The sequence below is a fragment of the Bacillus inaquosorum KCTC 13429 genome, assembly GCF_000332645.1.
Taxonomy (GTDB): Bacteria; Bacillota; Bacilli; order Bacillales; family Bacillaceae; genus Bacillus; species Bacillus inaquosorum.
Map to the genome: position 1 here is coordinate 1 of NZ_AMXN01000006.1, position 115,343 is coordinate 115,343.

Consider the following 115,343-nt stretch of genomic DNA (forward strand, 5'->3'; position numbering starts at 1 on the left):
GGAGGAGACAAGCTGAAGCGTGCGGTCAAACAGCCGTACACGCTCGTCAACAACTACGGGCCGACAGAAAATACGGTCGTTGCCACGAGCACAGAAATCAACCCGGAGGAAGGCTCGCTTTCCATCGGGCAGGCGATCGCCAATACGAGAGTGTACATTCTCGGCGATGGCAATCAGGTGCAGCCGGAAGGCATAGCCGGAGAGCTTTGCGTGGCGGGACGCGGCCTGGCGCGCGGCTATCTGAATCGAGAAGACGAAACCGCGAAGCGGTTTGTCGCTGATCCGTTTGTGCCGGGAGAACGCATGTACCGCACCGGCGACTTGGTGAAATGGGTGAACGGCGGCATCGAGTACATCGGCCGGATCGACCAGCAGGTCAAGGTCCGCGGCTACCGGATCGAGCTCTCAGAAATCGAAGTCCAGCTCGCCCAGCTTTCTGGGGTGCAGGATGCGGCGGTGACAGCTGTCAAAGATAAAGGCGGCCATACAGCGATCGCGGCGTATGTGACACCGGAAACAGCTGACATAGAAGCATTAAAGTCTTCGCTTAAAGAAACCCTGCCGGACTACATGATCCCGGCGTTCTGGGTGACGCTGAACGAGCTTCCAGTTACCGCAAACGGCAAAGTAGACCGCAAAGCCTTGCCTGAGCCGGACATCGAAGCGGGAAGCGGAGAATACAAAGCGCCGGCAACGGATATGGAAGAGCTGCTTGTCGGTATTTGGAAGGATGTGCTCGGCATTCCGGAGATCGGTGTCAGCGACAATTTCTTCTCGCTTGGAGGAGATTCCATCAAAGGAATCCAGATGGCGAGCCGCTTGAACCAGCACGGCTGGAAGCTGGAAATGAAAGACCTCTTCCAGCACCCGACGATCGAAGAGCTCACCCAATACGTGGAGCGTGCCGAAGGCAAACAGGCGGACCAAGGCCCAGTGGAGGGCGAAGTCATCCTGACACCGATTCAGCGCTGGTTCTTTGAAAAGAACTTCACGAACAAGCACCACTGGAACCAATCAGTGATGCTTCATGCGAAGAAGGGCTTTGATCCTGAACGGGTGGAGAAAACATTGCAGGCGCTGATCCAGCACCATGACGCACTCCGCATGGTCTATCGTGAGGAAAACGGGGACATCATTCAGACGTATAAACCTATCAGCGAAAGTAAAGTCAGCTTCGAAATCGTGGATCTGTACGGCTCCGATGAAGACATGCTGAAAAGCCAGATCAGGATTCTCGCGAACAGGCTGCAGAGCAGTCTCGATCTGCAAAAGGGGCCACTTCTGAAGGCGGAGCAATACCGTACGGAAGCTGGAGATCACCTGCTCATCACAGTACACCATCTCGTGGTCGACGGTGTATCATGGCGGATTTTGCTTGAAGACTTTGCTTCAGGCTACATGCAGGCTGAGAAAGAAGAGAACGTGGTCTTCCCGCAAAAAACAAACTCCTTCAAGGACTGGGCGGAAGAACTTGCGGGATTCAGCCAATCAACGCATCTTTTACAGCAGGCTGAATACTGGGCGCAAATTGACGCCGAACAGGTTTCTCCTGTGCCGAAGGATTATGAAACAGTACAGCGGATGGTCAAACATACATCATCTGTCCTCTGTGAATTAACGGAAGAAGATACCAAACATCTCTTAACGGATGTTCATCAGCCATATGGGACTGAAATCAATGATATTCTTCTCAGCGCGCTCGGTCTAACAATGAAAGAATGGACAGACGGTGCCAAAATCGGCATTAATCTGGAGGGACACGGACGGGAGGACATCATTCCGAATGTGAATATCTCCAGAACGGTCGGCTGGTTTACGGCACAATATCCTGTTGTGCTCGACATGTCTGAACAAGATGCCTCAGCCGTGATCAAATCAGTCAAAGAAAACCTGCGCCACATTCCGGATAAAGGTGTTGGCTACGGCATTCTCCGTTATGTCACAGAAACAGCGGATACAAAGGGCTTCACGCCAGAAATCAGCTTTAACTATTTGGGCCAATTCGACAGTGAAGTAAAAACCGACTTCTTTGAGCCGTCCGCTTTCGATATGGGGCGCCAAGTAAGCGAGGAATCAGAAGCGCTGTACGCTTTAAGCTTCAGCGGCATGATCAGGAACGGCCGATTTGTGCTTTCCTGCTCCTACAATGAGAAGGAGTTTGAAAGAGCTACGGTCGAGGAGCAAATGGAACGGTTTAAAGAAAACCTCCTGATGCTGATCCGCCATTGTACGGAAAAAGAGGACAAGGAATTCACGCCGAGCGACTTCAGCGCCGAAGACCTTGAAATGGACGAGATGGGCGATATCTTTGACATGCTTGAGGAGAATTTAAAATAAAACGCAAGGGAATTACAGAAGGCGGGAGCGAAGCATATGAGTCAATTTAGCAAGGATCAGGTTCAAGATATGTATTACCTATCGCCGATGCAGGAAGGGATGCTGTTTCATACCATCCTGAATCCCGGCCAGAGCTTTTACCTTGAACAAATCACGATGAAAGTAAAAGGCAGCTTGAATATCAAATGCCTTGAAGAAAGCATGAATGTGATCATGGACCGGTACGATGTATTTCGTACCGTGTTCATTCACGAAAAAGTAAAAAGACCTGTCCAAGTCGTATTGAAAAAAAGGCAGTTTCATATAGAAGAAATCGATCTGACACACTTAACGGGCAGCGAGCAAACAGCCAAAATCAATGAATACAAAGAACAAGATAAGATCAAGGGATTTGATTTGACGCGGGATATCCCAATGCGGGCAGTCATTTTCAAAAAAGCTGATGAAAGCTTTGAATGGGTGTGGAGCTACCACCACATTATCTTGGACGGTTGGTGCTTCGGCATCGTCGTGCAAGATCTGTTTAAAGTATACAATGCCCTGCGCGAACAAAAGCCGTACAGTCTGCCCCCTGTCAAACCGTATAAAGACTACATCAAGTGGCTTGAAAAGCAGGATAAACAAGCATCACTGCGTTACTGGCGCGAGTACTTAGAGGATTTTGAAGGACAGACAACGTTTGCGGAGCAAAGAAAGAAACAAAAGGGCGAATACGAGCCAAAAGAGCTGCTCTTCTCACTGCCGGAAGCGGAAACAAAGGCCTTTACCGAGCTTGCAAAATCGCAGCATACTACTTTGAGTACGGCGCTCCAGGCAGTCTGGAGCGTATTGATCAGCCGCTATCAGCAGTCTGGCGATTTGACCTTCGGCACAGTCGTTTCCGGGCGTCCCGCGGAAATCAAAGGCGTTGAACATATGGTCGGACTGTTTATCAACGTTGTCCCAAGACGGGTGAAACTGTCTGAGGATATCACATTTAACGGTTTGCTCAAGCAGCTGCAGGAGCAATCGCTTCAGTCTGAGCCGCATCAATATGTGCCGCTCTATGACATCCAAAGCCAAGCCGATCAGCCGAAACTGATTGACCACATCATTGTCTTTGAGAATTATCCGCTTCAGGATGCAAAAAATGAAGAAAACAGTGAAAACGGCTTTGATATGGAGGATGTACATGTTTTTGAGAAGTCGAATTATGATCTCAATCTAATGGCTTCCCCAGGGGATGAGATGCTGATTAAGCTTGCCTATAATGAGAATGTGTTTGATGAGGCGTTTATCCTGCGCTTGAAATCTCAGCTTCTCACAGCGATTCAGCAGCTCATCCATAAGCCGGATCAGCCTGTCAGCACGATCAACCTCGTTGACGACAAGGAGAGAGAGTTTTTGCTTACCGGCTTAAACCCGCCGGCTCAAACTCATGAGGCAAAGCCTCTGACGGAATGGTTCAAGGAAGCGGTGAACGTTAATCCTGATGCACCGGCGCTCAAGTATTCCGGACAGACTCTTTCCTATCGCGAATTAGATGAGGAAGCGAACCGCCTTGCACGCCGTTTGCAAAAGCAGGGCGCGGGCAAAGGCGCCGTTGTAGCTTTGTACACGAAGCGTTCGCTTGAGCTGGTGATCGGCATTCTCGGTGTATTAAAAGCGGGAGCGGCTTATCTGCCGATTGATCCGAAGCTGCCGGAGGAACGAATCTCGTATATGCTGACTGACAGCGCCGCAGCCTGTCTGCTGACACATCAGGAGATGAAAGAAAAAGCGGCTCAGCTGCCGTATACAGGAACAACGCTCTTCATCGATGATCAAACACGGTTTGCAGAACAGGCAAGCGATCCTGCAGTCGCGATTGAACCCGACGATCCGGCATATATCATGTACACGTCCGGTACAACCGGAAAGCCGAAAGGCAATATCACCACTCATGCCAATATTCAAGGATTGGTCAAGCATGTAGACTACATGGCCTTTTCCGAAAAAGATACGTTCTTATCTGTTTCGAATTACGCCTTTGACGCATTTACCTTTGATTTCTACGCTTCAATGCTGAATGCGGCACGGCTCATTATCGCAGATGAACATACGCTGCTTGATACAGAACGTCTAACCGATCTGATTCATCAAGAGAATGTCAATGTCATGTTTGCGACAACTGCACTATTTAATCTTCTCACAGATGCGGGAGAGGATTGGATGAAGGGGCTTCGCTGCGTGTTATTCGGCGGAGAGCGCGCGTCTGTGCCTCACGTCAGAAAAGCGCTGCGGGTCATGGGTCCGGGCAAGCTGATTAACTGCTACGGTCCTACTGAGGGAACGGTGTTTGCGACAGCTCACATCGTGCATGATATACCAGATGCCATCTCCTCATTGCCGATTGGAAAGCCGATTAGCAATGCCAGTGTTTATATTCTTAATGAGCAAAACCAGCTCCAGCCATTCGGAGCGGTCGGTGAACTGTGCATCAGCGGAATGGGTGTGTCAAAAGGGTATGTAAACCGTCATGACCTGACGAAGCAAAAGTTTATTACGAACCCGTTCAAGCCGGGAGAAATGCTTTACCGTACAGGGGATTTAGCACGCTGGCTGCCGGATGGAACAATTGAATACGCCGGCCGTATTGACGACCAGGTCAAAATACGCGGACACCGGATTGAGCTTGAAGAAATCGAAAAGCAGCTGCAGGAATATCCGGGTGTGAAAGATGCGGTTGTTGTTGCAGACCGCCATGAGTCTGGCGATGCATCAATCAACGCCTACCTCGTGAACAGGATGCAGCTTTCAGCTGCAGACATAAAGACACACCTGAAAAAACAGCTTCCTGCTTACATGGTGCCGCAAACCTTTACTTTCATGGACGAGCTTCCTTTAACGACAAACGGGAAGGTCAATAAACGGCTGCTGCCAAAACCGGATCAGGATCAGCTGGCGGAAGAATGGATCGGGCCCCGCGACGAGACGGAAGAAACGATCGCACAAATCTGGTCCGAGATTCTCGGCAGACAGCAAGTCGGCATTCATGACGATTTCTTTGCGCTTGGCGGGCACTCCTTAAAGGCAATGACCGCGGCTTCCCGCATCAAGAAAGAGCTCGGGATTGATCTCCCGGTAAAACTTTTGTTTGAAGCGCCGACGATCGCCGGCATTTCAGCGTATCTGAAAAACGGGGGCTCAGATGGATTGCAGGATGTAACGATAATGAATCCCGATCAGGATCAGATCATTTTCGCATTCCCGCCGGTCTTGGGCTATGGCCTCATGTACCAAAACCTGGCCAGCCGCCTGCCGACATACAAGCTGTGCGCCTTTGATTTCATTGAGGAGGAAAACCGGCTTGACCGCTATGCGGATTTGATTCAGAAGCTTCAGCCGGAAGGGTCTTTGACACTGTTCGGGTATTCAGCGGGGTGCAGCCTGGCGTTTGAAGCTGCCAAAAAGCTTGAGGAACAAGGACGCATTGTTCAGCGGATCATCATGGTGGATTCCTATAAAAAACAAGGTGTCAGTGATCTGGACGGACGCACGGTTGAGAGTGATGTTGAAGCGTTGATGAATGTCAACCGGGACAATGAAGCGCTCAACAGCGAAGCCGTCAAACAAGGCCTCAAGCAAAAAACACACGCTTTCTACTCATACTACGTCAACCTGATCAGCACAGGCCAAGTGAAAGCGGATATTGATCTGCTGACTTCTGGCGTTGATTTTGACATGCCGGAATGGCTTGCATCGTGGGAAGAGGCAACAACAGGTGCTTACCGTGTGAAAAGAGGCTTCGGAACACACGCTGAAATGCTGCAGGGCGAAACGCTAGATAGGAATGCCGGGATTTTGCTCGAATTTCTTAATACACAAACCGTAACGGTTTCTTAAATGAAGTGATGAAAGGAGGAGACGGCCATGAGCCAACTCTTCAAATCATTTGATGCGTCGGAAAAAACGCAGCTCATCTGTTTTCCGTTTGCGGGCGGATACTCAGCGTCGTTTCGCCCTCTCCATGCTTTTTTGCAGGGGGAGTGTGAGATGCTCGCTGCCGAGCCGCCGGGACACGGCACGAATCAAACGTCAGCCATTGAGGATCTCGAAGAGCTGACAGATTTGTACAAGCAAGAATTGAACCTTCGTCCTGATCGGCCGTTTGTGCTGTTCGGACACAGTATGGGCGGAATGATCACCTTCAGGTTGGCGCAAAAGCTGGAGCGTGAAGGCATCATTCCGCAGGCAGTTATCATTTCTGCGATACAGCCGCCGCATATTCAGCGGAAGAAAGTGTCTCATCTGCCTGATGATCAGTTTCTCGATCATATTATTCAATTAGGCGGAATGCCCGCGGAGCTCGTTGAAAATAAGGAGGTCATGTCCTTTTTCCTGCCTTCCTTCAGATCAGATTACCGGGCTCTTGAACAATTTGAGCTTCACGATGTGACCCCGATCCAATCGCCTGTTCATGTCTTTAACGGGCTTGATGATGAAAAATGCATTCGGGATGCGGAAGGCTGGAAGAAGTGGGCGAAAGACATCACATTCCATGAATTTGCCGGCGGACACATGTTTTTGCTGTCACATACGGAAGAAGTGGCAGAACGGATTTTTGCGATATTGAATCAGCATCCAATCATTCAATCGTGATCAAAAGCGGACAGCGCCTGCTGTTCCGCTTTTTTGTTGAGTGGCAATTTTTACATGATATAATAGTCGCAATACTCAAACAAAGGTAGGTCGAAACATGCGCGCGTCTCCTATGATGAAATGGTTTGTATTGCTGTTTACGTTTGTTTTCGCCATCGGATTGAACTCATTCAGAAATTCCTTTCAATTTTTTATGCTGCCAATGGCGGATACCTTCCATGCCGACAGGTCGCTGATCTCGGTTTCTGTCAGCATTTTTATGATTACAACGGGCATCGTTCAGTTTTTTGTCGGTTTTTTTATTGACCGGTTCAGCGTCAGAAAGATTATGGCGCTTGGAGCTGTTTGTATCAGCGCAAGCTATTTGGTGCTTCCGTATTCACCGAATGTTCATGTGTTTTCTGCCATTTACGGCGTGCTCGGCGGAATCGGCTATTCCTGTGCGGTCGGCGTGACGACCCAGTATTTCATTAGCCGCTGGTTCGACACGCACAAAGGCCTGGCGCTCGCTATTTTGACCAATGCCAACTCAGCGGGCCTGCTGCTGCTCTCGCCCATTTGGGCAGCGGCTCCGTATCATGCCGGCTGGCAAAACACCTATACGATATTGGGCATCGTCATGGCGGCTGTTCTGCTGCCGCTCCTCGCCTTCGGGATGAAGCACCCGCCGCAAGCGCAAGCGCAGTCTGTAAAAAAGTCTTATGACTGGCGGGGTTTTTGGAACGTGATAAAGCAGTCCCGCCTCATTCATATCCTGTACTTTGGCGTGTTTACATGCGGATTTACAATGGGGATCATTGATGCTCATCTCGTTCCGATGCTGAAGGATGCGCATGTCTCTCATGTCAACGGAATGATGGCCGCGTTCGGGGCGTTTATCATCATTGGTGGATTATTGGCGGGCTGGCTGTCAGATCTCCTCGGCAGCAGAAGCGTGATGCTATCCATCTTATTTTTCATTCGGCTGCTCAGCCTGATTTGCCTGCTCATTCCCATTCTCGGAATCCATCACAGCGAACTTTGGTACTTCGGTTTTATCCTGTTATTCGGGCTCAGCTACACAGGCGTGATCCCGCTGACCGCGGCGTCTATTTCAGAAAGCTATCAAACAGGATTAATCGGCTCGCTGTTAGGCATCAATTTCTTTATCCATCAGATCGCCGGTGCTCTCAGTGTGTATGCGGGCGGTTTGTTTTATGACATGACTCATAATTATCTGCTGATTGTTGTGGTTTGTGTGGTGCTTGTCGGTTTATCAGCTTTATTGGAGCTGGTGCCATTCAAAAACATTCATTTTCAACACAAAGAGAGAATTGACATTTAATAAAAAAAAGAGGGGACACCCCTCTTTTTAAGATTGCAACTTTACTTTTTTGGCGGGCACATGTTCTTTCACAAGCTGTCTGAACGAGTGCCGCTCATTTTCGAATTTGAAAAAACGTTGAGGTATCAAAATCAGCTGGTGACTGGAGGTTTTTATGGAGAATAAGTGTCTATATTCTGCCGCTCCCTTTATTTCATTCCATTCAAACAAGGTATCATAGTTTTTGGATTGAATTTGAATGCCTTGCCGATTAATGGTATATGTCCTTTTGCGTTTTAACCGCGCACTGTTCTTATAGCCGGTACGCAGCCGCAGATATAAAAAGGCAGTGAAGATCAGTGTGAAGATCAGAGATACAACTGCTATGAAAATACCATTATAAATCAATTCTAATGTTTCGTTGTTATAAACGGTAAACGGAAATCCATATACGGAATACACCAATGCAGATAGGAGAAAAATATAAATATAACAAATCACTGCCGCTTTTCTTTGTCGGTATATAAAGTAATATCTCATATCTCGTAATGAAATGGCTCCCTCTAGGAAGACGCTATGTTGAATCATTCTTACAATGCACCTCAAATATATTTTCCTTAAACCCTAACATAAATTTTCATTTGTTCATAGAAATGGTTCCTTTTTGATGTTTCTTCTTTTTCTGCAGATTGATATTGCTCCCCAGCACGCCAATAATAATACAAACGGCTCCGGCAAGGTGATACCAGGCCAGGCTTTCGTCTAGAATCACGACTCCTGCAATCATCGTCACGATGGTGGAGACATGATTAAAAGCGCTCATTTTAAACGCCTCAATCCGAGACAGCGTATAGTTGGACAGAAACGAAGTGACGAGTGAAGACAGCACGCCCAAATACACAATGGCGAGAACAAAGCCGGGTTCCCGGAATGGCTGAAAATAAGTGCCGGCAGTTCCAGCCGCTCCGTGGCGCACAAGGGCGATGGCGTTGAAGGCGACAAAGCCGATCGCTGACATGATGTAGGTGAGCTCGGTCAGCTTGAACCGCTGCGTCATTTTTCTGGCAGCGGTATTGTACATCGCGGAGGACAAGGCGGACAGCAGGATCAGCAAAGATCCTTTTAAGCTGGCAGATTCCACGTCAACGCCCTTCATCACAAAAATAAACATGACGCCGGCAACGGATAAAACCGTGAAACCCTTCTGCATCCACGTCGAGCGTTCCTTTAAAACATAAGAGGCGAAGACCATCGTAAAAATCGGAATCGCTGCCTGAATAATTCCCGCTTCTGAAGAGGACGAGTACACAAGGCCGAATGCCTGAAAGCTGAAAAACAACGCCGGATACAGCAGGGCGAGCGGCAAAATGGCAATGACGTCCTTTACACGGATTGATAGCTTTACCCAGCCGAATAAGACGGGTACAGTGGCCGCAGCAAACGCAATGGTGAACCGATGCGCCAGAATATCAAACGGTTCGGCTGTTTGCAGTGCGATTTTTACGAATAGAAAGGATAAACCGATAATGAACGAATATAAGATAGCCGCCATATAAGCGGAGGCTTGCTGTTTTTTAAACATAATGGGAGGTGCTCCTTTACCTGAATTGCAGCGCTGGTCGCTTTATTTTATTGTATGGCTGTGACCAGAGCGGTACAATGAGAAAAACAATGAACTGTACCGGTACAAAACAGGGGGAGAAAGCATGGAGAAGTATATGAGCCTATTGACGAGAATAGAGGAGATGATGCAAAGCAGCGCTTTTCAAGAAGGTGACAGGCTTCCGTCCATCCGTCAGCTGTCCGTCCGCTATCAAGTCAGCAAAAGCACTGTGATCCGCGCGCTGCAGGAGCTGGAAAAGCGTCACCTCATCTACTCCGTTCCGAAAAGCGGCTATTATATTGTGAAAAAGACGGGAAAAGCAAAAAGCGGACAGCAAGGCCCCATTGACTTTGCCACATCTGCACCGGACCCTGATGTATTTCCGTATCTTGATTTTCAGCACTGCATCAACAAAGCGATTGATACATACAAAAACGATTTGTTTATTTATGGGACGCCAAAGGGGCTTCCATCACTCATCCGTGTACTCCGAAAGCTGCTCGCCAATCAGCAGGTGTTTGCGGATGAACGGCATATTTTCATTACATCAGGTGTCCAGCAGGCGTTATCCCTGCTTTGTGCCATGCCGTTTCCAAATGGGAAAGAGAAGATTGCGATTGAACAGCCGGGATATCATTTGATGATTGAACAGCTTGAAACGCTAGGGATACCCGCTATCGGAGTGAAAAGAACGGAGGAGGGGCTTGATATAGCCGAGATTGAGCGGCTGTTTCAGACAGAATCAATCAAATTTTTTTATACGATGCCGCGCTTCCATAACCCGCTAGGCTGTTCTTTATCAGAGCGTGATAAACAAGAGCTTGTGAGACTCGCAGAAACGTATGATGTCTATCTCGTTGAGGATGATTATCTCGGTGAACTGGAGGAAAATAAAAAGGCAGATCCGCTGTACGCATATGATCTGTCCTCGCATGTCATCTATCTGAAAAGCTTTTCAAAAATGATGTTTCCCGGTCTTCGTGTGGGGGCTGCTGTTTTGCCGGATGCGCTAATTGACACGTTTCACACGTACAAAAAGCTGAACGACATCGACTGCTCGATGATTTCTCAAGCGGCGTTGGAAATTTATCTGAAAAGCGGCATGTACGGCAGGCATAAGGAGAAGATCCGTGCTTCCTATAAGGAACGATCACTAAGGCTTCATCAAGCCATCCAAACACATAGGCAGCTGGGGCGCGGCCGCTTCACTTTTTCCAGCGGGCAGGCACCCTGCATGCACACCCATCTGGTGCTTCCTCAGGATCTGCCGGCCTCAAGGGTGATTCAAAGGCTGAAAAAACAAGGGGTTCTCCTTGAGGCGATAGACCGTCATTATTTATCAGATTATCCGAAAGAAAATCTATTAAAAATCAATATTTCCAATGTGAAAACGGAAGATATTGAACACGGCGTCAAGCTGCTGCTGAGCCACTTATAAAAGCGCTTCGTACGAAACCATTGTGATATCCTCGGGGAAATCAGGGTGCGCGGCGCATACGGCCATTTTGTAGCCGGGATCCACCTCATAGGTTTTGATATAGCATGGTGTATGGCTGTCCGGAAGCTCAATGGATACTTGTCCGTTCTGATGCAGGCGCACTGAAAAGGAGTCAAGCGGAAGCGATAAGCCTTTGCCTTCCTGTTTGATAAAGCTTTCTTTCATTGACCATAGATGATAAAAATAGTCTGTCTGCTCGTCTTTGTTTTTGGCTAAAAGATCGCTGTACTCTGTTTTTGAAAAGAAACGTTTGGCGATCTCAAGGCTGATCGGTTTCGTTTTTTCAATATCAATGCCGATCGGCTGTGAATCAAATGCACAAATGACCCAGCGGCCGGAGTGCGAAATGTTGAAATGGGCGTCAGGAAGATCAGGGATGCAGGGCTTCCCGTATTCCTGTGCGCTGAAGCGGATATCAGCTTTGTCCAGCTGATACTGCCCGCTGATGACTGAGCGAACGAGTACATCTCCCAACAGGGTGCGGTGAGCATCTTCTTTGTGATAAAATCTCCGGCATTTCTCCCGTTTTTCAGGCGATATGAAAGACATGAACCGTTCAGTCTCTTCCTGTGAAAGCGGGCGGTCCATATAAATTCCGTAAATCTTCATTCTAGATCCTCCGTCTGCAAAAGATTGTCAAAACCATCCTATCATATTTTGTTTTACTTCGGAGTAAGATCCTCGATGATCTCATATACATAGGGGCTTTTTGGCGTATTGATTTTTTTCGTGTGGGTGACAGATACGATTGGAAGCTGTTCACCATTCTTCTGGAATACAGCAAGCCTTCCCGTAATGTGAACCCATTCGCCTTCCTTTACACCCGTTTTTTCTGTAAATGCGGCCGGTAGTCCGTAAACCGTAGCATCTGCAATACAGCAGGATATGCCAAAACGTCCAACGATATAGTGATCCAGCTGTTCATCAAAATAGACAAATCCTTTCATGTCGATCTCTTTTTCTGCATAATCTCCTGCATTCTCCAGCAGGAGATTGATGATTGGAACATAATACTTGTCTGAAATCGGAATGACATTCTTTCGCTCCAGCTCTCGGGCCAGGTCTTTTTCATAACCGCTTGGCAGTACCGCAGCCGCTCCTGCTTCATCAGAGGATTGCGTTTGAGTATCAGATTTCTTCTCTTCTGGGCTCTTGGTGCTGTTTGCTGAGAAGATTCTGTTCTGTGCCACTTCTTTTGTCAGCACGTGGTTAGGGAAAAGGAAACCGGAAACGATAGGAATCAGAAAAAAGCTGTACAGCCATGGGTGAGACGGAGAAGATGTTTGACTGCTTGCACATGCGCAGCAGGCGTGCGGACTGTCTTGTTTTCTCCATATAAATGACAATATGCCAAGCGCAAAAGCAGCCACAATAAAAAACTTCGTAAACAATAGCATACGCGGAGAAATGAAATGCAAAATGTGCCCTGTCAAATAAAGTTTTAATACCATTAATGCAAATCCTATTAATAGAAGCCCCCGTACAACAGCATCAAAAGAATACGTTTTATTTTCTTTCAACTCACTCATCCTTTATGCGGTAATCAAACCATATAGCCAAGCGATTGCAAGAACTGAAGCCGAAATGATAATAGAAAATACAAACACAAAGCGCTTTTTGAAAAATGAAGCATACACAAACGTATTTTTTAAATCTAACATCGGGCCGTACAGCATGAAGGAGAGAAGGGAAGCGTGAGAATAGGTGCCCGAAAACGTAGATGCTACAAATGCATCCGCATGTGAGCAAAGTGACAGGACAAATGCCAGTCCCATCATGACGGCGGAACCAGACAGGTCACTTGTACCCAGCTCAGCGAGAGCTCCGCGGTTTAAAAACGTTTGAAACAGGCTGGCGATAAATGCGCCCATTATCAAATAGCGGCCCATATCGAAAAATTCTTCAACAGCATGGGTGATGATAGGCTTCAAGCGTTTTCCATTCTGCTGCTTGAGACTGTGTTCCGGTAAAGCATCTGTTTTATGCGGTTTTAGCATGTTCTTGTTTCCGAATATCCAATATGTCATAAGCCCGGTTATGATACAGATGACGATGGCGAGTCCAATCCTCGCGTACACAAGCTCCAAATGCTTGCTGAAGGCATAGTAGGTGGAGAGGATGACAATCGGATTTAATATGGGGGCTCCGACTAAGATCACCGAGCCGACATGCAGAGGAAGCCCTTTTTGAATGAGTCGGCGCACTACCGGAATCACAGCACACTCACATACAGGGGAAAGAATACTGATGACGACAGCGGATCCTATGGCGCCATACGGATTCTTGACAATCCATTTGGTCATCCATTCATCAGAGACAAAAATTTCAATGCAAGAAGAAAAAAAGATGCCGAGCATGATAAATGGAATGGATTCAAGCAAAATACTCAGGAAAATGGTATTCACATTTAGCAGTGACTCCGGAATATGAAAAGAAAGCTTATTAGGTTCAAGCAGAATAAAACAATACAGTAAAAAGAAAAAGAGCAATATGCTGAAGGAGCGTCTTGCAAATTGTTGGAGAGCTTCCATTCATGATACCTTCCGTCCCTAGTATTTCTCTTTCATGAGATAGTATCAATCTATGAGACAAGCCTGCAGAACATGAATGAAAACAAAAAAACGGGCCATTGAACTGGTCCGTTTTTCTTTGATAAGAGCTTAGTGAAGTGGCGGAGTTGCTTTCACAGCGGCTGTCCGCCTTGCCACAGCATAATTCAGCAGCTGGATGGACTGCGGCAATGAAAAGCGCAATATGAGTCCGGTGAGGATAGCAGTCAAAATAGTACCTAAACCGATCGGACCGCCCATGCCCCATGCAGCAAACAAAATCGTTATTTCAATGCCGTTCCGCACCCATTGCACATTCCAGCCGGTTTTTTCTGATATCAGCATCATCAGCGAATCACGCGGCCCCGCGCCAAGGCCTGCTGATACATAAACACCGACGCCGTAGCCGATCAGCAGCACACCGAGCGAGAAGACGATGACGGATCCCGTGTAGGTGGAGGGGGCAGGCAGAAGAAAATTGAAAAAATCTATGAAAACACCTATGAGCACCATGTTCAGGATTGCGCCAATTTTTGGCCAAGCCCTCGTAAACAATGATGTTAATCCGACGATGAGCGCTCCAATAATGATGGACCACTGGCCGACGGTAAGCCCGAAGTGCTGAAACAGGCTGTAATGAAATGCATCCCACGGACTAATGCCGAGTGCTTTTCCTTCTATCGTCAGGGATACACCAAAAGCCAAAATGATCAAACCGGCAAAATAAAATGTCCAGCGCAGAACAAGTTCTTGCTTCACGTGAGGTCCCTTCTTTCGTAAAAATCAGTCGATTGTCATTGTAGCACATCTGACAAAAGGGCGGAATAGGCGAAAGGGGCTCAACAAAAAAACAGGGCCGCCGCAGGCGCCCTGTTTCAGCGTGTTGGCAAACCCTTGCATTCGTTGTCAGGCCTGCGCTTCGGTGCTCACGAATTTAACATTCGCTGTGCTCCAATGCTCGCCCTTCCTAGACTTCAAAGGTTTTCAATCACGCTGAAAATGACAAAATCCTAAAACGAAAATCGTTTTAGGATTTTGTCAACAATCTGAAACAGGGTGCTGACGCCCTGTTTTTCTTTTTACAACGGGTTCAAAATCCGGTTTAAGAACCGCTGTGTCCGTTCTTCTTTTGGTGCGGAGAAAATTTGCTCCGGCGGTCCCTGTTCCACGATGACGCCGCCGTCGATGAAGACGACTTCGTCCGCCACATCCTGGGCGAATTTGATTTCGTGGGTCACGACAACCATGGTCCAGCCTTCGTTGGCCAAATCCTTGATAACCTTCAGCACATCTCCGACAAGCTCGGGATCAAGCGCTGAGGTCGGTTCGTCAAACAGCATGAGCTCAGGCTGAATCGCCAATGCACGGGCGATGCCGACGCGCTGCTGCTGTCCGCCGGAAAGCTGGAACGGATATAAATCCATTTTGTCCTTCAATCCGACCTTATCAAGAAGCTGAATGGCTTCTTTTCTGACTTCCTCTTTGTTCCGTTTTTGCACCTGAACAGGGCCTTCCATCACATTTTCGAGCGCTGTGCGATGCGGGAACAGGTGATACGCCTGAAACACCATGCCGGATTTCCGGCGAAGCTTTAGGATATCCGCCTGTTTCACCTTTTTGGAGAAATCGATGGAGAAATCATCAAATGCAAGCTCCCCGCGATTTGGAATCTCCAGCGCGTTCAGGCATCGGAGCAGCGTCGTTTTCCCTGAACCTGAAGGCCCAAGTATGGCGATGACTTTCCCTTTTTCAATCTTCATATCTATCTTTTTTAAAATTTCATTTTCACCAAATGATTTGTTTAATCCTTTAACGGTAAGCATACTCGGAACCTCCTTATTTGGCCACGTAGCGGTCAAGACGCCGTTCGATGACATGCTGGACGAGTGAAAGCAGGAAGCAGATAATCCAATAAATAAAGGCTGCTTCAATATAGATCACTAAAATCTGATCAAGATTCCGCGCGCCGATTTCCTGAGCTTTTCTGAACAGCTCAGCGACTAAAATCTGAGAGGCGAGGGATGTATCTTTGATCAGGCTGATAAAGGTATTGGATAATGGCGGGATCGACACACGAAACGCCTGCGGCAAAATCACGCGGAACAGCGTTTTCTGATGCGTCATGCCGATTGTATAGCCAGCTTCCCATTGCCCTTTCGGCACGGATAAAATAGATGCCCGAATGATTTCAGATGCATAGGCGCCGACGTTTAATGAAAAGGCGATAACTGCGCTTGGAAATGGATCTAATGTGACGTTAAAGGCCGGGAACAGATAGAAAATGATGAACAATTGAACGAGAAGAGGAGTGCCCCGTATCGCGGATACGTATACGCTGAACACCCATCTCAAAGGTCTCACTTTCGACATTCTGGCGAGCGCTGTAAGCAGCGCGATGATCATTCCAAATATAAAGGAAAGAATGGTAAGGGGAATCGTATAGTAGATTCCCCCTGAAAGTATCGGCCAGAATGACTGCTGCACCAGATCCCACGGGATCGCCGTGCCAAGCGTCAATGCCGGCAGATTATTTAGAAACATCTTCGCCGAACCATTTTTTAGAAATTTTAGAAAGAGTCCCGTCCTCTTTCATTTCTTTTAATGCTTTGTTGACTTGATCAACAACCTCGCCGCTTCCTTTGCGGAACGTGAAATATGTTGATTGCGGTTCGCCTGTTTCAAACGCGATTTTCACGTTTTTGTTGCCTGATGTTTTTAAGTAGTTCAATACGGCAAGTTTATCGTTGTATGTCATATCGACGCGGCCTTGCTGGATCAATTGAAGGGATTGTGCCAAGCCTTCAACGCCTTCAACTTTCGCGCCCGCATCTGTAGCTAATTTGTTGTAGTTGCTTGTCAGTGATTGAGCTGATGTTTTTCCTTTTACATCTGCTTCTGACTTAATATCGTTGTTGTCTTTTTTCGTAACGACAACGGCTCTTGATGTTGTGTATTTATCTGAGAAATCATATTTGTCTTCACGATCTGTTTTTCCGACTTGGTTGGCAATGACGTCAAACCGTTTGGAATTCAGGCCGGCAAACATGCTGTCCCATTGAGTTTCTTTAAAATCGGCTTTCAGTCCTAGCCGTTTTGCGACTTCTGTGATGACTTCCACATCATAGCCAGTCAGCTTGTCAGTATCTTTGTCGTGGTAAGTGAACGGTTCATATGTTCCTTCCGTACCGACTGTCAGGACACCTTTTTTCTTAATTGAAGCCCAAAGATCGCCGTCTTTGGCGTTATCTTTTGACTGATTGTCATTTCCTGCTCCGCAAGCTGCGAGAACTGCAATGCTTACGACCATGAATAAAGCCAATAATGCTTTTTTCATCTTATTCCCCACTTTTCTGGTTGATTTTATTGAAATAAAAAAATAGCTTACAAATCTAAAGGATAACTTTTTTTTAGTATGAGTCAAGTAATTGGTTTTCATAAGGCAAAATCTTTTAAAATAAATTCAAAAATTGCTGTACCGGTTTTGGCAAATAACTGTCCGTTCTCCACATGACAGCCGGTGTCATAATGAAGGGATTGTTTTCGATATGCACAGTGTGAACGTGGTTTCTCATATGAACGGGAATCATCGTGACGGGCAGAATGGACGCGCCAAATCCGGAAGAAACGAGACTGAGCAAAGTTGCGGAATCGTGGCATTCACAAACAATACGCGGCTCCAGATTCAAACGATGAAATTCATTCATGACCTGATTATAGACGCCTTTCCCGTTGACAGGCCGCAGCAGAATCAGCGGAAAGGAAGGAATGTCCTCCATTTTAATAGTGTCACCGCACGGATATCCGGCCTCTTCTGAAAGCACGAGCACACATGGAATGTCATCAAGCTGTTTAAATTGGACTGTGTCGCTTTTGATCAGTGTCGTCGTGACCGCCGCATCGATTTGACGGCTTTCCAGCAGCTCTAACAGCGTCGCAGGCTCATTCTCCCAAATATTAAAGGTGAGGTGCGGGTATCTCTCTTTGATCTGTGTTACTTTTTCAAGCATCAGAGCGGCACAATAAATCGTTGAACCCACGGCCAGCGTGCCTGCCACCTCCTCCTTCAGCTCTTGTACCTCGATGACGGCATCCTCAAACCTATGCAAAATCTCCTTGGCTCTTTTCAGAAAAACAGTTCCTTCATATGTAAGCGTCATTTGCTTTTTCTTATTCCGGTCAAACAAAACGACACCAAGCTCGTCCTCCAGCTGTTTCAGCTGCCTGCTTAAAGGCGGCTGCGCCATGTGGAGCTTTTTGGCGGCGGACGTGATTTTCTGTTCTTGAGCTATGGTAATGAAATATCGAAGCTGGCGAATGTCCAAAAGAAAGCGCCTCCTTACTATACCTTTTAGGTATTAAATATAGATTTAACAGATATTTTTCATATGGATATATCAGGAGTATGATGGAAATGAAAGCAGAATTCAAGCGTAAAGGAGGGGGCAAAGTGAAACTCGTTGTCGGAATGACAGGGGCAACAGGGGCCATTTTCGGGGTCAGGCTGCTGGAGTGGCTGAAGGCCGCCGGAGTGGAAACCCATCTCGTTGTGTCTCCTTGGGCTAACGTCACGATCAAACACGAAACAGGCTATACCTTAAAAGAAGTAGAACAATTGGCCACATTCACATATTCGCATAAAGATCAGGCGGCAGCCATTTCAAGCGGTTCGTTTGATACCGATGGAATGATTGTTGCACCGTGCAGCATGAAATCTCTCGCAAGCATTCGCACCGGGATGGCGGATAATCTGCTGACACGCGCGGCGGATGTCATGCTCAAGGAGAGAAAAAAACTCGTCCTCTTAACGAGAGAGACGCCTTTGAACCAGATTCATCTCGAAAATATGCTAGCGCTTACGAAAATGGGTACCATCATTCTTCCTCCGATGCCGGCATTTTATAATCAGCCGAGCAGCTTAGAGGAGATGGTTGACCATATTGTATTCAGAACATTGGACCAATTTGGCATTCGCCTTCCTGAAGCGAAACGCTGGAATGGGATTGAAAAACAAAAAGGAGGAGCTTGATCATGGCTTATCAAGATTTCAGAGAATTTCTCGCTGCCCTTGAAAAAGAAGGACAGCTGCTAACAGTGAATGAAGAGGTAAAGCCGGAGCCGGATTTAGGAGCCGCAGCACGCGCAGCCAGCAATCTTGGCGATAAAAGCCCCGCGCTCTTATTTAACAACATTTACGGCTATCACAACGCACAAATTGCGATGAATGTGATCGGCTCTTGGCCGAACCATGCAATGATGCTGGGCATGCCAAAAGACACGCCGGTAAAAGAACAGTTTTTTGAATTCGCGAAGCGTTATGACCAGTTTCCGATGCCGGTCAAACGTGAGGAAACAGCGCCGTTTCATGAAAATGAAATCACAGAAGATATCAATTTGTTCGATATACTGCCTCTTTTCAGAATTAACCAAGGAGACGGCGGTTACTATTTAGACAAAGCATGTGTCATTTCCCGCGATCTTGAAGACCCTGACAACTTCGGCAAACAAAACGTCGGCATTTACAGAATGCAGGTCAAAGGAAAAGACCGCCTCGGCATTCAGCCTGTGCCGCAGCACGATATTGCGATCCATCTGCGCCAAGCCGAAGAACGCGGCATCAATCTTCCGGTCACCATTGCGCTCGGCTGTGAGCCGGTCATTACAACGGCGGCATCGACTCCCCTTCTTTATGATCAATCAGAATACGAAATGGCAGGCGCAATTCAAGGCGAACCATATCGCATCGTTAAATCAAAGCTGTCTGATCTTGATGTTCCATGGGGCGCTGAAGTTGTACTTGAAGGTGAAATCATTGCCGGAGAGCGTGAATATGAAGGCCCGTTCGGTGAATTCACAGGCCATTATTCTGGCGGACGCAGCATGCCGATCATCAAAATTAAACGCGTGTATCACAGAAACAATCCAATTTTCGAACATTTATACTTAGGCATGCCTTGGACAGAATGTGATTACATGATCGGCATCAATACTTGTGTGCCGCTTTATCAGCAGTTAAAAGAAGCATATCCGAATGAAATTGTGGCAGTAAACGCCATGTACACACACGGTTTGATCGCGATCGTTTCCACAAAAACACGCTATGGCGGATTTGCAAAAGCGGTCGGCATGCGCGCACTCACAACACCGCACGGACTCGGCTACTGCAAAATGGTCATTGTCGTTGACGAGGATGTCGATCCATTCAACCTGCCGCAGGTCATGTGGGCGCTTTCGACCAAAATGCATCCGAAGCACGATGCGGTTATCATTCCGGATTTATCTGTCCTGCCGCTTGACCCGGGATCTAACCCATCAGGAATCACTCACAAAATGATTCTTGACGCTACGACACCAGTTGCACCGGAAACAAGAGGCCATTATTCACAGCCGCTTGATTCCCCATTAACAACGAAAGAATGGGAACAAAAACTAATGGACTTAATGAATAAATAACGAAAGGATGATTCGATATGCATACATGTCCTCGATGCGACTCAAAAAAGGGAGAAGTCATGAGCAAATCGCCTGTAGAAGGCGCATGGGAAGTTTATCAGTGCCAAACATGCTTTTTTACATGGAGATCCTGTGAGCCGGAAAGCATTACAAATCCGGCGAAATACAACCCGGCGTTTAAAATCGATCCGAAGGAAACAGAAACAGCAATTGAAGTTCCGGCTGTGCCTGAACGAAAGGCCTGATCAGCGTGAATTGTATATCAGACCGTCTCTTTGAGCTGCTTGACGGGAAACGCCTGGAGGAGAAGCAGCATGAGGCTTTCGTTCTCCAAACGGTATCGGAGGACGGCTGGCCGCACGCCGCCATGATCAGCGCGGGAGAAATCATTGCTCTGAGCCGAACGGATATAAGAATCGCGCTTTGGAAAAACACAGCGACTGCCGCCAACATCCTTCGCACAGGGAAAGCGCAGTTTACGGCATGGTGGGAGGGAGCCGCTCATTATGTGAAGCTGCAATGCGAGCCTTTGCCGACTATGAAAGAAGCTGAATATGACAGAGACCGTTTTGCCTGCCGCATCGTTTCGGTGAAGGAGGACGTTGCGAAATATGCTGATTTGACTTCTGGTGTCCATATCCAGCTTCACAGCCCTGAAGAGGTGCTGAATAGATGGGATAAGACGCTTGAGGAATTGAAGCAATAATATCGAAAGCCTGACGCCATGCGTCAGGCTTTTATTTTTATATAATGAAAACAAAGGAGGCGAGAGAAATGGAACGTACGGGGATCTGTGACTCAGACGGTTTTGATTTATCATATCGAATCGAGGGAGAGGGCGCACCCATTCTTGTGATCGGGAGTGCGGTTTACTACCCGCGTCTTTTTTCCGAATACATCAAACAGAAATATCAATGGATATTTGTCGATCATAGGGGATTTGCTAAACCCAAGAGGGAACTGCGGGCAGAAGATCTGAGCCTTGATACCGTCTTGGCCGATATTGAAAGGATGAGAACATCTCTTCAGCTTGAAGATGTCGTCATCTTGGGCCATTCTGGGCACGCTTTTATGGCTTTAGAATATGCCAGGACATATCCTGAACATGTTCGGAAGGTTGCGCTTTTCAATACCGCACCTGATAACAGTGAAGAAAGACAGCGAAAAAGCGAATCGTTTTTCATGGAGACCGCCAGTCTCGAGAGAAAGAAACGCTTTGAAAAAGACATTGCGAATTTGCCGCGGGACATAGAGATTGATCCCGAAAGACGCTTCGTGCATATGTGTATTCGCGCTGAAGCGAAAAGCTTTTATCAAGAGCGTCCGCATGCTGCTGCTTTATGGGACGGCGTTTTCACGAATATGCCGATCATTGATGAATTATGGGGACATACATTTGCCCAGCTTGATCTTATTAAGCGGTTAGCTGACGTTCAAGTGCCGGTGTATATCGGCTTAGGCAGATATGATTATCTGGTTGCGCCTGTTACGCTGTGGGATGCTGTTGAGGGGTCATATCCCCATGTGGAGAAGGTTATTTTTGAGAAGAGCGGCCATCAGCCGATGCTGGAAGAACCGCAAGCCTTTGATCAAAGCTTCAGCAAATGGATGGACAAATAAAAAACAGCCCGCGATCAAAATCCGCGGGCTGTTTCTTATTATAAGACCCCTTTCATCGCGCGTTTGATAATCGGCGATAGCAGCAGGAGAATGCCGCCAAGTACGATAGAAATCAAACCGATGGTGCCGAAGTACATTGTTTCAGGAATTTTATCAAACAATCCGGCTACTTGGGCATTGATCGCTTGGGCTGCTGCGTTAGTCAGAAACCACATACTCATTGTCTGTGCAGAGAATGCAGCTGGCGCCAGTTTCGTTGTCACGGATAAACCGACTGGAGACAGGCACAGTTCTCCAAGCACGACAAGCAGGAAGCTGAGAACGAGCCAAAGCGGGCTTACGAGTGCTTCTTTTCCTTGCATTGCAGGGAATACCATAATGATAAATGACAAGCCAGCTAGAATAATTCCGATTGAGAATTTAACTGGTGTGGACGGCTGGCGTTTGCCAAGCTTCATCCATAGCCACGCAAAAATTGGCGCAAAAATAACGATAAACAATGGATTTAATGATTGGAACCAAGATGACTGAAGTTCTAATCCGCCCAATGAAAGCCTTATGCGTTCATCAGCGTAAACCGCAAGAATGGTTGCTCCCTGTTCCTGAATAGCCCAGAACATGACAGCACCAATAAACAAAGGGATGTAAGCGGCAAGACGAGATTTTTCTGTTTTGTCCGCTTTTTTGCTTGTAAACATGATGATGAAATAAACAATAGGAATCAAAATACCGAGAATACTTACAAGGTCGATGAAACCATTGATCGTCAGCATGCCTGTTTGTACAGAGATAATCACTGCAATTGCCACAACGATAACACCGATTCCAGTACCAATCGCAGATTTTTTAGACAGCGGATTCGGCACATTTGAGCCTGCAATCCCGAGGTTTTTCTTTCTTGTCAGGGCAAATACGATAAGTCCGAGAAGCATTCCGACTGCGGCAGCTCCGAAGCCAAGATGATAGTTGTACTTCTGTCCGAGTGTTCCGACAATTAACGGCGCGAGTAAACCGCCAAGGTTAATCCCCATGTAGAAAATACTGAAACCTGAATCGCGGCGCGGGTCTTCTTTCGTGTAAAGATCTCCGACCACGCTTGAAACGTTTGGTTTTAATAAGCCTGTTCCGATAATGATAAGCACCATGCTGATATAGAATGCTGTCGCGCTGCCTGGGTAGGCGAGTGCAATGTGGCCGAACATAATGAATATGCCGCCGTAAAACACAGTGTTTGCGGTTCCGAATACCCGGTCAGCAAGCCATCCGCCAATAATAGTGGACATGTATACGAGAGATCCGTAAATTGACATAATGGCAACTGCTGTGCCTTTGTCAAAGCCGAGCCCTCCGTTTACCGTCTCTGTATACAAATAGTAAAGCAAGATTGCTCTCATTCCATAGTAAGAGAAACGCTCCCAAAATTCGGTGAAAAATAGTGTAAATAGTCCTCGCGGGTGACCAAAGAACCCTTTTTGCGGGACGCTTTTAATGATACTTTCGTTATCAATCGAAGCCATGTCAGCCAAACCCTTTCTTAAAAAAGTGTATTATAAAAATCATATTCTTATATAATACTTGTGTCAATATAATTTATACTCATTTCAAGAAGTTCCAGAATAGAAAAAATATAAACGTATGAAAATAGTGAATTTATACTGGTTTTTAGGACTTTTTTCGTGAGGTTTTCTTACAAAACTATTCCTTTATATTTTTTTAATAAAATTTTAGAGAAATGTACAAGCGGATCGGGCCTTTGTGAGTATCATGATACTAATCATGGAGAAGGAGGCTCGCAATTGGCTGAATTCATATTAAATGCGGCGGATTTCGGTATTTCAGGAGATGGTAAAACGGATTCAACAGAATTGATTAATCAGTGCCTCAGTACGGCTGTTTCGAAAGGATATCATACTGTCTGGTTCCCAAAAGGGACATATTTAATAGACGGGACACTTGGAGGAGATTCCAATCAAAAGTTTCGAAACGCCGGAATCATTGTTCCCGGCAACCTTGAGATTATGATGGACCCAGAGTGCATCATCAAAGTCATTCCGAACAGTTCGTGGGGGTATTCCGCATTTTATGTAGGCAGGCAAGAGAATATAACCATTTCCGGGGGACAAATTATCGGCGAGCGCGATGAACATACGTATGTGTCCGCGGGGATAAGGTCAACCCATGAATGGGGCTTCGGCATTTGCATTGAAGGATGCTCGAATGTTGTCATTGATGATGTCAAAATTTCTGATTTCACCGGGGACGGGATTATTGTCAGTCCGTTAGGCTTAAAGACATCTAATAATTATCGAACGTCAGAGCATATTACCATCCGCCGCTGTGAGGTTCGGCGGTCGAGAAGAAATAACATTTCCATAACCGGGTGTGACATGGTCACAGTGGAGGAATGCGTGATTGAAGATGCCGGGACGGGAAATGGAACAGCGCCGAAATTCGGAATTGATATAGAAGGATACGGTGAAGGCGATGTTGACTATGAAGAGCCGATCAATGTATCCATTCGCAATAACCATTTTAGCGGAAACGTTTCAAGTTCTGTGACCAATTTTAACGGGTACGGCATTTCAATAGAAGGAAACCACTCAGACAATACGATCAGCTATGGATATGGAACTCAAACGGTGATCAAGGGAAATATTCTCAGACGGGCGGAAGACGCGGCTGCTGCACCTAGAGTCGGGATTACCGGACTCGGTGTGTCACAAGGAAAAGAGAGCAGTGATGCGGTGATCGCCGGCAATCTTATTACCGGGTTTTCAACCGGGATTGATGTCAGAGGAAAGAGCGTTCTTGTCACGAACAACAAAATCAGTAACTTTGAAAACACAGGGATATTGGTTTATCAGTCTTCCGACGTGAAGGTAGACGGCAACCAAATTCAAAGCGGACTGTCTGAAACAAGGCGCAGTACCGGTCTTCGCGCAGTGCTGTCAGATGATAGCGCATTTCTGAATAACTGCCTCATTGAAGTCATTGACGGTGTGACCATAACCGGCGGCGATATGATCATAAAAGATAATGTGCTGAGAAAATTCAGCCGGGGAATTTGGATCGCTCAAGGAAACGCGGTGATTGAAGGAAATACAATGATTCCCGATGCGTTCGAAGGAGCCTTGGAATCGTATACCGTTTCCGTCACGAACAATGCTAACGCCGTCATCAAAAACAATACATTTAAAAATTTTAAAAATTATCCGATTTACTGCTCCACAAGTGCAAAAACCTCTATTATCAGCAACCACTTTGAAAGATCTCCGCTTTTGGTCACCATCTATATCAGCGCCGGTGTACATGAGATATTTGATAATACCATTTCAGTCAACAGAACGGCCGGGAATCCGATTGTCATTTATGTCAACGGTTCTGCAGGTTCTATCATCTCTGGAAACACCATCAATAACCTCTCCGCAGGCACGGCGGTAGCCATCCAAACAAACACCTCAACCAATTCCAAAATCATCGGCAATCGCATCTTCAAAGGAACAATCAACAAACATACTAGCGATACAGCAGACGGCAATATTATCGCCTGAAAAAATCGCCCCGCTCTAGGGGTTCTTTTTTTTCGCTTTATAGAGCATATATATTTCCCTCACCAGTATCAGAACAAAAAATAAAAGCACGACCCATTCTGTAAACGTCGTCATTTTAAAGCTGGACATATTGTTATAAATGGCTTTTGTCAAACTGAAACCTTGAAGCATGTCCATGAAAACAGAAATAGTTAATAAACAAATTAATATGATCCCTGTCACGCCTAATATTTTCATGCTTCATCACCCTCCGCTTTTAGTGTCTATCTTTATCAGAGAAGTTATACCGCAGCCATCCGAATGCATAATCTCAACTCTCAAAGGAAGAATATGAGAAAACGACAAGGAAAGGTATTTGTGTATGCCTTTATTTTTTAAGCGAAAGAACAATACCGGTTCAAAAGACAAACAGAATATGGAAGAAAAGAATCAGAACCAGCAGCAGGAAAAAGAAAGGCCGGTTCTCGTTTCCCCAAGTTTGGCAAAAAACATAGCTGAAACGAAAAAGGAAGTCGGAAGCAGCTCAGACGTCATCATTCGCGAGATCAAAATCGGGGAACAGGATCGTGTCCACCTTGCTGTTATTTATATTGCGGGTCTGGTCGATAATAACACGATTCATGAATCTCTAATCGAGCCCTTGGTTCAGGACGAGTCCATCCAAAATTCTCATGCCATCCAGCAGATTCTTGAAAAAACGCTCCCGCTGGGCGGAGTGAAAGCAGAAAAGGGCTGGGACAAGCTTTTTTCTGAATTAATGCTCGGCAATTCACTGATTTTCGCAGACGGTTCAGAAGAGGCGCTTATTTGTAGCACACAAGGGGGAGAGAAACGCTCCATCCAAGAGCCGAGCACCCAGGTGTCCTTCCGCGGTCCGCGCCAAGGGTTCACAGAGTCTCTGCAAACCAATATTTCCATGATCCGCCGATACATCAAAAATCCGAATGTATGGGTAGAGAAAATGAAAATCGGATCTGTGACACACACGGATGTCGCGCTCATGTACATTCATGGCATTTGTGATGAAAAGGTACTGAAAGAAGTGCGCTCGCGCCTGAAAAAAATAGATATTGACAGTATTTTAGAGTCTGGATATATCGAGCAGCTGATTGAAGATGAAACATTTACGACGTTTCCGACCTTGTATCATACAGAACGCCCGGATGTTGTGGCGGGAAATCTGTTAGAAGGAAGATTTGCGATTGTTGTGGACGGAACGCCGTTTGTTCTCATTGCTCCGGCATTATTTATTCAATTTTTTCAGTCCGTTGAAGACTATTATTCGCGTTTTGACATTGCGACAAGCATACGGGTTCTGCGAATTTTAATCTTTTTTATTTCACTTGTCGCCCCGGCTGTTTATGTGGCAGCCACGACGTTTCACCAGGAAATGATTCCGACTCAGCTGTTAGTGGTTATTGCGGCTCAGCGGGAGATTGTCCCTTTTCCGGCTGTTGTCGAAGCAATCACGATGGAGGTTGCTTTTGAGATTCTGAGGGAAGCCGGCGTCAGGCTGCCGCGTGTTGTTGGCTCGGCGGTATCGATCGTAGGTGCGCTTGTTATCGGCCAGGCTGCCGTACAAGCAGGCATCGTCTCTCCGGCTATGGTCATTATCGTTGCCATCACCGCGATTGCCAGCTTCGCGACACCCGCATTTGCCATGGCCATTTCAGCCCGTCTCATTCGATTTATCTTTATTATTGCATCTTCTATTATGGGGTTTTACGGGCTGATTTTAGGGATCATTATGATGTTTGTTCATTTATGCAGCCTGCGCTCTTTCGGTGTTCCTTATATGTCGCCGCTTGCTCCCTTTTCTTCTCAAGGGGTAAAGGATACACTGTTCAGAGTTCCATGGTGGGCTGATCAAAAAAGGCCGGAATCAATCAGCAAGGAAGATAAGGTGCGGCAGGCGGAAGATCAGCGACCAGTGCCTGATGGTTCACGCGGAATGGTGAACAAAGACTTGGAAGAAGGGGATAAGAATGGTACGTAAACGTGTATTAGCCGTTCTCATGCTTTTGAGCGTCATTGTGCTGCCCGGCTGCTGGGATAAGCGGGAACTGACGGACCTTGCGATTATCTCGGCGATTGGCATTGATCGGACGAACGAAGGCAACTACGTGCTGCATCTTCAAATTATCAATCCCGGAAATGTTGCCGGCGGGCTGCAGGGCGGCGGTGCTGGAGACAGGCCGCCTATCTCGGTCTATTCCATTGAAGGTGACAATATGACGGAAGCACTCAGAAAAGCCTCCATGAAAGTATCCCGGCGGCTTTACTTTGCCCATACCAATCTGGTCGTGATCAGTGAAAAGCTGGCGAGAGAGGAAGGCTTGGATTTTGTGTTAGATAACCTTGACCGCGATACGGAATTTAGGACAACAGCGACAATGGTCGTTGCCCATAAGACAAAAGCGGAAAATATCGTAAAAATCCTGACGCCGATTGATAAAATTCCGTCAAATAAAGTCAATAAAACACTTGATTTTACGGAGGCGCAATACGGACGGGTGGTCAAAACCAATATTCAGGACGTCCTGAAAACACTTGCCATCACCACAAAAGCGCCGGTTATCCCGGGATATATGATGATTGGTGACGATAAAAAAGGAATCAGCATGGAAAACACGCAGGCGACAGATCCGAAAGCTATTCTTCAGGCAGACGGTTTGGCGGTTTTTGATAAGTCAGGCCATTTAAAGTATTGGATTGAAGACAAGGAAAGCGTTGGAGCCGTCTGGCTTATGAATAAGGTTCAGCATACGTTTGTTAATGCTGACTGGGGCAAGACGAAGGACGCGGTCAGCTTACAAATCACCCATCAAACCACAAAGCTGGTACCTGAGATGCGGAACGGGCGTCCTCACATCCACGTGCATGTGACAGTTGAAGGAATTATAGATGCTGTCAAATACCCTTTTCAATTGTCTAATCCAAAGGTACTGGCCGATATTGAAAAAGCTCTCAACAAAGAGCTGGAAAAGGAAATCAGCCATGCTGTGAAAAAGATCAAAAAGAACAAAATTGACTTTATCGGTTTTGGCGACACGATATATAGAAAGTATCCGAAGCAGTGGGAAAAAATGAAGGACACATGGGACAAAGAGTATTTGCCGGAACTGCCTGTCGATGTGAAGGCGGAGACGTATATCAGAAGAACGGGGTTGCGAAACAATCCACTCAGGCACCAGCTTAAAGGTGAGTAGGGCTGGAGAAAGGGGAAATGGCAGATGGAAAAAGCCAAAATCAGCATCAGGCAGCTGTTTGTCATGATTATCATTTTTGAGCTGGGCAGTGCCTTATTGATTACACCTGGATCAATGGCGGGCAGGGATGCTTGGATAGCAGTTCTATTGGGCTGTGGGGTCGGTTTGTTTCTTTACTATTTGTATCAAGGCATTTATCAATGTTACCCGGAATCTTCCCCGAAAGAATATATGGATGATATGCTGGGAACCAAGCTGAGCTGGCTGTTTTCATTTCTGTATATCCTGTACTTTGCCTATATTGCCGCCCGGGTGCTGCGTGACTTTGGGGAAATGCTGCTGACGTTTGCTTATCATGATACGCCGATTCTGATTGTGAATGCTTTATTAATGATTGTTAGCATATATGCCGTCAGAAAAGGAATTGAAGTGCTCGCCCGCGCGGCGGAGCTTCTTTTCGGAGCCATGTATTTACTGGGTGCGATCGGCCTCGTGCTAATTGTTGTTTCAGGTTCCATAGACCCGCAGAATTTAAAACCGGTTTTAGTAGATGGCATTCCTCCTGTCATTCACTCTGTTTTTACGCAGACCATGTACGTTCCGTTTGGTGAAGTCGTTTTATTCGTGATGATTTTCCCTTATCTTAATGACCGAAAAGATGTGAAAAAAAAGGGGATGATCGCCATGGCCATCAGCGGATTGGTTGTGGCGCTTACCGTGGCGATTAATATCAGCGTACTTGATGTTGATCTTACACTCAGATCCCAGTTTCCGCTTTTAAGTACGATTCAGACGATCAAGGTTGAAGAATTTTTAGATCGACTCGATGTCTTTTTTATGCTGGCACTGATCATCGGCGGCTTCTTTAAGGTTAGCCTCTACTTATATGCAGTGGTGGTGGGCACGTCCACGCTTTTTAAGGAAAAGAACCCTTCTCAATTGGCTTATCCGATGGGACTGGGCATTTTAATTCTTTCTATTACGATCGCGACTAACTTTTCAGAGCATTTGAACGAAGGCCTGAAAGTGGTGCCGCTGTATATTCATTTGCCTTTTCAGGTATTGTTTCCGCTCTTTCTGTTTATTCTTGCCGTTTGGAAAAAGAAGCGAAGAGAGAAATCAAATGGATCGGGAAGAAAAAAACAATAAAAAGAGCGGGGGGATGCAGCCGCCGCTCTTTTTATGTTCACTTCTATATAAAAGGGGGATATAGGTTGCGCCCCTGTCTGCACTGGCAGAGGCGCGCTTTTGTTATACGACTGCGACGTTTTCCTTCACAGTAAAGCTTCCTCTTGAAAGTCTGATGTTGATGTCCGATACTTTTGCAATTTGCTCATCGTGCGTCACCATGATGACGCATTTATTTTCCTTGTGCGCCAGATCTTGAAAGAGGCGTACGATTTCTTTTGATGTATCTTCATCAAGGTTTCCGGTCGGTTCATCGGCTACGATGAGATCCGTGTCACAGCAGAAAGCTCTTGTAATGGATACCCGCTGCTGCTGTCCGCCGCTCAGTGTCAGCACTTTTTGCCGGGCTTGTTTTTCGTTGATGCCGACCTTCTGCAGCATTTCCAGCGCATACGCTTCCTTGTCCTTTTCTTTAGAACCTGTGATTTCCATGGCGGTTGTGACATTCTGCAGAGCCGTCATATATGGAAGCAGGTTGTACGCCTGAAAGACAATTGATACATATTGATTTCTGAAATTTGTTAAGCCGATTTTGGAAACAGCTTTCCCGTCGTAAAGGATGGTTCCTTCTTTTGGCGCGTCTAGTCCGCCTGCCAGAGACAGGAAAGTGGTTTTTCCTGTCCCTGATGTGCCGACGATTGTATAGAATTTTCCTTTTTGAAAGCTGATGTTGATATCCTGAAACAATGGCTGGCTTTTGTCTTTATACCAGTAGCCGACTTGTTGAAATTCTAATAAGCTCATAAGTTTCGCCTCTTTCTATTCCTGTTTTGTCAATATCGTTTTCGGATGGAGCCGCAGTACTGAAATTGACGGCAGCAATGTTGCGATGATGGCGATGAAGATGCCGATTCCGCCAAGAACAAGCATGTCGTTCATAGAAACCGCAACGTTCAGTGAATCAATGACATCTACGTTTGCTGAGCTGTGTCCGAACATTCCGCCGCCCATGCCGCCACCGCCGCCGGGCATTTGTCCGCTAGCGGTTTGTGTTGAATCAGTTGATGAACTGATCTGCTGGGATAAAAGCTGATTTCCGAGCTGGTTTGCAACTAGATTTCCCGTCAATGATGCAATGCCGATCGCGATAACGGCTACGATCAGAATTTCAGTTAAGAACTGTCCGATCAGTTTCCAGCGTTTTTCACCGATCGCCATTAACACGCCCATCTCATATTTGCGCTCTCTGATAGACATCATGACAATCAGGCCAAGAATGACAGCGCCTGCCACTGACACAAGATACACGACGTTTTTAGAAAAAGAAGCTACATTTTCGATCGGGCCGACCATTTGCTGATAAAGCTGATCGTTTGTATTCAAAGTGAATGTATCAAAATCAATCGCTGTTTTCTTCGCTGCTTTTACGAAGGCATCGATATTTTTCGCATCATCCATATAGTAAACGGCTGAGTCAATCGTATTTTTATAGTCGTCACCTTTCAGCGCTGCTGTTGCTGTGTAAGGTGTGTAAAGCTTGTTATAAGGATTTAGAAAAGAGAAATTCTGGGCTTGGTCATCGCCTGAAGACGTTGTTTTATAGATACCGACAATCTTCAGCTTTACCGTTGTATCTTCATCCGTGGCTGATTCAATTGTGATCGAATCGCCAACGCTTAAATCATTTTCTTCCGCTAATGTTTCATTGATCACTGTTACTTTTTTGCCGACATCTGATTTTGTAATCGCGCGTCCGTCTGTGATTTTTGAATTTCCGTCAGAGAAATCATCGACTAACGCTGTACTGATGACACCTTCGATAGAAAGATCGGCTTGAACCATTTGCGGTCCGCCTTGGCCGCCGCCTTGGCTGTTTTTAGCATTTGAGCTTGAACTGCTTGAGCTGGAATCACTTGAACTAGAGCTTTCAATCGCATCAAAGTTTCCTGCGTTGGCTGAAGCTGATGTGGTGTAGTTGTAGCTCTTCACATGATCAAGTGTTGCAAGCTTATTCGCATCAGATACTTTGATCGGTGTTGATTCGAAGCTGCGTTTTTCTCCGCTGTCCTGCTGTTTTTCCATTTGCTTTTGGCGGTCAACCTGGAGCGTCACGCTTCCGCCGAGCTCCTGTCTGGCCAGTTCGCTTGATTTTTGTGCTGCCGACTGGATTGTGAGGCCTGACAGAACAAAGACACATATGACTGTAAACACAAATAATTGTAATAACGTTTTTCCCTTTTTAGCCTTCATATTCCAAAAGGCCCGTTTGATAAAGTTCATTTATGTTCCTCCGTATAGGTATTTATATTGTTAAGACCGCCTGTGGGGCGGCCCGCTTGTTGATAAAGTAATAGTAGTCCAAAGGTATGAAAAAAGTATGAACAATCTATTTCTAGTTGATTAAATAAAAACTAACAATTGTGAAACACAAATTCTTCTGTATAAAATGGTGCTATTATATAAAAAAGCATCAAAACAACCGGAGGATACAATGAAAATATTAATGATAGAAGATAATGTTAGTGTATGTACGATGACGGAGATGTTCTTTTTTAAGGAAGGTTTTGAAGCGGAATTCGTTCATGACGGGTTAGAGGGATATCAGCGTTTTACGGAAGAAAATTGGGACCTGATCATTTTGGATATTATGCTTCCATCCATGGACGGCGTGACCATCTGCAGAAAAATAAGAGAGACAAGCACGGTGCCGATTATCATGCTGACTGCCAAAGACACTGAATCAGATCAGGTCATCGGTTTTGAGATGGGAGCGGACGATTATGTCACGAAGCCGTTCAGTCCGCTGACATTGGTTGCCCGCATTAAAGCCGTCATCAGAAGATATCAGGCGACAGGCAAAGCGGTCATTGATGAAGATTTGATCGAGTCGGAATGCTTTACCATTAATAAGAAAACGAGAGAAGTATTTTTAAACGGAGAGCCTGTAGAAAACCTCACGCCGAAGGAATTCGATCTGCTGTACTACCTTGTCCAAAACCCGCGGCAGGTGTTCTCCAGAGAACAGCTGCTTGAGCAGGTATGGGGCTATCAGTTCTACGGAGATGAGCGAACGGTTGATGTTCATATTAAACGGCTGCGGAAAAAGCTTGCCAGCGAAGACAAGCCTTTCCTATATACGGTGTGGGGAGTAGGGTATAAATTTGATGAAGATTAAATATTTATATCAGCTGCTGCTGAGCCATATCAGCATTTTGCTTTTAGCGTTTGTCATTATCATTTCTCTGTTTTCCCACTTTGTGAAAGAGTTTGCCTATCAAAACAAAGTAGAGGAATTGACATCATATGCGGTACAGATCGCAAACGAATTCCAAGGCGGCCAGGTTGATATGCACAGGCTGTACCCGTATCAGGATTTGCTGAGCACAAGAAAGACACAGTTTATGCTTTTTGATGAAAAGCAGCGTCCTTATTTCATGCCCGAAGGTTTTCCGCCAAGGGAAAAGCTGAAGAAATCAGAATGGAATAAGCTGAAAAAAGGGCAGACTGTCATGATCAGAGCTGATGGCCGTTTTGATGATGAAGTGTCCCTTGTGGCGCAGCCTATTTTTGTTCAGAACGAATTTAAAGGCGCCGTTCTGCTGATTTCTCCGATCAGCGGTGTTGAACAGATGGTCAATCAGGTCAATCTCTACATGTTTTACGCTGTGATCAGCACACTTGTGATTACCATTCTCGTCAGCTGGCTTCTGTCCAAATTCCATGTGAAACGGATTGAAAAGCTGAGAGAAGCGACAGATAAAGTGGCTTCCGGCGATTATGATATCCACTTGGAAAACAGCTACGGTGACGAAATCGGCGTGCTGGTGTCTGACTTTAATATCATGGCGAAAAAATTAAAGCAATCAAGAGATGAAATCGATCGACTTGAGAAGCGGAGAAGGCAGTTTATCGCTGATGTGTCTCATGAGTTAAGGACACCGCTGACGACGATCAACGGTTTGGTTGAAGGGCTGAACAGCCATACGATTCCTGAGGATAAGAAGGAAAAATGCTTCTCGCTCATCAGTGAGGAAACGAAGCGAATGCTGCGGCTCGTAAAAGAAAATCTGGATTATGAAAAAATCAGATCCCAGCAAATTACCTTGAACAAGCTCGATGTTCCGCTGATCGAGGTTTTCGAAATTGTGAAAGAGCACTTGGAACAGCAGGCGGAAGAAAAGAAAAACAAGCTGACGATTCAGGTAGAGGATAACATTATCGTCCATGCCGATTATGACCGGTTAATTCAAATTCTCGTCAACATTACGAAAAACAGCATCCAATTTACGCAAAACGGCAACATTTGGCTGCGCGGAATAGAAGGATATAAAGAGACGATTATCGAAATTGAAGATACGGGAATCGGCATTTCAAAAGAGGATATTGAGCATATTTGGGAGCGGTTCTACAAGGCTGATATTTCAAGAACGAATACGGCATACGGGGAATACGGACTTGGTCTCTCCATCGTCAAGCAGCTCGTTGAAATGCATCAGGGCACAGTAGAAATCAAGAGTGAAGAAGGAAAAGGCACGAAATTCATCATCCGCCTTCCTTTAACGGCAAAACAGCAATAACATTCAGGGCGGCGGCATCGTCAAATGCAGCCGCCTTTTTTGCACATCGCTTCGGTTTATTGCGTGCTCCCGAAACAAAGATTGCGTGTTTTTCGGGTCGGGACGGCCTGTAAACATGATAAAATATGACATAAACAGTTTTTGATGGGAGAGGGTGAAGGAATGAAGAGCGGGGTAATTCCTTCTTCAGCGGTCGGTCAAAAAATTAACGAATGGTACAAATATATCCGGACATTCAGCGTACCGGATGCCGAAGTGTTAAAAGCTGAAATCCAGCAGGAACTGAAACACATGCAGCACGATTCCAACTTGCTGCTCTATTATTCACTAATGGAATTCCGCCACCAGCTTATGCTTGATTATCTAGAGCCGTTAGAGAAATTAAATATCGAAGACCAGCCAAGCCTGTCTGAATTATCAAGAAACATCGACAGCAACCAGGCAGATCTCAAAGGGCTGCTCGACTATTATGTGAATTTTTTCCGCGGGATGTATGAGTTTGATAAGCGGGAATTTATTTCTGCCATTACATATTATAAACAGGCGGAGAAAAAGCTTTCCTTTGTTGCAGACCATATTGAACGGGCTGAATTCTATTTTAAAATCGCGGAAGCTTATTATTATATGAAGCAAACATACTTTTCACTGATCAATATAAAAAACGCCTATGAAATTTATGTGGAGCAGGAAACCTATAATGTGAGAATTATTCAATGCCATTTCGTATTCGGGGTCAACCTGATGGATGAAAGGAATTTCGAACAAGCCGCACGCCATTTCAAATTGGCGCTCGAAATGGCCGAAGTAGAACAAAAAGCCCAGCTGGTTGGAAGAGCATACTACAATCTTGGGTTATGCTATTACAACCAAGAGCTTCTTGACCCTGCCATTGACTACTTTGAAAAATCGGTTTCCACGTTTGAAAGCAGCAGAATCATCAATTCGCTGCCGCAAGCCTATTTTTTAATCACCCTGATTTATTATAAACGGGGAAAACATGATAAAGCTTCGGAATATCACAAGCGGGGCTATGAATATGCTAAAGAAACAGACGATGCAGACTACGCGGTAAAATTCGAGTTTTTGCAATCCCTATATCAGGATCAGCCCAATGAAGAAGGAATCGAACGATGTTTCCATTACTTAAAAAATAAAAATATGTACGCTGATATAGAGGATTTAGCCCTAGAAGTAGCAAAATACTACTATGAACAAAAATGGTTCAAACTGTCTGCTTCCTACTTTCTAAAAGTTGAAGAGGCAAGAAAACAAATACAAAGGAGTGAAGGTTTGTATGAAATTGAAATCTAAGTTGTTTGTTATTTGTTTGGCCGCAGCCGCGATTTTTACAGTGGCTGGCGTTTCTGCTAACGCCGAATCACTCGACTTTCATGTAACGGAAAGAGGAATGACGTAAGAACCAGCCCCTTCTCATCAAGAGAAGGGGTGTTTCTTTTTTAATCAGCGCCGCAAGAGGTAGAGCTTACGGCGCCCGCAGAGACGGTCAGCTGCTTAGTAGCTGCCGAAAAACGCAGTCCCTACGATAATCAAAAGAATAAACAATACAACGATTAAAGCGAAAGAACTGCCGTAACCGCCGCCGTTAGAGTATCCTGACATAAGGTTTCACCTCCCTATGAAGGATACTATAAGATATGCAGAAACGATCAGCTTGGCAGGGATAATAGTGGACAAGAAAAAAATTGAACAATTCGGCTAGACTGAGGTGATATAAAAAAAAGCGGGCGCTGCCGCCCGCTTTTTATGTACATGAAGAGACCAACACGCCCGCGAAAAATTCCTGGTATAACGCTTGAACGGCTTTTCGTTCTTCGGCTTCTTTCACGCCGAACATCATGCTTACCTCAGAAGATCCCTGATTGATCATTTCAATATTCACTTTTGCCTCTGATAATGCTTTGGCCGCTCTTGCCGTTGTGCCGACATTATGGCGCATTGCTTCTCCTACAACCATAATCAGTGCGAGATGATGCTCGACAATCACTTCATCGGCTTGCAGATCCTCTTTGATCCGTTTGATGACGCTGCGCTCAGTGGCCGCGTCCATTTGCCCCTCCCGTAAGATGATGGTCATGTCATCAATTCCCGATGGAACATGCTCATACGTCAAACCGTGCTCCTCCAGGATTTGAAGGGCTCTGCGGCCAAATCCGATTTCTCTGTTCATTAAATACTTGCTGATATAAATGCTGCAAAAGCCGGTATCGCTGGCAATGCCGACGACAGGCTCGTTTGTGTTATCCCGTTTGCTGACGACGCGAGTCCCTTGTGCTGACGGGTTGTTCGTATTTTTGATTTGAACAGGAATCCCCGCTCTGAATGCCGGAATGAGCGCTTCATCATGAAACACCGAAAAACCCGCGTAGGACAGCTCCCGCATCTCTCTGTAAGTCAGCTCGCTGATTTCCTTTGGATTCTCAACAAAAGACGGATTGACAGAGTACACAGCATCCACGTCCGTAAAGTTTTCGTACAAATCGGCTTGAAGTCCGTTGGCAAGAATCGAGCCGGTAATGTCAGAACCGCTCCGTGAGAAAGTGATCACATCGCCATCCTTGCTGAATCCGAAAAAGCCGGGAAAAATGATGAGGCCGTCGCGTTCCCGAAGACGATAGAGGTTTTGATAGGATTCAGGAAGAACTTGCGCGTTGCCGGGTTCATTTGTCACAAAAAGGCCGGCATCCTTCGGGTTCACATATTCTGCTTTCACACCCTTATGGCGGAAATAGGCGGCAATCAGCTTGGCGTTGTTATCCTCTCCGCTGGCTTTGACGGCGTCAAGATACTGCTTGGGATTGCTTTTATCTCCTTCTAAAAGCGTAAACAGGTCATCGCGTATTTTTTCGATAATGCTTTGCTCCAGCTGAAGCTCATTAGCGATGAGGGCATACCGTTCCACCACAGCTTCCGCCAGCTCAGGGGCGCTGCCTGCTGCCAAATATTGTTCTGCACATGCGATTAAGAGATCAGTCACTTTCGTATCCTCGGCATAGCGTTTTCCGGGAGCTGAAACGACTACAGCTTTCCGTGCCGGGTCTGAGGTTACGATGTGAAACACCTTTTCAAGCTGGGCGCCTGAAGCGAGTGAGCTGCCTCCGAATTTAACGACCTTCATGTTTACATCTCCTAATGTTTAAAATTTTCACACAAATTTAGTACTTATTATCTCTCTTTCAGTCCTGTAAATCAAGGGAAATTTTCTTTCTGGAACGAACATTTGTATTTTCCACAAGGAATGGCGTTAGGTTTGCTGACCGTATAATTGCGATACGAAGTTCATTATGGTAAACAATCTACGATTTGGGATGGAAAATGGTTAGAATTATTAGTAAAATTGAATAAATGACTAGGTTAATATTTTGAAAGAATATTGACTAACACTAGAAAAATGGTAATATGTAAATGATAATGATAATCAATTACTATATGGCCATATTGTTTTGAGTCCTTGCGGAGTAGAGATGCGTTCTTTTTGCTGTAAGGATGTAAGGAGGCAGCATGAAGCTACGTTACTTATTTATTCTACTTATCATATTAGCAGTCACATCTGTATTTATCGGCGTGGAAGATCTGTCGCCGCTTGATCTCTTCGATTTAAGCAACCAAGAGGCGTCAACGCTGTTTGCTAGCCGTTTGCCGCGATTGATCAGCATTATCATCGCTGGCTTAAGCATGAGCATCTGCGGTTTGATTATGCAGCAGATCAGCAGAAATAAATTCGTGTCACCGACGACGGCGGGCACGATGGATTGGGCGAGGCTCGGCATTTTAATTTCCCTGCTGCTGTTTACATCCGCCAGTCCTTTAATGAAAATGCTGGTTGCATTTGTCTTTGCCCTTGCAGGAAATTTTCTGTTTATGAAAATCCTTGAAAGAATCAAGTTTAACGACACGATCTTTATTCCGCTTGTCGGGTTAATGCTCGGGAGTATTGTCAGTTCAATCGCGACATTTATCGCATATAAATATGACTTGATCCAGAATGTGTCATCATGGCTTCAAGGAGACTTCTCTTTAGTCGTGAAAGGAAGATACGAGCTTCTTTATCTGAGTATTCCGCTCGTCATCATTGCCTATATTTATGCGGATAAATTCACAGTGGCCGGTATGGGAGAAAGCTTTTCTGTCAACCTCGGCCTGAAGTACAAACGGGTTGTGAACATCGGGCTCATTATCGTGTCCCTGGTCACGTCTCTTGTCATTTTGACTGTCGGTATGCTGCCGTTTCTCGGTTTAATCATCCCGAATATTGTATCGATTTACAGAGGAGACAATCTCAAGAGCAGCCTGCCGCATACTGCGCTATTGGGAGCGGTTTTTGTGCTGTTTTGCGATATATTGGGCAGAATCATTATCTTCCCTTACGAAATCTCGATTGGCCTGATGGTCGGAATCATCGGCAGCGGCATTTTCCTGTTTATGCTGTTAAGGAGAAAAGCATATGCGTAACCAGATGAAAATTGCGTTGCTCGTTGGTTTAGCCTTGATATGTATCGGCTTGTTTCTGTTTTATGACTTAGGCAATTGGGATTACACCCTGCCGAGACGAATCAAAAAGGTCGCTGCCATTGTGCTGACGGGGGGAGCGATTGCGTTTTCGACCATGATCTTTCAAACGATTACGAATAACCGCATCCTGACGCCGAGCATCTTGGGCCTTGATTCTCTCTACATGCTGATTCAGACCGGCATTATCTTTTTGTTCGGTTCTGCGAATATTGTCATCATGAATAAAAACATCAACTTTATCATCTCTGTTCTGCTGATGATACTGTTTTCCCTAGTTCTTTATCAGATCATGTTCAAGGGAGAGGGGAGAAATATCTTTTTCCTTCTGCTCGTCGGAATCGTGTTTGGCACGCTGTTCAGCAGCCTGTCTTCCTTTATGCAGATGCTGATTGATCCGAATGAGTTTCAAGTTGTGCAGGATAAGATGTTTGCCAGCTTTAACAACATCAATACGGATTTGTTATGGCTCGCGTTCATCATCTTCCTGCTGACAGGCGTTTATGTCTGGCGTTTCACAAAATTTTTCGACGTGCTGTCGCTCGGACGCGAGCACGCCGTGAACTTGGGCATTGACTACGACAAAGTGGTGAAGCAGATGCTGGTCGTGGTTGCGATCCTTGTTTCTGTTTCAACCGCGCTAGTCGGGCCGATTATGTTCTTAGGCCTTCTTGTCGTCAATCTGGCGAGAGAATTCCTGAAAACATATAAGCATTCATACTTAATCGCAGGCTCCGTCTTCATCAGCATCATTGCGCTGGTCGGAGGGCAGTTTGTGGTTGAGAAAGTGTTTACCTTCTCAACGACGCTGAGCGTCATTATTAATTTTGCCGGCGGGATTTATTTTATCTACTTGCTGTTAAAGGAGAATAAATCATGGTAGAGGTCAAAAATGTAAGCAAACAATACGGCGGGAAAGTTGTCCTTGAAGAGACGTCAGTCACGATTCAAAAAGGCAAAATTACCTCGTTTATCGGTCCTAACGGCGCCGGCAAAAGCACACTGCTGTCTATTATGAGCCGCCTGATCAAAAAGGATTCCGGCGAGATTTTCATAGACGGACAAGAGATTGGAGCCTGCGACAGCAAAGAGCTTGCCAAAAAAATGAGCATTTTGAAGCAGGCGAACCAAATCAATATCAGGCTCACCATCAAAGACCTCGTCAGCTTCGGCAGATTTCCGTACTCACAAGGCCGGCTGACAGAGGAAGACTGGGTTCATATCAATCAGGCGCTAGGCTATATGAAGCTGGAAGACATTCAGGACAAATACCTGGATCAGCTGAGCGGCGGACAGTGCCAAAGGGCATTTATCGCAATGGTCATTGCCCAGGACACAGATTATATTTTTCTGGATGAGCCGCTGAACAACCTGGATATGAAACATTCAGTTGAAATTATGAAACTGCTGAAACGGCTGGTAGAGGAGCTTGGGAAAACAATCGTGATCGTTATTCATGATATTAACTTCGCATCCGTCTACTCCGATCATATCGTTGCCTTGAAAAACGGCCGAATCGTAAAAGAGGGGCCGCCTGAGGAGATTATTGAAACCTCTGTGCTTGAGGAAATCTACGATATGACCATTCCGATTCAGACGATTGATAATCAAAGAATAGGTGTTTATTTTTCTTAATATATAGAAGAGGTGAAGAGCATGAAAAAGTTCGCATTACTATTCATCGCTTTGGTGACGGCAGTTGTCATTTCTGCATGCGGAAACCAAAGCACAAGCAGCAGCAAAGGTTCTGATTCAAAGAAAGAGCAAATCACAGTAAAACACCAGCTGGACAAAAACGGCACAAAAGTGACGAAAAATCCTAAAAAAGTAGTCGTATTTGATTTTGGCAGCTTAGATACGTTAGATAAACTCGGTCTTGATGATAAAGTAGCGGGCCTTCCGAAACAAGCCCTTCCAAGCTATCTGTCTAAATTCAAAGATGACAAATATGCTGATGTCGGAAGCTTAAAAGAGCCGGACTTCGAAAAAGTGGCGGATATAGACCCTGACCTGATCATTATCTCAGGCAGACAATCTGAGTCTTACAAAGAATTCTCTAAAATTGCGCCGACGATTTATCTTGGCGTAGACACAGCGAAATACATGGAAACATTTAAATCAGATGCACAAACAATCGGAAAAATCTTTGATAAAGAAGATGAAGTAAAAGACGAACTTGCAACAATTGATAACTCAATTGCAGATCTTAAGAAAAAAGCTGAAAAGCTGAACAAAAACGGTCTTGTGATTATGGCGAACGACGGCAAAATCAGCGCCTTTGGTTCTAAATCAAGATACGGCCTGATCCATGACGTATTCGGCGTGACACCGGCTGATAAAAACATCAAAGCGTCTACTCACGGACAAAGCGTTTCTTATGAGTACATTTCAAAAACAAACCCTGATTACCTGTTTGTCATTGACCGCGGTACAGCAATCGGAGAAACATCATCTACAAAACAAGTCGTTGAAAACGATTATGTGAAAAACGTAAACGCAGTGAAAAATGATCATGTCGTTTACCTTGATTCTGCTACTTGGTATTTATCAGGAGGCGGACTTGAGTCTATGACGCAAATGATTAAAGAAGTAAAAGACGGTTTAGAGAAGTAAAATCCAAAAGAGCCTCCGCTAAAAAGCGGGCTCTTTTTTTATGATCAGCGTGCCGGCTGCTGTTCGGCAGGGCGCTGAGGTTTCTTTAATGTAAAGGAGAGAAGGAAGCCGACAAGTGCAATGCAGGCTGCCACGATAAAAGCGGCGTTCATGCCGTGCAGAGCGGCGTGCTTTACATTTGTCGTGCCTGCGTGTGCCGCCTGGTTGCTCATGACGGAAACCAATAGTGCAGTTCCGATGGAGCCGCCGACTTGGCGAATGGTATTGTTCATCGCTGTTCCGTGCGGAATCAGGTGGCGCGGCAGCGCGTTGATTCCGGCTGTCGTCACCGGCATCATGATCATGGCGGTACCTAAAAGACGAACAGTGTATAAAACGACAATCCAAGCGAGTGACGTATGGTCAGTCAGCTGCATAAACGGCAGCGATGTCAGGAAGATGATGCAGAAACCTGCAATCGCCAGGCCTCTTCCGCCGACACGGTCAAAGATTCTGCCGATAATCGGTGACATGAAGCCCATCACGACGGCTCCCGGAAGAAGCATGAGCCCTGTATCAAAAGCTGTGACGTCTCTGACGTTTTGTGTATAAAGCGGCAGGATGGTTTCCGTACCGATCAATAATGCAAAGACAAGTGTTCCGAGCAGTGTTGTTAAGCTGAACACGCCAAACGTAAAGACGCGGAATTCCAGCATCGGTTTTTCAAGCTTCATTTGTCTTGTGATAAACAGGAGCAGTGCGATGACACCCACCAGCAGTGAAATCAAGACGGTTGAACTGGTCCAGCCGTAAGAGCCGACGCTTGAGAAGCCGTACAGAAGGCCGCCGAATCCAAATGTCGATAGGATAACTGATAAAATATCAATCTGTGTTTTTCTTAAAGTCGTCACATTCTTCATCAGGATGCTGGCAAGAATTAAATCAATCACAGCAAACGGAAGAATGATATAAAACAGTGATCTCCAAGAGAAAGCTTCGACTGCCCATCCGGAAAGAGTCGGTCCGATCGCAGGCGCGAACGAGATGACCAATCCGACCATACCCATGGCCTGGCCGCGCTTTTCAATCGGAAAGATCGTCAGGAATACGGTCTGCATGAGCGGCATCATAATGCCGGCTCCAGCCGCTTGAATAATACGCGCTGTCAGCAGAACCGGGAAGTTCGGCGCGAACGCTCCGACGATTGTTCCGGCAGTAAAAATGCTCATTGCTGTAATGAGCAGCGCCCGGCTCGTGAATTTCTCAATTAAAAACGCGGTAATCGGAATTAATATTCCGTTGGTTAACATAAATGAAGTGGTCAGCCATTGCGCTTGGTTGGCATCGACATTGAAATCCCTCATGATATGGGGAAGTGCAGTAATTAACAGCGTCTGATTCAAAATCGCGACAAACGCCCCGGCTAACAAAATGCCGACAATGACAGAACGGTTAAAAGGTTTTTGTTCAATACTTGTGTTCAATACATATCCCTTCTTTTCTCTAAGTAATTAACAGTGTTTTTAACATCGAAACGGGCTGTGTTAAAACACCGGTTTGTTCCAGATAGCCAATCAGTGATTTGAGCAAAAAAGCGCGGGGTTCTTCCTTCTTCGCTTCTTCCTCCAGCATGGCGGCTGCTGATGTCAGTTCATCTACGTCATAGTCCGCGGCAGGCAGGGAAGAGATGCCTTTATGTAATTCCTTCAGGCTTTCCGACAATAGGGCTGATTTATCCTTTGGTTTGTAGGAGGATGCTGAATGAATATAAAGCTCGATGGCTTCTTGCGGAAGAAGAGACTGCCGGGTTTCCTTGTTTTTGACAATCTGATTGAGGGTGCTGATGATAAACTCTGCGATTGGGTCAAGCTCAAGCGGTTTTTCCTCTATTTTAATCAGCATTAAAAACTCACGCATCATGCCGTGAAGAATGATGACCAAATCCCACACAAACGGGAGAATGGTTTCTCCGTAAGCTTGGATCAGCGAATCGCGGTGCCAGCAGATAATCGTTGATCTGGTCTGATGGATATGCTGTTTGACCCGGTTATTATGCAGCTTGGGGTTTCCGTAGGTCAGCATATTGAAAAACTGCTGATTCCGCCTGAAGCCTTCCAGCTCCATTTTGACCTTTTGCATCAAACGTTCCTCCGGTGTCAGCGCGGTATTTTCCTGAAGTCTTGAGGCCGCGGCCACCATTTGTTTCTGGTTAAATGACAGCAGCTCCAAAAGCAGATCTTCCTTAGATTGAAACAGCTTATATATCGAAGCTTTTGACATCCTGCATTCTTCTGCGATCGCCTGCATGGAAACCGACGTAAAATCCTTTTCCGAAAAAAGCTTTCGCGCAGCTAACAAGATATCAGTTTTTTTATCAAGCATCTCATGGCTTCCTTCTTTCTTGAACATTAGAAAACCCATTGGTTCACAGAAAACCAATGAGTAACAATGAAAAAATTTTACCAAATAAACTAAATAGAAGTCAATGGATTTTAACCGGACAATCGAAAGGCCTGCCGGAAAATCCGACAGGCCGGGTGAGACTTATTTTTCAACTTTAAATCCTTGTTTCTCAAGCATTTCACGGATATGCGGATAGTACAGGCGCTCATAATAGGAAGCGATGCTCTGTGACCAGTTTCTTGTTTCTTTTCCGTTTGTCCGCTTATTCATGTATTCAGACATCTGCTCATCATATGCCTGAATATGAGAAGTCAGCTCATCTTGATTCAAATATGTTTCCTGATGATTTACTGCTTCCTGCGGAAGGCGCGGTTTTTTCGCTGAACGGTCGGCAGGATGGCCAATGACAAGGCCGGATAAAGGGAACACGTATTTCGGAAGCTCAAGCAGTTCGATCAGCTCTTGAGGGTTTCCGCGAACCGCACCGATCGGAACCGTGCCAAGTCCGAGTGATTCAGCCGCTGCTGTCGCTGTGCCTAGGGCGATACCAGCGTCTACTGCGCCGACAAGAACAGATTCTAAGCCATTTGTGATTTCCATTTTGAAATCATTCAGATCCTCAAGCGCGATTTTGGTCCGGTTGAAGTCTGCGCAGAACAGCAGGAAAACAGGAGCCTGGTCAATCCAAGGCTGTCCGCCTGCCAGCTCGGAGATTTTCTTTTTGCGCTCTTTATCCTGCACTGTGATTACAGTCACTTGTTGCCCGTTGATAGAAGATGGGGCTGACTGTACTGCTTGAATGATTTGGTCCAATTGTTCCTGAGCTACAGGCTCATCTGTATAGCTGCGAATCGAGCGGTGGTCTGTTAATGATTTGATGACTTCATTCATATGGGACACCCTTTCCTTACTCGCTAAGCTCTGTGCGGACAACATCAAGAGGAGCGCTCAGCAGTTCTTTTCCTTTTGCTACAAATCCTTGGAAATGCGCAGTTTCATTGTGGAATTTCATCGCCGCTTCATCTTTCCATTGTTCAAGCATCACAAATGTATTTTCTTCGCCTACTTTTTCAAATAGGTCGTATTGTGCGTTGCCTTCCTCAGCTCTTGAATGCTGAACAAGCGATTGCGCCTCGCTCAAAAATTCCTCGCGTTTTTCTGGTTTTACTTTGATATAAGCTTGTAATACGATCATGTCAATCTCCTCCATCGTTATACTGATTATTGTTCGAATTTCATCGAACTAACTGTAACATGTATTTAAAATGAGGTAAAGGAAAAACCCTTAAATAGTAAAATTGTCATTCTAATTGTTGTGTGATACATTTGTGTCATGAACATTCCAAACCATCCAGAAACAGAAACGTTGCAGCTGACAAAGGTTCTTCACGCACTGAGTGATCCGCTTCGTTTAGAGCTCGTCAAGCAATTAGCTGAAGCGAAAGAAAAAACGTGCGGCACCTGTGCGGATGTACAGGTTGCCAAATCGACTTTGTCACATCATTTTAAAGTATTAAGAGAATCAGGCATCGCTCAAGTTCGCATAGAAGGAAAGCGCCGGTATTATTCGCTTCGGGCTGAAGACCTTGAAAAGGCGTTTCCGGGCCTGCTTGATGCCGTGCTGAATGTGGACCAGGACCGCTGGTGAATCAATCCCCTGTACCGGGGATTTTTTTATGTCCGTAAACAGCACGGAAAAGCCTCTCGACACCCTCCTGAATCTCTTCTTCCTTCAGCCGGGCGAAGCCGATAATGAGAGCGGGCCTGCCCGTTTGCCGCTTGTTTTCCTTCAAATCAAATCGGCTCATTCCGAAGATCTCAAGCTGCTGGCCGGCGGCATGTGCCAGGATGTCTTGTTCGGTGCGGCTGGTATCAAATTCGGTGACAAAATGCAGTCCCGCATTTGCCCCTTTTACGGTAACCTCTCCGCTGAACTCTGTTTCTAAAGCAGTGATCAAGCGTTCTCTCTTTTCTTTATAATGCTGCTTCATTTTTTTTATATGCTTCTGATATTCTCCGGACTCGATAAATTCCTGCAGGGTGAGCTGCGTCAGAGACGAGCATGTCTGCAGATCGTAGCCCCGCTGTTTGTATGTCCTCAATAGCTCAGGCGGCAAAACCATATAGCTGATCCGCAAGCCGGGGAGAAGGGACTTTGAAAAGGTGCCCATATAGATGACATTTTGAAAACGGTCGAGGCTTTGAAGCGCCGGAATACTGTCTACATCATATGTAAATTCACTATCATAATCGTCTTCAATAATATAGCGGCGCGGCTCCTCGGCCGCCCAGTTCAGCAGCTGAATTCTTCTGGATACAGGCATAATCGTTCCGGCCGGAAATTGATGCGATGGGGTCGTCACCAGCACATCAGGCCGCTGTCTGCTGATTTCAGAGATCGACATGCCTTTTTCATCCAGCGTGATCGTTTTCACCTGTTTTCCGGCATGTTTTAAAAGCTGGTACATGCGCCTGTAACCGGGCTCCTCCATCGCATACACTGCTTCCTTTGGCAAAAGCTCAGTCAATAGCTGCATGAGCACCTGTGTGCCTGCCCCTATGACGATTTGTTCCGGCCTGCATTTTACGCCCCGCGTCAGGGAAATGAGCCTGGTGATGGCCGCTCTCACTTCATATATCCCTTGCGGATGCGACATATCGCCGAGCGTGCGGTATGAGCGGGAGGCCGCTTTTTGCTCGCAGCGAAACCAGCTTTTGATCGGGAAATGGTCTGTATCAGAACTCATGTGTGAAAACGAAATCCAATCACTCTGATCTGTGTGAACCTCTTTCAGGTCATCCGGCAGTGCAAATGGGGGGTGCTCCTCGGCAGAAAACATGTCCAGCTTCTCAACGAAAAAACCCTTTCGCTCAATGGCGTACAAATATCCCTCAGCCAGCAGCTGCTGATAGGCTGAATTCACTGAGTTTACGCTGACCTTCAGCTTTTCAGCCAGCTCCCGTTTGGAGGGAACCTTTGAGTGTGGAAGCAGATTGCGGCTGAGGATTTCTTTTTTCAGCTTTTGATAAATTTGCTGATAAATATAATCGGCTTGTTCTGAGCGGTCGAGTGTGATTGTGATGTCCATATGCGGCTTCTCCTTCTGATACCATCAAAAAGTTATAATTGGTACTTTTCATCATACCAAAAAGAAGTCAGAATGATAAGAAAATAGCGACAGGGGGACATTCACATGAGTCAAACAACAGCAAACATTACGACTGCCCAGTGGCAGCAAAAACGGGATCAATTCGTATCAAAAGGTGTGAGCAACGGCAACCGCAGTCTGGCGGTAAAAGGAGAAGGGGCTGAGCTGTATGATCTGGACGGCCGGAGATTTATTGATTTTGCAGGCGCCATCGGAACGTTAAACGTCGGACACTCGCATCCGAAGGTGGTTGAGGCTGTGAAGCGGCAGGCGGAGGAGCTGATTCACCCGGGCTTCAATGTCATGATGTACCCGTCTTATATCGAATTAGCGGAAAAACTGTGTGGGATTGCGCCGGGCAGCCATGAGAAAAAAGCGATCTTCCTGAACTCAGGGGCGGAAGCGGTAGAGAATGCTGTGAAAATCGCCAGAAAGTATACAAAGCGCCAAGGGGTTGTCTCGTTTACACGCGGATTTCATGGGCGCACGAATATGACGATGAGCATGACGAGCAAGGTCAAACCTTATAAATTCGGCTTCGGCCCTTTTGCGTCAGAGGTTTATCAAGCGCCGTTCCCATATTATTATCAGAAGCCGGCCGGCATGAGTGATGAAAGCTATGACGACATGGTCATCCAAGCGTTCAATGATTTCTTCATCGCTTCAGTCGCGCCTGAAACGGTAGCCTGTGTCGTGATGGAGCTAGTGCAGGGAGAAGGCGGCTTTATCATTCCTTCGAAACGATTTGTGCAGCACGTCGCATCATTCTGCAAGGAACACGGCATTGTCTTTGTCGCTGATGAAATTCAAACCGGATTTGCCAGAACCGGCACTTATTTCGCAATTGAGCACTTTGATGTAGTGCCTGATTTGATCACGGTCTCTAAATCACTTGCAGCGGGATTGCCGTTAAGCGGTGTGATCGGCCGCGCGGAAATGCTTGATGCAGCAGCGCCAGGGGAGCTGGGCGGCACGTATGCCGGCAGCCCGCTCGGGTGCGCGGCAGCGTTGGCTGTATTGGATATCATTGAAGAAGAAGGGCTGAATGAGCGATCTGAAGAAATTGGCAAAAACATTGAAGACAAGGCGTATGAGTGGAAACAAGAATTCCCGTTCATCGGTGACATCCGCAGACTCGGGGCAATGGCGGCAATCGAAATTGTCAAGGATCCTGACACGCGTGAGCCTGATAAAACGAAAGCGGCAGCGATCGCGGCGTATGCAAATCAAAACGGATTACTTTTGCTGACTGCGGGAATTAACGGCAATATCATCCGCTTTCTGACGCCGCTTGTCATCTCGGACAGTCTTCTGAATGAAGGGCTCAGCATCTTGGAGGCAGGCCTGCGAGCTTAATCATTGGAAAGAAAACGGCTGTGTCTGCTATCATTTTAAGTAATCATGAAAAGAAAGGAATGTTCAATATGCCAGATCAATTAACGGTCTACAACCCGGCTACGGGCGAGGAGATCAAAACGATTCCTCAGCAATCGGCCAAAGAAGTAGAAGAAGCCATTGAACGTTCACATCAAGCGTTTAAAACATGGTCTAAAACATCAGCGAACGAAAGAGCGTCTCTATTGAAAAAATGGTATGAGCTGATTGTTGAACATAAAGAAGAACTTGCAGATTTAATTACAAAAGAAAACGGAAAACCGTACCAAGAAGCAGTCGGCGAAGTGCTCTACGGCGCAGGCTATATCGAATGGTTCGCAGAGGAAGCGAAGCGCGTGTACGGAAGAACGGTTCCTGCTCCGACAACCGGTAAACGAATTGTCGTCACACGCCAGCCGGTCGGCCCTGTTGCCGCCATCACGCCTTGGAATTTCCCGAATGCGATGATTACACGCAAAGCGGCGCCTGCTCTTGCTGCCGGCTGTACGTTTATCATCAAGCCGGCACCGGACACACCGCTGTCTGCATATGAGCTTGCGCGCCTCGCATATGAAGCGGGTATTCCGAAGGATGTTCTTCAGGTTGTGATTGGCGACGGAGAAGAAATCGGGAATGTGTTCACAAGCAGCCCGAAAATCCGTAAAATCACGTTCACAGGATCAACGCCAGTAGGGAAAATCCTCATGAAAAACAGTGCGGACACTGTGAAACACATCTCTATGGAGCTCGGCGGACATGCGCCGCTCATCGTGGATGAGGATGCCAATATTGACCTTGCCGTTGAACAAGCGATGGTGTCCAAATATCGAAACGCGGGGCAAACATGCGTGTGTGCTAACCGCCTGATCGTCCATGAATCCATCAAAGATGAATTTGCTGCGAAACTGAGCGAGCAAGTGTCTAAGCTTAAAGTCGGAAACGGACTTGAAGAAGGCGTCAATGTCGGCCCGATTATCAACAAAAGAGGCTTCGAAAAAATCATCAGCCAAATTGATGATGCCGTTGAAAAAGGGGCGAAAGTTCTCGCGGGGGGCACGTATGACCGAAACGATGACAAAGGCTGCTACTTTGTCAATCCGACAGTGCTCGCCGATGTCGATACGTCCATGAATATCATGCACGAGGAAACATTCGGCCCGGTTGCACCGATCGTCACGTATTCTGATATTGATGAAGCAATTCAGCTTGCCAACGATACACCGTACGGCTTGGCTGCTTACTTCTTCACAGAAAACTACCGACGCGGCATCTATATTTCCGAGAATCTTGAGTATGGCATTATCGGCTGGAATGACGGCGGACCGTCAGCGGTTCAAGCCCCATTCGGCGGAATGAAAGAAAGCGGCATCGGCCGTGAAGGCGGTTCGGAAGGCATCGAGCCGTACCTTGAAACAAAATATATGTCCATCGGTTTGTAAAAGAATGCAAGCTCCTGAGGGCTGCCGGATCTTCCGGCAGCTCTTTTTGTTGTTCTGGCGAATAAACACAATAATTCCAGCCAAAATAACAGCAAATACATTTTGAAAGAAGGTTCCCCAACAATGGATTTATTATTGGCTCTTCTCCCGGCTTTGTTTTGGGGGAGCATTGTTCTCTTCAATGTGAAATTAGGCGGCGGGCCGTACAGCCAGACACTGGGAACGACGATCGGAGCGCTTATTGTTTCTATCGTGATTTACTTTTTTGTTCAGCCCGTTTTGTCATTGCGCATTTTTATTGTTGGCATCGTATCCGGCTTATTTTGGTCCCTTGGACAGAGCAACCAGCTGAAAAGCATTGAATTGATGGGTGTGTCCAAAACAATGCCGATTTCCACCGGAATGCAGCTCGTTTCGACCTCGCTGTTCGGTGTGATCGTGTTCCGCGAATGGTCTACACCGATTGCGATTACGCTTGGCATTCTCGCTCTGATCTTTATCATTGTGGGAATCATCCTCACGTCATTGGAAGATAAGAAAGACAGGAAAGAGGGAGAGCCAAGTAACTTAAAAAAGGGCATCTTGATTCTTCTTGTCTCGACGCTAGGTTATTTGGTTTATGTAGTCGTCGCCAGATTGTTCAATGTGTCCGGCTGGTCGGCTCTTTTGCCGCAGGCGATTGGGATGGTGATTGGGGGCGTTGCTTTAACCTACAAGCATAAACCCTTTAACAAGTATGCGATCAGAAATATTCTCCCGGGCTTAATCTGGGCAGGCGGAAATATGTTTTTGTTTATTTCTCAGCCGCGAGTCGGTGTCGCAACAAGCTTTTCTCTCTCGCAAATGGGAATTGTCATTTCTACGCTCGGCGGCATTTTCATCCTGCGTGAAAAGAAAACAAAACGCCAGCTCATTGCGATTGCCATCGGGATTGCCCTGATTATTGCGGCCGCTGTATTTTTAGGAATTGCCAAAACAAATTCATAACAATTGAGGAGGATGTATATGTATCCAGATTTAAAAGGAAAAGTCGTCGCTATTACAGGAGCCGCTTCAGGGCTAGGAAAGGCAATGGCCATTCGCTTCGGCAAGGAGCAGGCAAAAGTGGTCATCAACTATTATAGTGATAAACAGGATCCGAACGAAGTAAAAGAAGAGGTCATCAAGGCGGGCGGTGAAGCCGTTATCGTCCAGGGAGATGTCACGAAAGAGGAAGATGTAAAAAATATCGTGCAAACTGCCATTAAAGAGTTCGGCACGCTTGATATTATGATTAATAATGCCGGACTTGAAAATCCTGTGCCGTCTCACGAAATGCCCCTGAAGGATTGGGATAAGGTCATCGGCACGAACTTAACAGGCGCCTTTTTAGGAAGTCGTGAAGCGATTAAATATTTCGTAGAAAACGATATCAAGGGAAATGTCATCAACATGTCCAGCGTACATGAAAGGATTCCATGGCCGTTATTTGTCCACTACGCGGCAAGTAAAGGCGGAATTAAGCTGATGTCAGAAACATTGGCTTTGGAATACGCGCCGAAGGGCATTCGCGTCAACAATATCGGGCCAGGCGCGATCAACACGCCAATCAATGCTGAAAAATTTGCTGACCCTAAACAGAAAGCAGATGTAGAAAGCATGATTCCGATGGGATATATCGGCGAACCCGAGGAAATCGCCGCAGTGGCAGTGTGGCTTGCTTCGAAGGAATCCAGCTACGTCACAGGCATCACGTTGTTTGCGGACGGCGGAATGACGAAATATCCTGCCTTCCAGGCAGGACGCGGTTAATCAAAAAAAGCGACCCAGACATGACATCTGGATCGCTTTTTTGATTAGGCACGCTTTTTCTTTACCAGTGCCGCTATAGATAAGATAATGGCAGCCGCAGACAGCACAATCGCTGTGATGTCCAGAGCTGAAGAACCTGAGTCTTCGGAATCGTCTTCTGTTTTCGTCGCGCCGTGCTCATCTGTCACTTGCTTTGCAGCGGTGATTTTTGTAATGGAGTGAGGTGTATCCGCATCCTCGTCACCTGTCCACTCAACAATGCTGCCGTCTTTGTAATATTGGTAGGCGTCCCAAGCGGCTTCCTCGGCTTTTTCAGGGTTTTTGGCAACAAAGGTAAACTGCTGGAATTGTCCTTCCTGAATGCCGCCGTCAGTTGCTTCCCACGTCACGGACACTGATTTGTCATCGTGTTTTTGAGTGGATACCTTCCAGCCCGGAATTGGCTCGTATTGCTGGAATTCAACATCCTTTGGCATCTTGAGGACAACCTTTGTTGTCGGCAGATTTTTTTCAGAAGGAACCTTCATTGTATAAGTCTCCCAAGAGCCTGCAGCGGATTCAGCAGGCTTTACAGTAACGTGCGCGCTGGCTGGGGCCGTAAAGAATAAGAGAGAGCCGACAATAGCCGGACATAGTGTGAATGCGATTTTTTTTAACAACTCAAACACTCCTTTAATTGGTCTTTGTAAAGATGATATTGATTTCGTTAAAGTCTCCGGTCAGCCCGTGGACTTTGATTTTCCAGTTTCCCTTTTCATTAATGGATAGGTTTTCATCCTGGAAGACGCCTTTTGTTTTCTCTTTTAATTGAAACGTGCTTTTGTTTTCGCTGCCTGACAGGCCTGTTTTATAAATGGTTAACGTGATTTGCTGGATGTTTTTCACCGGGTTGCCGTTATGGTCAGTGACCCGCAGCTCAAATACGTTTTTGCCTGGCTGGTTCGGGCTGATGCTGAGAGACACGCTTTGCCCGTTTTCAATCGCTTTGGTTTGATAGAACGGTTCCGGCGCCGGCTCAGGCGGGCTGGGCAGGCTTGTAAACACGGCCGCTGTGATTAATACAGCGATGCCGATTCCCCATTCCGCTTTCAGTGTTCCGCTGATTCCTGCACGGCGCCGTTTTCTGGTGAGCAGAAAATGAATCGCGCCTAAGATCAGCATCAAAACAAACAGTCCGCTTTTCACTAAAAGAGCCTGGCCGTACGCTGTATGGAACAGTGAATCCATGGAACGAATGATGAAAAATCCATTGAGCAAGCCTGAAAACAAAATGACGCCGACTGCAGTAAGCGCCCATGGGGAGAACCGGCTTACCGTTTCCCATGCGAGCGTTTTATCAGGCTGCTTCCATTCTTTTGCGAGCAGCAAAACGAGTGCTGCAACCCCGCCGACCCAGATGGAAGCGGAAGATAAATGAAGGAAATCCATCAAAATGCCGATCGCTTTTTCTTCAACGACAGCAGCATGCCCGGTAAACGCTTTGGCAAGCAGGAGACCGAAAAAGAAAATGAGCGGCGCTGTCCAATAGCCAAAGGACGAAAAGCGGTTTTTGCGTATCGCAGGGATCACAGACAGTGCAAGCAGCACATACAGCACGGCCTGTATGATCCAAATTGCGCCGCCCGCAGTTTCAAACAGTGTTTCTCTGATGTAGCCCGGCTGGAAGGCGCTGCCCCAGCCGCCGCCCGCGTTTGCTTTTGTCTGAATCGGAAGCTGAAGCAAAAGCGCCAGACCCAATGCGGCGATGGAAACGATCAGGATACGTCTTGTCCGTTTGGTGAGCTGTTCTGAATCCCCTTTATACCAGAAGAGATGGAAGAAAACCGTTCCGATAAACAGAGATAAAGCTGTATACAGTATCGCGCGGTCTGCGGCTGTTGCCGGATTCAGCGCTGAGCCGGCTGCTTTTTGGCTGCTGAATCCGCCGTCCGCTTTCCCGATGCTGAACGGAATGACGCCGGAAACCGGATGCCCGTCTGCGGACACGGCATTCCATTCCGCTCTGTATACATCATGCGGCAGCTTCTTTTTGAGCTTTACTGTCATGATGTGATTGTTGTCTTTTTGGATTTCAGTCTTGTCCATATCCACCCGGTCGCCGTTTGAATTATAGACTTTAATGTAATGAAACCCTTCTTCAACCGGTTCATTAAATTCGATCTCCACCTGTGCAGGGGCGCTTTTTAATTCGCTGTTTTCCCCAGGTGAAGATTTGACAATATAGGCGTGAGCAAAGCTTGTTTTCGGCAGGAAAACAAGAAAAAGCAGAAGGATGATCCACCATCTGTTTTGCTTCATCACTCAGACACCACCTTCCGCTGTATATGTTGTGTTATGTCTTGGTGCAGGTGCAGCGCTTTTTTCTGTCTTGAAGCATGTCCTCCAGCGCCTGGTCGAAGGTGCGGACGGCTCCGCCGAATCCTTTTTGAAACCGTTCGGCATGGTCGAGTGTCGCAAACGGAATCGCCTGCGGCTGACAGCAGTGCAGGTTTAATTCAGCGTTGACGACGAAATAAGCCGAACCGGCACTGACCGTTGTGTGTAACAGAAAATCTCTGCAAATCAAGTGTGAAACCTCTTCCGTTTTATCTGCGTAACGCAAAAATGCACAATGTGCGCAGCATAGCTGTTCGATGTCTTGATTTACCGTAATCAGCTGAACCGAATGGGCCTGATTGACCGGCTTCAGGCAATAGCTGCACATATGATCCGCTTGAGGTGTTCGGGCTGGGAGCGTGATGCCGCCTGCTGTTTTGATGACTTGGTTTGACTGGACAAGCTGATTGACATCTCTGTATACCGTCATTTCCGAAACGCCGAACCGTGCGCTGATGTCAGAAATTCTGAGCGCGCCTTCTTCATTCAGCCACTTCAGTATGTGTTGCTGTCTATTAATCGGAAGCATTCATACATCCCCTCCATTAAGATCTATTTAAGCGTAGAGGATTTTAGAGACAGAGACAAGTAAGCTGATGATAAAAAATGTGAAAATGTGTTGAACAGCAACAAAACGAAACAGAAGGGACTCTGGTATAATAGACATATGGAATGGAAAGTGAGGAATACCCTATGAAAGAAACAGTATGCCCGAACTGCGGCAAACCTTTGACAGGCGACATGGTCAGATCGTCAAATGTGCCTTGTCAATTTCGCTGCGGACACTGCCGGGAACGGCTTTATGAATATAAAGTATCAGCACCGATTATGCTGGTGTCATTAGCAGTCATCGTGCTGCTCATTTATCTTTTGCTGCTCCTCCGCAATGCGGCAGGCTCAATGATACCGGCCGTACAGCACGTGCCGATGGCTGTATTTGCGCTTGTGTGCGCCTATCCCGTTTTTATTGTGAGTGAGCGGATGATCGCCAAGTACGTGATTCAAAACGGAAACATTATTTATAGAGGAAAGAGAAAAGGCTCCTGATATCAGGGGCCTTTTTATTTTTAACAAATTGTCACACCCGTGTGACAAAGTCCTCTTTACTTTCAATTGTATAGGGACTGTAAGCGTTTTAACATAGAGTCAAAGGGAAGCATGATTCTCTGAACATCTTTTTATATCTTACAGCGACAAACAAAACAGGGAGGGTTTATATATGCAGCAAGAACAGCAGCAAGGCGGCATGAAAGTGAAAGTGCAGCGCTTCGGCAGTTATTTGAGCGGAATGATCATGCCGAATATCGGCGCGTTTATCGCGTGGGGCATCATTACCGCGCTGTTTATTCCGGCTGGATGGTTTCCGAATGAACAGCTGAATACACTTGTCAGCCCGATGATCACGTATTTACTGCCGCTTTTGATAGCGTATACAGGCGGAAAAATGATTTACGACCATCGCGGCGGAGTCGTCGGGGCAACAGCGGCAATCGGGGTGATTGTCGGGTCGGATATTCCAATGTTTTTAGGTGCAATGATCATGGGGCCGCTTGGCGGATACCTCATTAAACAGACTGATAAATTGTTCAAGGATAAAGTCAAACAAGGCTTTGAAATGCTGATCAACAACTTTACGGCAGGGATTGTCGGCGCGGCTTTAACGATTCTCGCGTTTTACGCCATCGGTCCGGTTGTCCTGACGTTAAACAAGTTGCTGGCAGCCGGTGTGGAAGTCATTGTACACGCTAATTTACTGCCTGTAGCCAGCGTTTTTGTGGAACCAGCGAAAGTGTTGTTCCTAAACAACGCCATTAACCATGGAATCTTAAGCCCGATCGGAATCGAGCAAGCAGCCCAAACGGGAAAATCGATTCTGTTCTTAGTAGAAGCAAACCCTGGACCGGGGCTCGGCATTTTGCTGGCGTACATGTTCTTTGGCAAAGGTTCTTCAAAGTCAACGGCTCCCGGCGCGGCGATTATTCATTTCTTCGGCGGGATTCATGAGATTTACTTCCCGTACATTTTGATGAAACCGGCCTTGATTCTGGCGGCCATTGCCGGCGGAGCAAGCGGACTCTTAACGTTCACGATCTTTAATGCCGGACTTGTCGCAGCATCGTCACCGGGAAGCATTATCGCATTGATGGCGATGACGCCAAGAGGAGGTTACTTCGGCGTATTGGCGGGTGTATTGGTCGCTGCAGTTGTTTCGTTCATCGTATCAGCAGTGATCCTGAAATCTTCAAAAGCAAGCGAAGAAGACCTCGCTGCAGCAACAGAAAAAATGCAGTCCATGAAGGGGAAGAAAAGCCAAGCAGCCGCTGCTTTAGAAGCGGAACAAGCAAAAGCTGAGGAAGCGTCTGAGCTGTCTCCTGAAAGCGTAAACAAAATTATCTTTGCGTGTGATGCGGGAATGGGATCAAGCGCCATGGGAGCATCCATCTTAAGAAATAAAGTGAAAAAAGCGGAGCTTGATATCAGCGTGACCAACACGGCCATTAACAATCTGCCAAGCGATGCGGATATTGTCATCACCCATAAAGATTTAACAGATCGCGCGAAAGCGAAGCTGCCGAACGCGACGCACATATCAGTGGATAACTTCTTAAACAGCCCGAAATACGACGAGCTTATTGAAAAGCTTAAAAAGTAACCTCATAGAAAGAGAGTGATATTCATGCAAGTACTCGCAAAGGAAAATATTAAACTCAATCAAACGGTATCCTCAAAAGAAGAGGCTATCAAATTAGCAGGCCAAACGCTGATTGACAACGGCTATGTGACAGAAGATTACATTGGCAAAATGTTTGAACGGGAAGAAACGTCTTCTACTTTTATGGGGAATTTCATTGCGATTCCTCACGGCACAGAAGAAGCGAAACGTGAGGTGCTTCACTCTGGAATTTCAATCATACAAATTCCAGACGGTGTGGAGTACGGGGAAGGCAACACGGCAAAAGTGGTATTCGGCATTGCGGGCAAAAATAATGAGCATTTAGATATTTTGTCTAACATCGCCATCATTTGCTCAGAAGAAGAAAATATTGAACGCCTGATCTCTGCTAAAAGCGAAGAAGATTTGATTGCCATTTTCAACGAGGTGAACTGACATGATCGCCTTACATTTCGGTGCGGGAAATATCGGGAGGGGGTTTATCGGCGCGCTGCTTCACCACTCCGGCTATGATGTGGTGTTTGCGGATGTGAACGATACGATGGTCAGCCTCCTTAATGAAAAACGGGAATACACGGTGGAGCTCGCTGAAGAAGGTCATTCATCAGAGGTGATCGGCCCGGTCAGTGCCATTAACAGCGGCAGCCAGCAAGAGGAGCTGTATCGGCTGATCAATGAGGCGGCGCTCATCACAACGGCGGTCGGCCCGAACGTGTTAAAGCTGATTGCACCAGCTATAGCAGAAGGTTTAAGACGAAGAAAGGCTGCAAACACACTAAATATCATTGCCTGCGAAAATATGATCGGCGGCAGCAGCTTTTTGAAGAAAGAGATATACAGCCACTTAACGGAAGTAGAGAGGGAATCCGTCAGTGAAACGGTCGGTTTTCCGAATTCCGCAGTTGACCGGATCGTGCCGATTCAGCATCATGAAGATCCGCTCAAAGTATCGGTGGAACCGTTTTTTGAATGGGTTATTGATGAATCAGGCTTTAAAGGGAAAACGCCGGCCATTAACGGAGCGCTGTTTGTTGATGATTTAACGCCGTACATCGAACGTAAGCTGTTTACGGTCAATACCGGACACGCGGTGACAGCGTATGTCGGCTATCAGCGCGGACTGAAAACGGTCAAAGAAGCAATCGACCATCCGGAAATCCGCCGTGTCGTTTATTCGGCGCTGCTTGAAACCGGTGACTATCTCGTTAAAACGTATGGCTTTAAGCAAGCCGAACACGAACAATATATCAAAAAAATCATCGGACGCTTTGAAAATCCATTCATTACGGACGATGTGACCCGTGTGGCGAGATCACCTCTCAGAAAGTTGGGAGAGAATGATAGACTCGTAGGCCCGGCAAAGAAAATAAAAGAGCCGAATGCACTGGCGGAAGGGATTGCCGCAGCACTGCGCTTTGACTTTGCCGGTGACCATGAAGCTGTTGAACTGCAAGCGCTGATCGAAGAAAAAGGGTACAGCGGCGTGCTTCAAGAGGTGTGCGGCATTCAGTCTCATGAACCGCTGCATGCCATCGTTTTAAAGAAACTCAACCAATAACCGACCCGTGACAGCATGTCACGGGATTTTTTTACCATCTCGCAATCTAGTATAATAGAAAACGCTTACGATAACAGGGGGAGGAGAATGACGATGAAACAATTCGAGATTGCGGCAATACCGGGAGACGGAGTAGGAAAAGAGGTTGTGGCGGCTGCTGAGAAAGTGCTTCATACAGCTGCTGAGGCGCACGGAGGTTTGTCATTCTCATTTACGTCTTTTCCATGGAGCTGTGATTATTACATGGAACATGGTGAAATGATGCCTGAAGACGGAATACATACGCTTACTCAATTTGAAGCGGTTTTCCTGGGAGCAGTCGGAAATCCGAAGCTGGTTCCCGATCATATTTCGTTATGGGGGCTGCTGCTGAAGATCCGGAGAGAGCTTGAGCTTTCCATTAATATGAGACCAGCCAAACAGATGGCGGGCATTACGTCGCCGCTTCTGCATCCAAATGATTTTGACCTCGTGGTGATTCGCGAAAACAGTGAAGGTGAGTACAGTGAAGTCGGCGGACGCATTCACAGGGGTGACGATGAAATCGCCATCCAGAATGCCGTGTTTACGAGAAAAGCGACAGAGCGTGTCATGCGTTTTGCCTTCGAATTGGCGAAAAAACGGCGCGGGCATGTGACAAGTGCGACAAAGTCTAATGGCATTTATCACGCGATGCCGTTTTGGGATGAAGTCTTTCAGCAGACTGCCGCTGATTACAGCGGGATTGAAACGTCATCCCAGCATATTGATGCGTTGGCCGCTTTTTTTGTGACGCGTCCGGAAACGTTTGATGTCATTGTGGCAAGCAACCTGTTTGGTGATATTTTAACCGACATCAGCTCGAGCCTGATGGGAAGCATCGGCATTGCGCCGTCTGCGAACATTAACCCGTCCGGCAAATACCCGTCCATGTTCGAGCCGGTTCATGGCTCAGCTCCTGACATTGCCGGACGAGGCCTTGCCAATCCAATCGGGCAGATTTGGACAGCGAAGCTGATGCTTGACCATTTCGGAGAGGAAGAACTGGGAGCGAAAATCCTCGATGTGATGGAACAGGTAACAGCTGATGGCATCAAAACACGCGACATTGGCGGACAAAGCACAACAGCTGAGGTCACTGACGAAATCTGTGCGCGTTTAAGAAAACAATCATAAAACAGGGCGGGGCAGTTTTGCTGCCTCGTTTTTTATGATGGAAAGCGTCTTGAAGAAGACTGCCCTGTCAAAATAAACCGAATCAGGATTGGCAAAGCCGTGAAGAGCATCAAATTGATAAATCTCCAAATCGGGATGCTGTTTTTCCTGCAGTTTTTTGATGAGAAGCGCAACATCAAACGACGGCTCATATGAAGGGAAAAACAATAGAACCGGGCAGACTGGCACGTGATCAAGGGAATCGCGTATCCGGGAACCGTAATAACAAACAGCTCCGCTCACCTCAGGCATACTGCTGCATTTCCATGCGATCGTTGCGCCCGCGCTGAATCCGATCACAAAGATGCGCCGTCCCGCGTGTTGCCTAATCAAGCTCTGGATGATGGTTTCTCCCGTTTTCAGCCGTTCAAGTTTTGTAAACTGTTCGTATGCGGTTTTTTCCTGTTGCAGTCTGTAGACTTCACCATCCCCGAGCAGGTTAGGTGTCACCACCTCATATCCAGCCGTTTTGATCAGCCGGGCGATTTTTTTCATATGGCTGTTTACACCGTATATTTCGTGTGCGAGAATGACGAGCGGTTTTTGGGACATAATGGTCTCCTTTTGCGTTTTTTCCATTATATCCTATCGTTCAGATTGAGGCTGATATATAATGGTCAAAAAAGGAGAAATAGAATGAACTCATTATCTTTGCCTCACCGCTATCCGTTTTTATTTATTGATGGCGTGACGGAAACCGAGCCCGGCAAACATGCAGCCGCTTATAAGCTGGTCAGTGAAAACGACTGGTTTATCACTGACACGCAAACAGAAATGCCGTTTTCACTTGTGATTGAAGCACTTGCGCAAACCGCGGCTTTTACAGGGATTACAGATGAGAACAGCTTGGGCTTATTGTCATCCGTGAAGAAAGCGGAAAAGCTGGGCGCGGCCATACCTGGTGACCGGCTTGATCTTACGTTTGAAGTCACGCGCAATCGGCGCGGGTTTGTGTTTGGACATGCCAAGGCGTCAGTCGGCGGGCAGCCTGTTGCTGAAGCTGAAATCGGCATCTATATTGAAAAATGAAAAAACCCCTTCACAACGATTTGTGAGGGGTTCTATTATTTCGTATCGTAATCCCGTTCGCTTTGTGAGTGATCTCTTTGCTGGCGTTTGTGTTTTTCATCATTCATGTTTTCCTTCAGCTCTTCATTCGGAATCGGATCGGTTAAGTCATTGTGTTCGGGGTTTTCATTTGGTTTGTTTTTCTGTTTTCTTTCTGTCATGTTTGATCACCTCACCGTTTGTTTTCCTCTTATCAGTGCACCTCAAACATGCGAAATCGCATTTTTGTTCCGCTGGGTATAATGTATTAGAATAGAAAGAAGCACAATTAAAAGATAAAGAGAGGTACATATATGTCTATTCAAAGAGAAGATGTGGATATCAGGCTGATCGCTATTGATATGGATGGAACGCTGCTGAATGACGAGCAGCTGATTTCGGATGAAAACCGTAAAGCCATTCGTGAAGCAGAGGATAAAGGCGTGTATGTGGTGATCAGCACAGGCCGGACGCTGATGACGTGCCGGGAGCTGGCGGAATCGCTGAAGCTGTCTTCCTTTTTAATTACGGCAAACGGCAGCGAAATCTGGGACTCGAATTTTAATTTGGTGGAACGAAAGCTGCTCCATACGGATCATATTCAAATGATGTGGGATTTGCGGAATAAGCACAACACCAATTTCTGGGCTTCTACAGTAAATAAAGTATGGAGAGGCGAGTTTCCGGAAAACATTACGGATCATGAATGGCTCAAATTCGGCTTTGACATTGAGGATGACGACATCCGAAACGAAGTGCTGGAGGAGCTGAGAAAAAACAAAGAGCTCGAAATCACAAATTCAAGCCCGACAAACATCGAGGTCAACGCGCTCGGCATCAACAAAGCCGCAGCCCTTGCGAAGGTTTCTGAAAAACTCGGCTTTACGATGGAGAATGTGATGGCAATGGGCGACAGCCTTAATGACATCGCGATGATCAAAGAATCGGGTCTGGGCGTCGCAATGGGCAATGCGCAAGACATCGTGAAAGAAACGGCTGATTGGGTTACGGAGACAAATATTGAGGATGGTGTCGCTAAAGCGATTCGCCATTGGGTACTATAAAAAAAGGGAGTCCTAAGATGGACTCTCTTTTTTAGTTTGGCAGGTTTTCTTCTGGGACCATGGTAGGTTTTCTAACAAAAGTATTTCACAAACTTATATGATTGAATTATAATGAAACAAAGTTCAAAAATTCGGAATAGTCATTCCGAATTGCGGAACAATAAATACATAAAGCAAATCGTTTGCTTTGGCAGGAGGGATTCTGTGTTTCAAGTTGATTTGAACTGTGATTTAGGAGAAAGCTTCGGAGCCTACACGATAGGCCTTGACCAAGATATTTTAGAGTATGTCACATCTGCGAACATCGCATGCGGATTTCATGCAGGAGATCCCGGTGTCATGAGGAAAACCGTAGCGCTTGCGGCAGAAAAAGGCGTAAAAATCGGTGCCCATCCGGGTTTGCCGGATTTACTCGGCTTCGGTCGCCGCAATATGGCAATCTCCCCTGATGAAGCGTATGACCTTGTTGTTTATCAGATTGGCGCGCTCTCTGGTTTTCTAAAAGCAGAAGGCCTTCACATGCAGCACGTCAAACCGCATGGTGCTTTGTACAATATGGCGGCAGTCGATCAAAAGCTGTCGGACGCCATTGCGAAAGCTGTCTACAAGGTTGATCCCGGTCTGATTCTTTTCGGTCTTGCTGAGAGCGAGCTCGTAAAAGCGGGGCAACGGATCGGACTGCAAACAGCGAGTGAAGTGTTCGCCGACAGAACGTATCAAGCGGACGGCACGCTCACGCCGCGCTCCCAGCCGGACGCACTTATTGAAAGCGATGATGCCGCTGTCAGCCAGGTGATCAAAATGGTGAAAGAAGGGGCGGTCAAGTCTCAGCAAGGACATGATGTATCCTTAAAAGCAGATACGGTTTGCATTCACGGAGACGGGGCCCACGCGCTGACATTTGCGCAAAAAATCAGAAAAGAGCTAAAAGCGGCAGGAATTGATGTAACCGCTATTTCAGCACAGAAGTAAAACATAAAGGAGGAGCAATAGATGGAGCAGCAGAAAAAAGCAGCGGGGAAAAAAGCAGGCAGCTGGTCGTTGCTGATGGGTGCCGCCTTTTTAATGGCGACATCAGCGATCGGCCCTGGTTTCCTGACACAGACCGCTACATTCACAAACACACTCGCGGCAAGCTTTGGTTTTGTTATTTTAATTTCTATTATTTTAGATATTTTTGCCCAAACCAATGTATGGCGCATCATCGCGGTTTCTGGAAAACGCGGTCAGGAAATTGCGAATATGGTGCTTCCCGGACTGGGGTATTTCATCGCCATTCTCGTCGTGCTTGGCGGACTGGCTTTTAATATCGGGAATATCGGAGGTGCCGGACTGGGGCTTCAGGTGTTGTTCGGCATTACACCAGAAACAGGCGCCTTAATCAGCGCCGTGATTGCCATTTTGATTTTTGTTATCAAGGAAGCAGGAAAAGCGATGGACCGCTTTACGCAAATTGCGGGCTTTGTCATGATTATTTTAACGGTCTACGTTGCGGCGACAACAGCTCCGCCGGTTGGACAGGCTGTTACACATACATTCGTCCCGGAACATATCAGCATATTTGCTATTGTCACACTGGTGGGCGGAACCGTCGGCGGATATATCACATTTGCCGGGGGACACCGTTTGCTCGATGCAGGAATTAAAGGGAAGGAATCAATCCCGCAGGTGACAAAAAGCTCGGTTGTCGGCATTTTAATTACATCTGTTATGCGTATCGCTCTTTTCCTTGCGGTGCTTGGCGTTGTGTCAAAAGGCCTGCACATCGATGAAAGCAACCCTGCGGCCTCTGTCTTCAAGCTGGCTGCTGGAAATGTCGGTTATAAAATTTTCGGATTGATCATGTGGTCTGCGGCGATTACATCTGTTATCGGGGCAGCCTATACATCTGTTTCGTTTTTCAAAACCTTTTCTCCAAAAATCGAAAAGAATTCGCGCGGCATTATTATCGGATTTATCGTGATTTCTACGTTAGCTTTTGTCACAATCGGACAGCCTGCGAAAATCCTCGTGCTTGTCGGATCTCTGAACGGCTTGATTTTGCCGATTGCACTCGGAACGCTGCTTATTGCCGCATATAAGAAAAACATTATCGGTGATTATAAGCATCCGCTTTGGCTGACTGTTTCAGGTGCACTTGTTGTTATCGTAATGGCTGTTATGGGAGTCTACACGTTATTTACACAACTTCCTCAATTGTGGAGCTGATGAAGGTGGATCAATTAAACAAAATGGCGCCGAAGGATGTGCGCGCCCTGATACGAGAGGGAAAAATAAACGGGCCGACCGCAGGCATGTCCGGCGGCTATGCCCAAGCGAACCTTGTGATTTTGAAGAAAGACCTTGCGTTTGATTTTCTGCTGTTTTGCCAGCGAAATCAAAAGCCCTGTCCTGTGCTGGATGTGACAGAAGCAGGTTCGCCTGTGCCGTCACTGGTTGCGCCGGATGCTGATATCAGAACGGACTTTCCGAAATACCGTATTTACAGGCACGGTGTCTTGACGGAAGAAGTATCTGATATCACGCCGTACTGGGAGGAAGACTTTGTCGGCTTTCTGATCGGATGCAGTTTCTCCTTTGAACAGGCGCTGATCAACAATGGAATAGCTGTCCGGCATATTGATGAGGGGACAAACGTCCCGATGTATAAAACGAATATCGATTGTGTTCCGGCGGGGGCGTTTCAAGGACAAATGGTTGTAAGTATGAGACCTGTTCCAGAACGGCAGGCTGTACGCGCCGCTCAGGTGACCTCACGTTTTCCGGCTGTGCACGGAGGGCCGATCCATATCGGCAATCCGGGAGCAATCGGGATTCGCGATTTGGACAAACCGGATTTTGGAGATGCCGTTTCCATTCATGAAGGCGAGGTTCCTGTTTTTTGGGCATGCGGAGTGACCCCGCAAGCCGTGGCTATGAATGTAAAACCTGAAATGGTCATCACACATGCGCCGGGGCATATGCTCATCACAGATATTCGAGACGAGTCACTTGCGGTGCTGTAACCTCTCGTCCTCCTGATGAACGAGAAATAAAAGAGGTGAGAAAGATGACTGTACGATGCCAAATCGAACAGCTCGGTGATTCTGCAATGATGATCCGATTCGGAGAAGAAATAAACGAGCAGGTCAACGGCCTTGTCCATGCCGCGGCCGCTTATATAGAAGAACAGCCATTTCCGGGATTCATTGAATGCATCCCGGCTTTTACAAGTCTGACGGTATTTTATGATATGTATGAAGTGTACAAGCATTTGCCTCAAGGGATAAGCTCACCTTTTGAGAAGGTCAAGCGCGATGTCGAAGAGCGGCTGAAGGAAATAGCCGCAGACTATGAAAACAGCCGCCGTATTGTAGAAATTCCTGTCTGTTATGGCGGTGAATTCGGACCGGATTTAGAAGAGGTGGCGAAGATCAATCAGCTGTCACCGGAGAAAGTCATTGACATTCATACAAGCGGCGAATATGTTGTGTATATGCTTGGCTTTGCTCCAGGTTTTCCTTTCTTAGGTGGGATGTCCAAACGCATTGCCGCTCCAAGAAAATCATCACCAAGACCGTCGATTCCCGCAGGTTCAGTCGGAATTGCGGGATTGCAGACAGGCGTTTATCCGATTTCGACGCCGGGCGGCTGGCAGCTGATCGGCAAAACGCCGCTGGCTCTTTTCCGGCCGCAGGAAAACCCGCCGACATTACTGCGGGCGGGAGACACTGTGAAATTCGTGCGCATCTCAGAAGAAGACTATCACGCCTATAAGGAGGAGTCCAATTGAGCATGAAAGTGTTAAAGCCTGGACTGCTCACAACGGTTCAGGATATAGGCAGAACGGGTTATCAAAAATACGGCGTTCTGGCAAGCGGCGCCATGGACACGGTTTCGCTGCGCATTGCAAATCTGCTGATTGGCAACAGCGAAAATGAAGCCGGTCTTGAAATTACGCTGATGGGGCCCGGACCGTCATTTTATTTTTCAAAAACGACGCTGATTGCAGTGACAGGGGCGGACTTCACCCTGCGTATTAACGACGAGGAAGCGCCTTTATGGAAGCCTGTGCTCGTCAAGGAAAACAGCACAGTCAGTTTTGGCCCCTGCAAACTTGGCAGCCGTGCTTATTTAGCGGCAGCCGGCGGCTTCGATGTGCCTGCCGTCATGGAAAGCAAAAGCACGTACGTCAGAGCAGGGATCGGCGGACATCATGGCAGAGCGCTTCAAAAGGAAGATGAACTGTCCATTAGAGAGATGTCACCCCTTTCGCAAACCATCCTTTCCCGATTAAGCCCTCAGCTTGGAAAGCAAGGATTTGCAGTACCGAAATGGTCCGTCAGCCGCGGCAGGTTTCTGCCATTGAAAAAGAATCCCGTCATTCGGGTGCTGGAAGGAAAACAATTCGGCTTTTTCACAGAAGAATCAAAAACACGTTTTTATGAAGAAACGTTTCGTGTCACGCCGCAATCCGACCGTATGGGCTACAGGCTCAAAGGAGAACCGCTCGAACTGAAGGCGCCGCTTGAGATGGTGTCGGAAGCGGTTTCCTTTGGAACGGTTCAGGTGCCGCCTGATGGCAACCCGATTATTCTGCTTGCAGACCGGCAAACGACCGGCGGCTATCCGAGGATCGCGCACATTATATCCGCTGACCTTCCGATTGTCTCGCAAATCATGCCGGGCGAGCAAGTCCAGTTTGAGCCTGTATCCCTTCAGGAAGCGGAAGCACTTGCGATTGAACGGGAACAGCATATAAAAGAACTGAAAACGAGAATGAAGATGGAATGGCTGACATAACAAAGGGGATGAATGATGCAGAATAAAAACAAAACCGTAGTCAAATCTATGGCTCTGCTTAATTTGTTTTTGCATGAACCAAGCCTTACCTTAAGTGAACTGGTGTCGCTGTCAGGAATGCCGAAAACCTCTGTTCACCGTATGGTCAGCTCTTTAGAGGAAATGGGATTCCTCAATCGGGATTCGTCAGGCGCTTATTCGCTGGGACTGGTGTTTTTGGAATTCGGCCAGCTCGTCGCTGACAGGCTAGATATCAGAAAAATAGCGAAACCGGTGATGGAAGAGCTGTGCAGTGAAGTGGATGAGGCCGTGCAATTGATCATGAGAGACGGCAATGAAGCGATATACGTTGAGAAAATAGAAGGGACGCAGACTGTGCGGCTGTACACGGCGATCGGCAGGCGTTCTCCTCTGTATGCGGGAGCGTGCGCCAGAAGCATTTTGTCCTTTCTTCCCCGTGAAGAAATCGAAACATACATCAAACAAACGGAACTCATTTCAATTGGGTCCGGGACGATTACTGATCCCGAAAAACTGCTGCAGGAGATTGATGCCTCTATGAAAAATGGCTATACCGTCAGCTATTCAGAGCTCGAAAACTATACAGCGGCTATCGGTGCCCCGATTTTTAACCATAAGCGGCAAGTCGCAGCCGGCATCAGCATTGCAGGCTTTGAAGCAAGGTTTACCGAAGACAGGCTGCCTTATTTAACGGAAAAGGTGAAGGACGCCGCTTTGCAGATTTCCAGAAAAATAGGGTATTCATAAGTAGCCGATCTTTTCTCTACTGCGTACATTAACGTATCGACGTTCAGGAGTGGAGGAAAGAACATGGTGCTTCAATATACAGCTCTGGGGGATTCTTTGACGACGGGGAAAGGCTCCGGGCTGTTTTCTCCCGGCTTCGTCCAGCGTTTCGGAGACATGATGGAAGCCGACTTGCAAACAAAAACGGCAATATCCATCTTTGCCAAATCAGGTTTAAATACAGAAGAAATTCTGGGGCTTCTGTCATATCCCTTTGTGCAAAAGTGCATTAAGGGCGCAGACATGATAACAATCACAGGGTGCGGAAATGATCTGATCGATTCAGTCTTAGCCTACCAAACGTCTAAGGATGAAACGATTTTCAGCCATGCATCTGCCCATTGCCATGAGAATTTTGAAAAGATGATTGCCAAAATCGCCGAAATCAAAGGAGAAAATCCGTCCCCGTACGCGATCCGTGTATTCAACTTATATAATCCGTTTCCCGGAATTGAAATTGCTGGCAAATGGATCACATCTTTTAATTCACATTTAGAAACACTTGCATCAGCACCCCATGTCAAAATCGCGGATGCCTACAGCATCTTCAAAGGAAAAGAGCAGGAATATCTGTCCTTTGACGGTGTCCATCCGAACAGCAAAGGCTATCAAGCGATGGCTGAAGCCGTTCGCAAGTTAGGCTATAAAGAATTGTCAGTTTCATAAAAAACGCGCCTCATGAAGGGCGCGTTTTTTATGTGTGATTGAAATATTAAAAGAAACTTAAAATTCTCTGTCTTCTGTTCTACAGACAAACAAAGTGCGCTAGAATAATGGAGGACGTAGGCAAATATAGCCATAACGTTCAATATTTCGTATATAAGGAAGGATGGTCCTTTTGTTTCGCATTTTTAAAATGTCTTTTGCGGTTATCATTATTATACTGGCGCTTATTGCTTTTAACTATACGGAACATACCTCTGTTATTCAATCGGTCATGCTCGTCTTTCTTGGCGCAGTCATGTTTATGCAGGGGCTTGAAGAGCGCAAAAAAGAAAACGACGGCTCAGGCGCTTTTAATATTTATACCGCCGTTTTCGTATGGTCTGTCTCTCTCATCGGTTTTACACTTCATATTATATAAATCTATTACACATCCTGAAAATGCTCGACCGTCGGGAACGGGGTATAGAACCGATGAAGCAAGGCTTTCCACTCCTGATATTCTGAAGAACCGCGAAAGCCTTCCGTATGGTCCTCAAGTGTTTCCCACTCCACAAGCAGCAAATATTTATGCGTTTCTTCCATGCATTTTGATAACGAGTGCGTGATATAGCCCTTCATGCCGGAAATGATCGGCGCCGCTTGCCGGAACGCCTCCTCAAACTCTTGTTCAAGCCCTTCTTTAATGTGAAGTATTGCTGCTTCTCTGATCAAGTCATCCCTTCTTTCCGTCTTTTCAAATAGTCTACAGCAAACGACAGGAGATTTCTGCAAAATCGGTGAACCTTTTCCTTCATTTTCAAAAAAATCTTGCACGCACCAATTCATTTAAGAGAAAATAACAAATGGAAGGCAGGGGAAAGTCATGTTAAAAAAGTTTATTCTACTAGTATTTCTATGCGTCGGATTGATTGGTTTAATCGGATGCTCCAAGACAGATTCACCAGAGGATCGCATGGAAGCATTCGTGAAACAATGGAACGATCAGCAATTCGATGACATGTATCAAAGCCTGACCAAAGATGTTAAAAAAGAAATCTCCAAAAAAGATTTCGTCAACAGGTATAAAACCATCTATGAGCAGGCAGGCGTAAAAAATCTGAAAGTCACTGCGGGAGAAGTGGATGAGGACGATAAAGACAACGAGACAATGAAGCACATCCCATATAAAGTCAGCATGGATACAAATGCGGGCAAGGTCAAAAATACCGCTGTGCTGAAAAAACAAAAAACAGATGATGGGGAGTCATGGAATATAGATTGGGATCCGTCGTTTATTTTCAAGCAGCTGGCTGATGACAAAACAGTGCAAATCGCCAGCATTGAACCGAAACGCGGCCAAATCTACGATAAAAACAGGAAAGGCTTAGCCATCAATACAGATGTTCCTCAAATCGGAATTGTTCCCGGAGAGCTTGGCGATAAAAAAGAAAAAGTCATAAAAGAGCTCGCGAAAAAACTTGATTTGACTGAAGATGACATCAAGAAAAATCTGGATCAAAGCTGGGTGAAAGACGATTCGTTTGTGCCGCTCAAAAAAGTCAAGCCGGACCAGAAAAAATTAGTGTCTGAGGCGACGTCATTACAAGGCGTGACAAGAACGAATGTCAGCTCCCGCTATTATCCGTATGGCGAAAAGACAGCCCATTTAACAGGCTATGTCCGCGCTATTACTGCAGAAGAATTGAAGAAAAAGAAAGACGGAACGTACAGTGATACGTCTAACATCGGCATCGCCGGACTTGAAAATGTGTATGAGGACAAACTAAGAGGCACAACCGGATGGAAAATCTACGTGCCGCAAACCGGAGAAGTCATCGCTGAAAAGAAAGCGAAGGACGGCGAGGATCTTCACCTCACAATTGATATCAACACGCAAACGAAGCTGTATGATGAATTGAAGGATGACAGCGGCACGGCAGTTGCGCTGCAGCCGAAGACAGGCGAAACACTCGCTCTTGTCAGCGCGCCTTCTTACGATCCAAACGGATTTATTTTCGGCTGGAGTGATAAGGAATGGAAAAAACTAAACGAAGATAAAAACAATCCGTTTTCAGCGAAATTCAATAAAACATACGCACCGGGTTCTACGATTAAACCGATTGCAGCTGCCATCGGAATCAAAAATGGCACCCTTAAAGCAGATGAGAAGAAAACAATCAAAGGAAAAGAGTGGCAAAAGGATTCAAGCTGGGGCGGTTATTCAGTGACACGTGTGTCTGAGAGACTTCAGCAAGTCGATCTGGAAAATGCCCTCATTACATCAGACAATATTTATTTTGCACAGAACGCGCTTGATATGGGGGCAGACAACTTTACAAAAGGGTTGAACACGTTTGGCTTCTCAGAGGGCATTCCATATGAATTCCCGACCCAGAAGTCGTCTATTGCAAATGACAAGCTCGATTCAGACATTTTGCTTGCGGATACAGGGTACGGACAAGGGCAAATGCAAATGTCTCCGCTTCACTTGGCGGCTTCTTACACACCATTTGTTGACAACGGGGATCTTGTCAAACCGACATTGATCAAAAAAGACTCACAAACAGCTGATGTCTGGCACAAGCAAGTGGTCACGAAGGAAGGAGCGGCAGACATTACTAAAGGTCTGAAAGGCGTTGTGGAAGACGAGCGCGGATCAGCGTATCAGCCTGTCGTGAAAGGAATCACTGTTGCCGGAAAAACAGGAACAGCTGAGCTGAAAACATCAAAAGATGATAAAGACGGCGCAGAAAATGGCTGGTTCGTCGGCTACGATTACAAAAACAAAGACCTGCTTGTCGCCATGATGATTCAAAATGTGCAGGACCGCGGCGGCAGCCACTATGTTGTGGAGAAAGCGAAGAAGCTATTTCAATCGAATTAAAATGCCTTTTTGACGGGAGCGAAAGGAAAAAGGGGATCTGAGGCCGAATGAACTAGTAAGGGGCAAGACCCGGTTTATACAAGGAAAAGAGGGATTTTGCATGCAGCGTATTCAATTGGCGGAGGATCTTCAATTTTCAAGAGTCATACACGGGCTTTGGCGGCTGAATGAATGGAACTATTCAGATGCTGAACTGCTCAGCCTCATTGAATGGTGTATCGATCACGGCATCACGACCTTTGATCATGCGGATATTTACGGAGGCTATACGTGCGAAAAGCTGTTTGGAAACGCCCTTGCCCTTTCGCCCGGATTAAGAGAAAACATAGAGCTGGTCACAAAATGCGGCATCGTTCTTGAATCACCTGAACGTCCCGCTCACAAGTCGCATCATTATAATACAAGCAAATCACATATCTTGGCATCCGTTGAGCAATCCCTTCTAAACCTTAGAACGGATTATATTGACGTACTGCTGATTCACAGACCGGACCCGCTCATGGATCCGGAGGGAGTAGCAGAGGCGTTTCAGGCGCTGAAAGGCTCCGGCAAGGTCAGGTACTTCGGCGTTTCGAATTTTAAAGATCACCAGTATCGCATGCTGGAATCGTATTTGCCTGAGAAGCTCGTGACCAACCAGATTGAGCTTTCCGCATATGAATTAGAAAATGTTCTGGACGGCACTCTGAACCTGTGCCAGGAAAAACGGATTTCACCGATGGCTTGGTCACCGCTGGCAGGCGGCAAAGTTTTCACTGGTAACACGGAAAAAGACCGGCGTGTCCGCACGGCGCTTGAATCCGTTCAGGCGGAAATCGGCGCCGCTTCATTGGACGAGGTGATGTATGCATGGCTGTTCACGCATCCGGCCGGCATCATGCCGATTGTCGGAAGCGGAAAACGCAAGCGGATATCCGCCGCAGTAAATGCGTTGGCCTACAAGCTTGACCATGATCAGTGGTTCCGTATTTTCACAGCCGCACAAGGTCACGATATTCCATAACAAAAAGCATCAGCTTAGCAGCTGGTGCTTTTTCAATATTGTCACACCGTTTAGTGCCAAATTCCCATTTATAAGTGATTGAATCTCATTTGAAAGCGTTTTATATTATAAAGAAACCTCTCTTTTTTCCTCTCATGAATCTCCTTGCAACTTCATCCGCACAACACGACTGTCTAGGAGGCCTTTTTTATGTATATGACTGCCAGAGAACAAAAGCTTTTAAAGCACTTATTATTACAAAGCCGATATGTAACCGTAACTGAGCTTGCTGAGCTGATGGAAGTCAGCACGAGAACCATCCACAGGGAGCTCAAATCAATTAAGCCGCTGATGGAAACCGTCGGGCTTACGCTCGATAAACAGCCTGGCAAAGGGCTGAAGGCAGTGGGAAGTCCCGAGGATAAACAAAAACTGCTTACCGATTTATCATATGAACAGCATGAATATAGCGCGGACGAACGAAAACTGCTCATTCTCTGTTCGTTATTAGAGTCTCAGGAGCCCGTCAAGCTGTACTCGCTAGCCCATGATCTGCAGGTGACGAATGCCACGGTCAGCTACGACTTAGACGAGCTCGAAAAATGGATTTCTCCCTTCGGTTTGACACTGATCCGTAAAAGAGGCTTTGGCATCCAGCTTATAGGGCCGGAGAATGCGAAACGTAAAATTGTCGGCAACCTGATTGTGAATCGCCTCGACATCCAAATGTTTTTGGAAGCGGTTGAATTAAATATCAAAGGAAAAGCAGATTCTTCAGAGAAAATGTTCGGCGTAGTCAGCAAAGGCGAGCTGTTAAAAATGGAGCGTATCTTGTTTCAGCTGAAAGAAAAAATCGCTTTTTCATTGTCCGACAGCTCCTATATAGCGCTCGTCGTCCATCTGACGTTTGCGATCGAACGGATCCAGCTTGGGGAAACCATCACCATGGAGCAAAATGAGCTTGAGGAACTGAAAAATGCGAAAGAATACAGCTCCGCTCTTGAAATCGCGGGCGAGCTTGAACGTGCCTTCAGCGTGACGATTCCGGAGGCGGAGGTCGGTTATATCACGATCCACCTTCGAAGCGCCAATCGGAAATACAAAACAGAATACAAAGCGCAGGAAATCGAACTGGAAACAGCTCTGCAAACAAAGCGGCTCATTGCTTTTATTTCAGACAAAATCAGAATGGATCTCACGAAAAACTACTCTTTATATGAAGGCCTGATTGCCCATTTGGAGCCGGCCGTCAGCCGCATAAAAGAAAATATCGAGATATACAATCCGATGAAGGAACAGATCAAACGCGATTATTTTCTGCTCTATATGGCGATCGAAGAAGGCGTGGAAAAGTATTTTCCGGGCATGTCCTTTTCTGATGATGAGATCGCTTTTATCGTCCTTCACTTCGGCTCGGCCCTTGAAATCAAAAAAGAAGAAGCAAAAGTGAAAGCGCTTGTCGTCTGCTCAAGCGGGATCGGCTCTTCGAAAATGCTAGCTTCCAGACTGAAGAAAGAGCTGCCGGAGATTGAATCGTTTGACATGTCATCCCTGATCGAGCTGAAGGGCAGGGAAGTTCAGTCCTATGACATGATTGTTTCCACCGTTCCGATTCCTTACGAAAACATTGATTACATTATGGTCAGTCCGCTTTTAAATGAAGAAGACGCAAACCAGGTGAAGCAGTATATCAAGCGAAAAATTCCGCTCATTCTTGAGAAAAATAGAAGCCCGAAGGAAGAGGCGCAGCAAGCTGATGTACCTGACATGCTGGCAGCGTCGGAAAGCATGGGGCGGTATATGGCTGTCATCCAAGATGTGCTGCGCCACTTTACACTTACACACATCAAAACGAAACCCGATCATAGCATGCTCCTGTCAGAGCTTTTCCAGCAGCTGAAGGAGGATGGCTTGATCCGTGATCCGAAAAAAGCCGCGGTTTGCCTGGCGGAGCGGGAGAAACAAGGGGGGTTGGGAATCCCGGGGACAAACATGGCGCTCTATCATCTCAAAAATGATGAAATCGTCCTGCCTTTTTTTAAAATGTATGATCTCAGCACCTCTTATGAAGTGAATGGCATGGACGGAAATACCCTCAACATGACACGCATCCTCGTGATGATGGCGCCTGGCTCATTATCTGCTGAAGGATCGGAGATTTTAAGCGCGATCAGCTCCGCCATTATCGAGAGCAGCGAAAGCATGGCGGGGTTTCAGGAAGAGGGAGAACAAGAACTGTATCAGCGGTTAAACCGCATATTTTTCACTTGGATGAAAGAAAAAAACGTACCATAACAGTACTTGGCACACGTCAAAAAATTGGCGTGTGTTTTTATGTGAATGAGGTAAAAAATAAGAAAATGCGGGACTATTTTATCATTCAGTAATAGAATAATTCCAAAATGAAATTGTTTTACAAGTGATCTTTTTTGGGTTAAAATGGGTGAGGTAAGGAAGAAAATCTAACAAATTATTGAAGATTCAAGAGAATATAGGAGATGACGATATGGAGACATTACAGCATCTTATTCTGCATGACATGCCGGATAGCGAAGAAATAGAGGCTGTAAAAAGCGGAGCCCATACACTGACATATGCAGGTTACCGCAAACGGATTAACCAGCTGGCGAATGCCCTGCTGCAAAAAGGAATTCAAAAAGGCGACCGCGTTGCATTGCTTTGCAAAAACGGCCATCCCGCATCAACTGTTATGTTCGCCGCGCTTGAAATAGGTGCTGTTGTCGTACCTGTCAGCTGGCAGCTGAAACCATATGAAATGACAGGCATTTTAAAAGCAAGTGAACCGAAAGCGATGTTTTACGGAGCGGAGTTTAAAGAAACACTGGACGAAGTTCTTCCTGAACTGTCCACACTCCGGATTACGATGGAAACAGGAACAGCTTACGAAACATCTGCTGAATTTGAAGCTCTGTTTGCCGGTCCTGACCATTTGCCGGAAACTGAAATGGTTTCCCCGGATGATACGGCGCTTCTGATGTTTACGTCTGGGACGACAGGAAACCCGAAAAGATGCATGATCACACATGGCGGCATATACAGATACGTAACAAGATCCAACAGCTCAACAACACGCATGAAGGGCCTTCGTTTTCTCGCGTGCCACCCGATTTATCATACGAGTGCGCTCATTTGCATCATGCTTGGAACCTTTGCGGGAACAACCTTCATTTTTACAAAGGATCAAGATCCTGTTCATATGCTGAAGGTCATTGAAGAAGAAAAAATTCAAACCGTGATGGCTCTTCCTGTGTTTTACACGTATTTGCTTGAAGCGTGGGAAACGCATCAAACCGACTTATCTTCGCTTGTGATTTTAATGACAGGCGGAACAAAAGTGCCGAGCAGCCTGATCCGCCGCTATCTTGATATCGGCATTCCGCTCGCGCACGGCTATGGAAGCACTGAGGCTTGGGGAATCAGCACATGGCTGCCTGAGATGGGAATGGATAAAGCGGCATCTGCGGGGAAACCTGTGGAAGGCGTTAAAGTCAAAGTCGAAGATCCTGAGACGGGAGAAGAACTCCCTCAAGGAGAAATCGGCGAAATCGTTGTTCACACGCCATTCTTATTTAAAGGCTATGAGGACAACCCTGAAGCGACAGCAAAAGTGCTGCAAAACGGCTGGTTCAAAACCGGAGATTCAGGCTATGTAGATGAAGATGGTTTTATTTTCATCACTGGACGCTACAAGGATGTCATTATTTACGGAGGCGATAACGTTTATCCGGATCAGGTTGAAGAAGTCATCCAGCAGATCCCGGGAATCCTTGAAACTGCGGTGGTCGGTATACCAGACCCGCTGTACGGGGAAAAACCGAGAGCTTTTATCGTGACAAACGGAGGCCAGCGTATAACGGAAGAGGACGTCATCGCATTTTGCCAGGAACGCCTTTCCGCTTACAAAGTACCTGAAGTTGAATTTGTTAACGAACTGCCGAAAAATAACCTCGGCAAAGTAAAAAAAGACGTCTTGCGCAAGCAGGCCGTACATTCGTAAAAAAGAAGCCCGCCACTTATGTGGCGGGCTTTTTTGCAGTAACACAGACAGAAAGCTCAGGCTTAATGTTTTTAAATTGCAACTCAATGTCTTCGAAGCCGGCTGCTTTGAAGTCAGCAATCATCTGTTTCCCAAATGATTTGGTTTTCTTAGGACTGGCGTCTGCTTCCCTCGGCTGCATCGTAATCGCTGCTTTGCCGCCGGGCTTTAGCGCCCGATAAATCTGTTTCATGCCTTTTGTCTGGTCATTCCAGATGGTGTAGTTGTTAACGGAAATCACTTTATTATAAAACGAGTCGGTGAGAGGAAATGTCTCGACGCTTCCTTGTATCAGGCGCACAGGCTTCGATTTTACTCTGCGGGCGGCCAGCTTCAGCATCACCTCTGACACATCAATCCCGTGAAGATCAACGTCCTTTTCACGCTTCAGCACCTGCTGCATGCAGTATCCCGGCCCAAACCCCACTTCTAAAATACTGTCCCCGCGTGTGATCCCCAGCTGATCTATTGTCCACTGATTCAGTGTTCTATTTTCAGCAGCCATGATGTACCCGGCAATCATGCCGAATACGCCCTTTGGCTTGCTGAATTTTTTAGAAAGCATGTTAATCATTCAGCAACCCCCTTTGCAAGTTATTTCCTCCCTGCGTTTCATGTGAAACATTTTTCTGATAAAGCAATGCGAAGGTGCCAATCCATGTTTATCCAAAGAACGTGTGAGGTACACAACAAATAGACATGAAAACAAAGGAGGAGAATCATCATGGCCAATTATCCAAAAGAACTGCCGGCCCAAACCCAAAATCGCCAGCCGGGAATTGAAAGCGAAATGAATCCAAGTCCGGTGTATGAGTATGAGAATTATAAGGGAGCGGACAAATTAAAAGGAAAAGTAGCGCTCATTACAGGCGGCGACAGCGGGATCGGACGCGCGGTATCCGTCGCTTACGCAAAGGAAGGCGCTGACATCGCCATTGTGTATAAGGATGAGCATGGGGACGCCGAAGAGATGAAGAAGCGTGTAGAACAAGAAGGCGTAAAATGCCTGCTGATCGCTGGTGACGTAGGCGAAGAGGAATTCTGCAATGAAGCGGTTGAAAATACGGTCAAGGAACTAGGCGGCCTGGACATCCTTGTAAACAATGCCGGTGAACAGCACCCGAAGGAAAGCATCAAAGACATTACGAGCGAACAGCTTCACCGCACATTCAAAACAAACTTTTATTCTCAATTTTATTTGACTAAAAAAGCAATTGATTACTTGAAACCAGGCAGCGCCATCATCAACACGACATCTATCAATCCGTATCGCGGGAACCCTACGCTGATTGATTATACAGCAACAAAAGGCGCGATCAATGCCTTTACAAGAACAATGGCGCAGGCGCTTGTCAAAGACGGCATCCGTGTAAACGCAGTCGCACCGGGTCCAATCTGGACACCATTAATCCCATCTACGTTCTCTGAAGATAAAGTCGCTCAATTTGGGCAAAATACGCCAATGGGCCGTCCGGGTCAGCCTGTTGAGCACGTCGGCTGTTATGTGCTGCTGGCTTCAGATGAGTCATCTTACATGACAGGCCAGACGCTGCATGTCAACGGCGGAGATTTTGTGACGACGTAAGAGGGAGTGAGACACATGAGCATCACGAAAGAGGAAGTAAACAGCTACTTTCAAAAAGCTGGTATTGTATTAACGGATGAGGAAGTAGACCAAATCCAGCTGATGGACTACGGCTTAGGAAAAGAAAGAAAAGTCGGGCTCCAGCTCTTCATCTACGTCAATACAGACCGTTATTGCTCAAAGGAACTGGTGCTGTTTCCGGGACAGACTTGCCCGGAACACCGCCATCCGCCGGTCAACGGCCAGGAAGGCAAGCAGGAGACATTCCGCTGCCGCTACGGAAAAGTGTATCTTTACGTAGAAGGAGAAAAAACGCAGCTTCCAAAGGTTCTCCCACCGCAGGAGGACAGAGAACACTATACGGTCTGGCATGAAATTGAACTTGAACCGGGCGGGCAATATACGATTCCGCCGAACACCAAGCATTGGTTTCAGGCCGGGGAAGAAGGTGCCGTCGTGACGGAAATGTCTTCGACGAGCACAGATCAACATGATATCTTTACAGATCCAAGAATATAAGGATGAGGCGTAACAGCCCATCCTTTTTTGTATTGAATAAAATGAAATCACCGCTATAATGGGTAAAAAAGGAAAGAGGGCGAGGGAATGTTCACCTGCAAGGTAAATGATCACATCACCATCCGATTATTGGAGCCAAAGGATGCGGAGAGGCTTGCCGAACTCATTATCGAAAATCAGCAGCGGCTCGGCCAGTGGCTGTTTTGGGCGGAAAATCCAAGCAGCGCTGAAACGTACAGAGAAACGATCATTCCAGGTTGGCGGCGGGAGTATGCCGACCTAAGCAGCATCGAAGCGGGGCTTCTTTATGACGGCACCCTATGCGGCATGATCGGCCTCCATCATCTAGATCAGATCAATCAAAAAGGGGAAATTGGCTATTGGATTGCCAAAGAGTTTGAAGGCAAAGGCATCATCACCGCCGCCTGCCGAACTCTCATCACATATGCTTTTGAAGAGCTTGGACTGAATCGCGTTGCTCTCTGCGCGGCTGCCGGGAATCAAAAAAGCCGAGCGGTCCCGGAGCGGCTCGGCTTTCAAGAAGAAGGAACGGCACGGGACGGCTTATTCGTTAACGGCAGGCATCATGACCTTGTCTATTACAGCTTGCTAAAGCGTGAATGGAAAGGATAAAAACATAGCGCGCGCATTTTCTTGTTTAAATCTTCCCCGGATGTGGAAAAGTAACAGCGGAGACGTTAAAAAGGAGTGATTCGAGATGAATCAGCAAGACATTAAACAAAAAGTGCTTGATGTTCTAGATCACCATAAAGTAGGCTCGCTCGCAACGGTTGAAAAGGGCAAGCCGCATTCCCGATACATGACTTTTTTCCATGACGGGCTGACGATTTACACACCGACGAGCAAGGACACTCATAAAGCCGAAGAAATTGAGAATAACCCCAATGTTCACATTTTATTAGGTTATGATTGTGAGGGCTTTGGCGACGCGTATGTTGAAGTTGAAGGAAAAGCCAAAATCAACAATTCGGCTGAACTGAAGGATAAAATATGGAGTTCCAAATTAGAACGCTGGTTTGACGGTAAGGATGATCCGAATCTGGTGATTCTTGAAATTGAACCAGAGGATATCAGATTGATGAATGCCGGAGAGAAAACACCGGTCTCACTCGAGCTATAAGAAATTTGTGTTTTCAGGGGCGATATGTTATCATGAATAGCTAGTAAGAAAAATAAGCAAATAAAAAAGAAAGTAAACTTCTTTTTTCTGTTTTAAGAGAGAAGCTTTACCGCTTCACAAGCAGCAAACCAGCTGCCCTTATTCTTTTCCTTCATAACAAATCGCCCCTAACGATGAGATGGAAAAAAGACTTTTTTGTTTTACAATTCACACCGGCGCGGCTTCGGAGCCGCAGTGACGATTGAGAGGTAGGGCTTTCGTTGTCTTGTGTTCAAGAAATTTCCATGGTGTTTACTTTCCAGAATGATTCTTCGGAACAATGCTTTATGAATCTACCCCGCCCGACTTGGCGGATGATATAATCTTTATTTGCGTATAGAAAAGAATAAGACAAACCGCTCGGCGTACGCCGGCGGTTTTTTTATTGTGAAAAACACATCGCACTGAAACCTCTTTGGCTTCTTTCCAGTCTTATCTCTAGGATGAAATTGGAGGAAGAATAACGTGCATGTCATTACAACACAAGTACTTTTTATTTTCTGTTTTTTGTTACTGATTCACTCGATAGAAACGTTAGCTTATGCCACAAGGCTTTCCGGGGCCCGCGTTGGATTTATTGCGTCCGCGCTTTCCCTGTTTAATGTCATGGTTATTGTGTCCAGAATGTCGAACATGGTGCAGCAGCCCTTTACCGGACATTTAATTGATGATGCGGGAAAAAACGCCCTGGCGATTGTCGGCGAGCAGTTCCGCTTCTTGATTTTCGGATCGACAGTCGGCACCATCCTGGGCATTATCCTGCTTCCGTCTTTCGTCGCTCTTTTTTCACGGGCGATTATTCACTTGGCGAGCGGCGGCGGCTCCGTTTTTCAAGTGTTCAAAAAGGGACTCTCAAAACAAGGATTCAAAAATGCCCTTTCCTATTTGCGTCTGCCGTCTATTTCGTATGTTAAAGGGTTTCACATTCGCTTGATTCCTAAGCGTTTATTTGTGATCAACATGCTGATCACATCCATTTATACGATTGGCGTGCTTTCAGCTTTGTACGCAGGCCTTTTGGCGCCGGAGCGCAGCACGACAGCCGTCATGGCATCGGGCTTGATCAACGGGATTGCGACGATGCTGCTGGCCATTTTTGTTGATCCTAAGGTATCCGTTCTTGCCGACGATGTGGCAAAAGGAAAACGAAGCTATACGTATTTAAAATGGACCTCTGTAACGATGGTCACATCAAGGGTGGCGGGCACACTCCTCGCCCAGCTGATGTTTATTCCGGGCGCCTACTATATCGCGTGGCTGACAAAGTGGTTTTAATAAGAAAGGCTGGATCATAAAGATCCAGCCTTTTTCGCACTTACTTATTTATATTTCCTTAATCCGCGGTCGTACAAAAAGTTTCCGAATGGGACAAAAGCGGCGATGAAGCCGGCGGCTGACCATTTCAGCGACCATTTGACAGAGAGGGTCGCATACGCCAAGACAAGCAAATACAAAATGAACAATCCGCCGTGAACCGAACCGACAATTGTTACCGCAAGCGGAAGGCCCGCCCAATATTTTAGCGGCATGGCGATGAACAGCAGGATTAAGAGTGACATTCCTTCAATAAAACCCATCGTGCGAAGTCTTCCGATCGGCGTTTGCAGCATAAATCGCCCTCCTTGTGGACACGTTTTCATCTATACTATAAACAATCCGGAGGGCGCATATGACACCTTTTAGAAAATGTTCGGAAAACATTCATTTTTATTTGCTTTTTCTCGGGAACTGTACTTGTCATTTACAAAAATACCCGAGATAATGTGTACAAAATCATAAAAGAAGGATGTTGAAATGAAACTTGACCAGATTGATCTGAATATTATTGAGGAGCTGAAGAAGGACAGCCGTTTGTCGATGAGGGAATTAGGCAGGAAAATTAAGCTGTCGCCGCCTTCTGTGACAGAACGGGTGAGGCAGCTTGAATCGTTCGGCATCATCAAGCAATACACGCTGGAGGTCGATCAAAAAAAGCTGGGGCTTCCCGTTTCCTGCATTGTGGAAGCAACCGTCAAAAACGCGGATTACGAGCGGTTTAAAAGCTATATTCAAACATTGCCGAATATCGAATTTTGCTACCGGATTGCGGGCGCAGCCTGCTATATGCTGAAAATCAATGCTGAAAGCCTCGAGGCGGTAGAAGATTTCATTAACAAAACATCGCCATACGCGCAAACCGTCACTCACGTTATTTTCTCAGAAATTGACACGAAAAACGGACGCAGTTAGAGAGTGCTTGTTCAAGTCTGTTATAATAAAAGGATGAGCGTGAAAGAAAGAGAAGTGATCAAGCATGTCAAAAACAGTTGTACTAGCTGAAAAACCTTCAGTCGGCCGGGATTTGGCCCGGGTGCTGAAGTGCCATAAAAAAGGAAATGGTTATCTCGAAGGCGATCAATATATTGTTACATGGGCTTTGGGCCATTTGGTAACACTTGCTGATCCGGAAGGCTACGGAAAAGAATTTCAATCATGGCGGCTCGAGGATCTGCCGATTATCCCAGAACCATTAAAACTTGTTGTGATCAAGAAAACCGGAAAACAGTTCAATGCGGTCAAATCCCAGCTTACCCGTAAAGACGTCAATCAGATTGTCATCGCGACTGATGCAGGCCGGGAAGGGGAGCTTGTTGCGCGCTGGATCATTGAAAAAGCGAATGTCCGCAAGCCGATCAAGCGGCTGTGGATTTCATCTGTGACGGATAAAGCAATCAAGGAAGGCTTTCAAAAGCTGCGCAGCGGCAAAGAATATGAAAACCTGTATCATTCTGCCGTCGCCAGAGCGGAAGCGGATTGGATTGTGGGAATTAATGCGACCCGTGCACTCACCACAAAATTCAATGCCCAGCTCTCATGCGGCCGTGTGCAGACACCGACGCTTGCCATGATTGCAAAGCGCGAGGCGGACATTCAAGCGTTTACACCGGTTCCATACTACGGCATCCGCGCGGCGGCCGATGACATGACGCTGACGTGGCAGGATAAAAAATCAAAGCAGACGAGAACGTTCAATCAAGACGTAACAAGCCGTCTGGTAAAAGACCTCGATGGAAAGCAAGCGGTCATTGCTGAGCTGAAAAAAACAGCGAAAAAAAGCTTTGCACCTGCCCTTTATGATTTAACGGAGCTTCAGCGTGACGCCCACAAGCGCTTCGGATTTTCTGCTAAAGAAACGCTTTCTGTGCTGCAGAAGCTGTATGAACAGCATAAGCTCGTCACATATCCGCGGACGGACTCAAGATTTTTATCCAGTGATATCGTCCCGACGTTAAAAGACCGTCTGGAAGGTATGGAAGTAAAACCGTATGCCCAATATGTCAGCCAAATTAAAAAACGCGGCATTAAATCCCATAAAGGCTACGTCAATGACGCGAAGGTGTCAGATCACCACGCGATTATCCCGACTGAAGAGCCGCTCGCTCTCAGCAGTCTGAGTGACAAAGAACGAAAGCTGTATGACCTGATTGCGAAACGTTTCCTTGCTGTATTAATGCCTGCATTCGAATATGAGGAAACAAAGGTCATCGCAGAAATCGGCGGAGAAACCTTTACGGCGAAAGGCAAAACCGTGCAGTCACAAGGATGGAAAGCCGTTTATGACATGGCGGATGAGGATGATGAGCAGGAGGATGACAGAGATCAGACACTCCCGGCCCTTCAAAAAGGCGACACTCTTGCCGTCCGCACGTTGACTGAAACAAGCGGACAAACGAAGCCGCCTGCCCGCTTTAACGAAGGAACCCTGCTGTCAGCGATGGAAAACCCAAGCGCCTTTATGCAGGGAGAAGAAAAAGGCCTCGTCAAAACGCTTGGAGAAACAGGCGGCCTCGGCACGGTGGCAACGCGTGCCGACATTATTGAAAAACTGTTCAACAGCTTTTTAATAGAGAAAAAGGACAAAGATATTTTTATCACATCTAAAGGAAAACAGCTTCTGCAGCTTGTTCCGGAGGATCTGAAATCACCGGCCTTAACGGCAGAATGGGAGCAAAAGCTGTCTGCGATCGCCGCCGGAAAACTGAAATCGGCTGTCTTTATTAAAGACATGAAGGCTTACGCTAATCAAACGGTAAAAGAAATCAAAAACAGCAGCCAAACGTTCAGACACGATAACATCACGGGAACGGCATGTCCGGAATGCGGCAAAATGATGCTGAAGGTAAACGGCAAACGCGGCACGATGCTCGTGTGCCAAGACCGTGAATGCGGAAGCAGAAAAACGATTGCCCGAAAAACAAACGCGCGCTGCCCGAACTGCCATAAAAGAATGGAGCTTCGCGGCCAAGGAGAAGGCCAAACCTTCGCGTGTGTCTGCGGGCACCGTGAAAAGCTTTCCGTATTTGAAAAACGAAAAAACAAAGACAAAGGGCGCGCTTCCAAACGGGACGTTTCCTCTTATATGAAAAAACAAAATAATAAAGATGAGCCGATTAACAACGCGCTGGCAGAACAGCTGAAGAAACTCGGTTTGGATAAATAACAGAAAAACCTGTGCATATCGCACAGGTTTTTTATTGGACTTAGGTCCCATTATTTGAATGTTTAAAAAGGGGAAAAAAAGCTAGCAATCTGCATTTTTTTCTTTTATAGTAAATGTAATTTGTAACATGGCAGTCATATTTTCGTCTACATATATTTGTGAGCGTCTGATTCGCTTCAGGCGACAAAGGGGGATTTGCCTGTGAGGCATGTGTTGATCGCTGTCATCTTATTCTTCTTATCTATCGGACTTTCCGCAGGGAGTGCTGAGGCTGGAAACAAGACCCAATATCAGTCTGCGGCAGAAACGAACGCCAGTCCGCTTCAGCCGGCAGAGTATTTCATCTATCACAATCTAATGAATGACCAAGGGCTGATCAAAACCGATTTTTCAGACCAGCCTTCGTATTTATCAGAATCTCTCGGCCTGTGGATGGAGTTTTTGGTCAGCAAAAATGACGCCCCGCATTTTCAGGAGCAATATCAGCATCTGACTGATTCATTTCTGCTGAGCAATCACTTGGTAACGTGGAAGATTCAAAACGGCCAAGCGAGCGGGACGAATGCGCTGATAGATGATATGAGAATTTTGCTGTCTCTTGACCAAGCCGCCGCAAAATGGGGCCGCAGCGACTACGCGCAAACGGCCCGGAATATCGGCACAGCTTTGAAGACATACAATATGAACAACGGATTATTTACAGATTTTTACGACTCACAGGCCGCTTCAAAGGATGTGACGATTTCATACGTCATGCCCGATGCATTAGCTGTCTTAAAGAAGAATGGAATCATAGACGAAGAAACGGAACAGCGGAATGCCAATGTTCTCTATTCAGCTCCTTTAAAAAATGGCTTTCTGCCGAAGACCTACAGCTCAGACACGAAGGAATACACATATGATGGTGAAATCAACCTCATTGATCAGCTGTACGCTGCTTGGCATTTGCCGGAAGGGGATAAAAAAGCCGCTGTTTTAGCGGACTGGATCAAGCAGGAATTTCAGACAAACGGAAAGCTGTACGGACGATATTCGGCGGATACGAAGGAACCTGCCGTCCAATATGAGTCGCCATCCGTATACGCATTAGCCGTATTATTTTTAACTGAACAGCATGAAAATAGCTCTGTCATCAAAGCCATATATGACAGGATGAATGACTTTGAAATTCTTGATCCGGTGAAATCGTATTATGGAGGCTATATGAGCGGCACTCAGACGCATTCTTTTGACAATCTGCTGCCGCTGTTAGCCGAAAGGAAGCTTTTTAATGAAAATATCATTCAATGAATCACAAAAATTATTTGCTTATTTTTCAGGGCTGATTGCAGCCCTGTCTCTGTTTATTTATTATGTGTCAGCCCAGCAATCGGAAGGTGCTCTGATCCTTTGCATCACGTTTGTCGTCATCGCCGCAGGCATATGGTTCGGCCCAATTTACGCGCTCGCAGTGACCTTAATCGTACTCTTTGCCCTCGGCACTTTAATGATGTTTTTCCAGACTGGACAGGCTGCGCTATTTCCGGCTGAAGAAGGGCTGCGAATGCTTGTCATGTGGGGAATCGCGCTTTTGCTGTTTTCTTTTATAGCTGGAAGAATCCACGATATTGCAGCAGAGCTTCGGCGTTCAGTTACACGGCTTCAATCCGAAATCAAAAGCTTTGTCGCTGTGGACAGAGTGACCGGCTTTGATAACAAGCAGAGGATGAAGCTGGAACTTTCAGAAGAAATCAAGCGGGCGGAGCGCTACGGCAATTCTTTCGTGTTTTTGCTGCTGCATATGCATTATTTCAAAGAGTTTAAGTCTTTGTACGGTGAAAAAGAAACCGACCGCCTCTTCCAATATGTCAGTCAGCAAATCAGGTCAAGCGTCAGGGAAACGGATAAGAAATTCCGCCCTTCTGACGAGCGTATCGGAATCGTTTTGACGCACACGCCCGCTGAACATATGCCGGCCGTCCTGACAAAGCTGAAAAAACAATTGGACACGTATCAGCTGCAAAATGGCAAGTATGTGTCGCTCACGTTCCACGTCTGTTATTTGCCTTACCGCAAAGATATCAAAACAGCTGATCAATTTTTAGAAGAACTGGAAAACGAGATGATGATGAATGAATTATAAAGGAATCACGCTGCTCTGCGTCACAATGCTTCTGCTTTCAGCCATTGCGGCTTTTCCCGTTTCGGCACAAGCAAAAGAGCGGGATGCCGGCATTCTCATCATTTATTCAACCTTGGACGGCAAGGAGTCTTCTCAAGTCAAAATGCTTGATTTGCTTGCGGGCCACTTTACATCACATGTGACAGCCAAAAATGATTTGGATGTTGAAGCCTCTGATTTCAAAGGCAAAGACCATGTGATTTATTACGGCCAAACAAAAAGAAAGCTCAGCAAAAAACTGGTGTCTCTTATCAGCAGCGTAAAGAAACCAGTTGTCGCCATCGGCTATAACGCAGGCCAAATCAGCCAGTTTTCCGGGCTTTCATTAGCCCGGAAAGAAAATGTGTTTCAGGTCCACAGCAGGTCGGAAAAGACCGATGTGTCTCTGGAGAGCGGGCTTAACGTGCTGAGCGTATCAGGCCTGAAAGGAAAGGCGCTTTATACCTTTAAAGCCGATGACGGCAAAACGCATTCTTTTATATGGAAAACAAAAAAAGCGAATGTGTACATTGGATTAACGAATTTGTTAAACGACAATTTGATCGTGGCGAAACAGCTCAGAGAAGCTTTCGGAGAGAAGGCGGGGACGACGCTATTGTATTTGCGTCTTGAGGATATCAGCCCGATGTCTGATGAAACATTGCTGCTTCAAGCCGGTACATATCTGCATAAAAGGCATGTTCCTTTTATCCTGGCAGTGATACCGGTTTACTTGAATCCGGAAACAGGCGACAAAGTGTATTTGTCTGATAAACCGAAGATGGTCAAGGTGCTGAAAAAGCTGCAAAGCATGGGAGGCAGTATCATTGTTCACGGCTATACACACGCCTATCGCTACAGTGAAACAGGAGAGGGCTTTGAATTTTGGGATGCAAAGGCCGATCAGCCGATTACATCCGAAAATGCCGAAGACCCCCCATCCATTTTGGAAAAAGAACAGGATTTTCCGAACGAACAAGCCTATAACAGCTATCTGAAACCATTTCGGGAAAAGGAAGAAACGTATACAAAGCAAAAACTGACGCGCGCCATTGAGGATTTGACATCATCGGGTCTCTACCCGCTGGCGTTTGAAGCGCCGCATTACACGATGTCCGAATATGGCTATCAAATCGCTTCGCAGTATTTTACAAGCATTTTTGGCCAGGTCCAGCTCAGCGGCACAACGTGGAAAACATCAGGTGCATCTCCGTATGTGACCGCTCCTTCGATGCTGCACGGCATGACGCTGTATCCGGAAACGATCGGGTTTGTCGATACATCAAAGCAAAACCCGCTCGGCGATATGGAAGAGCACATCTCCCAGATGATTGATTTTGAAGGCGGAGTAGCCGGAGGGTTTTATCATCCGTATCTCGGGATGAAATATCTGCCGGAGTTGGTTGATGAGATGGAACGCATTCCGGACAGTGAATGGCTTGATTTAAAGAAAACGAAACAAACCGTCAAAACAGACAAAGTGGAAATTCATACAAGCGGTGACGGAACGATTCAGGTGAAAAACGGCGTAAGCGCCATTGACGAGTTTTTCGATCATCATCAGCAAACCCCTCTGGAAAAGGCGTTATGGATTCTCTCCGCGGTTGTGCTCTTATTTGTCGTCATGTTTGTCAGTTATACGTTTTATTTGAGAGCCACATTGAAAAAACGAATTTTTAAGGAGAGAAGAAGCCTTGGGTAATACGCTGTTCTTTATCTCGCTAAGTTTAATATGGGTCATGCTTCTCTACCACATGTTTCTCATGCAGGGCGGGTTCCGCCACTATATGACCTTCGAACGGAACATCCCGAAGTGGAGAGAAAACATGAAGGAGCTGCCAAAGGTCAGTGTTCTCATCCCGGCGCATAACGAGGAGGTTGTGATTCGGCAGACGCTGAAGGCGATGGTCAACCTTTATTATCCGAAGGACCGGCTGGAGATTATCGTCGTTAATGACAATTCATCAGACCGGACGGGTGATATCGTCAATGAATTTTCCGAGAAATACGATTTCATCAAAATGGTGATTACGAAGCCGCCAAACGCAGGAAAAGGCAAATCCTCTGCACTTAACTCTGGTTTTGCCGAATCGAACGGCGATGTGATCTGTGTATATGACGCCGACAACACGCCTGAGAAAATGGCCGTGTATTACCTTGTGCTCGGCCTGATGAATGACGAAAAGGCAGGCGCCGTGGTAGGGAAATTCCGCGTCATCAATGCGGCAAAAACGCTCTTGACGAAGTTTATTAATATCGAAACGATCTGTTTTCAGTGGATGGCCCAGGGAGGCAGATGGAAATGGTTCAAAATCGCCACCATCCCAGGCACCAACTTCGCGATCCGCAGAAGCATTATCGAAAAGCTCGGAGGCTGGGATGACAAAGCGCTCGCTGAGGATACCGAGCTGACGATCCGGGTGTATAATCTCGGCTATCACATCCGCTTTTTCCCTGCCGCCATCACTTGGGAGCAGGAGCCGGAAACGTGGAAGGTCTGGTGGCGCCAGCGCACCAGATGGGCGCGTGGCAATCAATATGTCGTGCTGAAATTTTTGGCGCAGTTTTTCAAGCTGAAACGAAAACGGATTATCTTTGACTTGTTTTATTTTTTCTTTACGTACTTCTTGTTTTTCTTTGGCGTGATCATGTCAAATACGATATTTGTTGTCAATCTGTTTTATGATTTGCATTTGTCGGTCGGGTTCTTGGCAATGATTCTCTGGATCTTGGCATTTTTCTTATTTATGACAGAGGTCATGATTACGCTAAGCATTGAAAAAACAGAAATGAACAGGCAAAACTTTTTTATCGTTTTTCTCATGTACTTTACATACTCGCAGGCATGGATTGTGCTGGTCATCTATTCTTTATTCGTAGAAATCAAGCACCGTTTATTCAAGCAGGAGGTCAAATGGTACAAAACAGAACGATACAATCAACATAAAAGCGGGTGACCTTTTTGAAACAAATAATGATTTTTCTCACTAGCCTCATGCTGCTGGCGATGACTGGACAAGCGGCTTTTGCCAAGGAGGTGGAGGTCAGCGGTTCGTTCCTCGGAAAAAGCAGCCAAGAACAAGTCAAACAGCAGGTGCTGACAAGCGACCTGATTACACTGTACGGATCAAAAGACAGCGCTGAGCTGACGTATCAGATCCCGGCAGGCGCCTCTTCCGGCAGCCAGCAATTGGTGATTGAATACGAGGCATCAAATCTTTTAATTTCTCCATCATCGTTAACGGCTGTCATTGACGATGAACCGGTCAAAACGTTAAAGCTTGATGGTGATTCCAAACGGAAAACAGTGAAGCTGAACCTGAATAAAAGCCAGTCTGCCCAAGGCTATCACAACGTATCGCTGAAATTTTACGGCGTGATGAAAGAGGGCGTCTGCGTCAGACAGGATACGTCCGGCAACTGGATCAAAATTTATCCTGACAGCCGCCTGACGCTGGCGGACAGCAGTGAAGCGAAGGGAACGTCGCTGGACCATTATCCGTATCCTTTCGCCCAATCGGGAAATACAGCGGAGAAAACCGCCATCGTCATTCCGGATGACCCAAGTTCGGCGGAAATTGAAGCTGCAGTGAAAACAGAAGGCTATTTGAAAACGGTGGACAGCAGTATCAGCATTTCGTATGTCACGGAATCTGAACTGAAGAAAATCGACAAGCCGACGATTTTCATCGGAGTGGACAAGCATTGGAACGGCAAGGTGAAAAAGCTGATGAAACAAGCCGGCTTACAGGCAAAAGGAGAAAAACTCCTGCTTGCGGAGCGGGTGCTGAAAGCAGAGGGCAAGCAGCAGCCGGTTCTATTCGCACAAGCGGCATCCGCTGACGTGCTCACTGAAAAAATCAGCGTCATCACGGATCAGACTTACACAGGCCAGCTCAGCGGCGATACACTTTCGATCAGCAAGCTTCAGCAGGCTGAAAAAAAGGAAAGCAATAAGCTGACCCTCGAGAATTTTGGAGCGGATGATATCACAATTGGAGCTGACAAAACATCTTCAGCCCATTACTTTTATCCTGCATCAGCGGTTTTAGATCAAAATCAATCAGCAAAGCTGTCGCTTAAGCTGAAAAAGTCCGAAACGATTCAAGCCTCAACGGCCGAAAACGGATCGGCTTCTCAGGCAGCAGAACTGAAAGTCATGATCAACGGCCAGCCGCACTCGGTCGGGCTTGATGAATTAGGAAAAGAAGATAAAAACGGGTTCTATCATGTCACGGTAAAAGTGGACCCTAAGCTGCTGCAGAAAAACCGCTACATTGATATTCAGTTTGTCACAACTGGGCTAAAGGAAAACAATCCTTGCAACACCACTGATGAAGAAAAGTGGGTCTTTATCGATAAAAGCAGTACATTGTCATACGCCATCAAAGGCATGTCTCCGTCAGCGGATTTTCAAGAGTGGCCGCTTCCTTACGCCGGAAATCAGGAACAGACAACGCTAATCGTGCTTCCTGACACGGTAAGCCAATCAAAGCTTGAGGAGCTTTCTCTTGTAACGGAGTCCTTTGGCAGCGAAGCGCAGCATTCATATACGATAAAAAAATCATCTGACGTAACAGCAAATGATGCCAAAGGACGGAACCTCATTTTCTTAGGGGGCATCAATCAATTTTCTCTTCTGAAGGAGAGATCATCAGATCTGCTTGTGCCGCAAGCAAAAAACGGTTCGTTTGATGTATCAGGTTTTGAGATGCTGAATGAGACTACAAAACAAGTGGCATTTACCCAAGCCTCTCTTTGGGATTCAGGCTACACGATGGCTATCTTTGCACCGTCAAAAGGAAATGGCAAGGCCGTCACAAAAGAGATCATCAGTTATCTGAACAGCACCGATGACTCGGCAACCGTCGTTAATGAAACAAACAGCCATCAGGTGTTTACAAACCATCAGCAGCTTAAAACGGAAACAAACCGTTCCAGCGCAGAACAGCCATCGCAGGATCATAGCCAGAAATGGCTGTATATTGGTGTGCTGGCACTCATTATGGTGATTGCGGCAGTGTTCATTTGGATTGCCGTAAGACGCAGAAAAAGAAAGACTGATACAGAATAAAACAGAGGCAATTTAGCCTCTGTTTTTTTATTTTTGGTATGTAAATTCCATTTGTGGAACCTGTCATTTTATTTTTTCTCGTCCAGCCGAAAGCCCCTTTACAACGCGCGTGAACGGGAGTATGATCTCTTTTATAAAACAAATCGCTTAATCTGAAATCAGAGCGGGGGACCCAATAGAACGGCTTTTTGCCGTTGGGGTGAATCCTTTTTAGGTAGGGCTAACTCTCATATGCCCGAATCCGTCAGCTAACCTCGTAAGCGTTCGTGAGAGGAGATGAATGAAACCTGTGTTCGATGTAATGGCACAGGGGCATCCGTTTGCCTCTGTGTTTTTTGCCGTTCATTTTTTTAGAATGTAAATCGCATACAGAGACATCATAGCAGAAAGGACTATTACAAAATGTGAGAGCAAGATGCTGATGTTTTATTGTTTTAATTGAAAAATGAGAAATTAAAAGGGGAAGACATCGATGTATCATTCAATCAAACGTTTTTTGATTGGGAAACCACTAAAATCTCAAGCAGCTGGAGAGCAAAAACTGACGAAATTAAAAGCCTTGGCAATGCTTTCCTCAGATGCGCTGTCATCTGTTGCATACGGGACAGAACAAATTCTAATCATTTTGGCAACAATCAGTGCTGCTGCATTTTGGTACTCCATACCGATTGCGGTTGGCGTTCTTATATTGCTGCTCGCACTGATTCTTTCATACAGGCAGATTATTTACGCTTACCCGCAGGGCGGCGGGGCGTATGTCGTTTCTAAAGAAAACCTCGGTGAAAAGCCGGGATTGATCGCAGGCGGCTCACTGCTTGTCGATTATATTTTAACAGTAGCGGTAAGTATCTCCGCAGGTACGGATGCCATCACGTCGGCCTTTCCTGCATTGCATGATTATCATGTGCCGATCGCTGTTTTTCTGGTGTTAGTCATTATGATTTTGAACCTGCGCGGGCTTTCGGAATCGGCATCGATTCTTGCCTATCCGGTTTATCTGTTTGTGGTGGCGCTTTTGGTTCTGATTGCAGTCGGGTTGTTTAAACTCATGACGGGGCAAATTGATCAGCCAGTCCATCATACACCGCTCGGCACACCGGTAGCCGGTATTACGCTGTTTTTACTGCTTAAGGCTTTTTCTTCCGGCTGCTCAGCGCTGACCGGGGTTGAGGCTATTTCTAACGCAATTCCGGCTTTCAAAAACCCGCCTGCGCGAAACGCAGCAAGAACGCTTGCAATGATGGGGATTTTGCTGGCGATTCTGTTCGCCGGCATTACGGTGCTCGCATACGGATATGGAACAGCGCCGAAGCCCGATGAAACGGTGGTTTCACAAATTGCATCTGAAACCTTCGGGCGGAATGTGTTCTACTATGTCATCCAAGGTGTCACATCGCTTATTTTGGTTCTTGCGGCAAACACGGGATTTTCAGCTTTCCCGCAGCTTGCCTTCAACCTGGCGAGAGACCAGTATATGCCGCGTATGTTTACAGTCAGAGGCGACCGCTTAGGCTTCTCAAATGGAATTATCTTTTTAGGCGTTGCTTCCATTGTGCTCATCTTGTTATTCAGAGGACAGACAGAGCACTTAATCCCGTTATATGCTGTCGGCGTATTTATTCCATTTACGCTTTCGCAAACCGGCATGTGCATCAAATGGATCAAGCAAAAACCAAAAGGCTGGATCGGAAAAATGCTGATCAACTCCTGCGGCGCTTTGATTTCATTTATGGTTCTGTCGATCCTGTTCGTGACGAAGTTTAATGTCGTATGGCCGGTTTTAATCTTTATGCCTATCGTCGTTCTGTTGTTTTACGTAATTAAAAATCACTATACAGCTGTCGGCGAACAGCTTCGCATCGTAGATAAACAGCCTGAAGAAATCAAAGGCACGGTCGTGATTGTGCCTGTAGCCGGTGTCACCACCGTCGTGCAAAAATCGATTCAATACGCGAAATCACTGTCCGATCAGGTGATTGCCGTTCACGTGTCATTTGACAGAGAACAGGAAAAGAAAGTCGAAAAACGCTGGGAAGAGCTCAATAACGGAGTGCGGCTCGTTACGCTTCACTCCTCGTACAGAAGCCTTGTCCATCCGTTTGATAAGTTTTTAGAAACAGTAGAAGCAAAAGCGAAGAAGGAGCAGTTTTCCGTCATGGTGCTGTTTCCGCAATTTATTACGAAAAAACGCTGGCACACCATCCTTCACAATCAATCAGCCTTCCTCCTAAGAGTCCGGCTGTTCTGGAAAAAGGACATAATCGTTGCCACACTGCCGTATCATTTTAAAAAATAAAGCTCTAGGACCAAGGGAACCCACCTTGGTCTTTTTTTGGCGGGAAAAGGAGACATGCAATGTATACGCAAGGCGCATTTGTCATTGTATTGAACGAAAATCAGCAGATTCTGCTGGTTAAACGAAAAGACGTTCCTTTATGGGATCTGCCGGGCGGCAGGGTTGATCCCGAGGAAACAGCTGAGGCAGCGGCAGTCCGGGAGGTATTGGAAGAGACGGGATACACAGCAGCGCTTTCTGCGAAAATAGGTGTCTATCAAAGGCCAAAGTTTCAAGATGAACAGCATGTGTTCGCCAGAAACATAACAGGCGGACGAGCGATAGCGAACGGCATGGAGACGGCGGGTTTGAAGTGGTTTTCTCCGCAGCGTTTGCCGTTTTTTATGGTGCCGAACCGAAAAAAGCAAATCAGTGATTTCAAGAACGGCGATCGAGATGTAAATGTCACCCTCAAGGACAGCGGCATGCTTGCGGCGATTGACCTGTTCAAAAGAAGACTGGGCAAGTGATAAAGGTCTCCGGGTTTTAAAGCCTTTCTCCTGTGGTATTGAAAAAAGGAAAAAGGAGGATACGGCATGGCACACAAAACTGCAGGACAAGCAATGACAGAACTGCTAGAACAATGGGGAGTTGATCATGTTTATGGCATCCCCGGAGACAGTATAAATGAGTTTATTGAAGAATTAAGACACGAAAGAAATCAATTGAAATTCATTCAAACCCGCCATGAAGAGGTGGCAGCGCTGGCAGCCGCGGCTGAGGCAAAACTCACCGGCAAGATCGGCGTCTGCCTGTCGATCGCAGGGCCGGGGGCGGTTCACCTATTAAATGGTTTATATGATGCAAAAGCGGACGGCGTCCCTGTGCTGGCGATTGCCGGACAGGTCTCATCAGGCGAAGTTGGACGGGATTATTTTCAGGAGATCAAGCTTGAGCAAATGTTTGAGGACGTGGCTGTGTTCAACAGAGAGGTACATAGCGCGGAATCACTTCCGGATCTCTTGAATCAGGCCATCCGCACCGCCTACAGCAAAAAAGGCGTCGCGGTATTGAGCGTGTCAGATGATTTGTTTGCAGAGAAGATCAAACGCGAGCCCGTGTACACTTCACCAGTGTATATTGAAGGGAATCTTGAACCGAAAAAAGAACAGCTCGTCACTTGCGCACAATATATTAATAACGCCAAGAAGCCGATTATCTTGGCGGGGCAGGGAATGAAAAAGGCGAAGCGGGAGCTCTTGGCGTTTGCGGACAAAGCAGCCGCTCCGATCGTTGTCACGCTTCCGGCAAAAGGCGTTGTTCCCGATAAGCACCCGCATTTTCTCGGCAACCTCGGGCAGATCGGCACAAAGCCGGCTTACGAGGCAATGGAGGAATGTGATTTATTAATCATGCTTGGGACTTCATTTCCGTACCGCGATTATTTGCCTGATGACACGCCGGCAATCCAGCTTGATTCAGACCCGGCGAAAATCGGAAAACGCTATCCAGTGACAGCGGGCCTTGTTTGTGATTCGGCCCTCGGTCTGCGCGAATTGACGGAGTATATTGAACGGAAGGAAGACAGAAGATTCCTGAATGCCTGCACGGAACATATGCAGCATTGGTGGAACGAAATTGAAAAAGATGAGACAGAGGCGGCAACACCGCTTAAACCCCAGCAGGTCGTGGCACGTCTTCAGGAAGCGGCAGCAGATGATGCGGTGCTCTCTGTAGATGTCGGCACTGTGACAGTCTGGATGGCGCGGCATTTCAAGATGAACGCGAACCAGGATTTCATCGTTTCCAGCTGGCTTGCGACAATGGGCTGCGGCCTGCCGGGAGCGATTGCGTCAAGCTTAGCCGAACCGGAGCGTCAGGCGATCGCTGTCTGCGGGGACGGGGGCTTTTCCATGGTCATGCAGGATCTTCCGACCGCCGTCAAATACAAGCTCCCAATCACCGTCGTCATTTTAAACAATGAAAACCTCGGCATGATCGAGTATGAGCAGCAGGTCAAGGGCAATATCGACTATGTCACAAAACTTCAAAATGTCGACTATGCCGCATTTGCAGAAAGCTGCGGAGCAAAGGGCATCAAGGTGACCAGAGCGGAAGAGCTTGCACCTGCTTTCCATGAGGCGTTACACGCTGACCAGCCGACCGTTGTGGACGTCATGATCGGAAATGAACCGCCGCTCCCTGGCAAAATCACCTACGGGCAGGCAAAAGGCTTCAGCAAGTACATGCTGAAAAATTTCTTCGAAAACCAAAAAATCGAAATGCCGTCACTGAAGAAAAGTTTAAAGCGGTTATTCTAAAAAAACAGGGGCCTGAAAAAGCCCCTGTTTTTGTGTTGGAAACAAATGTATTTTTGGTTATCATAGCATTATATTGCCTGTTAGGAGGAAACCATGTTTGAATTCATAAAATTATCGGTGTACTTATTAGGATCCGCAGGAATGATTTATGCAGCCTGTCATGATGTTCGCCATGCTCAAAACGGCCACAAGGACAAATGCATCTTCTTTCAAAGCAAAAAGATCAGCGCATTTGTCCTTGTGTGTTTCATATGTTTATTCTTATCAAATTTTACAGGGTTCATGTCTTCATAAGCTTATTTCTCTTTTTTCTTCAGCCCGAAAAAGAAAGGAAAAGCAGAACCGACCAAGAAGGTGCCGAATAAAAACATGCCGCCGATAAACACGTGGAAATTCGTGTGTCCGGCCGTAAACGCGGTGATCAAGGAGATAATACTGATCACGATCATGGCAATGCCGGGCGCGACTCTCATTTTTCCTTTTGATTTATAGGCAACAACAGAACATAAAATTCCGATTACAATAGGAACAATCCACAAATAAAACAAAATAAATACTGACATCATCAAAACTCCGATTTTTTCTTCTATCATAACAAATTTCTGTCAAAAAGGATATCAATGAGCTTTTCCGCAAAATCAAAAACCGGCTTAGCAGCCGGTTTTTTCTAACGAAACGTATCGACAATTAAAAATACATTCAAAGCAACGATCAATACAGCTATCAGCCAAGAAACCACTGTGACCCATTTAGCGTTGATCAGTGACCCCATAATCCGTTTATTGCTTGTAAACATAATAAGCGGGATTAAGGCAAAGGCGATGCCGAAGGAGAGCACAACCTGGCTCAGAACGAGAGCGGTCGTCGGATTGACGCCTGACGCGATGATCAGGATCGGCGGAATGATCGTGATAAAACGCCGTACATACAGCGGAATGCGGTAGTTGATAAATCCTTGCATGATCACGTCGCCTGAAAGTGTGCCGACAGACGAACTGGATAGTCCCGCAACTAGCAGCCCGATCCCGAATAAAGCCGCTGACACAGGGCTGACAAGATGTCCGAATTGTTGAAATGCGACATCAAGATCCTCGACAAACAGCCCGTTTTTGAAGAATAGTGCGGCAGCCACAATCAGCATACTCGCATTAATAGCACCTGCAATCAGCATCGCTATTAAAATATCAATAAATTCGAATCTGAAGATTTTTTTCCGTTCCGCATCCGTTTTGCCGACCACCCGCCGCTGTGTAAGGGCTGAGTGTAAATAAATGGCGTGCGGCATAACGGTTGCGCCGAGAATACCCGCTGCAAGAAGCACACTGTCAGTGCCGTGAAACGCCGGGACAAAAAGGCCCTTTATCACTGACGCGGCATCAGGCTTTGCGAAAAAGGTCTGCAGTGCAAAGGCGATTACCACTACAAACAGCATACCGGCAATGCCGGCTTCAAGTGAGCGATAACCGCGGCGCTGAAGCTCCAATATCGCGAAAGAGCCGATTGCCGCTATAATAGACGCTTCAAGCATCGGGATGCCAAACAGCAAATACAGTCCCAGAGCCGCTCCGATAAATTCCGCCAGATCAGTTGCAATAATGACCAGCTCGCCCTGAATCCATAAACCGATGGAGACAGGCTTTGGGAATTCTTCGCGGGCAACCTCAGGCAGGTTTTTGCCTGTCGCAATACCGAGTTTGGCGGATAATGATTGGATTAAAAGCGCCATGATATTAGAAAATAAAATCACCCATAGCAGCATATATCCGTATTTAGAACCTGCCGATATATTCGTTGCGAAGTTGCCGGGATCAATATAGGCGATGGCTGCTATAAACGCAGGACCCAGAAAAGGGAGCAGTCCTCTGAATCCTCTGATTTTCCCGTCAAGCGCATCTTGGACTGCTTTGGAACGGGGAGATTGTGCTGTGATGTCCTTGTTCATCATGTCTCACCTGAATTCTGATTGTTTTTGCCATACAACAAAGAGTTTCCTTAAACCAAATTATTTTATCTACATCATATGACCATCCCGGTTTCTTGTCAACCGAAGATGTTTAAAATACACTCTCAAATTTTTCCCTGTTATGTAACATGATATGTAGGGATTCGGATAAAGTCCCATATAAAAAGACATCGTTTCAGTTCGAAACGATGCCTCCTATATCAAATGAATTTAGGCTTCCTTCCGCAGCCCGCGGAACACGAGGCTCAGCAAGAACACGAAGATGGCGGCCCCGATGATGGCCGGGAAAATAGCAAAGCCGGCGAGGCTCGGTCCCCAAGTGCCAAGGAGTCCGTGTCCGATCCAAGCGCCGATCAGCCCGGCAATCATAGAGCCGAAAATTCCTCCCGGCATCCGATTTCCTACGATGGCGCTTCCGATTAATCCGATAACGATAGCAACGACTAATGAAACCAAAAAGCTAATCATCATACTCACCTCTCATAAATGATTTATCAATCAATAACCGCTTATACCAAACCCGAAACATTGAAAAGCATATCGCGTTATGAAACTGTTTTGATTTTTCGCTGCACGCTTCCGTCAGCCAAATGAACAATGACCTCAGTGCCTTTATGTGCTGCGATTTCCTTTGCCCGTTCAATCGCTTCTTTCTTTGTATCCTTGATCTCAGACACACGTTTGGCACCCTCGGCTTTGACCGCCCAGCCGTTTTTATGCTTGATGACATGCTCTGCTTTATCCATGAGCTCAGGGTCTCCGCCGCTGTTTGAATCTTCATCTCGCTCTGTCTCATCATCATGCTTGAGGAAATCATCAATTTCTTCTTTAGAGGCGTTTTCCGCCCATTCCTTTGCTTTGCTTGTCGCAATCGGAATTGCGCGTCCATCCTCATAGCCTTCATCAATCATCGCATTCGCAATGTCAATGGCTTTTTTCTTCACCGGCTTCTCAAGATTTTTCAATGAAGCGGGATAATCCTTCATCGACCAAGGCATGTCCATCACTCCTTTTCCTTTTATAAAAATGGTACCCGCAGGTGAAAAATAAAAACGTTTCCGAGAAAATGAAGGTATACTATATAGTAGAAAAACGGAAGGGAAGTGCGAGTTGGGTGACAACAGAACGAAAAGAAGACTTACATCAGCAATTAAAAGAAATAGAGAAATGGGAAAAAGATCAGCAAAAAGTCTGGTTTTGGGAAAAGCTCAGCCGTCTCCCGTTTCAGCTGCTGGACAAGCTGACGCCGGAATTCATTCAGAAAAAAATCGGTAAGCTCTTGGATGAGGTCGGCAGCTTTGTTCAAACAGGAGGACAGTACCTGACATCTCAAAAACAGATTATCAATATGTTTCAAAAGAAACTGCCGGAGGAGATCTTCGAATCACTCGAAGACGTACAAAAAGCGCCTCTTTCTGTCATGGATGAAATTGCGGAAGGAATGGGCAAAAACAGAATTAACGCCGCAACTGTTCAAGGCGCGACAACGGGTGTGGGCGGCGTGTTTACCCTGGCGGCAGACATTCCGGCCGTGCTTGGCCTGTCGTTAAAAACGTTACAGGATATTGCGGTTGCTTACGGCTATGACCCAAAGGAGAAAAAAGAGCGTGTCTTCATCGTAAAATGTTTGCAGCTGACATCGGCTGATGTTGTCGGCAAAAAATCGATTTTGCAAGGATTAAAAGACTATGATCAAGATCGTACATATAAGAATGTCGCTTCTGAAATCCAGGGCTGGCGTGAAGTCGTTTTAGGCTATCGCGACACGTTTGGCTGGAAAAAGCTTTTTCAGCTGGTGCCGGTCGCAGGAATGGTCTTTGGCGCGGCAGCCAATCGCTCAACATTAAACGACATTACCGAAACGGGCATGATGCTGTATAAAAAGCGGCGCATTCTTGCGCGGCTGAAAGAAACAGAACAAGGGATGGAATAGCAGAAAGCAGACGGACACCACGATCCGCCTGCTTTTTTTAGTGGAAACACACCTAATGTGTTTTGTTTGTTTAAAAGAATTGATAGCGGGAATACAACAACCAACACCAATTAAAGGAGGAATTCAAAATGGCAGACGATAACAAAATGAGCAGAGAAGAAGCAGGTAGAAAAGGCGGAGAAACAACAAGCAAAAACCATGATAAAGAATTCTATCAAGAGATTGGCAAAAAAGGCGGAGAAGCCACTAGCGAAAACCATGACAAAGAATTCTATCAAGAAATCGGTGAAAAAGGCGGAGAAGCCACTAGCCGAAACCATGACAAAGAGTTCTATCAAGAAATCGGTGAAAAAGGCGGAGAAGCCACTAGCGAAAATCATGACAAAGAATTCTATCAAGAAATCGGCCGTAAAGGCGGAGAGGCAACAAGCAAAAATCATGATAAAGAATTCTATCAAGAAATTGGCTCAAAAGGCGGAAACGCCCGTAACAACGACTAATCATAAACATAAAGGCAGACAACCTGTAGATAAAAAGCGATCCGGCGCATCAGCTGGATCGCTTTTTATTTTGGAAATTTCTCAATCTACACTGGTATTTTGATACAATAAGTGAAAAAGAAAGGGGTTTTTGCTAATGTCCGAGATGCAAAACTTGCTCGCCATCGCCAATGAAGTCAAAGAAAAACACGCCAATTTTTCAATCTCAGAGGTCAACGACCACTGCGTGCGCCTCGCAGTGTTTACAGGAGAATATGACTGGCACCATCACCCTGGCTCAGATGAATTATTCATTGTTCTTGAAGGTGAGCTGCTGATCGATTTTAAGGACAAAGAAACCGCAGTGCTCAAAGCGAATGACAGCCTGCTGATCCCGAAAGGAACCGTTCACCGCACGCGCTCTTATGTCAGAACCGTGAATCTTTGCGTCGAGCATAAACAAGCGAAAACAGTCATCCTGGAAGAATCACCATGCTGATCAAAAAGATTGTATGTGAAGTAGACGCAGCAAACGCTGAAGCATTTTCAATAGCGCAGTCACAGTGGGGAGCATTGTCACATGTGAACGGCTTTGTCAAACAGGCCGGCGGCTGGCGGAAAACTGCAGATGGGCTGATCACCGCAGAAATCATCAGCGTTTGGGAAAACAGAGCTGCCTATGATCATTTTATGGAGAATGAACATGACAGCATTTACGAAGAAAACGAACAGAAGGCTGTAATTCTTTCGATAGATGTGACGCTGTATGAAGAGGATGAACCGTTCATTCACGATCTGTTACATAACCCTGACATCCGGTACGAACCAGACTGGACAGTTCAGAAGGCATAAACAAAGCCCAAAACATCATGTTTTGGGCTTGTGTTTTTACTCGCGTCCAGGAAGCGTATTATGAACAAAAGGCGGTGCTGGGTTTAACTCCGGTTTTTCTCCAAACGCTTTTGCTTCTTTCACATATTCAAAGGCTTCTCCATCCGGCGCTTTTTCGTTCAGCCAGGTTTGCCCGGTGCTTTCTTCGCCTTCAGAGAAATTGATCAGCTGATGCGAGAATTCTTGTTTTTCGAGTGCTTTCGGGAATGTCCCCGGCACAACCGGGCCTTCCTGTGCTTCTAATTCTTTAATGGCGGCTAGCCATTGATTTTGGTGCATCGTGTCACGTGCCAGCAGGAAGCTGAGCATATCTTTGACGCCTTTGTCATCCGTCATTTCAAATAGGCGTGCGACCTGCAAACGGCCCTGTGATTCCGCATTCAGATTGGCACGGAAGTCTGCCAGCAGGTTTCCGCTTGCAACGATATAGCCGCCGCTCCAAGGGACGCCTGTACTGCTTTCCGGCATGGCGCCAAGTCCTGACACAATTGCATGGTGAGGGTTCATGCCGCCCAGGATAGAGCCGATGACCGGATCTTCAGCGGCTTTTTCCTGCTGATCGAGCGGGGCATCCTCAAGAAGTCTGGCGATCATTGTGGCGATCATTTCAACGTGCCCGATTTCCTCAGTTGCCGTATCCATCAGCAAATCCTTGTATTTTTCATTTCCTCTTGTATTCCAGCCTTGAAATAAGTACTGCATGGCAACAGAAATTTCTCCGAATTGCCCGCCTAAAATTTCTTGCATTTTTTTAGCGAATAATGGATCTGGACGATCTGGTTTAGCAGGATGCTGCAGCATTTTTGTGTGCTTAAACATGTACCCATCTCCTTTTTTCGTTTCTCTCTTTCTATATTTCCGATCGATTGAAAGATAAACGAAAAGCAGCGTATCGAGATGGGGACTACGAATACGAATCCTCTCGCAGCTCTAAAAGCTCCTGAATCAGCTTCTGGCCGAAGATTGGCTCATACTGCCGGTAAACAGGATCAAGGCGCTTCATCCATTCTTTTTTCTCTTTATCCGACAGCTCGTAGATGTTAATAGAAGAATTCTTTTTGATTTCTTCCAACTGCTCCTTGTTCATTTGTTCGGCATACGTTTCATTCCACTCGGTCGTTTCCTTCATTGCTTCAGTCAAAATGCGCCGTGTTTCCGGTGTTTGTGTGTTCCAGAAATGCTCATCAGTCATGACAGCATAGCCGAGATAACCGTGGCTGCTTATTGTCAAATAGTCCTGAACATTATAAAATTTTTTAGAATAGATGTTTGAGATTGTATTTTCTTCGCCATCAACTACATTTTTTTCTAACAGCTGAAAGGTAGAATTGAAGGATTCCTGATGAGGTGTTGCGCCAAGCAGCTTGAACTGATCCTCTATCACATCACTTTGCATAATGCGGAGATCCTGTCCTTTTAAATCATCCGGGGTTTTGACCGGTCCTTGATTCGTCGTGATTTGTTTAAAGCCGTTTGTCCAATAGGCGAGTCCTTTTAATTGGTTTTTCTTTAGAGAATCAAACAGCTGCGTGCCGATGCTTCCGTTCAGCCCTTTTTTGACGGCATCGTAATTTGTAAATGCATACGGCAGATCGAGCACTCCCCATTCGGGCGAGAGCATGCCGAGCTTCGATGTGGAGGGGGCGATAAATTGAACTTCGCCGTTTTGCAATGCTTCAATTTCTTCAATGTCCGAATACAGGCTTCCATTCGGGAACACTTCAATTTTCATTTTCCCGCCTGATTTTTCGTTCACCAGCTCTGCAAACTTATTGGCAGCAAGCCCTTTCGGCGTATTTTCGGCAACCACATGGCTGAATTTGAACACGATTTGATCCTGTAAGCCTTCCTGATCGTCATCATAAACAATCTCTTCACTGCTGGAACGATCATGGAATCCGATAAATAAAGCGGTTGCAATTCCGGCGATCATCAGTGCGAGACATGCAAGTAAACTCTTCATGAAAAGCCCTCCCCTATGTTTAGGATAATCGGGGCCATGCCATTCGTAAAGACCTGAAAGGAGAAGCTGATGAACAAAAAGAAGCTCTCAATCCGTTGGAAAATCACGATCTTATCCTATATACTCGTCATTTTCTCCTTTTTGATCGGGGGCATTGTGCTTATCGGCAATATCCAGCATACAGAGGAGCGGGAGCTGAAAAAACGCCTGATGAATACGGCCCGGACAGTGTCGGAGATGACTGAAGTGAAAGAGGCTTTGGCGCGGAATAAACAAACAGAAGCTGTTCGCCATGCGGTTGAAGAAATCAGGATGATTAATGAAGCAGACTATATTGTCGTCATGGATATGAATCATATCCGCTACACGCATCCTGTCAGTACAAGCATCGGCAAAAAATCTGAGGGGGCAGACGAAGAGGCGGCGTTTGCGGAGCACATTTATTTCTCAGAAGCAAAGGGCGAGATCGGCACGGCGGTCCGCGCTTTTTATCCGGTGAAGGATCACGATCTGAATCAGATCGGCGTGGTGCTTGTCGGGAAAACACTGCCGGGGATCGCCGACATCCTCCTTCATTTAAAGCGTGATATCGCATTCATCGTTGTGCTGACACTCGGCTTCGGCCTTGCAGGCTCCTTTCTGCTGGCCCGCCATATCAAAAAACAAATGTTTCAGCTTGAGCCCCATGAGATTGTCCGAATGTATGAAGAACGGACAGCGACGTTTCACTCGATGAATGAAGGCGTGATTGCCATTGACAATCGGCTGATCATCACGATTTTCAATGAAAAAGCGAAACAGATTTTTGAAGTGCAGGGGAATCTGGTCGGAAAGGTGATCTGGGAGGTTCTCAAGGATTCGCGCCTGCCCGAAATCGTAGAGCGAAACAAAGCAGTTTATAATGAAGAAATTCGCGTCAGCGGAAAGGTGATCATGAGCAGCAGAATTCCGATCGTCATGAAGAAAAAAGTCATCGGAGCCGTCGCGATTTTTCAGGACAGAACGGAAGCGGCCAAGATGGCAGAGGAATTGACTGGCGTCAAAAACTTTGTGGAGGCGCTCCGCGTCCAAAATCATGAGCATATGAATAAGCTGCATACGATCGCCGGCCTCATCCAGCTGGGTAAATCTGAAAAAGCCTTGCAGCTTGCATTTCAGGCATCAACTGAGCAGGAAAATGTGACTGAATTTCTGCACCGCTCGATTCAAAATGACGCGGCGGCGGGCCTTCTATTAAGTAAAATCAGAAGAGGAAGAGAGCTCGGTATTGCAGTTCATATTGATGAAAACAGCAGCCTCCAGCAATTTCCCGAGCATGTTGATCAGCATGATATCGTCGTCCTTCTCGGCAACCTGATTGAAAATGCCTTCGGTTCATTTGAAACGGTACAATCTGATGACAAACGAATTGACATCAGCATCGAGCAAACGGATGATGTCCTTGCCATTTTAATAGAAGATAACGGTTGCGGGATTGAACCGGCACATATGCCGCACCTTTACGACAAAGGATTTACGGTTAATAAAACAGGAGGCACAGGCTATGGCCTGTATTTAGTGAAACAAATCACAGATAAAGGATCGGGTACGATAGAAGTTGATTCACACGCGGGACAGGGAACATCTTTTTCTATCGTTTTTCCAATGAAGGGGGAGGAAGCACAGCATGGCTCATAAGGAATGGAAGGTTCTGCTCATTGAAGACGATCCGATGGTTCAAGAGGTAAACAAGGATTTCATCACAACTGTCAAAGGTTTTACTGTCTGTGCAACAGCGGGAAACGGAGAAGAAGGCATCAAGCTGATTAAAGAAAAACAGCCCGACCTTGTTATTCTCGATGTATACATGCCGAAAAAAGACGGAATCAAAACGTTACAGGAGATCAGAAAGCAAAAGCTTGAAGTCGATGTCATTGTCGTCTCCGCCGCAAAAGACAAAGAAACGATCTCTCTTATGCTGCAAAATGGAGCGGCTGACTATATCTTAAAACCGTTTAAGCTTGAGCGAATGAGACAGGCCCTTGAAAAGTACAAGCAATATAAACAAAAAATCGAAGCAAATGATACGCTGTCCCAGGAGCAGCTCGATGCGATCCTGAATATCCCGCAGCAGGCCGTACAGGATCTGCCGAAAGGATTGAATCACTTCACGATGAATGAAGTCACTGCTTTTTTGAAACAGCAAACCGCATCGCTTTCTGCAGAAGAGGTCGCCAAGGCGCTCGGAATCGCCAGAGTGACAGCCAGACGATACCTTGATTATCTTGAAAAAAACGGAATGATTAAGCTGGACGTTCAATACGGCGGAGTCGGCCGGCCCGTCAACCGCTACGTGTTTAAAGGATAAACCTGAGACCAAAAAGACCAAAATGTCCGTTATGATCATAAACTTCCCCAGATCGTATGAAAACGCTATCATTCTAGTAAGAAAGACACAAAGGCGAATAGGACAGGGGGATGAAGGATATGAAACTGTTTAAAAATTTAACAGTTCAGGTCATAACCGCGGTCATCATCGGGGTCATTGTCGGGCTGGTCTGGCCGGATGTCGGCAAAGAGATGAAACCGCTTGGCGATACATTTATCAACGCTGTTAAAATGGTGATCGCTCCAATCATTTTCTTCACAATCGTTCTCGGGATTGCAAAAATGGGCGATATGAAGAAGGTTGGAAAAGTAGGGGGGAAAGCGTTCATTTATTTCGAGGTTGTCACCACCCTCGCACTCATTATCGGTTTGTTTGTCGTCAATATTTTGAAGCCTGGCGCGGGTCTTGATTACAGCAAGCTTGAAAAGGGAGATGTATCACAATACACGCAAAATGGCGGTCAGGGAATCGACTGGATTGAATTTGTCACACACATTGTTCCGTCCAACATGGTTGATGCCTTCGCAAAAGGGGACATTTTGCAGGTCTTATTCTTTTCAATTCTTTTCGGAGTCGGTCTCGCGGCATTAGGTGAAAAAGGGAAAAGCGTCATTGATTTCTTCGACAAGATTTCTCACGTCTTTTTCAAAATCATCAGCTACATCATGCGTGCGGCGCCAATCGGGGCATTCGGGGCGATGGCGTATACGATCGGGCACTTCGGTCTCGATTCCATCAAGCCGCTGGCAAGCTTAATGATGTCAGTTTATATTACGATGTTCCTGTTCGTATTTGTTGCTTTAAATATCATCTGCAAGCTTTACGGATTCAGCCTGTGGAATTACCTTCGCTTCATTAAAGATGAGCTTCTGATCGTGCTTGGCACAAGCTCTTCAGAATCAGTGCTTCCGCGAATGATGGATAAAATGGAGCGCTACGGCTGTTCGAAATCCGTTGTCGGGCTTGTCATTCCGACGGGCTATTCGTTTAACCTCGACGGCACATCCATTTATTTATCAATGGCGACTGTCTTTCTGGCACAGGTGTTTGGAGTAGACCTCAGCATCGGCCAGCAAATTACAATTATCCTCGTTCTGATGCTGACATCGAAGGGAGCGGCCGGTGTGACGGGAAGCGGATTTATCGTCCTGGCCTCAACGCTGTCAGCGCTTCAGGTCATTCCGCTGGAGGGCCTTGCACTCCTGCTTGGGGTTGACCGCTTCATGAGTGAAGGAAGGGCGATTGTGAACCTGATCGGAAACGGAATCGCCACGATCATTGTTGCAAAAAGTGAAAATGAGTTCGATGAAGCGAAAAGCATAGAGGCTGTTGAAGGCATGAAAAAAATGAAAACAGCAGTCTGAAAAAAGAGCGGCCCATCAGTGGGCCGTTTTTTTAATTGTTTAAGAATTATTAAGGTAAGGACAGAGACCTCAGCATTTTTTTGTTATATAATTTACAAATGGATACTATATTGAATGAAGGACGTTTGTCCTAACAGGAGTGTATAAATGGCCGCTTTAGTTAAATTTTTTCAGCACCCGGGAGTAAGGCGTTTCTCCGTCTTTGTCGTGTTAACTGGTGTGTTATATCTATTTAAGAGCATGATCAACTTAATATTGCTTACCTTCATTTTCACATTTCTCATGGATCGTTTGGAGCTTGTCGTACGGCAGTTTGTCAGCCGCTTCTTCCGCGTGAGCCAGCGGATTGTCATTACGTTTCTTTACATGTTGCTGGCTGTGCTCCTTACAGTCGGTGGATTTGTATTTTATCCGGTCGTCGCGGCGCAGATTCAGCAGCTGGTTAAGCAGATTAAACATATTGCGTATCACCCGGACAGCATTCCTTTCTTTGATGAGATCACCAGTGTTTTCGGTGATATTAATATCAGTTCATATGTCAAAGAGGGTTTCAATGTGGTGTATACGTATCTGGCCGATATCAGCACGTTCGGCTTGCAGATCGTAATGGCGCTCATTCTCAGCATGTTTTTCTTATTTGAGAAAAAGCGGCTTTCTGAATTCATGGCGAAATTTAAAACGAGCAAACTGGCGGTCTTTTATGAGGAAATTGCTTTTTTTGGAAGCAAATTTGCAAGAACGTTCGGCAAGGTGCTTGAGGCTCAATTTATCATTGCGCTCGTCAACTGTATTCTGACGTTTATCGCGCTTTGGATTATGCATTTCCCGCAGCTGTTTGGGCTTTCTATTATGGTGTTCTTCCTTGGATTGATCCCTGTAGCAGGCGTCGTCATTTCTCTGATCCCGCTCAGTATTATCGCTTACAGCACTGGCGGCGGAATGTATGTGCTCTATATTGTGCTTGTCATATTCGCTATTCATGCGATCGAAACCTATTTCTTAAATCCGAAGCTGATGTCTGCGAAAACAGAGCTGCCGATCTTTTTCACCTTTACAGTACTCATTTTCTCTGAGCACTTTTTCGGCATTTGGGGTTTAATTATCGGGATTCCGATTTTTGTGTTTCTCCTTGATATTCTTGATGTCACCAACAAGGAAGATGGACCCAAAAGATTCCGAGAGAAAAGTAACAAAAAATAGTTTACAAAATTGGATCTTTTCTGTATAAATAAACTAAATCATACAATAGTAAGCCACACGCTTAATCCTTTGATAAGGAGTGGGGGACCCAATCTTTTGGGGTTAATTTTTCATCTGAAAAACGGACATCTCTTCGTCCGAACCCGTCAGCTAACCTCATCAGCGTGAAGAGAGAGTCCTGTGGTTTGATGATACATCCAAAGCCTGCGGGAGTCTCTCGCGGGCTTTTTTTCAAAAAAGGGAGGAATGCGGATGAAGCTGGCAAAAAAAATCATTATTGCATTGGTTCTTGGCGCGGTGACTGGATTGGTCCTCAACCTTACATCACCTGAATTATTTGAAAATTTGAATAAGTTTGTATTTGGTCCGCTTGGCACCATCTTTTTAAACCTCATTAAAATGCTTGTTGTGCCGATTGTCTTTTTCTCACTGACACTGGGAGTAGCCGGGCTGGGTGATCCAAAGAAGCTTGGCAGAATCGGCGTGAAGGCGATTTCTTATTTTCTCATCACGACAGCAGTGGCAATCACGATCGGGCTTATTCTTGCTCTTGTGATTAGACCTGGTGAGTTTGGGACTTATGATGTTTCATCTGCCAAGTTTAATGCTGAGGCAGCCCCAAGTATTGCCGACACTCTTCTGAACATTATTCCTGCGAATCCGGTTCAAGCGATGACAGAAGGAAATATGCTGCAAATCATCGTATTTTCTATTTTTGTAGGGCTCGGAATCACGATGCTCGGCAAAAAAGCGGATATGCTTCTGAAAGTCGTTGAACAGGGAAATGAATTGATGATGTATCTCGTCAACCTAGTCATGAAGTTTGCGCCATACGGAACGTTCGGTCTGATTGCGACTGCTATCGGCAGCCAGGGCTTCAGCGCGATTAAGGCGATGGGACTTTATATGATTGTTGTTACGCTGTCCCTGATCATTCATGCAGTCGTGACGTACGGTTCAACGGTTGCTCTTTTGGCAAAACGAAATCCGTTTACGTTCTTTAAAGATTTCTCAGAGGTTATGGTCGTCGCGTTCAGTACCTCCAGCAGCAATGCGACCCTGCCGGTATCAATGGATGTGGCGCAGAAAAAATTAAAAGTGCCTGAGCCGATCAGCAGCTTCGTCCAGCCGCTCGGCGCGACAATTAATATGGACGGAACAGCCATCATGCAAGGGGTAGCCACCGTCTTCATTGCGCAGGTGTTCGGGCATGATCTGACATTTACGCAGCTGCTGATGGTGATACTGACGGCTGTGCTAGCAAGTATCGGCACCGCGGGTGTACCGGGTGTAGGCTTGATTATGCTCGCCATGGTGCTTCAATCTGTCGGACTCCCTGTCGAGGGAATCGGGTTAATTCTCGGAATTGACCGCCTGCTTGATATGCTCCGCACAGTGGTGAATACAACTGGAGACGCGGCCTGCGCCGTCATCATTACAGAAACCGAAAAGAACAAACAGCCTGAGCAAACCCCGACTCTATCGGTTTAACCAAACATTTGGAAGCAACAAATGCTATAATACAAACAGTGCCTAATTTTAGGCACTGTTTATTTTTTGTTGAAAAAGGAGGAAGGCTTTATGGCTGAGCCGATTTTACATATTGAAGGCCTCGATAAAAAGATTGGGTCTAAACAGATACTAAAACAAATCAGCATGGACGTCATGGAGGGAGAAATCATCGGCCTGCTCGGTCCGAATGGTTCCGGAAAAACAACACTCATCCGTATCATCGTCGGACTGTTAAAACAAAACAGCGGAAGCGTGACAATCAGCGGATTCCAGCATGATACAGAGTTTGAAAAAGCAATGGAAGCTGTTGGAGCGATCGTCGAAAATCCCGAGTTCTATCCGTACCTGACAGGCTGGGAAAACCTCAAGCACTTTGCGAATATGCACAAAAAAATAGACGAAGAACGGCTTGATGAAGTGGTGGAACGTGTCGGGCTGACGTCAGCGATTCATGATAAGGTGAAAACCTATTCTCTCGGCATGCGCCAGCGTCTTGGCATTGCACAGGCGATTCTTCACCGGCCGAAGCTTCTTATTTTAGATGAACCGACAAACGGTCTCGATCCTGCGGGTATGAAGGATTTTCGCGATCATATTAAGGAGCTCGCAGAAAAGGAAGGAACGGCAGTCCTGTTCGCCACTCATTTATTGCGAGAAGTTGAAGATCTGTGCGACCGTGTCATCATTATTCAAAAAGGTGAGATCAAAGCGGAAGTCAGCCTACATGGAACAAATCAAAAAACAGAAAAAGCGATCATTGAAGTGCAGCCGGAAGAAAAAGCCCTCAATTGGCTGACAGGCAATCAATATCAAGCTGAGCGGCAAGGCGGGGCGATAGTTGTTGAGGTAGCAAAAGAAAACATTCCGGAGCTGAACCGCTCACTTGTCGGACAAGACCTGAATGTATTTTCCATTACGCCTTACACGCAATCACTGGAAGACGAATTCATAAAAGCGACAACTGCTCATCAAGAGGAGGGAGAAGAGCTTGTCTAAATTAATTTGGAATGAACATATGAAACTTTTTAATCGGAAGGTCACATTGGTTTCTCTTATCCTGATGGCGGTCTTTCAATTTTTCATGGCTTTGATCATTAAACGGATTGTCATCAGTGCCGGAACAGATGAAAACTTCATCGGCTATTTATCGTATACACCGAGCCTGAACATCCTGCTGCAGGCTTTAACGATCGTGATTGCAGCGACAATTGTTTCGATGGAATTTGATAAAAAGACGATCAAATTTCTGCTCATTCGCCCGGTTAAACGCCAAAAGATTTTTTGGTCAAAATTAATCACAGTCGTGATGGTCAGCTTTTATTTGTATCTGGCATACTACATTTTGGCATTATTATTCGGTCTCGTCTTTTTTGGCACATCGGTAACCGCGGAATCAAAGACATTGCTGATCAACACCCTGGAGCTGATCGGGTCAAATTGGCTTGAAGCCGTAATGATGGGATTATTCGGGCTGCTTTGTTCTTCGCTGTTCCGGAACAGTGCGGTAGCAGTCGTCGTTTCATTTGTCGTTTTATATGGAGCGAGTACACTTGTTCAGCTCATGAAGCTATTTGAAAACAAATGGGGCAGCTTTTTGCTTTTCGCGAACACTGACTTTACCCAATACAGCAGCGGGGAGACAGCGTTGTTTTCAGGCATGACGCCATTGTTTTCAGCGGGGATTATCATCATACATGCCATATTCTTCATCGCCGTTGGCTGGTGGTGCTTCTGTAAACGGGATGTCCGGGTGTAAAGGCAAGGAATGACATTTTTGTGAAAAAGCTCACGTGAATCAATATCATTTGATATTTTGGTTTATACTAAAGGTACTGACGGAGGTGTCTCGATTGAGGAACTTTATTACCGCTTTACCGATAGTATTACTGCTTGGATTCTCATTTGTGTCATTCATGTTTCAGTTTGAACATCTTGTTTATTTCAGACTCGCGCTTGGGTTGTTCTCTCTCGCAGGGCTGTACATGATATATAAAATAAAGACGGGCATCCGTTATTTTATCATCTATCTGTATGCCAGCTGGATTGTGCTTGCTGCAGTAACCGCTTTTGAAGAGCCGATTTTCTCGAGCTTTTTCTTTGGCGGCTTGGTGATGACAATGGGTTACCTGACATATATGCTGATTTATCTCGGCATGAAACAAGACCGGGATGCAAATCCTGTGTAATCGCGCTGTTCCCTGGGGGAACGGCGTGTTTTTTTTATACCGGACAAAAAGGTTAACAGTTGCGGAATGGCGGCAGGAAATCTATAATACATATTAAATTTATCGGAATTAAAACCTTGGGGGGCTGCCGGATGTCATTATTTATACAAAACGATCAACAACGGCAATGGATGGAGAAAATCGGACGGCTTGCGGATGAATTTCAGCAAACAGCCGCTGAAGATGACGAACTGGGACGTTTTCCTTTAGAAAAAATACAAAAACTGCGTGATGCCGGGTATACGGCGTTAACATTGCCAGCATCCCATGGAGGAGGGGGCATTTCTGTTTACGACATGCTCCTGTTTCAAGAACGGCTTGCACGGGGAGACGCTCCTGCAGCGCTCAGCATCGGCTGGCATTTGAGCGTAATCGGGGAGCTCGGAGAAGGCAACAGCTGGGATAAAGACGTGTTTGCATTTGTTGCAAAGGAAGTCCAAAACGGAGCCGTCATCAACAGGGCGGCGACAGAAGCGCAAACCGGAAGCCCGACAAGAGGAGGGCGTCCCGGTACAAACGCCGTCAAAAAGGATGGTAAATGGGCAGTAAACGGTAGAAAAACCTTTACGACGATGTCACAGGCACTGGATTATTTTTTAGTGACAGCATGGATTGAAGAAAAACAAACAACAGGCGTGTTTCTCATTCATAAAGATGATCCCGGTTTGTCGATTAAAGAAACGTGGGATATGATGGCGATGCGGGCGACTGGAAGCCATGACCTTGTACTGAATGAGGTAATGCTTGATGAGGAGAAACTGGTGGAATTGCTTCAAGGACCTCGGGGAGCTAAGCCGAATGGCTGGCTGCTTCATATTCCGGCGATTTATCTTGGCGTTGCTCAAGCAGCACGAGACTATGCGGTGCAATTTGCATCTGAGTATTCTCCAAACAGTTTGAAGGGACCGATCAAGGATGTCCCAGCCGTACAGCAAAGAACAGGCGAAATGGAGCTTGAACTGCTCAATGCCAGACATTTTCTTTTCCATATCGCTCAATTGTATGACAATCCGGAGCGCCGCCCTCACTTGAAAAGCGAGCTTGGTGCGGCGAAACATATCGTCACAAATGCTGCGCTGTCTGTTGTCGATAAAGCGATGAGAATTGTCGGGGCCAAAAGTCTTGAACGAACCAACCCGCTTCAGCGCTATTATCGTGATGTGCGCGCCGGTCTCCATAACCCGCCGATGGATGATGCAGTGATCCAAAAGCTGGCCGCAGAAGCGTTTGAGTCATGAAAAAAAGAGCCTTTCGGCTCTTTTTATGTATTGTTTTGCTCTTGGAGATTTTTTTGATGCTTGCGGTCGATCCTGTCATAAATGACGTTCATCAGCTTTGGATTGCCCATAATCGCCTCTTTGTTTTCCTGGATCAGCTGCTGGTAGGTTTTTACTTTACGCTTCGGCATGCTCCGGCGCCCTCCTGACATGTTTGTATTCACTTTCTAACTCCGTCAGCGACAATTCATACAAATGACGCTTTGACTTTTTGTATATACCATTCTGTATTAACAGATGAATGAGCTGTTTTTTTCTGGTTTCTGCAGACTGAGGTGTCATTATGTCACCAACCTCCAATCAAACGATATTGATAATCATTATCAATTAACTTCAGTATACAATGTCCGCAATAGCCTGTAAAGGTGAAAACAGTCCTATTCTTTCCCAAATATGCAAACATTCAAAAGATCGACAAAAAGTTTCCCGGGGAATAATTTGCTGTCGAAATGTCCCTCTTCATTGAATGCTGCCGCTGCTATTTTTCATGTTTTGAACCATACTATGTAATAGAATGGAGGCTGGTATTCAATGGAGCGGACAGAAAATCTGAAAAAGGGAGAAAAAGGGGCGCTCCTCAATATTTTTGCTTATGTCATCCTTGCTGTTGTGAAGCTTGTCATTGGGATCCTCTATCATTCCGAAGCGCTGAGAGCAGACGGATTAAATAATGGAACAGATATTGTTGCGTCAGTGGCGGTGCTGATTGGATTGCGTATTTCCCAAAGACCGGCTGACAGCGATCATCCATATGGCCATTATCGGGCTGAAACAATTTCGTCTCTTGTTGCGTCTTTTATTATGATGGTTGTCGGCATTGAAGTGTTAATCGGCGGAGGAAAAGCGATTGCGGGCGGAACTACGGAAACGCCAAGTCTTATAGCGGCATGGACGGCGTTAGGCAGTGCCTTGTTTATGTATGGCATCTACTTATATAACAAAAGGCTGGCGGCATCGATTAAAAGCTCTGCCCTGATGGCAGCGGCAAAGGACAGCAGATCAGACGCTTTTGTAAGTGCCGGAGCGTTTATCGGTGTGATGTCATCCCAGCTTCAGCTGCCGTGGATCGATCCGGTAACAGCTTTTATCATCGGCATCATCATTTGCAAAACGGCATGGGACATCTTTAAAGATGCTTCACATTCTTTAACAGACGGCTTTCACTTAAAAGATCTTGAGCCTTACAAACAGACCGTCGGCAGGATTGAAAGTGTACATCGTCTAAAGGATGTGAAAGCCCGGTATTTAGGCAGCACAGTTCATATTGAGATGGTTATTACGGTTGATCCAAAGCTTACAGTAGAAGAAGGCCATGGAGTGGCGGATGAAGTAGAGGATAAAATAAAACATGAACACGATGTCACTCATGTTCATGTTCATGTAGAGCCCGACGACATAAAATAAGGCTGTTAAACGAATTAGCTTATATGTTCAGATAAAAATTCAGTCACTTCTTCAGGCGTTTTGGCATTGGCGCTGTGAAGATGAGCTGTTTTTTCACCGTTTTTGAAGATAAGCAAGCTAGGAATACCCATTACTTGGTATTTTTCAGCCAATTCAGGAAGCTCGTCCTTATTCAGCTCATACCAATCGTTTTGATTGTACTCTTCCAAAATATCGCCGATGAACATATTCATGCGTGTGCAGTCTGGGCACCAATCAGCATAAAACTTTACGATAATTTCTTTATCGGATTGAATCAGTTCATTAAATTGTTCGTTTGTCGTGATTTTTTTCATATGTCACATCTCCTTTTCAATGCCATTTTAATATAAAATAAAAAGGAATTACATACAAATGCATTCAGCATCAGCATGCCCAAAAATAATTAGATCATTTTCTCGTGAAAGTGATAAGATAGTAAAGATGAATTTGTAGTGGGGGGAGTATCCATTGAAAACAAGTCTAGGATTAGTGTACGGAGGAAAGTCAGCAGAACATAATGTATCACTGCAGACAGCTCTGGCTGTAATCAAAGCGCTAAATACTGAGAAGTTTGATATACATCCGATTTATATAACTGAAAAAGGCGAATGGGTAAGAGGCGCCCGTTTATCTGAGCCTGTTTCAAACGTGAAAATGCTTCAATTTGAGCAAGGAGGCAGTGCTTTTTCTCCAGCTGCCCTGAACCAGGAAATGTTTCCGCAGGAAGCGCCAGAGCAAAATGAAGCCATCGACGTCGTATTCCCGCTCCTCCACGGACCGAACGGAGAAGACGGTACGATCCAAGGAATGCTCGAACTGTTGAATATTCCTTATGTCGGCAACGGTGTGCTTGCTTCCTCAGCAGGCATGGATAAAGTCGTTATGAAACATTTATTCGCGCAGGCAGGACTTGCTCAGGCTAAATACGCAGCTTTCCTTAAGAAAGATTGGACTCGTTCTCCGGAAGAAAGCTGTAAGCAGGTAGAAGAGGAATTAGGCTACCCTTGCTTCGTAAAACCGGCAAATCTTGGATCAAGTGTCGGAATCAGCAAATGCCGAAACCGTGAAGAACTGCAAAAAGCGTTTGAGCTTGCATTCCAATATGACCGCAAAGTCGTCGTTGAAGAAGGAATTAACGGCCGAGAAATCGAAATCGGCGTTCTTGGAAATGACGATCCTAAATGCTCTGTTGTGGGAGAGATCGCACCAAAGACAGATTTCTACGATTACAAAGCGAAATATGAAGATGGAGACACTGATCTGATGATCCCGGCGAATGTGTCCGATGAGGAATACACAAAAATCAGTGATATGGCGATCAAAGCGTTTAAAGCGATCGACGGTTCAGGACTTGTCAGAGCGGACTTTTTCCTGACAGC

114 protein-coding genes and 2 riboswitches (1 of these 116 running past the window's edge) are annotated in these 115,343 nt (G+C 46.2%); of the genes, 76 read left to right on the plus strand and 38 right to left on the minus strand.

Annotation, left to right across the window (positions count from 1 at the left end):
* The 4 genes from BSI_RS06245 to BSI_RS06230 form a co-directional block, all read left to right on the plus strand.
* Positions 1-2,337: condensation domain-containing protein (locus BSI_RS06245; RefSeq protein WP_032732218.1), on the plus strand; the 2,337-nt coding region annotated here is incomplete at its 5' end.
* A 36-nt stretch (positions 2,338-2,373) separates the two neighbouring features.
* On the plus strand, positions 2,374-6,201 hold the full coding sequence (srfAC, locus tag BSI_RS06240; protein ID WP_003240142.1) for a surfactin non-ribosomal peptide synthetase SrfAC: 3,828 nt from the start codon (positions 2,374-2,376) through the stop codon (positions 6,199-6,201).
* Between the two features lie 27 nt (positions 6,202-6,228).
* A complete protein-coding gene (srfAD, locus tag BSI_RS06235; RefSeq protein WP_003240143.1) occupies positions 6,229-6,957 on the plus strand; it encodes a surfactin biosynthesis thioesterase SrfAD in 729 nt (242 codons plus the stop codon).
* A 97-nt stretch (positions 6,958-7,054) separates the two neighbouring features.
* The gene (locus BSI_RS06230) at positions 7,055-8,281 is read left to right on the plus strand and encodes an MFS transporter (protein ID WP_003240144.1); all 1,227 of its coding nucleotides are present in this window, start codon (positions 7,055-7,057) and stop codon (positions 8,279-8,281) included.
* Between the two features lie 27 nt (positions 8,282-8,308).
* Here BSI_RS06230 and BSI_RS06225 read toward each other — a convergent pair whose 3' ends face one another.
* Both BSI_RS06225 and BSI_RS06220 read right to left on the minus strand, forming a co-directional pair.
* Complete coding sequence (locus BSI_RS06225; protein WP_003240145.1) at positions 8,309-8,848, minus strand: YcxB family protein; 540 nt, start codon at positions 8,846-8,848, stop codon at positions 8,309-8,311.
* Between the two features lie 49 nt (positions 8,849-8,897).
* Positions 8,898-9,842, minus strand: coding sequence for a DMT family transporter (locus BSI_RS06220; RefSeq protein WP_003240146.1), 945 nt, complete (start codon positions 9,840-9,842; stop codon positions 8,898-8,900).
* Positions 9,843-9,966: 124 nt separating this feature from the next.
* Between BSI_RS06220 and BSI_RS06215 the strand changes: the two genes are divergently transcribed.
* A complete protein-coding gene (locus BSI_RS06215; RefSeq protein ID WP_003240147.1) occupies positions 9,967-11,301 on the plus strand; it encodes an aminotransferase-like domain-containing protein in 1,335 nt (444 codons plus the stop codon).
* On the opposite strand, the gene BSI_RS06210 is transcribed toward BSI_RS06215, so the two are convergent.
* From BSI_RS06210 to bsdA, 8 genes are all read right to left on the minus strand, one after another.
* On the minus strand, positions 11,296-11,970 hold the full coding sequence (locus BSI_RS06210; RefSeq protein WP_003240148.1) for a 4'-phosphopantetheinyl transferase: 675 nt from the start codon (positions 11,968-11,970) through the stop codon (positions 11,296-11,298). The two genes, BSI_RS06215 and BSI_RS06210, sit on opposite strands and share 6 nt — an antisense overlap.
* 53 nt (positions 11,971-12,023) lie before the next feature.
* On the minus strand, positions 12,024-12,881 hold the full coding sequence (locus BSI_RS06205; RefSeq protein ID WP_003240149.1) for a TIGR03943 family putative permease subunit: 858 nt from the start codon (positions 12,879-12,881) through the stop codon (positions 12,024-12,026).
* A 12-nt stretch (positions 12,882-12,893) separates the two neighbouring features.
* On the minus strand, positions 12,894-13,892 hold the full coding sequence (locus tag BSI_RS06200; RefSeq protein WP_003240150.1) for a permease: 999 nt from the start codon (positions 13,890-13,892) through the stop codon (positions 12,894-12,896).
* 129 nt (positions 13,893-14,021) lie between these two features.
* Entirely contained in the window at positions 14,022-14,669 is a 648-nt protein-coding gene (locus tag BSI_RS06195) for a YczE/YyaS/YitT family protein (protein ID WP_003240151.1), read from the minus strand.
* 320 nt (positions 14,670-14,989) lie between these two features.
* The gene (tcyC, locus tag BSI_RS06190; RefSeq protein WP_003240152.1) at positions 14,990-15,733 is read right to left on the minus strand and encodes a cystine ABC transporter ATP-binding protein TcyC; all 744 of its coding nucleotides are present in this window, start codon (positions 15,731-15,733) and stop codon (positions 14,990-14,992) included.
* A 13-nt stretch (positions 15,734-15,746) separates the two neighbouring features.
* Complete coding sequence (tcyB, locus tag BSI_RS06185) at positions 15,747-16,451, minus strand: cystine ABC transporter permease TcyB (protein WP_003240153.1); 705 nt, start codon at positions 16,449-16,451, stop codon at positions 15,747-15,749.
* Positions 16,438-17,244 (minus strand): cystine ABC transporter substrate-binding lipoprotein TcyA, encoded by an 807-nt coding sequence (tcyA, locus tag BSI_RS06180; RefSeq protein ID WP_003240154.1) that lies wholly within the window; start codon positions 17,242-17,244, stop codon positions 16,438-16,440. Before tcyA ends, tcyB begins: the two co-directional genes overlap by 14 nt.
* A gap of 115 nt (positions 17,245-17,359) precedes the next feature.
* Positions 17,360-18,232, minus strand: coding sequence for a transcriptional regulator BsdA (gene bsdA / locus BSI_RS06175; protein WP_003240155.1), 873 nt, complete (start codon positions 18,230-18,232; stop codon positions 17,360-17,362).
* Between the two features lie 89 nt (positions 18,233-18,321).
* Here bsdA and BSI_RS06170 point away from each other — a divergent pair, with 89 nt between their 5' ends.
* The 5 genes from BSI_RS06170 (at position 18,322) to BSI_RS06150 (ending at position 21,980) form a co-directional block, all read left to right on the plus strand.
* Positions 18,322-18,936: a non-oxidative hydroxyarylic acid decarboxylases subunit B gene (locus tag BSI_RS06170; RefSeq protein ID WP_050556899.1), complete on the plus strand. Its 615-nt coding sequence runs from the start codon at positions 18,322-18,324 to the stop codon at positions 18,934-18,936.
* Between the two features lie 2 nt (positions 18,937-18,938).
* Complete coding sequence (gene bsdC, locus BSI_RS06165; RefSeq protein ID WP_003240157.1) at positions 18,939-20,360, plus strand: phenolic acid decarboxylase BsdC; 1,422 nt, start codon at positions 18,939-18,941, stop codon at positions 20,358-20,360.
* 17 nt (positions 20,361-20,377) lie between these two features.
* Complete coding sequence (gene bsdD / locus BSI_RS06160) at positions 20,378-20,605, plus strand: phenolic acid decarboxylase subunit BsdD (protein ID WP_019257455.1); 228 nt, start codon at positions 20,378-20,380, stop codon at positions 20,603-20,605.
* The gene (locus BSI_RS06155) at positions 20,602-21,066 is read left to right on the plus strand and encodes a pyridoxamine 5'-phosphate oxidase family protein (protein ID WP_032732219.1); all 465 of its coding nucleotides are present in this window, start codon (positions 20,602-20,604) and stop codon (positions 21,064-21,066) included. The genes bsdD and BSI_RS06155 overlap by 4 nt, the downstream gene beginning before the upstream one ends.
* A 68-nt stretch (positions 21,067-21,134) precedes the next feature.
* Positions 21,135-21,980 carry an alpha/beta fold hydrolase gene (locus tag BSI_RS06150; protein WP_003240162.1) on the plus strand — a complete coding sequence of 282 codons (846 nt, stop codon included), beginning with the start codon at positions 21,135-21,137 and terminating at the stop codon, positions 21,978-21,980.
* Between the two features lie 38 nt (positions 21,981-22,018).
* Here BSI_RS06150 and BSI_RS06145 read toward each other — a convergent pair whose 3' ends face one another.
* Positions 22,019-23,497: a peptide MFS transporter gene (locus BSI_RS06145; RefSeq protein ID WP_003240164.1), complete on the minus strand. Its 1,479-nt coding sequence runs from the start codon at positions 23,495-23,497 to the stop codon at positions 22,019-22,021.
* Positions 23,498-23,776: 279 nt separating this feature from the next.
* Between BSI_RS06145 and BSI_RS06140 the strand changes: the two genes are divergently transcribed.
* The gene (locus BSI_RS06140) at positions 23,777-25,531 is read left to right on the plus strand and encodes a right-handed parallel beta-helix repeat-containing protein (RefSeq protein WP_003240166.1); all 1,755 of its coding nucleotides are present in this window, start codon (positions 23,777-23,779) and stop codon (positions 25,529-25,531) included.
* 15 nt (positions 25,532-25,546) lie between these two features.
* Here BSI_RS06140 and BSI_RS06135 read toward each other — a convergent pair whose 3' ends face one another.
* Positions 25,547-25,768: a YczF family membrane protein gene (locus BSI_RS06135; RefSeq protein ID WP_003240168.1), complete on the minus strand. Its 222-nt coding sequence runs from the start codon at positions 25,766-25,768 to the stop codon at positions 25,547-25,549.
* A gap of 124 nt (positions 25,769-25,892) precedes the next feature.
* Between BSI_RS06135 and gerKA the strand changes: the two genes are divergently transcribed.
* From gerKA to gerKB, 3 genes are read left to right on the plus strand one after another with little or no spacing between them, the layout of a single operon-like run.
* A complete protein-coding gene (gene gerKA, locus BSI_RS06130) occupies positions 25,893-27,527 on the plus strand; it encodes a spore germination protein GerKA (protein WP_003240170.1) in 1,635 nt (544 codons plus the stop codon).
* Positions 27,517-28,740 (plus strand): Ger(x)C family spore germination protein, encoded by a 1,224-nt coding sequence (locus BSI_RS06125; RefSeq protein WP_003240172.1) that lies wholly within the window; start codon positions 27,517-27,519, stop codon positions 28,738-28,740. Before gerKA ends, BSI_RS06125 begins: the two co-directional genes overlap by 11 nt.
* Before the next feature lie 24 nt (positions 28,741-28,764).
* Positions 28,765-29,889, plus strand: a complete 1,125-nt coding sequence (gene gerKB / locus BSI_RS06120; RefSeq protein ID WP_003240174.1) for an endospore germination permease GerKB — start codon at positions 28,765-28,767, stop codon at positions 29,887-29,889.
* Between the two features lie 102 nt (positions 29,890-29,991).
* Here the strand turns inward: gerKB and BSI_RS06115 are convergent, their stop codons facing one another.
* Both BSI_RS06115 and BSI_RS06110 read right to left on the minus strand, forming a co-directional pair.
* Complete coding sequence (locus tag BSI_RS06115; protein WP_003240175.1) at positions 29,992-30,672, minus strand: ABC transporter ATP-binding protein; 681 nt, start codon at positions 30,670-30,672, stop codon at positions 29,992-29,994.
* Positions 30,673-30,687: 15 nt separating this feature from the next.
* Complete coding sequence (locus BSI_RS06110) at positions 30,688-32,148, minus strand: ABC transporter permease (protein ID WP_003240177.1); 1,461 nt, start codon at positions 32,146-32,148, stop codon at positions 30,688-30,690.
* A gap of 211 nt (positions 32,149-32,359) precedes the next feature.
* On the opposite strand from BSI_RS06110, the gene yclJ reads away from it, so the two are divergent.
* From yclJ to phrC, 4 genes are all read left to right on the plus strand, one after another.
* Positions 32,360-33,043: a two-component system response regulator YclJ gene (gene yclJ / locus BSI_RS06105; protein WP_003240180.1), complete on the plus strand. Its 684-nt coding sequence runs from the start codon at positions 32,360-32,362 to the stop codon at positions 33,041-33,043.
* The gene (gene yclK, locus BSI_RS06100) at positions 33,030-34,445 is read left to right on the plus strand and encodes a two-component system sensor histidine kinase YclK (RefSeq protein WP_080030875.1); all 1,416 of its coding nucleotides are present in this window, start codon (positions 33,030-33,032) and stop codon (positions 34,443-34,445) included. Before yclJ ends, yclK begins: the two co-directional genes overlap by 14 nt.
* Positions 34,446-34,607: 162 nt before the next feature.
* The gene (gene rapC / locus BSI_RS06095; RefSeq protein WP_003240186.1) at positions 34,608-35,756 is read left to right on the plus strand and encodes a response regulator aspartate phosphatase RapC; all 1,149 of its coding nucleotides are present in this window, start codon (positions 34,608-34,610) and stop codon (positions 35,754-35,756) included.
* On the plus strand, positions 35,740-35,862 hold the full coding sequence (gene phrC, locus BSI_RS06090) for a phosphatase RapC inhibitor PhrC (RefSeq protein ID WP_003240188.1): 123 nt from the start codon (positions 35,740-35,742) through the stop codon (positions 35,860-35,862). The genes rapC and phrC overlap by 17 nt, the downstream gene beginning before the upstream one ends.
* A gap of 95 nt (positions 35,863-35,957) precedes the next feature.
* On the opposite strand, the gene BSI_RS0121360 is transcribed toward phrC, so the two are convergent.
* Together BSI_RS0121360 and BSI_RS06085 are read right to left on the minus strand one after the other, a co-directional pair.
* On the minus strand, positions 35,958-36,065 hold the full coding sequence (locus BSI_RS0121360) for a YjcZ family sporulation protein (RefSeq protein WP_019257466.1): 108 nt from the start codon (positions 36,063-36,065) through the stop codon (positions 35,958-35,960).
* Positions 36,066-36,207: 142 nt separating this feature from the next.
* The gene (locus BSI_RS06085; RefSeq protein ID WP_003240191.1) at positions 36,208-37,581 is read right to left on the minus strand and encodes an aspartate kinase; all 1,374 of its coding nucleotides are present in this window, start codon (positions 37,579-37,581) and stop codon (positions 36,208-36,210) included.
* 383 nt (positions 37,582-37,964) lie between these two features.
* Here BSI_RS06085 and yclN point away from each other — a divergent pair, with 383 nt between their 5' ends.
* The 4 genes from yclN to yclQ are packed head-to-tail and all read left to right on the plus strand — an operon-like array spanning position 37,965 to position 41,585.
* Positions 37,965-38,915: a petrobactin ABC transporter permease YclN gene (gene yclN, locus BSI_RS06080; RefSeq protein ID WP_003240192.1), complete on the plus strand. Its 951-nt coding sequence runs from the start codon at positions 37,965-37,967 to the stop codon at positions 38,913-38,915.
* Positions 38,908-39,855, plus strand: coding sequence for a petrobactin ABC transporter permease YclO (yclO, locus tag BSI_RS06075; RefSeq protein WP_003240194.1), 948 nt, complete (start codon positions 38,908-38,910; stop codon positions 39,853-39,855). The genes yclN and yclO overlap by 8 nt, the downstream gene beginning before the upstream one ends.
* The gene (gene yclP, locus BSI_RS06070; RefSeq protein WP_003240196.1) at positions 39,849-40,607 is read left to right on the plus strand and encodes a petrobactin ABC transporter ATP-binding protein YclP; all 759 of its coding nucleotides are present in this window, start codon (positions 39,849-39,851) and stop codon (positions 40,605-40,607) included. Before yclO ends, yclP begins: the two co-directional genes overlap by 7 nt.
* Before the next feature lie 21 nt (positions 40,608-40,628).
* Positions 40,629-41,585 (plus strand): petrobactin ABC transporter substrate-binding protein YclQ, encoded by a 957-nt coding sequence (gene yclQ, locus BSI_RS06065; protein ID WP_003240199.1) that lies wholly within the window; start codon positions 40,629-40,631, stop codon positions 41,583-41,585.
* Between the two features lie 44 nt (positions 41,586-41,629).
* Here the strand turns inward: yclQ and BSI_RS06060 are convergent, their stop codons facing one another.
* The 4 genes from BSI_RS06060 to BSI_RS06045 form a co-directional block, all read right to left on the minus strand.
* Positions 41,630-43,048 carry an MDR family MFS transporter gene (locus BSI_RS06060; protein WP_003240201.1) on the minus strand — a complete coding sequence of 473 codons (1,419 nt, stop codon included), beginning with the start codon at positions 43,046-43,048 and terminating at the stop codon, positions 41,630-41,632.
* A gap of 19 nt (positions 43,049-43,067) precedes the next feature.
* Positions 43,068-43,946: a TetR/AcrR family transcriptional regulator gene (locus tag BSI_RS06055; RefSeq protein WP_003240202.1), complete on the minus strand. Its 879-nt coding sequence runs from the start codon at positions 43,944-43,946 to the stop codon at positions 43,068-43,070.
* A 162-nt stretch (positions 43,947-44,108) separates the two neighbouring features.
* On the minus strand, positions 44,109-44,858 hold the full coding sequence (gene nfsA / locus BSI_RS06050; RefSeq protein ID WP_003240207.1) for an oxygen-insensitive NADPH nitroreductase: 750 nt from the start codon (positions 44,856-44,858) through the stop codon (positions 44,109-44,111).
* 16 nt (positions 44,859-44,874) lie between these two features.
* A complete protein-coding gene (locus BSI_RS06045; protein ID WP_003240208.1) occupies positions 44,875-45,162 on the minus strand; it encodes a putative quinol monooxygenase in 288 nt (95 codons plus the stop codon).
* A gap of 138 nt (positions 45,163-45,300) precedes the next feature.
* Here BSI_RS06045 and BSI_RS06040 point away from each other — a divergent pair, with 138 nt between their 5' ends.
* On the plus strand, positions 45,301-45,615 hold the full coding sequence (locus tag BSI_RS06040; protein WP_003240210.1) for an ArsR/SmtB family transcription factor: 315 nt from the start codon (positions 45,301-45,303) through the stop codon (positions 45,613-45,615).
* Position 45,616: 1 nt separating this feature from the next.
* On the opposite strand, the gene gabR is transcribed toward BSI_RS06040, so the two are convergent.
* Complete coding sequence (gene gabR, locus BSI_RS06035) at positions 45,617-47,056, minus strand: MocR-like transcriptional regulator GabR (RefSeq protein WP_003240212.1); 1,440 nt, start codon at positions 47,054-47,056, stop codon at positions 45,617-45,619.
* A gap of 105 nt (positions 47,057-47,161) precedes the next feature.
* On the opposite strand from gabR, the gene gabT reads away from it, so the two are divergent.
* The 4 genes from gabT (at position 47,162) to gdh (ending at position 51,720) form a co-directional block, all read left to right on the plus strand.
* Complete coding sequence (gene gabT / locus BSI_RS06030; RefSeq protein WP_003240214.1) at positions 47,162-48,472, plus strand: 4-aminobutyrate--2-oxoglutarate transaminase; 1,311 nt, start codon at positions 47,162-47,164, stop codon at positions 48,470-48,472.
* Between the two features lie 68 nt (positions 48,473-48,540).
* Positions 48,541-49,929 carry a succinate-semialdehyde dehydrogenase gene (gabD, locus tag BSI_RS06025; RefSeq protein WP_003240216.1) on the plus strand — a complete coding sequence of 463 codons (1,389 nt, stop codon included), beginning with the start codon at positions 48,541-48,543 and terminating at the stop codon, positions 49,927-49,929.
* Positions 49,930-50,052: 123 nt separating this feature from the next.
* Positions 50,053-50,916, plus strand: coding sequence for a glucose uptake protein GlcU (glcU, locus tag BSI_RS06020; protein ID WP_003240218.1), 864 nt, complete (start codon positions 50,053-50,055; stop codon positions 50,914-50,916).
* Positions 50,917-50,934: 18 nt separating this feature from the next.
* Positions 50,935-51,720, plus strand: a complete 786-nt coding sequence (gene gdh / locus BSI_RS06015) for a glucose 1-dehydrogenase (RefSeq protein ID WP_003240219.1) — start codon at positions 50,935-50,937, stop codon at positions 51,718-51,720.
* Between the two features lie 44 nt (positions 51,721-51,764).
* Here gdh and BSI_RS06010 read toward each other — a convergent pair whose 3' ends face one another.
* Genes BSI_RS06010 through cutR form a run of 3 tightly spaced genes read right to left on the minus strand, consistent with a single transcriptional unit; the run spans position 51,765 to position 54,625 of the window.
* Positions 51,765-52,379 carry a YcnI family copper-binding membrane protein gene (locus BSI_RS06010; protein ID WP_003240221.1) on the minus strand — a complete coding sequence of 205 codons (615 nt, stop codon included), beginning with the start codon at positions 52,377-52,379 and terminating at the stop codon, positions 51,765-51,767.
* 13 nt (positions 52,380-52,392) lie between these two features.
* Entirely contained in the window at positions 52,393-54,018 is a 1,626-nt protein-coding gene (gene ycnJ / locus BSI_RS06005) for a copper transporter YcnJ (RefSeq protein WP_003240223.1), read from the minus strand.
* A gap of 34 nt (positions 54,019-54,052) precedes the next feature.
* On the minus strand, positions 54,053-54,625 hold the full coding sequence (gene cutR, locus BSI_RS06000; protein WP_003240224.1) for a copper uptake transcriptional regulator CutR: 573 nt from the start codon (positions 54,623-54,625) through the stop codon (positions 54,053-54,055).
* Between the two features lie 164 nt (positions 54,626-54,789).
* Here cutR and BSI_RS05995 point away from each other — a divergent pair, with 164 nt between their 5' ends.
* From BSI_RS05995 to BSI_RS05975, 5 genes are all read left to right on the plus strand, one after another.
* Positions 54,790-55,143 (plus strand): YcnL family membrane protein, encoded by a 354-nt coding sequence (locus BSI_RS05995; RefSeq protein ID WP_003240226.1) that lies wholly within the window; start codon positions 54,790-54,792, stop codon positions 55,141-55,143.
* 172 nt (positions 55,144-55,315) lie between these two features.
* Entirely contained in the window at positions 55,316-56,749 is a 1,434-nt protein-coding gene (locus tag BSI_RS05990) for a PTS mannitol transporter subunit IIBC (RefSeq protein WP_003240228.1), read from the plus strand.
* A gap of 24 nt (positions 56,750-56,773) precedes the next feature.
* The gene (locus BSI_RS05985; protein WP_003240230.1) at positions 56,774-57,205 is read left to right on the plus strand and encodes a PTS mannitol transporter subunit IIA; all 432 of its coding nucleotides are present in this window, start codon (positions 56,774-56,776) and stop codon (positions 57,203-57,205) included.
* Between the two features lies 1 nt (position 57,206).
* A complete protein-coding gene (locus tag BSI_RS05980) occupies positions 57,207-58,328 on the plus strand; it encodes a mannitol-1-phosphate 5-dehydrogenase (protein ID WP_003240232.1) in 1,122 nt (373 codons plus the stop codon).
* 87 nt (positions 58,329-58,415) lie between these two features.
* Positions 58,416-59,483 carry a tartrate dehydrogenase gene (locus BSI_RS05975; RefSeq protein WP_080030876.1) on the plus strand — a complete coding sequence of 356 codons (1,068 nt, stop codon included), beginning with the start codon at positions 58,416-58,418 and terminating at the stop codon, positions 59,481-59,483.
* Here BSI_RS05975 and BSI_RS05970 read toward each other — a convergent pair.
* The gene (locus tag BSI_RS05970; protein ID WP_003240236.1) at positions 59,478-60,074 is read right to left on the minus strand and encodes a dienelactone hydrolase family protein; all 597 of its coding nucleotides are present in this window, start codon (positions 60,072-60,074) and stop codon (positions 59,478-59,480) included. The genes BSI_RS05975 and BSI_RS05970 overlap by 6 nt on opposite strands.
* 84 nt (positions 60,075-60,158) lie before the next feature.
* On the opposite strand from BSI_RS05970, the gene BSI_RS05965 reads away from it, so the two are divergent.
* On the plus strand, positions 60,159-60,551 hold the full coding sequence (locus tag BSI_RS05965) for a 3-hydroxyacyl-ACP dehydratase FabZ family protein (protein WP_003240238.1): 393 nt from the start codon (positions 60,159-60,161) through the stop codon (positions 60,549-60,551).
* 35 nt (positions 60,552-60,586) lie between these two features.
* Here the strand turns inward: BSI_RS05965 and BSI_RS05960 are convergent, their stop codons facing one another.
* Positions 60,587-60,751 (minus strand): YczO family protein, encoded by a 165-nt coding sequence (locus tag BSI_RS05960; protein ID WP_003240240.1) that lies wholly within the window; start codon positions 60,749-60,751, stop codon positions 60,587-60,589.
* Positions 60,752-60,883: 132 nt separating this feature from the next.
* Here BSI_RS05960 and BSI_RS05955 point away from each other — a divergent pair, with 132 nt between their 5' ends.
* The 9 genes from BSI_RS05955 (at position 60,884) to BSI_RS05915 (ending at position 68,306) form a co-directional block, all read left to right on the plus strand.
* Entirely contained in the window at positions 60,884-61,633 is a 750-nt protein-coding gene (locus BSI_RS05955; protein ID WP_003240242.1) for a Cof-type HAD-IIB family hydrolase, read from the plus strand.
* Between the two features lie 204 nt (positions 61,634-61,837).
* Positions 61,838-62,605 (plus strand): 5-oxoprolinase subunit PpxA, encoded by a 768-nt coding sequence (pxpA, locus tag BSI_RS05950; protein ID WP_003240244.1) that lies wholly within the window; start codon positions 61,838-61,840, stop codon positions 62,603-62,605.
* Between the two features lie 21 nt (positions 62,606-62,626).
* Positions 62,627-63,841 (plus strand): NRAMP family divalent metal transporter, encoded by a 1,215-nt coding sequence (locus tag BSI_RS05945; RefSeq protein WP_003240245.1) that lies wholly within the window; start codon positions 62,627-62,629, stop codon positions 63,839-63,841.
* Complete coding sequence (locus BSI_RS05940; RefSeq protein ID WP_003240247.1) at positions 63,841-64,638, plus strand: putative hydro-lyase; 798 nt, start codon at positions 63,841-63,843, stop codon at positions 64,636-64,638. The genes BSI_RS05945 and BSI_RS05940 overlap by 1 nt, the downstream gene beginning before the upstream one ends.
* A gap of 44 nt (positions 64,639-64,682) precedes the next feature.
* The gene (gene pxpB, locus BSI_RS05935) at positions 64,683-65,405 is read left to right on the plus strand and encodes a 5-oxoprolinase subunit PxpB (protein ID WP_003240249.1); all 723 of its coding nucleotides are present in this window, start codon (positions 64,683-64,685) and stop codon (positions 65,403-65,405) included.
* A 2-nt stretch (positions 65,406-65,407) separates the two neighbouring features.
* Positions 65,408-66,415 (plus strand): 5-oxoprolinase subunit PxpC, encoded by a 1,008-nt coding sequence (gene pxpC / locus BSI_RS05930; RefSeq protein WP_080030883.1) that lies wholly within the window; start codon positions 65,408-65,410, stop codon positions 66,413-66,415.
* 15 nt (positions 66,416-66,430) lie between these two features.
* On the plus strand, positions 66,431-67,183 hold the full coding sequence (locus BSI_RS05925; RefSeq protein ID WP_003240252.1) for an IclR family transcriptional regulator: 753 nt from the start codon (positions 66,431-66,433) through the stop codon (positions 67,181-67,183).
* A gap of 63 nt (positions 67,184-67,246) precedes the next feature.
* A complete protein-coding gene (lipC, locus tag BSI_RS05920) occupies positions 67,247-67,888 on the plus strand; it encodes a spore germination lipase LipC (RefSeq protein ID WP_003240254.1) in 642 nt (213 codons plus the stop codon).
* 172 nt (positions 67,889-68,060) lie between these two features.
* The gene (locus tag BSI_RS05915; RefSeq protein WP_003240256.1) at positions 68,061-68,306 is read left to right on the plus strand and encodes a YczI family protein; all 246 of its coding nucleotides are present in this window, start codon (positions 68,061-68,063) and stop codon (positions 68,304-68,306) included.
* Positions 68,307-68,311: 5 nt separating this feature from the next.
* Here the strand turns inward: BSI_RS05915 and BSI_RS0121365 are convergent, their stop codons facing one another.
* A complete protein-coding gene (locus tag BSI_RS0121365; protein WP_032732243.1) occupies positions 68,312-68,599 on the minus strand; it encodes an antibiotic biosynthesis monooxygenase family protein in 288 nt (95 codons plus the stop codon).
* 151 nt (positions 68,600-68,750) lie between these two features.
* On the opposite strand from BSI_RS0121365, the gene pbpC reads away from it, so the two are divergent.
* The 4 genes from pbpC to BSI_RS05895 all read left to right on the plus strand — a co-directional run bounded on the left by pbpC (position 68,751) and on the right by BSI_RS05895 (position 75,751).
* Complete coding sequence (gene pbpC / locus BSI_RS05910; protein WP_003240260.1) at positions 68,751-70,751, plus strand: penicillin-binding protein 3; 2,001 nt, start codon at positions 68,751-68,753, stop codon at positions 70,749-70,751.
* A gap of 100 nt (positions 70,752-70,851) precedes the next feature.
* Positions 70,852-71,754 (plus strand): aldo/keto reductase, encoded by a 903-nt coding sequence (locus BSI_RS05905; RefSeq protein ID WP_003240262.1) that lies wholly within the window; start codon positions 70,852-70,854, stop codon positions 71,752-71,754.
* Positions 71,755-71,943: 189 nt separating this feature from the next.
* Complete coding sequence (gene mtlR / locus BSI_RS05900; RefSeq protein WP_003240264.1) at positions 71,944-74,028, plus strand: mannitol operon transcriptional activator MtlR; 2,085 nt, start codon at positions 71,944-71,946, stop codon at positions 74,026-74,028.
* 211 nt (positions 74,029-74,239) lie between these two features.
* On the plus strand, positions 74,240-75,751 hold the full coding sequence (locus tag BSI_RS05895; RefSeq protein WP_003240267.1) for a class I adenylate-forming enzyme family protein: 1,512 nt from the start codon (positions 74,240-74,242) through the stop codon (positions 75,749-75,751).
* Between the two features lie 16 nt (positions 75,752-75,767).
* On the opposite strand, the gene BSI_RS05890 is transcribed toward BSI_RS05895, so the two are convergent.
* A complete protein-coding gene (locus BSI_RS05890) occupies positions 75,768-76,364 on the minus strand; it encodes a class I SAM-dependent methyltransferase (protein WP_003240269.1) in 597 nt (198 codons plus the stop codon).
* 150 nt (positions 76,365-76,514) lie between these two features.
* Between BSI_RS05890 and BSI_RS05885 the strand changes: the two genes are divergently transcribed.
* The 5 genes from BSI_RS05885 to amj all read left to right on the plus strand — a co-directional run bounded on the left by BSI_RS05885 (position 76,515) and on the right by amj (position 80,349).
* Positions 76,515-77,375: an SDR family oxidoreductase gene (locus BSI_RS05885; RefSeq protein WP_003240270.1), complete on the plus strand. Its 861-nt coding sequence runs from the start codon at positions 76,515-76,517 to the stop codon at positions 77,373-77,375.
* A 15-nt stretch (positions 77,376-77,390) separates the two neighbouring features.
* Positions 77,391-77,894 carry a D-lyxose ketol-isomerase gene (gene lyxE, locus BSI_RS05880; RefSeq protein WP_003240272.1) on the plus strand — a complete coding sequence of 168 codons (504 nt, stop codon included), beginning with the start codon at positions 77,391-77,393 and terminating at the stop codon, positions 77,892-77,894.
* 87 nt (positions 77,895-77,981) lie between these two features.
* The gene (locus tag BSI_RS05875; RefSeq protein ID WP_003240274.1) at positions 77,982-78,527 is read left to right on the plus strand and encodes a GNAT family N-acetyltransferase; all 546 of its coding nucleotides are present in this window, start codon (positions 77,982-77,984) and stop codon (positions 78,525-78,527) included.
* 85 nt (positions 78,528-78,612) lie between these two features.
* On the plus strand, positions 78,613-79,035 hold the full coding sequence (locus BSI_RS05870) for a pyridoxamine 5'-phosphate oxidase family protein (RefSeq protein WP_003240275.1): 423 nt from the start codon (positions 78,613-78,615) through the stop codon (positions 79,033-79,035).
* Positions 79,036-79,539: 504 nt separating this feature from the next.
* Positions 79,540-80,349: a lipid II flippase Amj gene (gene amj, locus BSI_RS05865; RefSeq protein WP_003240277.1), complete on the plus strand. Its 810-nt coding sequence runs from the start codon at positions 79,540-79,542 to the stop codon at positions 80,347-80,349.
* A 44-nt stretch (positions 80,350-80,393) separates the two neighbouring features.
* Here amj and BSI_RS05860 read toward each other — a convergent pair whose 3' ends face one another.
* Complete coding sequence (locus BSI_RS05860) at positions 80,394-80,684, minus strand: DUF3817 domain-containing protein (RefSeq protein ID WP_003240278.1); 291 nt, start codon at positions 80,682-80,684, stop codon at positions 80,394-80,396.
* Between the two features lie 184 nt (positions 80,685-80,868).
* Here BSI_RS05860 and lrpC point away from each other — a divergent pair, with 184 nt between their 5' ends.
* From lrpC to BSI_RS05810, 10 genes are all read left to right on the plus strand, one after another.
* A complete protein-coding gene (gene lrpC, locus BSI_RS05855) occupies positions 80,869-81,303 on the plus strand; it encodes a transcriptional regulator LrpC (protein ID WP_003240281.1) in 435 nt (144 codons plus the stop codon).
* 64 nt (positions 81,304-81,367) lie between these two features.
* Positions 81,368-83,554, plus strand: coding sequence for a DNA topoisomerase III (locus BSI_RS05850; protein WP_003240282.1), 2,187 nt, complete (start codon positions 81,368-81,370; stop codon positions 83,552-83,554).
* Between the two features lie 201 nt (positions 83,555-83,755).
* On the plus strand, positions 83,756-84,844 hold the full coding sequence (locus BSI_RS05845; RefSeq protein ID WP_003240284.1) for a glycosyl hydrolase family 8: 1,089 nt from the start codon (positions 83,756-83,758) through the stop codon (positions 84,842-84,844).
* Positions 84,825-85,676 carry a cyclic-di-GMP receptor EpsK gene (epsK, locus tag BSI_RS05840; RefSeq protein ID WP_003240286.1) on the plus strand — a complete coding sequence of 284 codons (852 nt, stop codon included), beginning with the start codon at positions 84,825-84,827 and terminating at the stop codon, positions 85,674-85,676. Before BSI_RS05845 ends, epsK begins: the two co-directional genes overlap by 20 nt.
* Positions 85,677-85,686: 10 nt before the next feature.
* Positions 85,687-87,396: a DUF2334 domain-containing protein gene (locus tag BSI_RS05835; protein ID WP_080030885.1), complete on the plus strand. Its 1,710-nt coding sequence runs from the start codon at positions 85,687-85,689 to the stop codon at positions 87,394-87,396.
* Complete coding sequence (locus BSI_RS05830) at positions 87,389-88,651, plus strand: glycosyltransferase family 2 protein (protein WP_003240289.1); 1,263 nt, start codon at positions 87,389-87,391, stop codon at positions 88,649-88,651. The genes BSI_RS05835 and BSI_RS05830 overlap by 8 nt, the downstream gene beginning before the upstream one ends.
* Before the next feature lie 5 nt (positions 88,652-88,656).
* Positions 88,657-90,768, plus strand: coding sequence for a cellulose biosynthesis cyclic di-GMP-binding regulatory protein BcsB (locus BSI_RS05825; protein WP_003240290.1), 2,112 nt, complete (start codon positions 88,657-88,659; stop codon positions 90,766-90,768).
* A 134-nt stretch (positions 90,769-90,902) separates the two neighbouring features.
* A riboswitch (cyclic di-AMP (ydaO/yuaA leader) is annotated at positions 90,903-91,046 on the plus strand.
* A gap of 194 nt (positions 91,047-91,240) precedes the next feature.
* On the plus strand, positions 91,241-93,064 hold the full coding sequence (kimA, locus tag BSI_RS05820; protein WP_003240291.1) for a potassium transporter KimA: 1,824 nt from the start codon (positions 91,241-91,243) through the stop codon (positions 93,062-93,064).
* Positions 93,065-93,123: 59 nt separating this feature from the next.
* Positions 93,124-93,573, plus strand: a complete 450-nt coding sequence (locus tag BSI_RS05815; RefSeq protein WP_003240292.1) for an NUDIX hydrolase — start codon at positions 93,124-93,126, stop codon at positions 93,571-93,573.
* A 66-nt stretch (positions 93,574-93,639) separates the two neighbouring features.
* The gene (locus tag BSI_RS05810) at positions 93,640-95,364 is read left to right on the plus strand and encodes a pyruvate oxidase (protein ID WP_003240293.1); all 1,725 of its coding nucleotides are present in this window, start codon (positions 93,640-93,642) and stop codon (positions 95,362-95,364) included.
* Positions 95,365-95,660: 296 nt separating this feature from the next.
* Here BSI_RS05810 and BSI_RS05805 read toward each other — a convergent pair whose 3' ends face one another.
* The 4 genes from BSI_RS05805 to BSI_RS05790 form a co-directional block, all read right to left on the minus strand.
* Positions 95,661-95,927, minus strand: coding sequence for a hypothetical protein (locus tag BSI_RS05805; RefSeq protein ID WP_032732244.1), 267 nt, complete (start codon positions 95,925-95,927; stop codon positions 95,661-95,663).
* A 104-nt stretch (positions 95,928-96,031) separates the two neighbouring features.
* Complete coding sequence (locus BSI_RS05800; RefSeq protein ID WP_032732220.1) at positions 96,032-97,309, minus strand: Nramp family divalent metal transporter; 1,278 nt, start codon at positions 97,307-97,309, stop codon at positions 96,032-96,034.
* 228 nt (positions 97,310-97,537) lie between these two features.
* The gene (locus tag BSI_RS05795; RefSeq protein WP_003225121.1) at positions 97,538-97,795 is read right to left on the minus strand and encodes a GlsB/YeaQ/YmgE family stress response membrane protein; all 258 of its coding nucleotides are present in this window, start codon (positions 97,793-97,795) and stop codon (positions 97,538-97,540) included.
* Positions 97,796-97,872: 77 nt separating this feature from the next.
* A complete protein-coding gene (locus tag BSI_RS05790; RefSeq protein ID WP_003240298.1) occupies positions 97,873-98,325 on the minus strand; it encodes a DUF2188 domain-containing protein in 453 nt (150 codons plus the stop codon).
* Between the two features lie 116 nt (positions 98,326-98,441).
* Here BSI_RS05790 and BSI_RS05785 point away from each other — a divergent pair, with 116 nt between their 5' ends.
* The 4 genes from BSI_RS05785 (at position 98,442) to BSI_RS05770 (ending at position 100,591) form a co-directional block, all read left to right on the plus strand.
* Positions 98,442-99,260 carry an EcsC family protein gene (locus BSI_RS05785; RefSeq protein ID WP_003240300.1) on the plus strand — a complete coding sequence of 273 codons (819 nt, stop codon included), beginning with the start codon at positions 98,442-98,444 and terminating at the stop codon, positions 99,258-99,260.
* Between the two features lie 128 nt (positions 99,261-99,388).
* Positions 99,389-99,760 carry a glucose starvation-inducible protein GsiB gene (gsiB, locus tag BSI_RS05780; RefSeq protein WP_003240302.1) on the plus strand — a complete coding sequence of 124 codons (372 nt, stop codon included), beginning with the start codon at positions 99,389-99,391 and terminating at the stop codon, positions 99,758-99,760.
* A 136-nt stretch (positions 99,761-99,896) separates the two neighbouring features.
* Positions 99,897-100,238, plus strand: a complete 342-nt coding sequence (locus BSI_RS05775; protein WP_003240303.1) for a cupin domain-containing protein — start codon at positions 99,897-99,899, stop codon at positions 100,236-100,238.
* Positions 100,232-100,591 carry a YdbC family protein gene (locus tag BSI_RS05770; RefSeq protein ID WP_003240305.1) on the plus strand — a complete coding sequence of 120 codons (360 nt, stop codon included), beginning with the start codon at positions 100,232-100,234 and terminating at the stop codon, positions 100,589-100,591. The genes BSI_RS05775 and BSI_RS05770 overlap by 7 nt, the downstream gene beginning before the upstream one ends.
* 36 nt (positions 100,592-100,627) lie before the next feature.
* Here the strand turns inward: BSI_RS05770 and BSI_RS05765 are convergent, their stop codons facing one another.
* Positions 100,628-101,449, minus strand: coding sequence for a manganese catalase (locus BSI_RS05765; RefSeq protein WP_003240308.1), 822 nt, complete (start codon positions 101,447-101,449; stop codon positions 100,628-100,630).
* An 85-nt stretch (positions 101,450-101,534) separates the two neighbouring features.
* Entirely contained in the window at positions 101,535-102,593 is a 1,059-nt protein-coding gene (dctB, locus tag BSI_RS05760) for a C4-dicarboxylate TRAP transporter substrate-binding protein DctB (protein ID WP_003240312.1), read from the minus strand.
* A 69-nt stretch (positions 102,594-102,662) separates the two neighbouring features.
* Between dctB and dctS the strand changes: the two genes are divergently transcribed.
* From dctS to BSI_RS05720, 9 genes are all read left to right on the plus strand, one after another.
* Positions 102,663-104,270 (plus strand): two-component system sensor histidine kinase DctS, encoded by a 1,608-nt coding sequence (gene dctS / locus BSI_RS05755; RefSeq protein ID WP_003240314.1) that lies wholly within the window; start codon positions 102,663-102,665, stop codon positions 104,268-104,270.
* On the plus strand, positions 104,260-104,940 hold the full coding sequence (gene dctR / locus BSI_RS05750) for a two-component system response regulator DctR (RefSeq protein ID WP_003240315.1): 681 nt from the start codon (positions 104,260-104,262) through the stop codon (positions 104,938-104,940). The genes dctS and dctR overlap by 11 nt, the downstream gene beginning before the upstream one ends.
* A gap of 119 nt (positions 104,941-105,059) precedes the next feature.
* Positions 105,060-106,325: a C4-dicarboxylate transporter DctP gene (gene dctP / locus BSI_RS05745; RefSeq protein WP_003240316.1), complete on the plus strand. Its 1,266-nt coding sequence runs from the start codon at positions 105,060-105,062 to the stop codon at positions 106,323-106,325.
* Positions 106,326-106,472: 147 nt separating this feature from the next.
* A complete protein-coding gene (locus BSI_RS05740; protein WP_003240317.1) occupies positions 106,473-107,525 on the plus strand; it encodes an AI-2E family transporter in 1,053 nt (350 codons plus the stop codon).
* A 48-nt stretch (positions 107,526-107,573) separates the two neighbouring features.
* Positions 107,574-107,704: riboswitch (cyclic di-AMP (ydaO/yuaA leader) on the plus strand.
* Between the two features lie 73 nt (positions 107,705-107,777).
* The gene (locus BSI_RS05735; protein WP_003240318.1) at positions 107,778-109,016 is read left to right on the plus strand and encodes a dicarboxylate/amino acid:cation symporter; all 1,239 of its coding nucleotides are present in this window, start codon (positions 107,778-107,780) and stop codon (positions 109,014-109,016) included.
* 90 nt (positions 109,017-109,106) lie between these two features.
* A complete protein-coding gene (locus BSI_RS05730; RefSeq protein ID WP_003240319.1) occupies positions 109,107-110,033 on the plus strand; it encodes an ABC transporter ATP-binding protein in 927 nt (308 codons plus the stop codon).
* Positions 110,026-110,793: a DUF2705 family protein gene (locus tag BSI_RS05725; protein WP_003240320.1), complete on the plus strand. Its 768-nt coding sequence runs from the start codon at positions 110,026-110,028 to the stop codon at positions 110,791-110,793. The genes BSI_RS05730 and BSI_RS05725 overlap by 8 nt, the downstream gene beginning before the upstream one ends.
* A gap of 94 nt (positions 110,794-110,887) precedes the next feature.
* The gene (locus tag BSI_RS0121375; RefSeq protein ID WP_032732221.1) at positions 110,888-111,223 is read left to right on the plus strand and encodes a hypothetical protein; all 336 of its coding nucleotides are present in this window, start codon (positions 110,888-110,890) and stop codon (positions 111,221-111,223) included.
* Positions 111,224-111,354: 131 nt separating this feature from the next.
* On the plus strand, positions 111,355-112,500 hold the full coding sequence (locus BSI_RS05720; protein ID WP_003240323.1) for an acyl-CoA dehydrogenase family protein: 1,146 nt from the start codon (positions 111,355-111,357) through the stop codon (positions 112,498-112,500).
* 23 nt (positions 112,501-112,523) lie between these two features.
* Here BSI_RS05720 and fbpB read toward each other — a convergent pair whose 3' ends face one another.
* Together fbpB and BSI_RS0121385 are read right to left on the minus strand one after the other, a co-directional pair.
* Positions 112,524-112,703: a Fur-regulated basic protein FbpB gene (gene fbpB / locus BSI_RS0121380; protein ID WP_010886410.1), complete on the minus strand. Its 180-nt coding sequence runs from the start codon at positions 112,701-112,703 to the stop codon at positions 112,524-112,526.
* Positions 112,657-112,821 (minus strand): Fur-regulated basic protein FbpA, encoded by a 165-nt coding sequence (locus BSI_RS0121385; protein WP_019257529.1) that lies wholly within the window; start codon positions 112,819-112,821, stop codon positions 112,657-112,659. The genes fbpB and BSI_RS0121385 overlap by 47 nt, the downstream gene beginning before the upstream one ends.
* Positions 112,822-113,070: 249 nt before the next feature.
* On the opposite strand from BSI_RS0121385, the gene BSI_RS05715 reads away from it, so the two are divergent.
* The gene (locus BSI_RS05715) at positions 113,071-113,943 is read left to right on the plus strand and encodes a cation diffusion facilitator family transporter (protein ID WP_003240325.1); all 873 of its coding nucleotides are present in this window, start codon (positions 113,071-113,073) and stop codon (positions 113,941-113,943) included.
* Between the two features lie 14 nt (positions 113,944-113,957).
* Here the strand turns inward: BSI_RS05715 and BSI_RS05710 are convergent, their stop codons facing one another.
* Entirely contained in the window at positions 113,958-114,278 is a 321-nt protein-coding gene (locus BSI_RS05710; RefSeq protein ID WP_003225161.1) for a thioredoxin family protein, read from the minus strand.
* A gap of 154 nt (positions 114,279-114,432) precedes the next feature.
* On the opposite strand from BSI_RS05710, the gene BSI_RS05705 reads away from it, so the two are divergent.
* Positions 114,433-115,343: the 5' portion of a D-alanine--D-alanine ligase gene (locus BSI_RS05705; protein WP_003240327.1), read on the plus strand. The gene runs 175 nt beyond the window's last position; 911 of the gene's 1,086 nt are visible here — the first part of the coding sequence; its start codon is at positions 114,433-114,435; its stop codon lies beyond the right edge, outside the window.

Excerpts from the sequence above, each read along its gene's own strand:
- srfAC (WP_003240142.1), top strand. The coding sequence starts at position 2,374 with ATGAGTCAATTTAGCAAGGATCAGGTTCAAGATATGTATTACCTATCG.
- srfAD (WP_003240143.1), top strand. The coding sequence starts at position 6,229 with ATGAGCCAACTCTTCAAATCATTTGATGCGTCGGAAAAAACGCAGCTC.
- BSI_RS06230 (WP_003240144.1), top strand. The coding sequence starts at position 7,055 with ATGCGCGCGTCTCCTATGATGAAATGGTTTGTATTGCTGTTTACGTTT.
- BSI_RS06225 (WP_003240145.1), bottom strand. The coding sequence starts at position 8,848 with ATGATTCAACATAGCGTCTTCCTAGAGGGAGCCATTTCATTACGAGAT.
- BSI_RS06220 (WP_003240146.1), bottom strand. The coding sequence starts at position 9,842 with ATGTTTAAAAAACAGCAAGCCTCCGCTTATATGGCGGCTATCTTATAT.
- BSI_RS06215 (WP_003240147.1), top strand. The coding sequence starts at position 9,967 with ATGGAGAAGTATATGAGCCTATTGACGAGAATAGAGGAGATGATGCAA.
- BSI_RS06210 (WP_003240148.1), bottom strand. The coding sequence starts at position 11,970 with ATGAAGATTTACGGAATTTATATGGACCGCCCGCTTTCACAGGAAGAG.
- BSI_RS06200 (WP_003240150.1), bottom strand. The coding sequence starts at position 13,892 with ATGGAAGCTCTCCAACAATTTGCAAGACGCTCCTTCAGCATATTGCTC.
- tcyC (WP_003240152.1), bottom strand. The coding sequence starts at position 15,733 with ATGCTTACCGTTAAAGGATTAAACAAATCATTTGGTGAAAATGAAATT.
- tcyB (WP_003240153.1), bottom strand. The coding sequence starts at position 16,451 with ATGTTTCTAAATAATCTGCCGGCATTGACGCTTGGCACGGCGATCCCG.
- tcyA (WP_003240154.1), bottom strand. The coding sequence starts at position 17,244 with ATGAAAAAAGCATTATTGGCTTTATTCATGGTCGTAAGCATTGCAGTT.
- BSI_RS06170 (WP_050556899.1), top strand. The coding sequence starts at position 18,322 with ATGAAAGCAGAATTCAAGCGTAAAGGAGGGGGCAAAGTGAAACTCGTT.
- bsdC (WP_003240157.1), top strand. The coding sequence starts at position 18,939 with ATGGCTTATCAAGATTTCAGAGAATTTCTCGCTGCCCTTGAAAAAGAA.
- bsdD (WP_019257455.1), top strand. The coding sequence starts at position 20,378 with ATGCATACATGTCCTCGATGCGACTCAAAAAAGGGAGAAGTCATGAGC.
- BSI_RS06150 (WP_003240162.1), top strand. The coding sequence starts at position 21,135 with ATGGAACGTACGGGGATCTGTGACTCAGACGGTTTTGATTTATCATAT.
- BSI_RS06145 (WP_003240164.1), bottom strand. The coding sequence starts at position 23,497 with ATGGCTTCGATTGATAACGAAAGTATCATTAAAAGCGTCCCGCAAAAA.
- BSI_RS06135 (WP_003240168.1), bottom strand. The coding sequence starts at position 25,768 with ATGAAAATATTAGGCGTGACAGGGATCATATTAATTTGTTTATTAACT.
- gerKA (WP_003240170.1), top strand. The coding sequence starts at position 25,893 with ATGCCTTTATTTTTTAAGCGAAAGAACAATACCGGTTCAAAAGACAAA.
- BSI_RS06125 (WP_003240172.1), top strand. The coding sequence starts at position 27,517 with ATGGTACGTAAACGTGTATTAGCCGTTCTCATGCTTTTGAGCGTCATT.
- gerKB (WP_003240174.1), top strand. The coding sequence starts at position 28,765 with ATGGAAAAAGCCAAAATCAGCATCAGGCAGCTGTTTGTCATGATTATC.
- BSI_RS06115 (WP_003240175.1), bottom strand. The coding sequence starts at position 30,672 with ATGAGCTTATTAGAATTTCAACAAGTCGGCTACTGGTATAAAGACAAA.
- BSI_RS06110 (WP_003240177.1), bottom strand. The coding sequence starts at position 32,148 with ATGAACTTTATCAAACGGGCCTTTTGGAATATGAAGGCTAAAAAGGGA.
- yclJ (WP_003240180.1), top strand. The coding sequence starts at position 32,360 with ATGAAAATATTAATGATAGAAGATAATGTTAGTGTATGTACGATGACG.
- rapC (WP_003240186.1), top strand. The coding sequence starts at position 34,608 with ATGAAGAGCGGGGTAATTCCTTCTTCAGCGGTCGGTCAAAAAATTAAC.
- phrC (WP_003240188.1), top strand. The coding sequence starts at position 35,740 with ATGAAATTGAAATCTAAGTTGTTTGTTATTTGTTTGGCCGCAGCCGCG.
- BSI_RS0121360 (WP_019257466.1), bottom strand. The coding sequence starts at position 36,065 with ATGTCAGGATACTCTAACGGCGGCGGTTACGGCAGTTCTTTCGCTTTA.
- BSI_RS06085 (WP_003240191.1), bottom strand. The coding sequence starts at position 37,581 with ATGAAGGTCGTTAAATTCGGAGGCAGCTCACTCGCTTCAGGCGCCCAG.
- yclN (WP_003240192.1), top strand. The coding sequence starts at position 37,965 with ATGAAGCTACGTTACTTATTTATTCTACTTATCATATTAGCAGTCACA.
- yclO (WP_003240194.1), top strand. The coding sequence starts at position 38,908 with ATGCGTAACCAGATGAAAATTGCGTTGCTCGTTGGTTTAGCCTTGATA.
- yclP (WP_003240196.1), top strand. The coding sequence starts at position 39,849 with ATGGTAGAGGTCAAAAATGTAAGCAAACAATACGGCGGGAAAGTTGTC.
- yclQ (WP_003240199.1), top strand. The coding sequence starts at position 40,629 with ATGAAAAAGTTCGCATTACTATTCATCGCTTTGGTGACGGCAGTTGTC.
- BSI_RS06055 (WP_003240202.1), bottom strand. The coding sequence starts at position 43,946 with ATGCTTGATAAAAAAACTGATATCTTGTTAGCTGCGCGAAAGCTTTTT.
- nfsA (WP_003240207.1), bottom strand. The coding sequence starts at position 44,858 with ATGAATGAAGTCATCAAATCATTAACAGACCACCGCTCGATTCGCAGC.
- BSI_RS06045 (WP_003240208.1), bottom strand. The coding sequence starts at position 45,162 with ATGATCGTATTACAAGCTTATATCAAAGTAAAACCAGAAAAACGCGAG.
- BSI_RS06040 (WP_003240210.1), top strand. The coding sequence starts at position 45,301 with ATGAACATTCCAAACCATCCAGAAACAGAAACGTTGCAGCTGACAAAG.
- gabR (WP_003240212.1), bottom strand. The coding sequence starts at position 47,056 with ATGGACATCACAATCACACTCGACCGCTCAGAACAAGCCGATTATATT.
- gabT (WP_003240214.1), top strand. The coding sequence starts at position 47,162 with ATGAGTCAAACAACAGCAAACATTACGACTGCCCAGTGGCAGCAAAAA.
- gabD (WP_003240216.1), top strand. The coding sequence starts at position 48,541 with ATGCCAGATCAATTAACGGTCTACAACCCGGCTACGGGCGAGGAGATC.
- glcU (WP_003240218.1), top strand. The coding sequence starts at position 50,053 with ATGGATTTATTATTGGCTCTTCTCCCGGCTTTGTTTTGGGGGAGCATT.
- gdh (WP_003240219.1), top strand. The coding sequence starts at position 50,935 with ATGTATCCAGATTTAAAAGGAAAAGTCGTCGCTATTACAGGAGCCGCT.
- ycnJ (WP_003240223.1), bottom strand. The coding sequence starts at position 54,018 with ATGAAGCAAAACAGATGGTGGATCATCCTTCTGCTTTTTCTTGTTTTC.
- cutR (WP_003240224.1), bottom strand. The coding sequence starts at position 54,625 with ATGCTTCCGATTAATAGACAGCAACACATACTGAAGTGGCTGAATGAA.
- BSI_RS05995 (WP_003240226.1), top strand. The coding sequence starts at position 54,790 with ATGAAAGAAACAGTATGCCCGAACTGCGGCAAACCTTTGACAGGCGAC.
- BSI_RS05990 (WP_003240228.1), top strand. The coding sequence starts at position 55,316 with ATGCAGCAAGAACAGCAGCAAGGCGGCATGAAAGTGAAAGTGCAGCGC.
- BSI_RS05985 (WP_003240230.1), top strand. The coding sequence starts at position 56,774 with ATGCAAGTACTCGCAAAGGAAAATATTAAACTCAATCAAACGGTATCC.
- BSI_RS05980 (WP_003240232.1), top strand. The coding sequence starts at position 57,207 with ATGATCGCCTTACATTTCGGTGCGGGAAATATCGGGAGGGGGTTTATC.
- BSI_RS05975 (WP_080030876.1), top strand. The coding sequence starts at position 58,416 with ATGACGATGAAACAATTCGAGATTGCGGCAATACCGGGAGACGGAGTA.
- BSI_RS05970 (WP_003240236.1), bottom strand. The coding sequence starts at position 60,074 with ATGTCCCAAAAACCGCTCGTCATTCTCGCACACGAAATATACGGTGTA.
- BSI_RS05965 (WP_003240238.1), top strand. The coding sequence starts at position 60,159 with ATGAACTCATTATCTTTGCCTCACCGCTATCCGTTTTTATTTATTGAT.
- BSI_RS05960 (WP_003240240.1), bottom strand. The coding sequence starts at position 60,751 with ATGACAGAAAGAAAACAGAAAAACAAACCAAATGAAAACCCCGAACAC.
- BSI_RS05955 (WP_003240242.1), top strand. The coding sequence starts at position 60,884 with ATGTCTATTCAAAGAGAAGATGTGGATATCAGGCTGATCGCTATTGAT.
- BSI_RS05945 (WP_003240245.1), top strand. The coding sequence starts at position 62,627 with ATGGAGCAGCAGAAAAAAGCAGCGGGGAAAAAAGCAGGCAGCTGGTCG.
- BSI_RS05940 (WP_003240247.1), top strand. The coding sequence starts at position 63,841 with ATGAAGGTGGATCAATTAAACAAAATGGCGCCGAAGGATGTGCGCGCC.
- pxpB (WP_003240249.1), top strand. The coding sequence starts at position 64,683 with ATGACTGTACGATGCCAAATCGAACAGCTCGGTGATTCTGCAATGATG.
- pxpC (WP_080030883.1), top strand. The coding sequence starts at position 65,408 with ATGAAAGTGTTAAAGCCTGGACTGCTCACAACGGTTCAGGATATAGGC.
- BSI_RS05925 (WP_003240252.1), top strand. The coding sequence starts at position 66,431 with ATGCAGAATAAAAACAAAACCGTAGTCAAATCTATGGCTCTGCTTAAT.
- lipC (WP_003240254.1), top strand. The coding sequence starts at position 67,247 with ATGGTGCTTCAATATACAGCTCTGGGGGATTCTTTGACGACGGGGAAA.
- pbpC (WP_003240260.1), top strand. The coding sequence starts at position 68,751 with ATGTTAAAAAAGTTTATTCTACTAGTATTTCTATGCGTCGGATTGATT.
- BSI_RS05905 (WP_003240262.1), top strand. The coding sequence starts at position 70,852 with ATGCAGCGTATTCAATTGGCGGAGGATCTTCAATTTTCAAGAGTCATA.
- mtlR (WP_003240264.1), top strand. The coding sequence starts at position 71,944 with ATGTATATGACTGCCAGAGAACAAAAGCTTTTAAAGCACTTATTATTA.
- BSI_RS05895 (WP_003240267.1), top strand. The coding sequence starts at position 74,240 with ATGGAGACATTACAGCATCTTATTCTGCATGACATGCCGGATAGCGAA.
- BSI_RS05890 (WP_003240269.1), bottom strand. The coding sequence starts at position 76,364 with ATGATTAACATGCTTTCTAAAAAATTCAGCAAGCCAAAGGGCGTATTC.
- BSI_RS05885 (WP_003240270.1), top strand. The coding sequence starts at position 76,515 with ATGGCCAATTATCCAAAAGAACTGCCGGCCCAAACCCAAAATCGCCAG.
- lyxE (WP_003240272.1), top strand. The coding sequence starts at position 77,391 with ATGAGCATCACGAAAGAGGAAGTAAACAGCTACTTTCAAAAAGCTGGT.
- BSI_RS05875 (WP_003240274.1), top strand. The coding sequence starts at position 77,982 with ATGTTCACCTGCAAGGTAAATGATCACATCACCATCCGATTATTGGAG.
- BSI_RS05870 (WP_003240275.1), top strand. The coding sequence starts at position 78,613 with ATGAATCAGCAAGACATTAAACAAAAAGTGCTTGATGTTCTAGATCAC.
- BSI_RS05860 (WP_003240278.1), bottom strand. The coding sequence starts at position 80,684 with ATGCTGCAAACGCCGATCGGAAGACTTCGCACGATGGGTTTTATTGAA.
- lrpC (WP_003240281.1), top strand. The coding sequence starts at position 80,869 with ATGAAACTTGACCAGATTGATCTGAATATTATTGAGGAGCTGAAGAAG.
- BSI_RS05850 (WP_003240282.1), top strand. The coding sequence starts at position 81,368 with ATGTCAAAAACAGTTGTACTAGCTGAAAAACCTTCAGTCGGCCGGGAT.
- epsK (WP_003240286.1), top strand. The coding sequence starts at position 84,825 with ATGAAAATATCATTCAATGAATCACAAAAATTATTTGCTTATTTTTCA.
- kimA (WP_003240291.1), top strand. The coding sequence starts at position 91,241 with ATGTATCATTCAATCAAACGTTTTTTGATTGGGAAACCACTAAAATCT.
- BSI_RS05815 (WP_003240292.1), top strand. The coding sequence starts at position 93,124 with ATGTATACGCAAGGCGCATTTGTCATTGTATTGAACGAAAATCAGCAG.
- BSI_RS05810 (WP_003240293.1), top strand. The coding sequence starts at position 93,640 with ATGGCACACAAAACTGCAGGACAAGCAATGACAGAACTGCTAGAACAA.
- BSI_RS05805 (WP_032732244.1), bottom strand. The coding sequence starts at position 95,927 with ATGTCAGTATTTATTTTGTTTTATTTGTGGATTGTTCCTATTGTAATC.
- BSI_RS05800 (WP_032732220.1), bottom strand. The coding sequence starts at position 97,309 with ATGATGAACAAGGACATCACAGCACAATCTCCCCGTTCCAAAGCAGTC.
- BSI_RS05795 (WP_003225121.1), bottom strand. The coding sequence starts at position 97,795 with ATGATTAGCTTTTTGGTTTCATTAGTCGTTGCTATCGTTATCGGATTA.
- BSI_RS05790 (WP_003240298.1), bottom strand. The coding sequence starts at position 98,325 with ATGCCTTGGTCGATGAAGGATTATCCCGCTTCATTGAAAAATCTTGAG.
- gsiB (WP_003240302.1), top strand. The coding sequence starts at position 99,389 with ATGGCAGACGATAACAAAATGAGCAGAGAAGAAGCAGGTAGAAAAGGC.
- BSI_RS05775 (WP_003240303.1), top strand. The coding sequence starts at position 99,897 with ATGTCCGAGATGCAAAACTTGCTCGCCATCGCCAATGAAGTCAAAGAA.
- BSI_RS05770 (WP_003240305.1), top strand. The coding sequence starts at position 100,232 with ATGCTGATCAAAAAGATTGTATGTGAAGTAGACGCAGCAAACGCTGAA.
- BSI_RS05765 (WP_003240308.1), bottom strand. The coding sequence starts at position 101,449 with ATGTTTAAGCACACAAAAATGCTGCAGCATCCTGCTAAACCAGATCGT.
- dctB (WP_003240312.1), bottom strand. The coding sequence starts at position 102,593 with ATGAAGAGTTTACTTGCATGTCTCGCACTGATGATCGCCGGAATTGCA.
- dctS (WP_003240314.1), top strand. The coding sequence starts at position 102,663 with ATGAACAAAAAGAAGCTCTCAATCCGTTGGAAAATCACGATCTTATCC.
- dctR (WP_003240315.1), top strand. The coding sequence starts at position 104,260 with ATGGCTCATAAGGAATGGAAGGTTCTGCTCATTGAAGACGATCCGATG.
- dctP (WP_003240316.1), top strand. The coding sequence starts at position 105,060 with ATGAAACTGTTTAAAAATTTAACAGTTCAGGTCATAACCGCGGTCATC.
- BSI_RS05740 (WP_003240317.1), top strand. The coding sequence starts at position 106,473 with ATGGCCGCTTTAGTTAAATTTTTTCAGCACCCGGGAGTAAGGCGTTTC.
- BSI_RS05735 (WP_003240318.1), top strand. The coding sequence starts at position 107,778 with ATGAAGCTGGCAAAAAAAATCATTATTGCATTGGTTCTTGGCGCGGTG.
- BSI_RS05730 (WP_003240319.1), top strand. The coding sequence starts at position 109,107 with ATGGCTGAGCCGATTTTACATATTGAAGGCCTCGATAAAAAGATTGGG.
- BSI_RS05720 (WP_003240323.1), top strand. The coding sequence starts at position 111,355 with ATGTCATTATTTATACAAAACGATCAACAACGGCAATGGATGGAGAAA.
- BSI_RS0121385 (WP_019257529.1), bottom strand. The coding sequence starts at position 112,821 with ATGACACCTCAGTCTGCAGAAACCAGAAAAAAACAGCTCATTCATCTG.
- BSI_RS05715 (WP_003240325.1), top strand. The coding sequence starts at position 113,071 with ATGGAGCGGACAGAAAATCTGAAAAAGGGAGAAAAAGGGGCGCTCCTC.
- BSI_RS05710 (WP_003225161.1), bottom strand. The coding sequence starts at position 114,278 with ATGAAAAAAATCACGACAAACGAACAATTTAATGAACTGATTCAATCC.